The sequence below is a fragment of the Paenibacillus sp. 2KB_22 genome (assembly GCF_052115745.1).
Lineage (GTDB): Bacteria > Bacillota > Bacilli > Paenibacillales > Paenibacillaceae > Paenibacillus.
Window position 1 is genome coordinate 115,343 of the sequence record NZ_JBFRHG010000001.1, and the last position, 115,343, is coordinate 230,685.

Below are 115,343 nucleotides of genomic sequence, written 5' to 3' on the forward strand. Positions count from 1 at the left end.
CGTATTTGGATTTTGTCGCATCAACGATTCTACCCATCAGCAAGTCTGCTATTGCATTGATAAATTTGGTAATGAGCATAATCGTACCCACTGTGGCAGCTGCAATCCCTACCTTATCTGTATAAAAATAAGTTAACATCCCAATCAGTCCGTTGATGGAGTTTAAGGCAACTTGCGCTGCTCCGTCGCCTAAGTAATGGTAAGGGCGCATTGTTTTCTGGATTCCTTGGGCATCAAGGCCCAATGCCCTGGACTTCTTACTTCCCTTTACAACTGGTGGATTAAGGATTTCCCGCTCTGCTTTCATTGCTGTTCCCCCTTATTTCATTCGCTTCATGGTACCGCTTTCAAACATTATTTTAGTCCTCCTCAAGGGTTTAATATGGTAACTTCATTATTTTTTTAGTAAATTCGTGTTGGTGCTTATCCTTTTTTTAAGTGCTATTCTTTCGTTCTTCCACAACGAATTTGTGTAATACAAAATGGCGCTGCTCGTTTCCTGCAGCGCCTTCTATATTCTATCCTTTCCCCTTTTCATCTAGGAGGCATTGAGCATTTGAATGACTCTTCTAAATAATTGTTCGGTCTCCTCAGGCGTATTGACCAGCATTTCGCTTACAGATAAATCATAAGCATATTGGATCATCGGGTGATCCAGCATACCGGGAGCTTGTTCGTTTAACATTCGAACTGCTGTGGGCTCTTCCACAATCTCTTTGAGTGTGGAATCCATTGTAAACCGTTCTCTTTCGAGGCTAGTTTGCGTCGAATATTCGAAGCAGTAAGATCCGGAACCAACCTCCACAGGCATAGCTTTCTCAGGCAGTACAATAATTGCGGTTGTATTTGCTGGTATCGTTACATTTACAATAATGTTACCCGCCCTGCATGACCAAGAGCTTTTTATTTCTCCGTAGACCGAATCAAAAGCAGCATCTACCGAACTGATTCCTCGGATGAATTGAGGTTTTATCAGAATCTTCTTATAACCTGCTTCAATTGGATTAATTCCCGCGAGTTTTCTATACATCCATTCACCAATAGATCCATAGGCGTAATGATTCAAGGAGTTCATACCTGATGAATCGAAATCACCATTAGGCAGAATGGAATTCCACCGTTCCCATATCGTGGTAGCCCCTTTTTTTACGGCGTACAACCAAGATGGGAAATCCTCTTTCAGAAACAAGGTACCAGCAAGGTCATGCAGGTCATTGTCCGATAAAGCATGACACAGATATGGAGTACCAACAAATCCTGTCGTGAGATGGTTTTTATGTTTTGCAATATTGCTCTCAAGCGTCTTGCGGATTCGCTTCTTGTACCTTTCCTCTGCAAGGTTGAAGTGTAGCGCTAACACGCAGGCCGTTTGAGTTTCGCTGACCAGTCTGCCAGTTGAAGAGATATATTCTGCATTGAAAGCCTGTTTGATCTGGCTATGCAATTCTTCGTAACGGACGGCATCTTCGGTTTTGTCCAGAAGCTTGGCTGTCTTTGCAATCAGTTCGGTCGAATACGCATAATAAGCGTTTGCTACCAGATAAACATCTGTAGCCCCTGTTCTTTCGTTACTAAACTCCTCTTTGTCTAACCCTAACCAGTCCCCATATTGATAACCAGTCTGCCATAGTCCATTGGCTCCACAACGTACAGTAATATAATCGATCCACCCCTTCATGCTGTCGTATTGTTCTCGCAGCAATCGAAGGTCACCATAGGTCTGATACATGACCCAAGGGACAATAACAGCGGCATCGCTCCAGGCAGCGGCCCCTTCCTGATTTCCAAGAATGTTAGGGACGACATGTGGAACCCCATATTCCTCCGTCTGTTCAGAGGCAAGGTCGCGCAGCCATTTCTTGAAGAAGGAAGCAACATTCATATTAAACGCAGCGGTCCCGGCAAATACTTGTGCATCTCCTGTCCACCCTAGACGCTCGTCTCTTTGAGGGCAGTCCGTCGGTATATCCAGAAAGTTACCTCTTTGGCTCCACTGAATGTTGCTTTGCAGCTGGTTCACCATGGCATTGGAGGTCACGAAACGGCCTGTTTCCTCCAGACTTGAATGCAGCACGCAAGCTGTGAATTGATCGAGCTGGATCTCATCTACCCCTTCAATGGCGATATACCGAAATCCATGGAAAGTGAAATGAGGGCGGAAAATTTGATCTTTACCGTTACAGATCAATCGATCAATCGATACTGCCTGCCTTAACGTATCCGGATAGAAATTTCCCTCCTTATCAAGAACCTCAGCATGCCGTATGGTTATCGTTTGACCTTTCCGCCCTTTGGTTCGAAGCTCTACAAACCCAGTAAGGATTTGCCCGAAATCAATGACACATTCTCCTTTAGGGGTTGTAATCAACTGAAGGGCAGGGAGCCTTTTTGTGATTTTGACAGATTCACTTTCCTGAGCAACAAGGCGATTTTTATCGAAAGAGGCCGTTTCCACATGGAAGGACTGACTTTCATGAAAACAAGAATCATAAGTCTCACCCATGTAAATTTCACTTGAACGGATGGGTCCGGTAGTCACTTGCCAGGTTTTGTCGGTTGCAATGATCTCTTTTGTTCCATCCGTATAGACAATGTGGATTTCCGCGAGTGCAGCAACTCTAACTCCGTAATGGTTGGGAGTACAAGTAAAACCAAATATGCCTTTATACCAGCCATTCCCCACCGTAATCTCTATTTTATTCTGGCTCTCCAGCATCCCGTCCAAACGGTAAGTCTGATACTGCAATCGCTCGTTGTAATTCGTCCATCCAGGTGCAAAGTAGTCTTCTCCTACTCTTGTCCCATTGATCGCAATTTCATAAACACCGAGGGAAGTGGTATAGATTCGGGCTTGCTGAATTTCCTTTTCGACAGAGAATTCTTTGTAGAAAATGGGTGGAGCACTTTCTTCGCTCGGGAATGGATGTGTAATCCACTCTGCCTGAAAGTTGCTGCCGTTCAGCAACCCGGTCTCAAAATGTCCTTCCATGACTGCGTGATTACCTTGGTTATCCCAAACTTCGACTTGAACCTGATACAAAGTCGAGGCCTGTAAACGAGGACCAGCATATTCCACTAAAACGGAGACGTCTTCATCCCTCTTTTCAGAATCCCAGATTTTCTGCAAATCTTGTGTGACACTTATTCGGTAAGCGGATTGCATTACGTCCTGTTCAGTAGAACCTAATTTCCATGAGAATCTTGGGTTTACTGTGTCCAGTCCAATCGGATTAAGCATGTATTCAATCCAGAAATCTTTTAATTCCATGAGATGACCACCCTTCAACATAGATCTCACACACCTAAATGTTAACGCTTACTAAAATATCATAAAGAATTTCCCTCATACAATATGGTAATATCATTGTAATTTTATAATTTTGATGTGATAAAATGATTGAAAAAAAGGAGTCAAACACAAAATGGATCTAAAACGTCAATGTAAACTCATTGCAGAACTTTTTGATATGTCCATCTTCTTTGTAAGCTCCACCGGAGAGGTTCAATTCGAACTGATGGGTAATCGAATACTTAATCCGCTGTATAAAAATGATAAACAATTCTTTTTTTCAGTGTTGGGGTTTGATCCATCCGTGTGTAAAGAAGATCCTTCCGTTGTAAGAACGATGTTTTTTGAGAACTACATTTTAATTCGTATTGGTAACGATCTGAACGATGAAGGAACCATCATTTTAGGACCTTCCCTTCCATTTAGCTTGATTGAACATAAAATAAATGGGCTCATTAATGACACACATCTCTTTGCCAACCGGGAACAAGTATTTCATTATTATCAATCTGTTCCTGTGATACCTCATGAGAGGTTAATCAACATCACGATCTTGGTTAATCAAATGTTTAATCACGAATTGATCGAAGCTGAGGATGTAGTACAGGACTATTTGCGCGGTATTCATATCAAGGAAAAAGAAATACAAGGTTCCATAAATTCTTCAAAAGGCTATGATGAGACGCTCCATCACAACCCGCTAAATGAAAAGAAATTGTTAACGATCGTTAAGGAAGGTAAATTGGATATGCTCAAACACTTTACACAACTTGGTCATGAAAATACAGGGGTCCTGTCCAAATCAAGTCATATCCGTTCTAAAAAGAATCTTGGCATCATCGGTATAGCACTTGCAGCCAGAGCAGCAATTGACGGGGGGCTTTATTCGGAGATTGCTTTTTCGGTAAGTGATATTTACATACAGCGCCTCGAGGATCTACGAACCGATAAAGAAATCGATCAATGTTGCTTGGAAGCATTTTTTTCGTTAACCGAGAAAGTCTCTCAGGTTAAAGAATCGCAGCATTCTAAAATCGTAACACTTTGCAAAAATTATATATATAACCACCGTTATTCCAAAATTACACACGAAGAAATTGCTGAACATGCCGGTATTAGCCCAAACTATCTATCTGTACTATTTAAAAAAGAAGTTGGGATTCCCGTGAATGAATATATTCAACAGATCAAAATTGAGGAAGCTAAACATATGATTCAATTTACGAGCACTCCACTTTCTGAAATCGGGTCTCTTTTGAGTTTTACGGATCAGAGTTATTTCACCAAAATCTTCAAAAAACACACAGGTAGAACCCCGAAGCAGTATCTACAAACGCATCATATGATACAGGAATAAGCCCGACTATGACGGGCTTATTCTAATTATTCATGCATTCAACGGTTAACAGCGGATAAGATAGTCTGTAGTGTTTCTTCTGTGAACTGACCGCCACTCATAAGTGCTGCATTGTGCAATGTGGTACCCATAACTAATTCCTGCATTCCCTCACCCAGTCCTGCTTCATTCCCGTCATATTGCCCCATCGCACCCATAATTTCAGCTCCAGCGGGATGTTGCAGTAACTCTCCGAACGTGGAATGCCTGGTAATTGGTTTCGTAACAATAACGCTCGATTCTACCTCGATCGTTTCAACGAGTTCAATCTCTCTTGAAGATTTTCCGACCATAATGTCGAATTTACCTGTCTCCACATGCCAGTCTTTTAGCTTAATATCGTAGTAAGCAAAGGCTCTTTTATCCAGTTCAAAATGTACGGTGGTCTCTTCACCAGGCTGAAGCGAAACTTTGGTATACCCCTTCAATTCCTGAAGTGGACGTGGCACCGTTGATTCCACATCACGTACATATAACTGAACGGCCTCTTTTCCCGCTCTTTCACCCATGTTTTTAATTTTTGCTGTAACCGTTACACTGCTGGTATCTTTGATCTGTTTATGACTAACCTGTAGATCACTATATTCAAATTGGGTGTAGCTCAAACCGAAGCCAAATGGAAACAAAGGCTCCACATCTCTTGTATCGTAATGACGGTAACCTGTAAAGATACCTTCTCGATATTCGGCAGTCTCGCCGTCTCCAGGGAAATTCAAGTACGACGGATTGTGGATCAGTTTTTTAGGGAATGTCTCAGCCAGTTTTCCGCTTGGATTTACGCTTCCAAAGAGAATATCAACGATTGCACCGCCCAAAGCCTGTCCTCCAAGGTATGCCTCCAATACAGATTTAACTTTATCAAGCCAAGGCATTTCAATGGGACCTCCGTTGCTTAATACAACAACAATATTCTCTTGAACCTCCGCGACTGCTTCAATTAAAGTTCTGTGACTTTCCGGCAATTGAAGGTGTTTCCGGTCGAAACCTTCAGACTCATAACGTTCAGGCAGCCCGGCAAATATCACTGCAACCCGAGCATTCTTTGCGGCAGCTACTGCTTCTTGAATGAGTTCTTCGTTTACAACATCTTCGTCTAATCTATAACCGACGGTATACGAGATGCTTGCACTGTCAGTGGCTGTTTTAAGGATTTCTTCATAGATGTTATCCAGCTGCGTCGGCATAATGTGTGAACTACCACCGCCCTGGTAGCGTGGTTGTTGCGCAAATGCTCCGATAACCGCGATGGAATCTTCAGTTTTTAGAGGGAGAATGTTCTCTTCATTCTTAAGCAGGACCATACATTCACTTGCAATCTTTCTGGCCAACTGGTGCTGTGCCTCTACATCAACCGATACGGACTTCTGCTGGCTATCTATAGCTTTGAATACAAGTGACAACATTCTCTCAACAGACTGATCCAGCACCTCTTCGCTCAGCTCTCCTGATTGAACAGCCTCAATAATTTTCTTGCATCCTATTCCGTTGCTGGAAGGCATCTCAAGGTCCAGACCGGCAGCTAGTCCCTGATCCCGTTCATTGACAGCCCCCCAATCCGACACCACTACGCCTGCAAATCCCCATTCTTCCCGAAGAATCTCAGTCAATAACCGGCTGTTTTCGGAACAAAAATCACCATTTACTCTGTTATAAGCGGCCATGACAGTCCATGGCTCACCCTCTTTCACTGCATATTCAAAGCTAGCCAGGTAGATTTCCCTTAGAGTCCGTTCATCCACCACCGCATCGACAGACATACGCTTATATTCCTGGTTGTTTACAGCGAAATGTTTGATGGAAGTACCCACGCCTTGGCTTTGTACGCCTTGAATATAGCTGGCTGCCAAAGTTCCCGATAAATAAGGATCTTCAGAATAATATTCAAAATTTCGGCCGCATAGCGGGGAACGCTTAATATTCACACCAGGCCCCAAAACAATGGAAATATCCGCTGCCGCTGCTTCTTGTCCGATTGTTTTCCCCATCGTATGGGCAAGTTCACGATTCCACGATGAAGCAACTCCACTTCCGGATGGAAAGCAGGTAGCCGGTATACTTTTGTTTAAGCCTAAGTGGTCTGCGCTCCCCTCTTGTTTTCTAAGTCCGTGAGGGCCATCAGTCATCATAATAGAGGGAACCCCAAGGCGGTCGATGGATATGGTGTTCCAGAAATCTTTACCTGAGCAGAGTTCTGCTTTTTCTTCCAATGTCATTTGACTGATGATTTCTTTCAGATTAGGATTCATTCGCTCTCCTCCGTTTGGTAAACGCTAATAATGTAATCGGTTACTTCATAAGAGTAGAGCAAATGCCCCTGAATATATGGTAAGATGCTTTCCTTTTTGGAAAAATAATATGTTATTTATAATACAGACTTAAAGAAATGTCCTCGACTTGTTCACCCTTCCACCCTCCATGTTTATAATCCAACCATCAAACAACGTCTCATACATTTATAGAGTGCCAGTCTCAACTTGTCAGGGATTCTTTTTATATGAATTTCAATGTATACAAACTTCATAAATTCCTTCGTTTTTATACCACTCCTTCTTCATTTGCGTCCTGTAGTATGACTTACATCGGGATAACGAAGGAGCAGAACGAATGAAGAAAACGATGATGTTAAGCTTACTCATAGTCATTACAGCAGGAATGATCTGGTGCAACTGGGGGCTTGTTAGGACAGGTCAGAATCAGACGGACTCTATACCTGGTGCCAGCGGCTGGCAGGAAAACAGGCTTATTGCACATGCATTCGGTGGAGTTGACGGTGCCAGCTACACCAATTCTTATGAGGCATTTATAACCAATTACAATAGAGGGTACCGTTTGTTCGAGGTTGATCTTGTGCAGACGACGGACGGGAAGCTTGTAGCCAGACATGATTGGTCGCAGAAGCTACAGCCGGACTTGGCCGCTCATCGCGGACGAAACGTAACCAAGCTTCAGTTTGCAAACTCGCTTATTATGGGAAGATTTCACCCTCTTACCCTGCCGGACATACTGCAGCTGATGCAGCAATATCCTGATTTTGACTTAATTGTGGACACGAAAGCAGGCAGCAAAGAGCAAATTCAGCAACAGTTTGCGCATCTAGTCAATGAGGTTCGACGTACGGATCCTGCACTGCTCAACCGGGTTATACCTGAAATCTTCAGCCCGGAAATGTATGACACGGTTATGGGAATCCACCCCTTTCCAAACAAAATATATTCACTTTACAAAACTGGCGCCTCCGCCGAAAGTATTGTAGAATTCGTAAGGGACAAACAACTGACAGCCGTTGCCATGCCTGCATACCGCGTGTATCTAAACCCCAATTTAGTTCCAGCACTGAATAAGTTTGGGGTAAAAAGTTATGTTCACACGGTCAACAGCAGACCGGTAATGCAGATTCTGTCCAGGTTTGGGGTACATGGGTTTTACACGGATCAGGAAGAATCACCAGAGGAGCTAATGCTTGCAGACGCTCCCCCCGGCCATCTTGAATTTTCGGGATACATGAGTTCCGGATTAGCAAGTATAAGAAATATCGTGATGAAGGTGAGAAATAATGGCTATTAATAACATTCTTGTTGTAGACGATGAACCGGAAATTCGAGAAGCGCTCGTTATTTATTTGAAAAGCGAAGATGTGGATGTATTCACTGCCTCTAACGGATTGGAGGCGCTGGAAATTCTTGAACAAGAAACCATTCATCTTATTATTATGGACAACATGATGCCGCAGCTCGATGGAATTAAAACGACATTTAAAATTCGTGAAAACAAAAATATACCGATCATTATGCTTTCTGCCAAGTCAGAAGATAGCGACAAGATTTTGGGACTCAACGTGGGCGCTGATGACTATATAACGAAGCCGTTCAATCCTCTAGAGCTGATTGCCAGAGTCAGATCTCAGCTGCGCCGGTTTACGAATCTAGGTTCCTTCCAGTCAAACGGGGATGAGCTCATACAAGTAAGAGGACTCGTGCTGAACAAAAGCTCGAAGACTGTTGAGATAGATGGTGAGGACGTTAGACTAACCCCGAAGGAATACAAAATTTTGGAGCTGCTGATGGAGAACAAAGGCAGAGTTTTCTCAATCGAAGAGATTTATGAGCGCGTGTGGAATGAACTGATCTTCACTTCAGAGAATACGGTTGCCGTACATGTGAGAAACATCCGGGAAAAAATTGAAATCAATCCTAAAGACCCAAAATATTTAAAGGTGGTATGGGGAATTGGATACAAAATTGAGAAAAAATAAAGCCGATCGGAAGGTTCCGATCGACCTTATTGTCATCATTGTCGCCGCGATCTTATGGATCCTCTTACTCATAAACTCGTATTCATATACGGGGTTGAGTATTGGCTATTCAACTTCAAGTTACATACAGGTGCTGCTTGCATTAATTATTCTTTGCTTACTGACAAGCAGGCTGTTTCTTTATTTAAAGGCACCTCAAGCTAGACGTTCCTTCTGGCACGGCAGCCTGCTGATGGATTACTTTCATATTTGGAGAACCGGTCTTAGAGCCAGTTTGCAAAACCGGAGAATAACGTTTGGCATCATCATTGTGTTTCTGCTAACCCCGATAGCGGGCATTTGTATTTGGCAGGCAGCCACATATTACGGTGTATACGAACAGGACTTGCTCATACTTTATGTGTTACTGTATGTGCTGTTCCTGGTTCCGTATATCCTTTCCAAGCTTGGACGCTTCATCGCCATCATCAACGGGAGCAAAGAAATTGCCGAAGGCAATATTCAGAATACGATTCAGGTAACCGGCAAGGATGCCCTATCCAAGCTTGCTGGCTATATTAACAATATGAAAGCCGGGTATCAAAGCGCGCTGGAGAATCAAATGAAGAGCGAACGGTTAAAAACAGAGCTGATTACCAACGTATCACATGATTTGAAGACCCCGCTTACTTCTATTATCAACTATGTCGATTTGTTAAAAAAAGAAGATCTGTCTACGGAGACTACCCGAGCCTATATTGAAACCCTGGACCGGAAGGCGCTACGGTTGAAGCTGCTGATTGAAGACCTGTTCGAAATCTCAAAGATCGCCAGCGGTACAGTAGAGCTGGATATGGAGTACGTCGATGTCGCAACTTTGTTGACACAGGCGATTGCCGAGTCCAATACCAGTATGAGACAAACGTCGCCTGTGATTCGGGAGAAGATTGCAAAATTCCCCATCCATGCACATTTGGACGGCAATAAAATTTGGCGTGTATTCGAAAATTTAATTGGCAACGCGCAGAAATATTCACTTCCAGGAACCAGAATCTATATTTATTTGGACGAGTCCGATGATCAGGTACAATTCAAAATTCAAAATACTGCTGCTTATGAGATTGATTTTGCTGCGGAAGAGTTGTTCGAACGTTTCAAAAGAGCAGATGAATCCCGCCAGACTGAAGGCTCCGGCCTAGGGCTGTCCATTGTGAAAAGCATCGTTGAGCTGCACGGCGGGGAGATCAAAATCGAAATTCATGGAGATCAATTCAACGTTATTTTGCATTTGCCCAAGCAGCGCATCATCTAAAAGGCCTAAAACTAAGTTAACCCTCAATGCTCCTTTTCAGGATGTATGAGGGTTAACTTTTCATTTTATTCAGGTATTAAAGGTGAATCATATCAATGACTCACCAACATGACTCACTAAATATTAGTCCAGAAGACTGTAGATCTGAATGCTCTCGACCTTGGCATCCTTGATATGAAATGACATCACATCCACATAATTGGATGGCTCGTAACGGAAGTCATCCTCCTCATCTGGAGCTCCATCACCAAGGAGTTTCCCCTCAGGGTAGGCGTTTTTGAGTGTATCCAGGCTGTCTCCTGCTTTAATGTTTCGCACTGTCGCGTACTTAGGATCTGTGATTTCGATATGAAAGATGGAGTCTTGTTTGCCCTCCGGTATACTGATGGTTTTAATCTCCAGACCAGGATACGTGTACACTTTTTCCGTAAAACCGATTAAGTTATCCATATTTGTTCCATCGTCAGCACTGTACGTATGAGATTTCAGGTTATCCGGTTTGCCCAGCATCTGTTCCATCTGATCTTCATTCGCTGTATCCGAAATCGCAATGGTGTGCTCATTATAGACAAAAGCAAGCTCCTTCAGCACCACATTGCCTTCCTTCTCCATTGAACCTTCTTTAATCGCTTCAGTACCCTTTTCTTCCGAATTTTCGGAAGCAGGCGCATTAGCATTTGTTGCACCTTTGCCTGTGTTCTGTTCATTTGCTGTGTTCTGTCCGGTTGCGGGAGATGTAGCTTCACTGGATTGACAGCCCGTTAATGCCCCCGTTAGTAAAGCACCTAGTACGATAAAACCTGCAGCTTTCTTTGTTAATTTCATCATGATCCCTCCATAAATGTGTGATTTGTTCTTATGAAGTGATTATAAATAAAAGATTTGTTAGTCTTATAACAGAAATGTACCAATCTTGTAACGCTACCTATTTAGGCTTGGGTTTCAGATGCAGGACTAGGCTCGAGGCAAAACAATTGTAACGGTCGTCCCTTTTCCCAGTTGACTTTCGATGTCGATATATCCATTAAACCGCTCCACAATCTCTTTGCAAATGGAAAGTCCAAGACCCGAACCATTTGCTGTACTTGCATTTTTCGCTCGGTAAAAGCGTTCCTGCACTCGCTCAAGCTCATCACCCGCGATGCCTATGCCTTGATCACGTATCCGTATAACTACCTCGCTTGGCGTATGTTCCAACTTCAATTCGATCAGCGATGGACTGCCTGAATATTTGATAGCATTGTCCACAAGATTAGCGATCGCATGGGACATCAGCATTGGGTTCACGTTGGCTTGCACTCTTGTCGTACCCTCATCTTCCGGTTCTTGCTCCGCCTGACTAACTCTGATCTCAATCCCTTTATCCTTAGCCTTGGCTCCCATATTCATTGCAACTTGCTGAATCAGTTCGTTCATTTCCGTCTTCCGGGCTTCCAAATCATTAGAACCAGCCTTATCGAATCGGGATAGTAATAACAGTTCATTAATCAAGCGGGTGAGCCGATCCGATTCCTGCAACAGATGAGCATAGATTTTTTGCAGCTCCTTGTTCTCAGTCTCCCCTTCAACCAAGTATTGAGAGAAACCACGAATGGCTGCCAAGGGTGTTTTTAACTCGTGAGATACGTTGGAAACAAATTGTTTCTGGTACTGAATGTAATCATGAAGCTGTTGCCCCATGGAGTCTAGCCCATCGGCCAGCATGCCGAGCTCATCCTTCCGTTTTAGATGAACTCTCCGAAACTCCTGTCTAGAGAAACTTTGCGCAGCGCCAAGTAGTATCTTAATCGGCTTGGTTGTATTGCGTGCAATCCACAGACTGGATAACGTAATCAGCACAATAAATCCGCCTGCACCTGCAAACAGGATATAACGGATTTGATCCATGATGGCATAAAAGTAGGAAATGTCCTCCACGAACTCATACACATAAGCGTTTTCGTAGAATTGATCCTGAATGGGAGTCGCAAAATAAAGCAGATGATCTTCCGTGACGGTGTAGGCATAACTGCCGCTTAGTGCTTTCTCAATATTTTTGTCAAAAATAAGCGGTTTGCCATTATTAATGATGATGCCATCCACAGCCAGGCCCAGCAACTGCTTGGAGCTGTCATAGATACGTACTTCCTTGCCTGAAGCTTTCAGCTTCTCCAGCGCAAGTCTGACGATTTCCTCCGTCTGCGGCTCTCCTGAAGATGACCTATGCTGTGCCAACACCTCACGGAAGGACAACTCGGACAGATCTGCCTTCTCCATCATCTGTTTCTCAATGGTAACGAAGCTGTAATAATCAATGGCTTTATTCACTGCAAATATGATGATGCCAAAAGACAGCACGGAGAAAAATAAATAATTCAGCAGTAACCGGGTTGCATACTTCAGGCCTCGCCACCTCCAAGTTGATAGCCAAATCCATAGATCGTCCTGACGTACTTCGGTTCGTCCGCGTTATCCTCCAACTTCTTCCGTAATCGCATGATGGTCATATCCACACTGCGACTGTCTCCCATAAAGTCATATCCCCACCCGATCTGCAGCAGTTCATCCCGGGTAAAGATTTTTTCTGGCCTTTTGAGTAACGTTTCCAGAATTTTAAACTCTTTGGCCGTCAAAGACACGGGTACACCGTTTTTCAGCACCCTTCGGCTTTCCAGATCAAATGTCAACTCTTCATGAATGATGCGTGTAGATGTCACCTCTGTTCCTTCACTTGATTCCTCCTTGCTCTCGTTTCTTCTCAGGATCACCTTGATCCGGGCGAGCAATTCACGATTATCAAAGGGTTTGGTCATATAATCTTCCGCGCCAAGTTCTAGTCCAAGCACCTTATCGATTACCTCATTTTTGGCAGAGAGCATGATCACAGGAATGGCACGCTTCCCGGTAATTTCCTTACACAAGTCATATCCGGAGCAGTCTGGCAGCATCAGGTCAAGTACCACTAAATTGGGTTGAAAAGAGTCGAGCAGCTGCAGGCCCGTTTTGCCGTCCTCTGCGGTCTGCACATCATAGTTTTCTCGCCTTAGCACCAGCTCAATTAAATCTCGAATTGCGATTTCATCATCAATGACTAGGATTTTCTTCAAATGTACAAGCACCCCTATCTAGCCTTGTTCTCCAGCTTCAATCATATATTAACCCATCTTAGCACAGACGCTTTAGATTCCTCCACCAACAGGAAGATGGGTATATTCCAACGAACCCAACATAACTTGTATTAAACCCGAAGAAAGGAGAACAATCCATGGATCTGCTCTGGGTACTCATTGTTGGTGGACTTATTGGCTGGTTAAGCGGTAACTTGATTGGGCGAGACGTACCGGGCGGTGTACTTGGGAACGTTATTGCGGGTTTTATCGGTTCCTGGTTAGGAACGGAATTGCTGGGACCAAGGGGACCGGTGATTGGCGGATTTCATATTATTCCAGCCATCGTTGGCTCCATTATTGCACTGCTCATCTTCTTCGCTCTCGCACGCGGCGGAGCCTTCCGAAGACGTTAACCAAGAGAGGCGGAGACCGATACCGTCGTTTATTAGATAAAAGGACCGAAAGCATTCATCATGGAAGATGAACACTTACGGTCCTTTTTTTGTGCTGAATTTATCCATTCTTTCAAGCCTGAAAAGGCATGGAAGATCAAACATTCAGCTGCTCCAAAAATATTGCATCCGTTTATAGCCTACATCCCATACTTTTTCGTTCCCTTCGATGGTAATCTTCAGTTCGCTTCCCGGTTCGAGAGGAATCTTGAATATCAACGGGAATAGTTCAGGATCACTCCGCTGATCTTCTCCAGAGCCGGTCATTATCTCGTTTCCATTGAGGGTAACACGAATTTTTCCGGAATAATCTGTTGGTTCAGGGATTCCGTAATAAAAAGAGAAAATCGTCTCTCCCTCAGACGTATATGTAAACGTTTTAGGATCTCCGCCTTCAGCGCCGTACATATTATAGAGAATCTTTACATTCTGATCGCTTATTTTGATGCTGTCCGGTTTGTCTCCAGATGATGAATTCCCCGAACTGTCCATCCATTCGTTGATTGCCACAAAAGGGCCTTCTACTTTAGTTGCTGCGTTATCTATCGCTCCGAATAATCCCCATACGACTAATAAAAGAACCATACCGGAAATAGCCGTTCTCGCCAGATTGTGCCATAGGTTCCGGGAACGGAAACCAAGTTTGTACGCCCCATAACCAATGGTTGCTCCTATCGTATTCTGAATGGCATCGTTTATATCGAAACTACCAAGTAAGGTAAGGGCCTGGATGGTTTCCAGCACAAGAATCACTATAACAAACAAGGTAATGAATCGGGCAAAGGTAATCCTGTACAACCATGGAATCAGTATACCAAAAGGGATAAAGGCGGCAATGTTACCAAAATCAACTAAAGTCATGAGACTGGGATGCAGGAGTTCAGATAGAGCCGGCAGTTTAAAAAAGCTATCTGGAGAGAAAAGAAAGGTATAGCCAGCCGTTGTCTCTGAAGCATCTCCTCTACCGAAGGCGAGGAACATAAAATAAAGAATAAACAATGTATAGAATATGGTTAAGGTTAAAATGATTTTACGTTGTCTGGTCATGGTTAACTCCTTTGCCAGATGCATGTGCTTATCTGGGCTTATTGCCCCGTCTATTTTACCACATATTATAATTAAGCTGCTTATCAGTTTCATGGAACCGCTGATCCTTCATCATTTTCGGCAACTAAAGGATAGAGAAACAGCGGCATTGTAGGACACATTATCCTGGAATGCCGCTGTATAGAGGAGTTAATGAACAATGAGGACTGGACAACTGGATAACTGTGAAACCTTGTGGCTGACACTTCCGAGCATCATTTCTTTTATGCCTCTTAGCCCACGGCTTCCGATAATAATAAGTTGCTGCTCGGTATCCCTTGCATAATTCAATATTTCATGCCCAGGATCTCCCTTAAGATGAACAGTTTCCGGGTTAATTCCCGCAGATTTTAATTTAGATTTGGCTTGATGCAACTGTTCCAAACTCGCTTTCTCCATTTCGTTCATTATGTCTTCCAGAAAATTCTCTGGTAAAAACGTCATGCCGATCGGCACATAACTCTGGCTAACATGAACCAAGGTAACTTGAGCTTGTTTATTTTGGGCTATTTCAACGGTTGCATCAAGGAGTTTGTTCGTTATTTCGCCTTTATCAATGGCGACCAGAATTTTGTCAAACATAGTTATCATCCTTTCCGTGACATTTCGTAACTATTTTGACTACCTACAAAGCGGTTGTTTGCTGCTCCTATACCCACTAAAAAGAGTAAGATCGAAGCCCCTAGAAGAATGAAAAGTGGCAGGTTCCAGCTATTTGTTGCATCATGCAGATATCCTATAAGAGCTGGACCGAGTGCGGCAAGAAGATATCCAATCGATTGGGCCATACCAGATAGTTCCGCTGCTTGATGCGCATTTTCAGTGCGTAACCCGAAAAACATCATGGCTAAACTAAAGGCGAAGCCTCCACCAATTCCGAGTATGATGATCCACAACAGAATGATATTGGAACTGCCGTAAAGAAGTCCGAGCGTCCCCGTCAAAAGCAAAATGGTTGTGATGACGACTAACAAACGTTGGCTAGACATACGCCCAGCAACCACAGGCACAATAAAGGTAAATGGAAGCATAGCTAACTGCATGATCGAGAGGTACCAGCCTGATTGGTTGGATTCAATTCCTTGCTGCTTTAAAATTTCGGGCAACCATGCGATCAACACATAGAAAACCATGGACTGTATCCCCATAAAGATCGTTACTTGCCAGGCAAGCGGGGATCGCCAGACATTCACATCGTTGCTGGCCATTTGTTGACTCGTCTTGGCTGTTTGGTTCGTTTGATTTCTTAATTGGGGTAACCAACACAGGATCGATACAAAGCTTAGTATCCCCCATACCGCCAGTGCTCCCTGCCATTTTAGCCCTCCGTTTATGGCTAGCGGTACACTGATTCCCGAAGCGATTGCCCCAGATAAATTCATTGAAATGGAGTAAACTCCTGTCATGGATCCAATTTTATTTGGAAAATCCCGTTTAATTATGCTGGGCAATAATACATTACAAACGGCAATGGCGAATCCAAGAACTGCTGTCCCAATAAACAGATTAACTGCGCCAGATAAAGAACGTATTGCAATACCAACCGTCAGCAAGATTAAAGCAAGCAAAATGATACGCTCAACCCCATATCTTCGTCCTAACTTTGGTACAAGAGGTGATAATAAAGCAAAGGCAAGCAAAGGTACCGTTGTGATCAGACCTGCTAATGTATTTGAAATATGAACGTCATCCCTTATAAAACCCACTAAAGGACCAACTGAGGTTAAGGGAGTACGTAAATTAGCTGCAATAACAATAATGCCGAGAATGATCAGCGCTACAGAGGATGGCACGAATTTATTATTTTGTTTATTCGGCATTCTTCATTTCTCCTTCCTGAATTCTTACGTCTTATTTTTGCTACTTGTTGGCTGGAAACTTTGCTATAACATCCGCGCGAATAATAAAAGTATATTATAATATACTTTATTAAACAATAATTATTTTATGATATACTAAAACCACCTAAAAAATGCAACTCCGAATTTCCGTCATGGAATTCGGAGTTGCATTTAATAAGTGAATTTTCGACTTTTAGAAACCATATTTTAAAGATATATGGAGCACTGTTTCGCTATTCGTATGATTGGTATACGCGTGAGGGTAATCTGCACGGAAACTGATCGTATCATATTGATTCAATGTGTGAATCTCTCCATTGACTTGTAACTGAATGGAACCAGTCATTACTGTCGCAATTTCAGTTGTGTTCACATGATGACCTTCAGGGTAATATGAGCTATTTGGCTGTAAATAAGCCCGACACATTTCAATATCATTGCTTTTAAAAACGGGTTCAATGATCCAATTTTTTTCATCATTAGAAAACCGCAGTCCCTCGCCTGCCCGATACAAACTAACAGGTTTCTCTGCTGTGAACAAAGCCAATAGCGGTAAAGATATTCCTTTTGATATTTTCCATATAATGGCCAAAGTTGGATTTGTCTCACCACGTTCTATATTTCCCAGTGTAAGTTTGCTTACGCCTGTTAATTCTGATAAGTCGTCTAAGGTCATGTTTTTTTCTTTTCTGTACTTTTTCAATGCACCACCGATTTGTAATACAAATTGTTTTGATTCATCCATTTCATCCATTTGATATTCACCTCAACAAAAAACTATATAGCTAGTATATTGTTTATTTAGATTCTTTTCCATACGCTCCTAACGACGTTACTCAATAACGAACATCATACGTGTTATATTTGAAGAATCGTATAGGTTATGAAAGGTGGTTTAACAAATGAAGATTCTCATAGTTGGCTATTTTAGCGAGACCTCAAAATCAAATATTGTAAGGTGTTTTCCACAAGACTGGAACGTTGTAATTGTCCCGCCCGGAAACGAAATGCTGCATCATATTGAAGATTGCCATGTAATCATCCCTGAACATATTAAAGTGGATCACAGCCTGCTTTCTATCGCAAAAAAATTAAAATTGGTACAGACGGGTGCAGGATATGATAATGTGGATGTCCCTGCCTGTACACAGCTCGGCATTTGGGTGGCCAATGCTGCAGGAGTGAATGCACAGGCAGTGGCCGAGCACGTAATGGCACTGATATTGTCTTATTATAAAAACATACCGTTTCTGGATACTTTCATGAAAAACAAAATGGATGAACATCAATTGGACTATACAGGGAGTGAATTAAAAGGCAAAACGATGGGGATTATCGGTTTGGGCGCTATCGGAAAAAAAGTAGCTGCGTTTTGCAGGGTCTTTGATATGAATGTGCTGGCTTATGCGAGAAATGCCACTGCACAATCGAACGATTTGGTGAAAATGGTGGATTTCGATACTCTTATAAGCACATCGGACATAGTCAGTGTACATGTGCCCTTGAATCAACAAACCAAACAGCTGATCAACAAAGCGACATTCAAAAAAATGAAGAATACATCTCTTTTTATCAATACAGCCCGCGGCGGGATTGTCAACGAAAAGGACTTAATTGATGCATTAAAAAACGGGGATATTTCAGGTGCATGCCTTGATGTGTTTGAATCTGAACCACTTCCTATTGACAGTGATCTCCGGAATCTGGGTAATGTGATACTTACTCCCCATACAGCGGGAATGCCTGATGGTCGGAAATATCATAGAACAAGATATGATTTTTTTATAAAGAATATAAAACGTGTAGAAAATGGTGAAGAGCCTGAAAGCAAGCTCAATCAGTTACCTTGCCCTCCCTCCACGGATAATCTAATGTAAGAATAAAGGTCTGGGCAGATTACACCCAGACCTTCTTCCTGTTCTGCTTTTGAATGCCTACATATCCTCAGCATATGTTTACGCTAATTTAGCAGCCCCACTAGTGTTTTATCGATAAGCGAAATCGCAATTCGTACGATGATGGTTGATTTTCGTTTTAAACGTCACGGGGTGCATATGCGCAAAGAAAGACACGTACCCCTTCTGTGATGATACGTTTGGTTTGTTCCGCCTCCAATGTCCCTGTTTGTCCAGGTTGATTAAAGACCAATAGAAACGTTAATGCAGTGAAATGTTTGGTAGCCATTTCAGGATCGGGCACATCGAGCAACCCGTCTTGACCAAACGCTGTAAATCTCCTGATGAGCCTTTCTTCAGTTGCCTTATCCAGCCTTTCCAAAAATGAGTCTGGCAGGTTGGCGGCTTCCACCATAACCAAACGGATCAAAGCCTTATAGTCGGATGAGCCGTTCGCAGAAGCTACAATTTGCTCGCAAAACAAGATGAGTGCCTGTTTCAGATCTGTGAATTCCGAGAGGTGGTCTGAAATCCCTTGCTCGATCATGTCAAGAACCGCAGAGCTGGAATCTTCCACAACGGTAAGCAGCAGGTTCTGTTTGTCACCATAATAATCGTAAACGGTCCGTTTGGAAACACCTGCTTTTGTTGCGATCGCATCGACACTGGAACGCTCAAAACCATCTGAAAGAAATAGATCTCTTGCTGCTGTAATAATTTTAGCTCGTTTGTCAGAAGAGCCCTTTCGGATTTTCTTGTTTTCCATATGTTCCATTCTTCTATTCCCCCTATATGTATGCTATCAGAAAACGCCTAGAGTGAAAGCTTTGTTTACAAACTACACTGCACGGTGTAGTATAACATGTGTAACCTATCAAAACAATGATCAAGGAGGATTCAACCATGAATACCATGCGGTCTTTTGTTGATGTTCTTATTGTCGGGGCCGGTCCCACGGGGCTTACACTTGCCTGCGATCTTGCCCGTCGAAACGTCGCCCATCGTATTATTGAACGAAGCACCTTATATAACGTTGCTTCCCGTGCAAAAGGAATACAGCCTCGCTCGCTTGAAGTGGTCGATGATTTGGACGCCGTTCATCATATTGTTGGCACAGGTGTCGTGGATTTGCCTGTTCGTTATTATACCGCAGATGGCAAGAGTGTGGATAAGCCGTCTATTACCGTGGCAGCCAGCGTCGAACTTGAAACCCCCTATCGTGATCCAGTCTGGATTGCTCAATTTGATGTGGAAAAAGCATTGCGCGACCGATATGCAGAGCTTGGCGGGCAAGTTGAGTTGGGCATGGAAGCTGCAGGGCTTGTCCAGGATGTGGATGGTGTAACGGTAACCGTAAATTCCCAACAAGGAGAAGAGCACATTCGCGCTCGTTATGTCGTCGGCGCTGACGGGGGCAAAAGCAATATTCGCAAGTTTATTCAATTACCGCTGGTTGGAGAAACACACGATCATGAGCGATGGTATCTTGGCGATGTACGATTGGAAGGATTAGATCGTGACCGTATCTATATCTGGACATCTTCGGAGGGGATGGTCGGAGTGACACCGCTGCCGAAATCCGATATTTGGCAACTGCAGGCTACCATTCCAGCAGACCACGAAGAACCAGAGCAGCCGTCGCTAGAGACATATCAAGCCATGTTTGACCGGCGCGCCGGGGCTGGACGTGTTCGACTCACAGATGCTTCCTGGCTGTCCATCTACCGGGTCAACGTTCGAATGGTAGAACGTTATCGTAACGACCGCGTTTTCCTTGCTGGCGATGCTGCCCATGTTCATTCACCGGCAGGTGGTCAAGGCATGAATACCGGCATACAGGACGCGTACAACCTAGGCTGGAAGCTGGCTGCTGTTATTCGCGGAGCGGACACCTCCTTACTCGACACGTACGATGAAGAGCGCCGTCCTGTGGCTCAAGCCGTGCTTGAGGACAGCACGAAGAAGATGGGAGTGGTCGTTGCAACGGCGACAGAAAGCGGAGAGTTGTCCCAATCTTTGAGCACCATATCCGACGATCTGACGAGTGGGCTTCTCATTTCCTATCGGTCAAGTTCTCTTATCCGCCCGTCTCCTCTAAGCCATGTTACCTCTCCCTCTCCTGGGGATCGTGCTCCTAATGCTACGGGCCTGAAAGGTACCGGGTTTGCAGGAAGTATCTTTGACCTATTGCGCGGCCCACACTGGACGCTTTTGGCTTTTGCAAACTGCGTTGATTGTATTGTTCCTTCCTTGAATAACTTCACCAACGATGAACTCCATGTGCATTATATTTTGCCATCGAATGAAGATGGGACGGAAGGCTTAATAGACACAGTAGGGAATGCCTATCGAATATACGATGTAGCAAGCAAAGAACTCGTATTGATTCGTCCCGACGGTTACATCGCACTGCGTACCTCTCTGGATGATACCGCATTAATTTCGAAGTACTTGAATTCCATCTATCGCGTAAACTGATTGGGACACTATATGAGGTTTTAAAGTGCAGAACCTATACTCAAGAGGAATTACTCATCTTGAACAATAATAAGGGCTAATTGATCCCTGTGGCGGTGGCATCTCAGAGGCTCCTGCCTCTGTTACATCGCTCTGTAAAAAAAGAAAAACTCGTATAGGCAGGGTATTTACTTCCCTGCCTATACGAGCGTCTGTGTCTAATTACACTCCAACATTTAATCAGGATGTTTTTAGCAATCGTTTTAATTCATATAGTGATATTCCAGAAGGTCCTTCAAATTTGAGATTTTCTGCAGCAGCTTCTCTCCAACATTGGTTTCCTTCACCAGTTTTCGTTCCAGTTCTTTATCCACGAGTCTTTTTACAGACAATACGTCCGTTCCGTTGCATAACACATCTTCTTTTGAATTAAATTTCTGATGGGCGACGAGCTGCATGCCAAAGGAATTAAACAGCAACGTATATCCGGCAATGCCCGTTGTGGATTGATAGGCTTTGGAAAAGCCGCCGTCAATCACGATCATTTTGCCGTTTGCTTTAACAGGGCTCTCTCCGCGAATTTCTTTGACTGGTGTGTGGCCGTTAATGACATGTCCATGATCCGGATTCAAATCAAACTCCTGCATGATTTTTCGACAGACCTCTTCATTCTCACGTAAATGGTAGTATGGATTCTTGTTCTCTTTATGTGCTTCTTTATCTTGGATAAAATACCGTTCAAAAGTAGTCATTTCTCTCTTTCCAAAGAGCGAGGAACATTCCCCTGTCCAGATGTACCATACCATATCCGTCGCCAGATCTTCTGTCTCTTCCGGATGCGCAAAGGCGTAGCGTAAATGATCTTCAAAAACATCAAGCAATTGACGGCCCGCATATGTCTTGTCTTCAATCTGCATTTCTTCCATATTTCCTTCTTCATCCAGAGGAATACAGCCATGGATTAACAAATTCCCGTTGTACTTTAGATAAAGACTACCCTTCTTCATAAGAAAGTTCATATGTCTGGCCAGCTTTTCGGAATGCTGAACGGAGAACAGGAGTTTTTCCATCACCTGACGTTCTTCCTCCAGCAATTGTTCAGGCTTTTGCGGATTTACAGTGCTGAAACAGGTGTTTTCCAGCGGGTACGTTTTTCCGCAGATTTTAATTTCATTGTTGTCGTAATCAATCTTCTCCAGCAAGAGTCTTTCAGACATATTAAAGTACGGGCGTCTCTTGATAATCGGGATTTCCAGTTTAAACTGAATCATGGCAATGGCTTGGTGAATTTTGGTGATCTGCAGAATTTCCTGCTCCGATACGTTATGGCCAGCCTGTAGTTTAGGTCTGAAGGGCAGATTGTCTTCATAGTATTTCTCCGCCAGATTTAGCAGTGGGCGTAGATTGATTCCGTACACATCTTCAATGATGTCCAGATTGTCGTACCTGGCGCAAATCCGGATAATATTCGCAAGGCAGACCAGAGAACCCGCATAAGCACCGATCCAGAGGACATCATGGTTCCCCCACTGAATGTCTACAGAATGGTAGTTGATTAGCGTGTCCATAATTTTATCAGGGTCCGGCCCCCGGTCATAGATATCTCCAACCACATGAAGATGGTCAACTACAAGGCGCTGGGTCGTATAAGCAAGGCCGATGATGAGCTTGTCCGCCTGGCCCAAGGATATAATTTGTCGATATATTTCCTCGTAATAAGGGTCCTTATTGTTGGTCGAGTCCGTCTTGTATAGAAGCTCTTCTACAATATATACATACTGCTCCGGCAGAGCTTTACGCAATTTCGAGCGCGTATACTTGGAAGAGGCATAAGAGATAAGCTTAAGCATGTGTTCAATCGTTCGTCTATACCACTGGTTCAGAGCCTGTTTATTGCTCAGTTCACCTATAACCAGCTGTATTTTTTCTTCCGGATAATAAACCAACGCCGCAAAATCATTGATTTCTTGATCTGTCCAAGCTTCCCGGAATAATTCTTTGATTTTCTCTCTGACGGTACCCGAACCGTTTCTTAGTACATGCTGAAATGCCTGGAACTCACCATGCAAATCGCTGACAAAATGCTCGGTTCCCTTCGGGAGATTGGAGATCGCTTCAAGGTTGATAATCTCGGTTACGATCTTTTCTTCCGTATCATATTTTTCGGCCAATAAATCTAGAAACTGCTCATCCAAAACAGATGTCCCCCTTCAAGGAAGTAATGTGGAATTGATTTTATAGGGAATATCCAAGGACATCCTTTTGAACAATAGCTGCATTGATAAACATTAGGTTTTTGGTAACTCTTTACCTGTATGGTTAACAATAATAATAAAATTATTTATATGATAATTCTCAGCATTGCCTACGTCAATCATACTCCAATTCCTCGTAGATGAACAAATTTCATTGAAACTGTACGTTAGTGTCTATCTCTAAACCGTTTAATCGCTTCCTCGGTCACTGGCTCAAAAAGGTTAAGAAGGTTGCCATCGGGATCGCGGAACAACATAGAACGGTTTCCCCACGGCATCATGGTCGGTTCTTTTACCCAATTATCGACAAATGACTTTAAGCGCTCATATTCGGCTTCCACATCATCGACTCGAAACTCAATAATGACAGTACGGTTTTGGGCGCTCAGTACAGCATCCGTACCGAACAACTGCGCCGTCTGGGAATGGCCTATTGCAAGGGTGCATGATGGCACAACGAGTTCGGCAAATACCGGCGCAGGTCGTTCTGCCGTAACCTCCAAGACTTTTTCGTAGAACTCAACGAGACGATCCACGTCGTCAGTAATGATGCGTACAGAAGAAAAATTCACAATATATCATCCTTTCTAAATCTGACTGTGTCCTACAGTTGTTGTAAAACAGAATTGTTACTATCTATATCCTTTTACATTTACATATCCAATTATTTTAAAACGCTACTGACAGCGTTATGTCAGTAGCGTTTTAAAATAATTGGGGCTTTCGTTCACTTCACTCTAAAATTGTTTTGAGCATATTTGGATACGACGGGTACCGCACTGAACAGATATCCTACAGTCAGCACGATTAAGACAACAGTGAGCACCCACAGAGTTGGAGCTAAAAACATCGTTATAACAAAGCCTAATGAAATAAGACTGTTCACTAATGTAAAAAGAGGATTATTGGTGTCCAACTCCGTTGTGTAGGGTTGGAACACATAATATACCAACAGATGATGTACTGAGAAAAATATGGACAGTGTCATCGTCATAAACCAGATGGCAAGCAATGTACTTATATCCCTTCCTTCAGACAAAACAAGTATAGAGATACTTAGTACGGCTGCTAGACACGCACCTAATTTTAGGTTTAAGGATAATAAACTTCTAAACCTTAGACGAAAATGTTGCTTCGCATGTTTGCGATAAAAGGAGTAGCGCATAAGCTGCATATCACAATGGTAAAATAGCCCCTTACAAACCTCTCGACCTACTGTCAGGCTTAGCATAGCCATAATGAGTATAGGCATAAATCGTTCCACCGCGTTTAGAGAGACATGATCTCTGAAAATGAGTGCCAAGAAAGATAGTAATAATCCGATGATCATAATAGCTGCTAAACGTCTTCGAAAAGGCGATTGGACGAGATGATCGTGCCGAGTAACCAGGAGGTTGTGAATTTGCTCGTATCCCCTTTTATCCGATGAAGTTTGCACATGATCATGGAGGTTAGCCAAGGAATCGCTGCTATCCTCATGATCTTTTGACTGAACCATTTTCTGTTGAAGATTAGCCATCATGATTTCCGTATTTAACAAAGGATCAGCTTGGTTCGTTACTGCGCGTACCGCTGCTGTGTAATCCGTATGTTTGAGTAAGACATAGCCAGCAACAGTCCCAGATAACAATATGAGTATGACAAGCCACCGTTGATCCAATATCACCGCTCCCCCAAGAGGAATGCTCAGTAACGTCAATGGAAGGTACGCAGCAGTTAGTGTGAGTATCATGACCAAGCCCATAATCCATGTTTTCTGTATAAGAATAGTCCCTTTCCATCGAAAAACGGCCAAATGTAGAACTTCGCTCACTACGCGCCAAACCGTCATAACTCCAACGATCAGAAGCGCATGAGAAATTGAAAAATTAAAAAACCATGAAACCAAAGAAAAGGCAATCCCTTGATACAAAAAGAATGTAGTATACCGGTAAAACAGCTCGGCTCGCATAAATTTGGTAGGCACAATTCGCATAAGTCGAACAGCAGTATACTTCATCTTGTTTGATTCCAATACTTTTGCACTAGTCATCCCGGCCATGACTCCACTAATGCAAAAATACATGTGAAGAAGAAGTGCAAACCGCTCTGTCGTGTTATATCCCTCTGTCCATAAGAATATGGGCAATGCAAGCATGCCCCCGATATAGAACAAACTTTCTAACAAACCAGCGACAAACATCACAATCACTGCGATCGCGCCAATGATACGTTTCGTCCGAAAAGCAGCATAGGTTTGTTCACTAATTAAACGGCCCACAACGGGTATCCCTTGCATGAAATATATGAGGCGGTTTACGAGAGTAATAATCTGCAGCTGCCGCATGCGAGAAATCGTACTAAACATTTCCTGCATCGGCACTCTCCTTCTCAACTCCGTTTTCCATTTGTCTCCGTTCATTTTCTGTCGGAGCAATCTCGCTTTCATTTCGCAATAATTCAATGACCTTCTCTTCAAAATCGGGCTGGGTGAGGATATCGGGCGAAATCTGCGTCAAACTGCCATCATTTAGAATAATTAATTCATCACACAGATCCGTTGCCAGTTGTAATATATGAGTTGAGAAAATGAGTACATGATCCTTCTTCATATCACGCAGCAATTGTTTCATCTCGCTCGCTACGATGACATCAAAGGAAGTGAGAGGTTCGTCCAGCAAGATTACTGTTGGTTTAGTGAGTAAAAATAACATCATTTGCACTTTATTTTTCATCCCATGTGAGTAGTGCTTAATGAGTTTATGCCTGTCTTCCTGTGTCATGTGCATCATATCAAAAAGGGCGTCAATATCGTCTCCTCGCCCTTCAATCACTTCTGTATTAACATCAATGAAAAAACGTACAAACTCATATCCTGTTAGAAACTCCGGTAACAATGGCATGGAATATACGTATCCAACATCATCTATCTCGATGTTACGGGATGTGGATTCGTCCACGACTTTCATTGTGCCACCATCTGCCTCAATCTCGCCACTTAAACAATTAAATAAAGTTGTTTTTCCAGCACCATTTCTTCCCAGAAGGCCATATATCTTTCCTTTTTCAAATTGAAAACTGAGATCGTTTAATACTTGTTGATCACCAAAACTCTTCCTTACATTCTGAAGTACCAGTTTCATTTATTTTCTCCTCACATTCACCATAATTAGTTAGTCGTTTACCTGAATCTTCATTCATAGATACAACAGAGTTACTGTTCTCGTTTGCAAACATATTTAAAAGTTGTTTAGTTTTCATAAAATCATTCCTCTCATTAATTTGAGAATCGTCTTTCCTGGTCGATATAGCCAATATTGGTAAAATAGACAATCCTTCTTATTGTATTCTATTTTGAACGTAGAATCCCTCTCTTTGAACCACTTCACATAAGTATATGATCTTATTAATTTCTGGATTCTTATTTTTCCATCAGGAAACGATAAAAAAAGCCGCCAAAATAGCGACTTGAATGAGCATATGTTCTTCTTGTCCCTCGACATCTAGGACATTCCAGCTTGCTGTAAAACATCTTCTAATTTCAATTTTCCAACAACTTGATACCCTTTATGGTCTCCCAGTGGTTTAATAATGACTGTCTCCATACTCGAGAGTTCTCCTAATCCCAGACCGTTAGGAAAAGAGTGAGCTACAATAAGCCTGTTCGAATTCGCTGGAGAGGTTTGCTCCACTTCATTTGTAAATGCTTGAATTGTACTGTTTATATTTTCTGTGTCCAGATTTTGACTGAGTTTATATATGTTTAACCAAAATGTATTTTCTTTTACATTTTGTGCGCCAAAAGCAATCTGAGCAGTTTGGAGAGTTCGACAAAGGGGGCTTGCTTCCACGGGGAAATGGACGGGGATATTTAGTTTCCGAATAGCATGACCATACTTCTCTGCCTGTTCCTTTCCAACCGCACTTAAATTCCTCTGTGTGGAGCAATCTGTCAAACTAAAATCTGGTTGATCTACTCCAACTGTTGCATCTCCATGTCGGACATAAAGGATGTAACCCCCTTTTTGTAGATCATTTATGAGAGAAGATGTGGATATTTCTGATGCTTCGGCAGTATGATATGCCCCAAAGAACAGAAAAAGACTAATGGCTAAAGCGGTTAAACGGTACATGGATTTTCCACCTTTTTCTCCCTACTCTCCCCCTTGTTATCATTTTTTATTCAACATTTCCTCTCCTTATGGGACATCAATAATTGATAAATCCTTCCCTCTGAAAAAGAGGGATTTTACCACACCTGTTTCAATACACGTCAGATTGTTTTATTTTATCAACAGCTGGCTTTCCGAATGATTACTAGCTGGACTAGCACATACTAAGGAAAAGTTGGATGAAGCTTACATAATGGAGGTCTCTTCATGGTATTTACCATCACAATTATCATCGTTGCACTGTTTGCAATATGGGGGGGCCGTCGCTCCAGATCAGCTGGCGGACGTGGCTAACGTAGCCTACAACTTCTCTATCCACAATTTTGGCTGGTTTTATTTGTTAGCGACACTGTTCTTCCTGATCTTCGCTTTCTATCTGGCATTCAGCCGATTTGGCGGGATCAGGCTGGGGGATGACGATGATGAACCGGAATATTCTACGATTTCCTGGCTGTCCATGCTGTTTAGCGCTGGTATGGGCATTGGATTGGTTTTCTGGGGAGTTGCTGAACCGCTGTCCCACTATTTATCTGCACCGGAAGGTGCAGAACCCGGAACCGCGCAGGCAGCAAGACTTTCCATGCGTTATTCCTTTTTCCACTGGGGGCTGCATCCTTGGGCGATTTATACCGTCATCGGTTTAGCGCTTGCTTACTTCCAGTTCCGCAAAGGATACAAAGGGCTGATCAGTTCCACCTTTATTCCTCTCATCGGTGAGCGTCTTGCTGCAGGCTGGCTTGGCAAGTTCATTGATATTCTGGCGGTTATCTCCACCATCTTTGGTGTTGCGACTTCGCTTGGATTGGGTGCACTTCAGATCGGTGGGGGGCTGAATCACTTATTCGGTATTCCTAACTCGGTTGTGACCCAAGTTGTCATTATCTCAGTTGTAACCGTATTGTTTCTAATCTCGGCAACTTCCGGACTGGATAAAGGGATTAAGATTCTGAGCAACACCAACCTCGTTATAGCTGTGCTGTTGATGCTGTTTGTGTTGGTAACTGGACCAACTTCTTTTATATTCGACACTTTCACAACAACCTTGGGCAGTTATATGCAGAATATTATTAACATGAGTTTGAGATTGACGCCGTTCTCAAGAGAAACCTGGATTGGGGCATGGACGTTATTCTACTGGGCATGGTGGATCGCATGGGCTCCCTTTGTCGGTACTTTTATCGCAAGGGTATCCAGAGGAAGAACCATAAAAGAATTTGTAATTTACGTCATGGTTATTCCAAGCCTTTTCGGATTTGTCTGGTTCTCAGTCTTCGGCGGAACAGGACTTCACATGGAATTGTTCAATGCCGCTCATCTGGCGGAAGCCGTCAAGGAAGATGCGACAACCGCCTTATTCCTTATGTTGGAGCAGTTGCCTTTAGGCACAATCGTAGCATTCATCGCTACTGTCCTGATCATGATCTTCTTTATTACGTCGGCTGATTCGGCTACCTTTGTGCTTGGCATGCTGACTACAGATGGCAAGATGGACCCGAGCACAAGAGTGAAATTAACTTGGGGAATCATGCAGTCCGCTATAGCGGTAGTGCTGCTGATTAGTGGGGGATTGAACGGCCTCCAGACGGCCTCCATCGTGTCTGCCCTGCCGTTCGCTGTTGTCCTTATCGGGATGTGTGTCTCCTTACTCAAGGCTCTGCAGGCTGAGGACAGAGAGCGACGTCAGAAGGAAAAACGGCAACGCCAAAAGCTGAAACGACTGCTGGAGGAACATGAAAACTTGCAGCCTGAAGTTCCAGGCACGTAATGTATCTTGTTGATCTCGTTAGAAAGTGTCCCTGTCTTTTCTTCGAGAATTGTAGTACAAGCTTCTCCTTGTTCTATTACACGCAAGTACATAAAAAAACCAAAGTTCCGATCGGAACTTTGGTTTTTTTTATGTAACATTTGGAGTTTTTTTGATTCTCGTTGACTTTCGCATCAGGTGCTTTGGATACCTTTAATAACTTCAACCTTTTTATCTCCTGCTGACTTTGCTACCTCCAATGTTGTTTTACCTTGGAAAACGACGATCCCGCCAGTAGCCAGCATAGAAACGATTAAAGCTGCGCTAAGGGTTGTGCAAAGTATCTTCTTGATCATAACGATACCTCCGATTTTTTTATATGGATTCACGTCACCCAACACGATGTGCCGTGCTGATCCAGTAATCAATTTCACTTATACTTGGTCTCGGTCAATTACATTATTTCACTTTTATATTGGGTATTCCCACGGATGATTGTATTATAGCTTACTGACAATGATTGTAAAAGATTTAATTGGAGATGCAGCATGAAAATAAGTCCTGACTATGTGGAAATTGCAAGAATGAACGGTTTATTCTCATTCTGTACATGAAAAGCTTCCCTTGCTGTTTCAATAAACGATGACATGATTGGTGAAATCCACTTTTCTTTATGCCACAACATGTGTGTATACACCCGCAAATCCGGAATTTGCCATGGAAGAACAACTAGTTGTCCGCGTTCAACTTCGGCTTCTACAACGATTTCAGGAAGAAAACCGATACCGAGTCCTGAGATCGCACATTGTTTAATGGCTTCAGCGCTTTGAAACTCTAGATACGTGATGTTATCAATGCCCTCTTTCTCAAAAGACCGGTCAAACATTGCTCGATATGGACAACCCTTTTCATTAGTCAGGAACACTTCTCCATGAAAATCTTCCAACTGCAACGTTGTTCGTTTAGCAAGTGGGTGATCTGGAGCCGCTAACAACCGGAATTTTTCTTCTACAAGTGATTCCACGACCAGCCCGTTTGAGCGAATAGGTTCGTCTAGCATATAAACGATATCCGTGGTTCCCTCAAATAATGTTTGCTTGAGCTCTTGATTAGGCACTGAGCGAAAGATCAGTCGAACTCCCGGATGTTGCGAACGAAACTGTTGAAAGACAGTTGGAAGCCGGTAGGAGCAGATGACCTCATTCGCACTTATTGTTAGGGTACCGGTTAGTTTTTCATTGTCATGGACAACACTACGAGCCTCCTCCAATTTTTCAAGTACGTCTTGGGCATGCGGTAAAAAGCGTTTGCCTGCTGTTGTAAGAGCGAGTTGCTTGCCCAACCGATCAAAGAGGCGAACTCCCAGCTCGTCTTCCAATGCTTTAATCTGCATCGTAACGTTGGAAGGAACGTAGCTAAGTACTTCTGCTGCCCGCGTGAAGTTTAATGTTGCTGCAACCGTACAAAACGTATTCAGTTGGCGAAATTCCATTGATGTTCTCCCTTCATCTTTCAATTTTATTGAATGCTATCTTGAATTTCATTCACTTTTAATGAGACTATCACGGCTCTATACTGAGCACAAGAGATCACAGTGAGCATGTGGTTTTTCATTTGAAGGGAGCGACTATACGATGGATTATGAAATTTTTAATTTGGGTGATGTCATTTTACAATCAGAAGTGACGTTACCAAACGCTTATCTCGCTTATAAAACTTACGGGAAATTAAGTGAAAAGAAAGATAATGTTATTGTCTATCCAACGGCTTTTGGAGATCAGCATGTTCAAAATGAATGGCTAATTGGCAGCGGGATGGCACTGGATCCAGAGAAATATTTTATTATCGTTCCAAATTTGCTCGGCAATGGCCTCTCTTCCTCTCCCAGTAATACGCCTCCTCCATTTGACCGGTCAAACTTTCCACAAGTAACGATCTATGACAACGTTAGATTACAGCACCGACTGCTGGTTGAGAAATTCGGTATTCAAAAGATTGCTCTCGTCGTAGGGTGGTCCATGGGCGGCATTCAGGCATTTCAATGGGGGGCTAGTTACCCGGAGATGGTCGAACGAATTGCACCTTTTGGAGGAATCGCCAAGCCTTGGCCTCACACCTATGTGGTTCTGGAAGGTGTGAAATCTGCCCTGCTATCAGCGGTCCATTTCGACTCAAGTAAATTAAACCAATTGACTTCTGCAGACATGCGCGCCGTTGGTCGGGTATATGCCGGATGGGGGTTATCGCATGCGTTTTACAGAGAAGAAGTTTATCATGAGATGGGATTTGAATCATTGGAAGATTTTGTAGCTGGTGTCTGGGAAGAGAGTTTCATGAATATGGATCCGCATAATGTTTTAAGCATGTTATGGACAGGACAGCATGCAGATATTAGTGCCAATCCCTCCTATAACGGAGATTTTGATAAAGCGCTTAAAAGCATAAGAGCACTTGCCTGCATCATGCCAGGGAGCACGGATCTCTTCTGCACAGCGGACGATAATGAATATGAAGCGGAGCGTATTCCTAATGCTACTTTTAACCCAATACAATCCATCTGGGGTCATTTTGCTGGTCGGGGGATCAATAGTACCGATAATCAATTTATTGATGACAATCTAAAACATCTGTTGTCACTTAGCACAAAACTATAAACCATCACTTGCATTGGATGTGTCACTAAGCGAAATCCCCTTTTTTCTTCAATCGGGACACGAACAGTACAAAAAAAACAAGTCGCTAAAATAGCGATTTAATGGGAATATGTTCGTGTCCTTTGGTATTTTTCCCCGGCCGAGTTGTTTACGCATTATTCCAGACTGCTGAAAAATCGTTCAACAAATACATCACCATATATTTTCTTCATATGCGCTGTGTTAAAAATATATTGTTCCATATGCTCAAGCTTGCGCAGATTGCGAACCAGTACTTTCCGATCATCGTCAGATAGATTAGGGTCTTCGTCTATCTTCTTCATAGCCTTTTTCACACGTGAGGATACCCGTTCAACATACAAATGGTTTTTGGATTTTGGCGGAATACATTGCGTCAGGTCACAGCCTACAAAACGAACACCGTCAAGGATGCAGTTTTCAAAATTGGCGATTAGCTTTTGTTTGCCATCTCCTTCAAACGTAATATCGACTAGCTTGCCGGTAAAGGAACAATTGACGATATTCGCCGCTTGTAAAATCCGGTCATTAAATCGACATTTAAAAAAAGTACAGTCGATAAACGTAGCATTCTCCAATGTCATGCCTCTCATATCGCAGGAGGAAAATTCGCAATTGGTGAAAACAGCTTCGTTCCTGGCAATGCCAACAGAGCGCAAGTCGGAACGAATAAATGTACAATGATCAATCGTACTACCGGCAAAAAATCTCGCATTGGTAAGATCGCAGGTATTAAATACAAGATGATGCAAGTTGCAGCTCCAAAATATTGGTGAACCAACATTCGAATTTGTTATGGTTGTTTCGCTGATCGTTTCGTGTTCATACCTGACAATATCAGTGAATATTTCGTTGTCTACTGTCATACCAGACTCCAGTTTTTTCATCCCTATCACCCTATCATTTCTTTAAAATATTTTAAAATTATGAAAATAAGATCAAAGCAGGAACCCTGCTGATCTACTTTCATCTTCTCATTTCATACATATTGTATCAAACTTAAAATACCTCATGTTAATGAACATAGCAGTGGTTTCAATCATTAATATTAATATTTCTAAACTTGACATGTGAATCGATTATCGGTATGGTGTGAATGAGTTCACACTTTGAATAAAGGAGTATTCTATGCCCAAAAATTCTTTCTTTCGTTTAGATGAAGCAAGGCGCGCGGAAATATCGAATAGCGCGATGCATCTTTTTGTTAATCATCTTTACGAGGATATAACGATGAAGATGGTTTTGGATTGTTTGTCCATGCACCCCGGAACATTTTATCGCTATTTTGAAGACAAAGATGACCTTTATTGTCTCTTAGTACGTAATGTCACCCAGAAAAGAGCTGCGTATTTCAATAACAGTAATGAAGATTCCCTTTACCGGTTTTTCCTTACAGGTTTATTTGGAAACGTTAATGGCACGGTGACCGAACCGCTGAATGAGTTGGAAATCAAACTCACTAAAACATTTTTAACCATTCCTGAGAACACTTTGCTTAAAGTATATCTGGATGTGCTAAAGGGAGAATCATTCCCTTTAATCAAGGACATTTTACGCCGAATGAGGGTTGATGGATATCTTCGACCCGATATTGACGACGATCTGATTTCTTTCATGTTTGAGTCAATGCAGTTTAATTTAGTCATGTTTTTTAGGGAATTCGATATTAAGGACTCTACTTTGCAACATAAGCTTAGCAGGTACTTTACTGACTTTATGAGTCATGGGCTGCTTGAAGATCATCAATATTCTGAAATAGTAAGCGATCTCAAGAAAGCCAAGGAGTAGATATGATTCACTGAAGACCGAACGCAATCGTTTTCCAGTTTTGAAAAGCGCTCATAGCACAATCTATGTATTTCATTTTCGCCACTTTTATTAATGAAAGGGGAACAAAAAGATGAAAACGTATGATGCATTTCCACAATCAATTGGCGGGTACACTGTCGGTCGAACCCAGATGGATTTTGAGTACACCGCATCAGATCACTCCAAAAGAGAACTGACGGCGTTTGTGTATTATCCGTCCGATAGTAACGAAGGCAAGACGACATCAACGTACATGTTTCCTGAAGTCTACGAGATGTTTAATGAGCAGCCACTTGTCACTGCGTTAAAGGATGTTTTCTCTATAGATATCAAGACCCGGTGTTACGATGACCTTGCTCTCTCCGGGAAGGAAAAGCGCTTTCCGGTGTTATTCTATGTTTGCGGCGGGGGCGGTTCTCCGGAATGGGGTACAGTGATCTGCACAGACTTGGCAAGCATGGGATATGTTGTGGTAAGCATCGGCCATCAGAATAGCACAATGTATAAGCGTAAAGATGGGCGCTTGTTTAATGTATCAAAGGGTTTTTCGGATGCCCTTACAGCGTTCTCTGAAGATCCGGAGATGCTGGCGTTGGCAGGTAAGATGGAGATGCGGCCTGACGATAAAACTGCTATTGAGATGTGCCATAACGTGCTTACACTGCCGATACTTGCCAAGGTAACAGAGTATAGTGAATTACAGGCAGAAGATGTAAGGTATGTAGCTGATTATCTTTACAAACTGGACTCTGGAGAGCTGGATTCCATCTTTAAGGGCAGATTGTTGCTTGACATCGGCATGGGCATCGTTGGACATTCTTATGGAGGGCTTACGACGGCGATGGTTTGCCGGGACGACGACCGTTTCGCCTGTGGGATTGGCTTGGATAGCGGTGCGTTCGGGCTTCAGGGCAGCGACCTTAAGAAACCCTTTTTGCTACTGTTTAGTGAACCCAACTATAACATGAATGCGATAATTGGGGCTAACAATAGCATGGAAACCTATTATTTCTCTATTGATCGTGTTGCACATTTAGATTACTGCGACATTGTGTTTACCCGTGTGAATGAGGAAATCAGGGGCGAACGGGATGCTCTGGAGATGCGAAATCTTGTTACAGACTATACGAAGAATTTTTTTGATCATTACATCCTGCAGAAAGCGGCAAGTGTGGAAAGTCTGGCATACGATGGCGTGGACTTGATCAAGAAGTACCAGCAACAAGTGACATCACCGAGAGATTGCAGATAAAAACATATCAAAAAGCTAACCACAGAAAAAGCCGATTCTCTTTATTTGCATATGCATCTAATCGATAATGGGGACAAGATCCTGTACTTGGGTCGGGACAAGATCTTGTCCAACTGTTTTATACCCTCCTATATCCTTTCCGCCCAGAGTACATGCAAAAAAAGCCGCTATATCATAGCGACTTTCAAGGGAATATGTCCTTCTATCATGTCCCTGAGCACAAACGCTTCTTATGACGGTGAACTTAACGATTTTTGAACAAACTTCCCCCATTGCTTTTAATGACATCCTTATACCAATAAAATGATTTTTTACGATAGCGTTCTAATGTTCCTGTACCATCATCATGACGATCCACATAGATAAAACCATATCGTTTTTTCAGTTGGGCGGTTGTTGCGCTAACCAGATCAATACATCCCCAAGTCGTGTACCCCATCAACTCAACACCGTCTTGAAGCGCCTCGGCCACTTGAATTAAATGCTGCTTGAGATAATCAATTCGATAATCATCTTCGACTGTTTTTTCTCCGTTTTTATCCCTAATCAGCTGATCTACAGCACCTAATCCATTCTCCACAATGAACAATGGTTTCTGATAACGATCATACAGAACATTCATAATATATCTCAAACCTTGCGGATCAATCTGCCATCCCCAATCGCTCGCTTTCAAGTGTGGATTGGGTACAACACCAATAAGATTACCTTCTCCCTTGATTTGCTTGGCTGGATCTGCCGTTTCACAGCTGCTCTGATCCCATGTCTGGCTCAGCTATATAAATATCTCTAAACATACTCGGTTGTGCGTATAATTTTTGGGATAAACCTTGTACATGCGGTAGGAAAAGCTCCAATATGAAATTTACCAAGCTCCAAGCCTTGTTCCGCTGCAATTTATATTCTTCCTGTCATAAATTAAATTTCTATGCCCGTTCTAAAATAAAAAGCCGCTAAATTAGCGACTCAACGGGTATATCTTCTTGTTGTCCTGCGTCATTTCTATTTGAAGTGTTGTGACTCCGTTAACTTTCGCTCCAGGTGCTTCGAGTCCCCCTGATTGAGATCATTTTAGTCGTCTCACACCTGTTTTCTTCATAGGAAATTCCTGCTTATTTAATAACTTCAACCTTCTTTTCCCCTGCTGACTTCGCCACCTCAAACGTTGTTGTACCTTGGATAGCGACGATCAGGCCCGTAGCCAGCATAGAAACAATTAAAACTGCACTGAGGGCTGTGGAAATTTTCTTCTTCACCATAAACCATACCTCCGATATCTATTAGGTTATAAGCAGCTTAAGACCACGACGATCCTAGGAAACTACTGGGTAATCCACCTAGTATTTGTATTATATCGTACTGACAATGATTGTAAAAGGAAGTATTTCTTCTGATCCAATAAAGTATTAGACTTTGAAAATGAAATTGAGCAGCATATCTGACTTATATGCTATCCTTAACGCTGCTCCGGGCTGTCCGTACAATTCCATCAACAACAGTTTCAAACAACTGTGTGGGCAGATCATGTCCCATGCCTTCAAGTAACATAAATTCTGCACCAGTGATGACTTGAGCTGTATCTTTACCACATGCCGGGGCAAACATAGGGTCTTCCACTCCATGGATTACTAATGATGGAACATTTACTTTTGCCAGTTGCGGACGACGGTCTCCAGAAACAGCAATAGCTGCAATTTGCCGCCCAATACTCCCTGGATCATATGCTCGCTGAACCTCTTCTCGAATCATTGAACGATATTCGTTCTCTTCAAAAGGATAACCTGTACCGGCAATACGTCTGGCAAAAGCTACGCTATGAGCGATATATCCTGCTTCATCCTTCACCGGGTTTGGAGCTGGACGAGTCATTAACGCCATGACTTCTGGCGAAGTTTGCGGAAGTTCGGGATTGCCTGTAGTTGACATGATTGAAGTCAGCGAGAGGACACGTGCCGGATATCGGCTGGCAACAAGCTGGGCAATCATACCGCCCATCGAACGTCCAACAATATGTGCTTTCGCGATGCCCAGTGCATCTAACAATCCAATCGTATCATCAGACATATCCTCAAGCGTGTAAGGTATATTGGGGAGTTGTCCTGACATAAGCGTTCTGGCGAGTGTTTCGAAATCCAGTGTATCGTGATGACTAAAATGAGTAGATAACCCGGTGTCTCTATTGTCAAAACGAATAACCCTGTATCCTCTAGCTGCCAGCATCTCACAAAATGGAATGGTCCAACGGATCATCTGGGTACCCAGCCCGGCGATTAACAGTACGGTCTCATCCGTTTCGCTGCCATAACTGTCATAAGCGAGTTCAATACCGTTCACTTTTAACATATTCATTCTGATGTTCTCCTTCAAATTAATATTTGTTGCATGAACGCACCTTTGGCCAAATCCTTAACATAGTCTCTGATATCAGGCTTCCAATGATCAATCAATACATAAAAGAGATCTTCATTCCCGGCATACAGTGCTCTCAAAGCTTCCTCATACTGAGGGAAATCACCCGCCATTGCGGTCATGAAATGATACATCGCTTCTTGAGCGGCGCGAACTTTACTTTCATTCTCACCCGTTCGGCGAGCTTCATCAATCAGTTTCCTCAATGTTACAGAAGCGCCTCCGGGTTGAGCTTTCAACCATTCCCATTGCCTGGGAAGCAGCGTAACTTCGCCAGATACTACGCCCAGCTTGGGACGACCAACCTTGCGAGCAGGCTGTTCATTTTCTTTTTCTGTTGTATCCGAAGTAGGCCCTTCCTTACTCTCGCTGCGTAATCGGTCAAGCACTTCAGCTGTGCTCCCGCTAAAATCAACGTCAACTGGTTTACCTGTCCCATCATGGAAAATAAGGACTTGTGCAAGTTGACTGTCCTCCAGGGTATCTTTGGCAATACCAACAACATGTTGTAATGAGCCCTTCACGAAGCAGGCTCGATCTATAAAAGCGGTGTAGCTGATTGGGTGTGATGAAGCTTGCATATTACCCCTCCTTCTCTGATCTTACCTTGACTCTTTAATATTACCCGGGTAAAAATATAAAGTCAATATTACCCGGGTTTAATTACTCTTTTTGAAAAACGTTAAAAAACAGCAGCCCGATAGATGGACTGCTGTTATATATAGGTGGGAATTTTATTTTTTGGAAATCAATTTTTCTCTCCATGCACTTACGCCGCCTTGAAGATTAGAGATCTGAGCGTAGCCTTGCTTGCTTAATATTTTGGCTGCACTCTTGCTGCGCATGCCACTCTGGCAGTAAAGAAAAACACGCTTGTTCTGTGGAATCTCGCTTAGTCGCTGCTTCAGTTGCGACAAGGGGATGTTGATTGCTCCCGGGATATACCCTCTTTTATATTCAGCAGGCTCGCGCACATCCACCACCATGCCTGGAGAGTTTGTTTTGATGGCCTGCCGGAATTCATCCGGTTTTAGGTTGGTCAGGCCGGTGACCGGCTTCAGTCGGGTGTATAGGAACCATACAATCAGAAGCAAAATGGCGATATTAATAACAGTGCTTATGTTCACTGGACTCTCCCTTTCTATTTATGGCAAAATAACAACCCTTCACTGCATACAACTGTCTGAATCCACGGCGTGCAAGAATGCGGGCTGCTTTTTGGCGGGATAGCCAATTCCGTGAAAAGATCATGACCTCCTGATCGGGTGACAGCTCCTTCATCCAGACTGCAGACAATCGGCCAATGGATATATTAATTGAACCCGGGATATGATCTTGCCAGTACTCGCTTGAGTCTCTGATATCCAGCATTCTGACGTTAGACCACCGTTTCTGTGACGGGTCCCAATCCTTGCTGTTCACATAGGTTAGGGAGGAGACCGGCCACAGCTGAGTGATTAGCCATAGGATACCAACTGTAGCTGCAATATACACCAGTGTCATTCATGACATCCTTTCTTCCACGTGCTTTCATTCCTGCAGTGAACAGGTCTTATCTAACCAATTGATCGTAATCTGTCCAGTTGCTAAGACCGCCTGTCATATTCACAATCTGGAACCCTTTCTCATGTAAAAGTTCACATGCCAGGCCGCTGCGGTTCCCGCTTCGGCAGATCACAATGATCTCTTGTGAGACTGGCAGCTCCTCAACTCGTTCCATCAACTGGCCTAGTGGAATATGTTTTGCCCCCTGTACATGTCCTTCTTCCCACTCAGCAACCTCCCGAACATCCAGCAGGAATAGCTGTTCCCCTTGTTTCAACTGCGATGATACCTCTTGAGGGGTAATTACTTTTGGAATTTGAAATGCCATCTCTATCCGCTCCTTTATAAAAAAATATGATGTTCACGATGTTTCTATTTATCTTCAAACCGAACATATACTGAATGTATCCATATGCCGTCTATTATCATTTTAAACATATACCCCTATGGGTATTATAACAACAGACTAGAACTTTCTCAAGTCTAGCCAGACTGTCCATTTTATTTCTGATTCTTGTACCTTGCCTATCGGCTTTTCACAAGAAGCTCCACCGCTTCCTTCACCAACTTACTCGTATCATTATTGCCAGCTTCTTGTTCAGCCTTGATACATTGTTGGAGATTATCTGCCACAATTTGTGCTAGAGCCCGGTCAGAAGCATTACGGACAGCGGACAACTGAGCAACAACCTCTTTACAAGGTTTATCTTCTTCCATTAGACGAAGTACACCGCGGACCTGTCCTTCAATTTTGCGCAAACGTGTTTTTAAGCTATCTGAATAATGATATTCCATATCCAATCTACTCTCCTTTATAGCATACCAGTATAGGTATATTATAGAGCAAAAAAGGTTAGCTTACACCTTTAAATAAATAAGTTCACCTTTCCGTTCGATGCATCACCCAGATAAGCAGCAACACCTGCATATTGCAAACCATCGAGTAACTCTTCCTGTTTTAAACCTAGAAGATCCATGGTCATGGTACAAGCAACCAGCTTCACTCCTTGTTCTTGTGCCAGTTCCATCAATTGAGGCAGGGATAAGGCATTGTGTTTTTTCATAACATGTTTAATCATTTGCGGACCCAGACCGCCAAAATTCATTTTGGAAAGACCAAGTTTGTTGGCTCCTCGTGGCATCATCCATCCAAAGGCCTTTTCCAGGAAACCTTTTTTGGTCTGGATAACCTCGTCTTTTCGAAGAGCATTCAGCCCCCAGAACGTGAAAAATATCGTTACTTCGTGATCATATGCGGCTGCTCCATTTGCAATAATAAACGCCGCAATGGCTTTATCCAGCTCCCCGCTGAATAAGACGATCGTTGATTTATCTGCCATTAATCTTCATCCCCGCTTTCTTGAATACATAAATTACAATATCTTGAGAATGTGTATCGCTCCTTTAAAGGATTGTTGACCAAACTTTCACGGCTGTCAGCGCAATCAATACAACGAGTCCATATTGAAGCACCTTGACATTGATTTTGGAACTGATTTTGGATCCCAGAGGAGCACCGATCAAACTTCCTACGACTGTATATAAAGTTGGCCATAAAGGAATATGTCCGCCAGTAAGCTTTCCGATTACCCCGCCGATGGCTGAGATAAAGACGATGGCAAGTGAAGAAGCGATGGTTGTACGTGTCGGTATTTTAAGAATGGTGAGCATGATGGGAATGAGAATGAAAGCCCCGCCTGCACCGACAATTCCCGAGACAATGCCTACGATAAACGCTGACACAACCGCGATGATTTTATTAAATTGAAGATGATCTTGTATATTATCCGAACCCCTGCGAGGAATCAGCATCAGTATAACTGCCAACAAAGCAAGAATGCCGTAGATCAGGTTAATAACATCTCCTTGAAGCAATCCCGATATATATCCTCCAATCAGACTTCCTGCCAGAATCCCGCTTCCCATATAAACAACGAGTCCCTTATGAATGACGGGCGGCTCCAGCTTTCCTTTGCTGTTTTTCTGAAATGCCAGAACGCCTGCAAGCGAAGCAAAGAAAACCTGGAACATGCTAATTGAAGAAACCTCATGAGCTGTGAAATGAGCTGCCCCGAATAGTGGAGGTACATACAGCAATAGCGGATAGTTAATAATGGCCCCACCGATCCCTAACAAACCTGAGAAAAAGGACCCGATTAAGCCAAGAGTGATCATAATGATCAACATGAGGAAATCCATAGTTCTCCTCCTTTCCCTGGCTTAATCTGAATTAAGCCAGTTTTAAACAACGCGAACATTTGTCGGCTTCCTACTGCGTGTTCGCTTTATTGTAATGATTTAGATTTTTCGAACGTAAAACGTATACACTCCATCCTTTTCCTCATGAGAAATCAATTCATGTTTCGTTTGCTTCACCCAAGCTTGAAAGTCATTCAGGGAACCTTTATCCGTAGACAGGACTTCCATGATCTGTCCGGCTTCCAGACTATCCAGTGCTTTCTTTGCTTTAACAATCGGCATAGGACATGCCAATCCTTTCGTATCCACAGTCATATCTGTTTTCATCTCATGTTCCTCCTTTTAATTGTCATGCACGGCACAGCGATTGGGACCAATTTCCATCTCACGTTGTTTATCTTCATCGGGTGTAATTTTCCCCATGTTTGTCTGCCGGATCTCCTGATACGCATTCGGTTGAGGTGGAAGATTCTTGGTCACCGTGCGACGGAAATCTTGCTCATCACCAATGTTAAGGCCCGGATTTTTTTGATACAAATCAGAAAGTTTCGCCATAACCCGGCCGCCTTCCCCGAGCTCCGTTACTTTTCCAAAGTGTGCAGGCAGGACGATAAGCTCTGAAGAAAGCTCTTTATATCGTGTATAAAGTGTTTCACGAAGATCACCTACCCAATCCTCTGCAAGACCCGCCAGATCAGGACGACCAATCGATTCAATGAACAGGATATCGCCGGTCAACAGATACTGGTTATCTATAATAAAGGATGTGCTTCCAATGGTGTGTCCGGGAGAGTAAATGGGCTGAATTTGAATCGTTGTGCTGCCGACCGTGATATCACGCCCTTCTTCAAGCTTCTCATAATTAAAAGTAACTTCTGTTGCATCTTTTGGAGGCAGCCAATAAGTGGCACCCGTATTCTCAGCTAATTTTCGTCCGCCTGAAATATGATCGGCATGCAGGTGTGTATCCAGTGTGTGTTTAATTTGTACTCCTTGCTCTCTTGCAAACTGTTCAAACACTTCCGTCATCCGCAGGGTGTCAATCACTGCGGCTTCTCCCCCCGAAATAACCATATAAGACAAACAGCCTTTCCCAACTCTTACGAACTGAAACAATGAACCTCCATCCTTTAATTCCCCAACTTTGACGGGTTCCAGATGTTCACTCCATGATTTCATGCCGCCTTGAAGGTAAGAGACGTTGCTTCTGCCAGCTTCAATAATTTGTTCTGCCACAAATTTGGAAGAGCCTTCCTTTGCACAAACAACAAGCAATTTTTTCCCATCAGGAATCTTGTCGAGTGCATCATCAACGCCGTCTAACAGATCAAAATAAGGAATGTTCAGAATATCTACACCGTAGCCTTCAATCTTCCAATCGTTAAAATCTGTTTCATTCCGAACATCAAGGATAAATATCTCTTCTTTAGCCAAGACAATAGTAGTTAGTTCCTTTGCCGTCATTATTCTTAATTCCATTGCTAGTTTCCCCTTTCATCCTGCAAGCTCATTAGAACGACAATGTAACATTGGCATCCTTCGCAAAATCTAGAAAAGTGACTGCTCCGCCGACCTCAATCCCATCGATAAAGTCTTCTTTAGTCAGGTTCATTACATCCATCGTCATTTGACAAGCTATAATCTTGACTCCCAACTCCTGAGCCATTTCTACGAGCTGCGGAATAGATGGAACATTTGCATTTGTAAAGCCTTCAGCAATATGTTCAGCTCCTGCCGGGAGAGGCAGCTGGTGATGGGCTTGTTTATGAATCAAGTTCAATCCTTCAAATGTGAAGAAAATGGCAACCTCTGCTTCAGTTGCTGCTGAAGCGGTAGCAATATTAAACACTTTGTATGCATCGAACATTCCACCATTGCTTGCAATAATAGCCACTTTTGTACTCATTGTTATTACCTCCGATTTTTTTATTGTTATTTATTTTTCTGTTGGCCCTGTCCAGCCAGTCATGCCTGGCTCTACATTATTTACTTTTTTGAATCCTTTTTCGGTAAGAAATTGACAAGCCAGATCACTACGATTACCGGTTCGGCATACGACATAAATATCATCTTCCTGATTAAGCTCCTGGATTCGGTTCTCGAGTTCACCAAGCGGAATAGAAATGGCTCCCGCAATTCGATTAAATGCATATTCAGCAGGTTCACGTACATCCAGTACAGTCACCTTTTCATGATCTGCAAGTTTTTTCTGCAATTCATCAGTTGAAATCACATGTGGATGCTTCTTCTCTTCTTTGGTTTCGGTCGCACTCGCTTTGCGAACATAATGTTTAAGAACGTCATTATCCTCTAATGTTCCCAGATAATGATGACCTGTATTTTTGGCCCAGCCCTGGATGTCCGCGAGAGAACCCTTATCTGTAGCTTGTATTTCAATAACTTGACCAGTATCAAGTTGATCGATAGCCTTTTTCGTTCTTACGATTGGCATAGGACAAGCTAGCCCCTTGCAATCAATGGTTTGATCTACTTTAATTTCGGACACTGTAACAACCTCCTCCAATATGGTTATGAATAAGACAAGCCTTGGAACAGAGCAAAAAATGATATGTTTTTCTTCAGAAATTGCTCTGCACTCAGTTATAAACAGGAGATTAACCATAATACGTATACCCCTATGGGTATAATACAAAGATCGTTTGTTTTTGTCAACACTTCACTAGATAGGAGATATCACTTAAATTCTGGGATAAAGGTTCGGAATATATAAAAAACCAACCACTTAGGCGGTTGGCTGTTCTCTACTCCGATATTCTGAAAAAATCTGTCACTTGGGGTTTTACAAATCGATATAACTGACCGCAATTGAACCAGGACCTGTGTGCGAGCCGATAACACAACCGCCCTCAATAAGAATAATATCTTTAAAGTGATTCGTTTGTATCAGAGATGCATACAGTTTATCCGTCATTTTCTCTGCAAAGGTTTGAGCGATAATAAGTACGTTTGGACAAATCTCATCTTTACGGCTAACGATTTTTTGTACAACTCCGTCGAGAGCCTTTTCCATTTTCCCGCGATACTTCCGAATAGAGCGCACTTCTCCCTGAATAATATTCAGCACAGGACGGACTTTAAGGACATTCCCGATCAAATGCTGTAAACTGCTCACTCGTCCACCCTTATACAGATAATCCAGACGGTCCACTAATACCTCAATATTAACCTTCTCTCGTACATTCTCAATATCCTTGATCACATGTTCAAGCGAATAGCCCTCTTCAAGTGCTCTGGCCGCACGTACCACCAGCATGGCATAGCTTGCAGACAGGTGCATGGAATCCACGATATGAACCTGCCCATGGCGCAGCTCGGATGCTGCAATATGTGCATTCTGGTTAGTGGAAGACACCTTGGATGACATGCTGATATATAAGATTTGTTTGCCTTCTTTGAGCGCTTTTTCAAAATAATGAATGAAATCAGCTGGGGATGGCGCAGCCGTTTTGGGAATGATGCCCTCTTCATCTGAACGACGATACAATTCTCCAGTCATGATATCTATATTATCTTTGTACGATTGAGCGCCCATAACGACATATAAAGGTACAACGCTGATATCGTACTGATCAAGCAGTTCCTTTGATAAATCTGAAGTGCTATCCACCATTAATTTAATATTCGAAGGCATTTCCATAGCTGCATCCGTCCAATCTCTTCGTATTTTGTGAAAATATAAAAACTTAAATTATCATTTGATATAAAAGTATATCACTTTATGGTGTGAGTCAACTTTCCTGTGAGAAGCACAGAAAAGTTGATGTCGATATTTACTCCCCGTATGTCCTTCAATTCATCTGGGGAACCGGTATTCCCCATCCCTGAAACCAAAAAGACGCTAAAACAAATTATAGATATTATTAAAAGTTAGAACTACTGGAACAGCATTTCGGCTGTGATCGCCGCTAAAATAATTAGCGGCCTTCTATAGGCTTTCCCCCATTCCCCTGCTCAATGGCCTACATACAATACATTAGACTAATGAACAGGAGTGATGTGATATGACATTTTTACCTCCTTTTGGACCTGGTGGAGGGTTTGGTGGACCTGGGTTTCCCGGAGGACCAGGAGGACCAGGAGGACCAGGAGGACCGGGTGGAATGCCTGGTCCGCCATCGTTTCCCGGGGGTGGAGGCGGCGGACCACAAGGCGTGCAGGCACCTACCGGACCGCCACCATCATTCATTCCACAGCAATCCGCTTCGTTATTTGCGGTTGATCCAAGAGCCATATCCGGCTGTCTGTTTCGCTACACATATATTTGGCCGGATCGTGGTCCCGGCTTCTGGATGTACCCGGTATTTGTAGGTAGAAATTCGGTGGCTGGCTTCCGCTGGAATGGATTCTTCTGGCTATACACCGGCATTGATCTGCAGCGAATCAGTTCTTTTAGCTGTTTCTAGAAGTAATCCCCCTGTATGCGGATCAATCTGCATACAGGGGGATTTAGATTTATGGAGGATTCCCCTAGTATAGAGCAACTGCGACGAAACGTAAAAAAAAGAGGGGCTCTCGCCCCTCTTCTCGCTTACTGACACAGGCATTGGATAAGAATCACTATCCCACCAGCAGTTAAGGTCTCATCGTTGAACGCAGACGAATTAAAGCAACTTAATCAGCTTTTCTAGCTCATCTACCAAACTTTTTGCAAGTTCAAAATTAGTATCTTTTAAAGCCAATTCGATTTTCATTTCAACAGACTTTTTCTTTTGTTCCGTTTCTAGATAGTCTTCATTAAAATGACTCGTATAAATCATCTCTCTAAATTCTTGTATACTCATTTTAGTAATCGTCTTGTCTTCAATAATCAAAACATAATCCATACCATTTACAACAGAATAGAAATCATGAGAAATCATGAGAATCGCACCTTTGTACTCCTCAATAGCTTTCTCCAATGCGATTTGTGTATAGATGTCTAAATGGCTTGTCGGTTCATCAAGAAGCAATACGTTGGCATGACTGGCAGCAACTTTAGCCAATTGAAGCATGTTCTTTTCTCCACCAGATAAAGACTCTATCTTTTGATCAAGGATTTCTCCTTCGAAGCCATAGTGCAAAAGATGCGATCTAATCTCATCATACGTTTGAAACCCTGCATCAATAAAGTCGTTTAGTATGGTGTTCGAATCCTTGAGCATTTCGCCTTGAAACTGAGATAAATAAGCCAATGTAGCATCAGCATTTATTTCAATAGAATCCTGATTATTTTGGAAGATTTCGCGGAGTAACGTCGTTTTCCCGGTACCGTTTGGACCGATCAGGGCTACTTTATCTGTCGATTTGATCTCAAAGTTCACATTTTTCAAAAGTAATTCGTCAAAGGAAACGCTATAGTTATTGACGTTAACCACAACGGTGTCTTCCATTTCCTTTTCAATGCCAAAACGGATATTCGGCTGCTTGATATCAACAAAGGGCTCTTTAATTCGACGTGCTTCCAAGCGCTCTTGAAACCTAACTCTGGCTTTTAGCGCTCTGCCTCTGGAGGCTTCCGAATTATACGTAGCGATCTCTCTAAGATTGTCGATGATGTGGTCGTATCTCTCAATTTCTTCAGCTTCAGCAACCGCAATTTCTTGTAACTCGATCTTAGTCTGAAGCAGTGAGAAGTTATAGTCGATGTATCGCCCGTCAAACTCTTGGATCTCCGTGTTTTCAAGGTGTATTATTTTATTGAAACAATGATTCAAAAGATAGCGATTGTGCGTAACAACGAGCAGCATTCCCTTGTGGGAATTAATCAATTTTTTAAGTGCATTCAGGTTTTCAAAGTCTAGAAATACATCGGGTTCGTCCATGATCATTAAGTCTGGACGATTCAGCATTTCCTTCATTACTTGAATAAGTTTGAATTCCCCGCCGCTTAATTCGGATACATCAAGGTCTTTTAGCTTCATGAGGTTGGCCAGATTTAGCTGTTTATTAATGGTGTTTTCAAAATTATCTCCATCCATCGCCTGGAAGGCATCCAAAGCCAATTGAACCTTTTCCAGCAGCGAATCCATATCCGATGTCGTTGCCATTTCCGCATAAAGGGCTGTGATTTCATCTTGTATCTTGATGAATTCTTCTCCGATATATTCAAAAACAGTCATTTCTTTCGTGTTATCGACTTGCGAGAACTGACTCACATACCCGATTTTGCAATCGGGGTCTATCTCTAACTTGCCATCGAACAGATATCTTTCCGGATCCATCAATATATCGATCAGTGTACTTTTCCCACTGCCACTTGTTCCTATAAAAGCGCAATGTTGCGCCTCTTCAAGCGTAAATGAAATGTCTTGATATAGTTCCTTTTGCGGGAACGAGAAGGATAAGTTTTCAACTTTTATCATCGTGTTACCTTTCTTTATAACTAAATTGGTGATTATTATTAAATAATTTGTCGAACACAGACTTTTAGAGTAACACTGTTTACCACCAAGCACAATCCATTTGTAGCCCTTACCCTCACTTCAAAACTACGATATTGAACATTTTGTTGAAGAAATTGACTGAAGTTAATGAAAAGTGTCATTTCTCCACTGCTTTTTATGAAAATTATAAGGTTAAACAGATATACTTCTCAGTTACGGTCATTGCTAAAAAGACCATTATCCAGGATAATGGTCAACCTTTGAATTGTTATTTGATTGTATACACAAACAAGTTTACTTTTTCTCGAAAGACTAGGGGATACCACGTCCCATATCTTTGATCAGTATATCTACATCTTTAGCCTTATTGTGTATGACCATCAAGTGTTTTAGCTTTTGAATTCGATAATGATTAATATGTTGCACTTGTCATTGATCATTTATATCCCGACCAATCAACGCTATGATTGTTGTTTTTGATAAGCGTGCATTGCCGTTTGAAATTGATCTAATGCTTCTTGATATTTGAGTCGATCCTTATCATTAGATGCAAGTTGCTTTCGCATGATTAAATCATCTTGTAATTGTTTCACTAACTCCGTAATTTGATCTTTTGGACTTGAATTTGCAGGCTTGGGCAAAGAAGCTGTACCTGTCTGAACAGAGAGTTCTCTCTTCCCATCCACCTGACCAATTGAAACTTGATCCAGAGTCAAATTAAGCTTGCGAAGTTCTTTTCTTACCCACTCTTCGCTCAATCCTGCTGCTTTTAAAGTGTCTGGCAAGACATGCCCATCCATGATGATCGTACTAGGCTCTTTTTCAGTAGAAATATGGTAGCCTAATAAGTCGGCTGTGAGTGGCTGATATTCCTTCTTTAACATCACACTGATGTCTCCACTTTGTTCCATGACTGCAAACTCAACATCGGCAACTCTAAACACATCTTTTTTTCGAAGTTGTTCCAGAAATTCATCGATCGTCAATCGTTCTTTCCTTAGTGCCTTTTCAATTACTGTTCCATTCTCAATGAGAATCGTTGATTTTCCATCTACAACATCACGAAACTTTTTACTTTTCAACGTAAAATACTCGGCCCCTGCTGACACGGAAACCCATACAAAAAGTGCGATAAATCCCAAATACCACTTTGTATCTGTATCTAACGAAATATAACCAATCAAATTTCCTAGAGTTATACCTGTTATATACTCAAACAAGGATAATTCAGAAATTTGGCGCTTGCCTAGAATTTTGGTGATGATGAACAGGATTGTTACGGCAGATAATGTTCGAAATGCGACTTCTAACCATTCTGGCACGTTGAGATGTTCCTTTCTCTTTGAGCGTAAGGTGCTGGGGTAATCATTATTAAAGGTTATAATTACCATGAGTTTAAGATTATATGCAAAGAACAGTTATTTCTGCCCGATGCTCCTAATTCTGATTGGATACAGACAGAAATTATCGAGAACATATTTAGTAAAAAAACAACGGATAAGTTAATTTCGGTTGTTTTACTTTTTCTTTAACCAGACCCAAAAATTCTCAACATAAATATTCTCAGGTCAACAAATCATATTGGAGCAATATCAATCACATTCCATATAAGGAGGAATTCAACATGAAGAAGACAAGCCTAACTGCAATTGCTGCTTGCATGCTGTTAGCTGCAACTGCTGCTTCTGCATCCGCCGCGACAGAGCCTATGCACAAAATGGAAAAATCCATGCATAAAGCTGAACACAAAATGCATATGAAAGCGAAGCATGAAGAACACAAACTGCATATGAAAGCCAAAAAAGAGGAGCATAAACTGCACAAGAACGCTGTAGGCGAAGAGCATAAACTCCGCGCTAAAAGTGTTAAGCCTCACGCATTGCCAAAATCCGGATACGGCGGCGTAAGCGAGTAATCCACTAACATAAAGGACAAAGAGCACCATTCTTTGTCCTTTATGAACATTTGAGGTTGATAAACGATGATAAAACGCTCTCATATATTAACGCTAATGCTTATAGCTTTGGTTATAACTACCATCTATAGCTGGAATAAGATCTTAAGCGCACCTGGATTGTCTACTACTCCATCCCATCAGGAGGCGTTTCAGACACGTGTTAAAGAGAACTCCAAAATAAATAATATTGCTTCCTCCTTTAAACCGGTTCGAATATGTATACCTACAGTCCATCTCAGTGCAAAGGTTATTCCTGTCGACTTGCAACCGGATGGACGGCTGGGTGTGCCTAAGTCCAGTGAGGTGGCCGGTTACTTTGAGAACGGTGTAAAGCTAGGTGAACCAGGAAATGCACTTATTGCGGGCCATGTTGATAATTACAAAGGTCCAGGCATATTTTACCCACTGAAAAAGTTGGAGCCGGATTCAATGGTGCTTCTATTCGATGCGAATCACCAAGTTCTGATCTATCGCGTGGAGCAAGTTGAGTCGTATTTCACCAAAGAGGCGCCTCTTGACCGTATCTTTGGCGATACGAATGAATACCGCCTCAATCTGATCACGTGCACGGGGATCTATAATCGGGACAAAAAAGAGCATGAACAACGTTTAGTGGTGTATACGCGGTTGGTACAATAAATGGACAGAGAAAAGGAGAACGTAATGCCTTTGCGTCGATATATCGTAAATGTGGTTTTAATGTCATTAGTCTTCTTTTTATGTGAAACACCCTCTTTGTCCGCTGACACACCGAATTATGCAGATGTGTCCAAACAGGAAATAGAAACATTTATAAACCATTTGTTTAATGAACGTTCTTACCATTTGGTTCATCCGGACCTTTCACTCAGCACATATTACGATACAGATTCCAAGGGTGGTAGGCATGCTTTAGCAGTTCAAAACAATCGGGCAACGTATTTACACGAGTGGGCGGATAAACGCGAAATGGCTATTACGGAAAGCCAATCCAGGGTGCGTATTCGAGGAATAAAGTTTCGAGGTGAGCAAGTAAAGCTTACGTTAGGACACTCACAGAAAATTACGTACGCATATCATGACAATCCATTGGTTAAGCAATGGTTTGGTTTTGGAACCTGGCATGTCATGACATTGGTCAAAAAAGATCATCGCTGGATGGTTTCCAAAGAGTGGTTCCTTGATCCACTGGAGGAAAATCCGAAAAAGATTCCTACTGGCCGTCCCCCACTTCCGCCTTCTCCACGCAGTACTATATCTAATCAACGTTATGATCGTGAACGCGCAGTCGCCTATGCCGATAAATATGCTGGTCTTGCTTGGGGAGCCGGTAATGAAGGGAAATACAACGGCAAATATAAGAATTATAATCATTTGGGCGGAGATTGTACCAATTTTGCCTCACAGGTTTTGGGTGACCCTAAGGAAGGGGGAGGTCTTAACATGAGAGGTCCCTGGAGATACCATTATAATAGCGGCGGTACACGAACATGGGTACAAACGGATGCCTTTAAGCATTTTTTGCTACACAGCGGTTATGGTCAACGAATTGCATTAGGTCACTACGAAGATCTGGTCAAATCCACGGACAAGCATCCACACAGTGCCATGTGGGAACTGGCTTCAGGGGACTTGATTGCACATGTGATGCACAACGATGTAGACCATTTTTCTATCGTTACCGGCTTTGATGATCATGGGTACCCCCTTGTAAACTCTCATACAGCGGACCGTTACAGAGCTCCTTTTGATCTGGGCTGGGATAATCAAACTCAGTATCTGCTCATTCACATTAAAGATTAGTTGCTTTTTGTCTCTACAGTACTTCGTTTCCTTCCCTGCTCATATACTTTGAGTGGACATGTTGGCTGGAAGGAGATTGAAGCAATGCACAAGTCGTCATTCTTTCGACAAACGGGTACCAGATTAGGTGCCATTGCATTAACCAAAAGCATTGGGCTTATGGGGCGGGTGGTGCTGACTCGAATCATCGGCGCCGAAGGTATCGGTTTATTTCAAATAGCCTATGCTTATTTGGGTTTCGTTTTGATGCTGGTTACGAGCGGTTTCCCAACCGCTCTGGCTATATATACAGCAGGAAAAAGAAATTTGGGTTGGGTATGGTTCAAGAGATTGACCGTTTGGGTCTTATCAGTGGGATTAATCGCTTTTATACTGACACTCGGATTTGCTGAGCAAATCTCACATATCATTGGGAACCCTAATAGTTATTATTTTATTCGTGCTCTCGCACCGGCACTTGTCATTGTGCCGCTACTTGCTCTATTTCGCGGATACCTTCAAGGGCTAGAACAGTATGAAGCTATCGCATTTTCAGAGGTCGTCGAGCAGTTAATTCGAGTCACTGTTATGCTGACGTTATGTGTTCTTTTATTGCCCCAAGGCGGGATGTTTGCAGGAGGCATAAGCATGCTCGGGACTAGCTTTGGTGGGATTGCCGCTTTTGTAATACTTCTTATCTTCTATATTAGAAATATAAAGATCCCTATTTATAAAGCCGCTCCTGTATCCTCACCTCAGGGGGAGGGGAAGTGGTTTGTTCAAAGTTCCCTTGCCATCTGTCTTACACGGCTGCTCATTCCGTTCTCAGATATGGCCGATGCACTGATTATACCTGCAAGACTGCAAAGTGCAGGGTATTCTTCACATGAGGCGACCGCCATGTTTGGCATGCTTACAGGCATGGCTCTTCTGATTGCCTATATGCCAACAATGGTCACCGCAGCTATTTCCCATACAATGACTATGAAGTTAGCTTCAGCCTGGATAGAGCAACAAGGCCATTTATTTCGGAGCTACAGCCTGAAGGCCATACGATATGCGTGGTCTTGGGGGATCGTCTCCACCCTTTTTTTAGTGGTACACGCTGAAGAACTGGCTTTAATCATATTTGGTTCCACAGAAGCTGGTAGCCTGATCAGAGGATTATCAGTAATTCCCCTCATTGTAGGCGTAAGAGAAATTACAACCAGTATCCTGTGGGCTCAAGAACAAAAAAAAGTCACGTTTATCGCCACCGTCATCGGAATCATTTTTGCTATAGGCTGTCATTACTTCCTCATTCCTGTCCCGTACATACAACTGAATGGAGCAGTTTTAGGTATTCTGTTGATGGAGCTGATTGTACTTGTTGCCAATGTTTTTGCTCTTCGGTCCTTGTTGCACTCTATGCAAATTGGCAGAATGGCGGCTTCTACTCTACTCCTCTTACTTGCAGGTATTCCACTAGGTTACTTCATTCGTAGCTGTAGTCACAACTGGCTCCCAGGCACATTTGGTGAAGTATCAGGAATGGTGATATACGGGGCTTATCTGCTACTTGTTCACATACGGATGAATAAACAGATATAAGGCTTTGCTTTCTAAAAACCTAGGAGATTTGTCACGTTGACTAATTAACGATTCTTCATTTATAATTCGGACATTGAGAGCCAAGCAGACACTGCTTGCCATGTAAGCCTGAACTATAGATCTGTAAACAAACTCAACAGTGAAAGATGTGAGGAATTATGAGTAAACAAAAGTTATACTACGGTAAAGATATCGAGGTCATGTTTAATTCGGATGTCTGCATTCATTCCGGGATTTGCGTAAAGGGCCTCCCTGCTGTTTTTGATTTAAGCAAGCGTCCTTGGATTGATCCTGATGGTGAGACTTCGGAGGCCATTGCCCGGCATATCGACACATGTCCAAGCGGAGCATTGACGTACAAGCTTGTGAACGATGAATACTCAACAAAGAAAGAGGATGAACATGCATAATGTAGAACATGAAGTTGCCAATAAAAGATTCCTTATTCAAGATAACGGCGACATTGCTGCGGTGATGACGTATGTAAGCTCAAGTCCAGAACTATACATTATTGATCACACATTGGTCGAAAATGCATATAGAGGACAAGGGCTTGGCGATGAACTTATCAAAGCTATGGTGGAATACGCGCGGGAAAAGGGTATTAAGATTTTACCTTTATGCCCTTTTGCTAAGGGACGTTTCGAACGTATCTCCGAATACGCGGATGTTCTCCATCAATAAAACGAACATTCTCCGCTGAATTTCATGTGGCTAACAAATGTAACGGTTTATTGGCGAATTTTGATACTCCTGCCAAACAACAATAAAAAGCGTCTATATCATTCAAACCATGATATAGACGCTTTTTTACGTTTCCTGCTTATACTTTATTGCTTAATCCAACAATGGTTTCAAACGGTCGCAACACCAGTGGCAGTAAACCTTTCTCATAGTTGGTAAGCCAGATCTCTGAAAAGTTGAGGCCAAGCTCAGCTTCCTCAAGCTCCACGATGTGTTCAGTAAGATTGATGACGACCAGCACCTGTTGGTCTGCCAGTGTACGCGTATATGCATATACACTCAGATGATCCGGCATAAGAAGTTCATAGGTCCCATAAGTCAACGTATCGTGTTTTTTTCGCAGCTGAATCATTTGTTTGTAAAAGTGAAGGATGGAACGTGGTTCCTGAAGTTGTTTCTCTACATTAATATTGACGTAGTTTTTATTTACCTTCAGCCATGGCGTTCCGGTGGTAAACCCGGCCTGTTTGGACGAAGACCACTGCATCGGCGTTCTGGAATTATCGCGACTTGAAGCCCAGATGATGTTCATGATCTCCTCATGCGACATCCCCTCTTCGCGTTTGATCTGATACATATTCCGATCAGCGATGTCGTTATAATCTTCTATAGATGGGTAAGCCACGTTGGTCATGCCTATTTCTTGCCCTTGATATATGAAAGGCGTACCTTGCATGAAAAAGTACATGGCACCAAGCGCAGTGGCACTTTCATACCAATAAGCACTGTCATTTCCCCAAGATGAAACTTTGCGGGGCTGATCATGATTTTCAATAAACAAAGCATTCCAACCGACGTTTTCCAGGGATTTCTGCCACTTGGTCAAGACGTTTTTCAATTTGAGGATATCCAGTTCTCTGTCCGTGCTGTTTTTCCAAAGGTCAAGATGTTCGAATTGGAAAACCATATTAAATTTCCCTCTGACTTCACAGATCCAATCCAGCAGATCCTCCTGGTCTTCTACCTTTACTCCGTTCGCTTCCCCAACAGTCACGACGTCATATCTGGATAAAGTGTTCTCTTTCATTTCTTGCAGATAACTCTGGATTCCCTTGACATTCATGTGCTTTTCAAAAGAGGAGATGTACTTGACGCCTTCTCGGATTGGCATATCCAAGAGGCCCTCTTCTTTGTGAATATGGCTGATTGCATCAACACGGAAACCATCAATCCCTTTATCCAGCCACCAATTCATCATTTCATATATTGATTTACGAACATCTTTGTTTGCCCAATTCAAATCCGGTTGTTTTTTGGAGAACAGATGGAGATAGTACTGTCCGGAGACTTTATCATATTCCCAAGCAGAACCGCCAAAGATGCTCTCCCAGTTGTTCGGTTCGTCCCCATTCTTCCCATCTCTCCAGATGTACCAATCTCGTTTGGGATTATCCAGTGAAGCTCTGGATTCAATAAACCACGGGTGTTCGTCACTTGTATGATTGATTACCAAGTCCATAATGAGTTTCATGCCACGGTGATGCACTTCATGCAGTAATTGATCAAAGTCCGCCATCGTGCCGAATTCATCCATAATGGAACAGTAATCACTGATGTCATAACCATTATCATCGTTAGGTGACTTATACATCGGACAGATCCATATCAGATCAATACCGAGATCTTGAATGTAATCCAGTTTGGATATGATCCCCTTGATGTCACCAACCCCATCTCCGTTGGAATCCATAAAACTTCTCGGATAGATTTGATAAGCTACTGCTTCTTTCCACCATACTCTTTTCATTGAATACAATCCTTCTTTCTTGAGAACTGAACATTATATAACGTATTATGTTTTAATCATGGATAAGGTACATTCTAGCTTCGTATGGACGTAATTCGCTCTCCGATAGTTCACCTGTATAGTTAGCTATCAAAAGCTGATAGGACCCTGTTAATTGCTCCTGAAGCGGAAGTTCGGTCGTATATCCCTGGAAATTGCATACCACAAGAATTGTCGTACCATTCAGCGTTCGGGTATATGCAAACACGTCTGGGTTCTCTGGAAAGATCAGCTGATAATCACCATATACGATGACTTCATGATCTTTTCGTAATTGGATTAACTTCCGGTAATAATGAAATATGGATTCAGGGTTATTCAAACTTTCCTCGGCATGGATCTGCTTATAATTTGGATTCACCTTAATCCAAGGTTCCCCTTGTGTAAAACCCGCGTTATCGGAAGTATCCCATTGCATAGGTGTGCGTGCATTATCACGTCCCTTGGCGTAGATCGACTCCATCACGTTGCTTTCAGGATAACCTTTCCCCATTCTTTCCTTATAAAAGTTGAGCAATTCAATATCCCGATAATCCTCGATCGGATATTGAACATTCGTCATACCCAACTCTTCACCTTGATATATGTAAGGCGTACCTTGCATGCCATGAAGAAGGGTAGCCAACATTTTAGCCGATTCAACTCTGAATTCTCCATCATTTCCCCAACGTGATACGATACGTGGCAAATCGTGGTTGTTCCAGAACAGACTGTTCCAAGCATCACCCTTGAGCTCCGTCTGCCACTTGGACAGCACTTTTTTTAATGCCATCACATCCAAAGGTTTAAGATCCCACTTTCCTTTGCCTTCTTGTTCATCCAAACTGATGTGTTCAAATTGGAAGACCATTGAAAACTCACTACCGTCTGGATTGCTGTACAGCTTGGCGATTTCCGGAGTGGCGCCCCATGTTTCTCCAACCGTTAGCAGGTCTTCCGCTTTTTGAAACGTCTCCTTGCTCAGTTCCCTGATATATTGATGCAGATTAGGTCCATTTCCCGTAATCTTTGCATCTGGCTCTTTACCGATTAAGTCGATCACGTCAAGTCGAAAACCACCCACACCCTTGTCGATCCACCAATTGATCATGTTGTATATTTCCTGTCGGACTTTCGGGTTTTCCCAGTTGAGATCTGGCTGTTTTACGGAAAATAGATGCAAATAATATTCTCCGATTTCAGGCACCCATTCCCAAGCTGAACCACCAAAGGTGGACCCCAAGTCGTTCGGAGGTGTTCCTTCAACACCATCTCTCCAGACGTAGTAGTCATGGTGCGGATTGTCTTTGCCTTTTTTGGCTTCTTGAAACCAGGGATGTTCATCCGATGTATGGTTCAACACCAGATCCATGATGATCCGAATATTTCGTTTCTTGGCTTCAAGAATTAACGTTTCCATATCTTCTAAAGACCCAAACATCGGATCAATGTCCTGATAATCTGAAATATCATATCCGTAATCATCTTGAGGAGACTTGCAAACGGGTGATAACCAGATCGCACCAATGCCGAGTTGCTGCAAATAATCCAATCGGGACACAATGCCCTTCAAGTCGCCGATGCCATCTCCGTTACTATCTTGAAAGCTCCGTGGATATATTTGATACACAACGGTTTCTTTCCACCATTTTTTATTTTCCATGTTCATTAAACCTCCTTAACGTTATTCTTTGACCGATCCGACGACAATGCCAGTCACAAAGTATTTTTGCAGTAACGGATAAATCAACAATAGCGGGATAACAGCGACCACGATTTTGGCTGCGTTCAGGTTTTTGTTCGAAATTTCAGTCAGGTTGCTGAGTTCGCTGGAATTCGTACCGGCTTGAAGCAAATCGGCAATATTCACGTTAAGGGATTGAATATAGGTCATTAGCGGATAATTGCTGACTTTGGTCATATAGATCAAACCGCTGAAGAAGTCATTCCATGTCCCCACAATACTGAACAAGGCAACTGTCGCCAGCGCAGGAATGGACACAGGGACATACACTTTGAACAAGACCTGAAGCGGATTGGCCCCATCAATGAACGCTGCCTCTTCAAGCGCTTTAGGTACAGCAGAGAAGAAGTTCATTACGAGGATGACACTGAAAATCGGAACAGCACCTGGCAGAACGAGTGCCCATATCGTATTCAGCATATCGAGATTTTTGATCAGCAGGTAACTCGGAATCATGCCTCCGCTAAACAACATGGCAAAAATCATGATATTCATATAAATGTTTCTGCCTTTGAAATCCCTCTTCGATTTGGATAGCGGATAAGCCATTAAAATAATCAAAACCATGTTAAGCACAAGGGTAAGCGCGACACGTAGAACAGATATGCCAAAGGAACGCCAGAACTGTGCATCATCAATAATTTTGGTGTACGCTGCTGTTGTAAAATTGACTGGAACGAGACCTACTGCATTTGCGGATACCGCCTCGCTGCTGCTGAATGAAATGGCAACGATATTCCATAACGGAAGAAGGCAGACCAATGCCAGCATGATGACGATGGCATAGATGACAAACCGGCCAATTCGATCTTTGAAGTTTGCAGAATAGGACACAGGTTTGGCCTCCTTAGAATATTTTTCGATCCGTATATTTTTTGGCCAACTGGTTGGCAGACAAGAGCAAAACAATGCCGATTACGGACTTGAACAAACCAACGGCTGTACCGAAGCTATACTGGCGCCCAACGAGACCGATCCGATAGACATAAGTATCCAGAATGTCGCCCGACTCATAGACAACCGGGTTATACAGATTATAGACTTGATCGAAACCGGCGCTCAAAATGTTGGTCAGACTCATTACGCCCATGAGCAGAATAATAGGCAGCATGCCTGGTAAGGTAATATGCCATACTTTTCTCCACCAACTGGCTCCATCCATTCCTGCTGCTTCATACAGACCGGGATCAATCGACGTGATCGCAGCCAGATAGACGATGGAACTATAACCAAACTCTTTCCATACGTCTGTACCGATAATCAGTGGCTGAAACCAGGTGTTACTGCCAAGGAAATTAATATTTTCGAGGCCAAAAAACGCCAGCATTTGATTTACAATGCCATCCAGACTGAACATGTTGACAACGACGGATGCCAGAACAACCCAGGATAGAAAGTGCGGCAGATAAACAATCGTCTGCACGGACTTTTTAACGTATTTGACACGAATTTCATTTAACAAAACGGAAAAAATGATGGCCATCATCGTTCCAAGCAAAATCTTGCCAATCGCTATCACCAACGTATTGCTGACGACCTGCGCGATATCCGGCAGCTTGAACATATAAGTAAAATGTTTCAGCCCTACAAATTCAGAGCCAAACATGCCTTTGGCCGGTATATAGTCCTGAAAAGCCGTAATGATGCCGACCATTGGAACATAGCTGAATACCAGCAAAAACAAAATGCCTGGAAGCATCATCATATGGTACATGGCACCTGGGCCAAGCCGGCCTCTCGCTTTCAATTTTCCCTGTTTCATGGATGAACCCCTTTCGTTGAAGAAAGGCTGCGTATCGCAGCCCCGCTACTGTTCTTAGATGTTATTGTTTGGATGCGATCTCGTCTTCAATTTCCTGAATGACTTGATCACCGCCTTGTTTTTTCCAGTTACTCACGAATGTATCGAAATAATCAAGCGGTTCTGAACCCGTGACGATTTTGATAAACGATTCCTGTTCGAGCTTTGTCAGATTGGCCCACGTCTGTTTCATGCTTGGTGTAGTTCCAGAGAAAACAGGTGTCATCCATTCGAATTTCTTTTCCTCTGTCAGTTTGTCGATTAGTCCAACACCGTTGATCCGTGAATGATATTTGGACCAAGCAGTCACGTCATCCGTATCCATGTCGTTCAAATAGGTTTTGATACTGCCGATGTTGTTTTTTGATTCAGTTGTGCGAACCTCATCCAGGCCAATCTCTCCTTTAATCCCGCGAACAACGTCAGAGTAATCATCCAGCAGTGATGTAGCCGAGTTAACTTCAATATTAAAAGGTCTCGTAGACCCGTCTACCCCGGTCTCCTGATACTTGGCCGCTTCCGGCATGGTTGTTGCGGCATCTTTATCATTGGCCAATTTATCGTAGAACAGGTTAAGAATCTTAACGGCCAGTTCAGGGTGTTCGTATCCCTTTCTCACCACGATAAACTGATTGGATGGATTGGCATGCGCTACGTTTACTTTGCCGTTTGCATCCTCCAGCGTATAAGCCGAGAATTTCGCATTTTTATCCATCTGTTTTGCACTGATCAGTCCCCAGTCAGGGATATGCCACGGTCCAAAAGCAATACCGCTTTGGCCATTGGCGTAGAGTGCCGTAATATCGTCAAACGTGCGGGTTCCAAATTGCGGGTCGATGATACCATTCTTGAACCAATCCGCCATGATACCCAGCATCTTCTTCGTTGCTTCTGTCGTGGAACCATACACGATTTTGCCGTCTTCACCATTCATCCAATATTGCGGGAAAGCTCCCTCGGTTGAGGCCACACCCAGCATCGTATAAGCAGAGCCATTGTAATCGGTTGTATTCATCGTGTTCACAAAAGGAATACCTACAGGGTTCCCGGATTGGCCAGGATCTCTTTTCAGGAATTCCAGCGCTGTCTGCTCTACTTCATTCAGCGAAATGGCTCCGTCTCCATCTGCATCGAGTTGAATCCCAAGCAGATCCAGCCAATCTTGCCGAACCCAAACCATCGTGGGTGCGGAATCCAGAGAAGTCGCCGGAAGTCCCATCAAACGTCCGTCAATCGTTGCATTTTCTAATGCACGGCCATCATAGGAATCGTATATCTGCTTGATATTATCCGTAGCATATTGATCATATATGGTTGTCAGATCCTCAATCAGACCGTTATCCACCAGCTCTTTCAATTCATCTTTGGAATCAACACGCATCATGTCTGGCAATTCCCCGGACGCGATGGCGAGCGAAACCTGACGACTATAATCTTCGCCATTTGCTTCAAATTGATCTGAAATCTGTGCGTTAAACGTGTCTTTGACCAGCCGAGTATACGCGTTATTCTCATAGGTATCACCACTCGGCAGTTTCGGATTGGCTGTGGTTACCCTTCCCATGGTTACGGTAATTTCGTCTTTATAGGCACTGAACGGATCTCCCGGCGTTACCTCATATTTGCCTGCTTCTTCTGCAGTAGGAGGAGTGGAAGAGTCTCCACATGCCGCCAGGGCAGCAACCATTAAGGCAGACATGGACAGCACGGCCAGACGTTTCGTCAACCGATTGCTTTTCATGGACCATTTTGTTCTCATCTAGTTCGATTCCCCTTTTTCTGATGTTTAATATTTGTGTTTGCGCTTTCATTATAAAATGGAGTGAAGCCCCATCGTGATAGGGATTACACGTCCGTTTGGATAGAGAAATGATTACAGTTTTTCAGTCCGCATTATGAAGTATGGTTAACTTGTGAGCATTTACCCTACCTACGGATCTACATTCGTCTAACCACCCTTACTTTTAATCAAAAACAAAAGCCGGCAGCTCCTAAAACAGGAGGCTGTCGGCTATTTATTTCCTCTACCCAGCTGCCGATATTCGCTTGGCAGAAGACCTGTCAGTTCGCGGAAAATGCGGCTGAAATACTTTTCATCCGTATACCCCACTCGCTCAGCAATCCAGAAAATCGTATTATTCGTATTGAGCAAATATTCTTTGGACTTCTCTACACGGATAAATCGGGAGTACTCATTAAAGGTTTTGCCCATCAGATCTTTGAAACATTGACTGAAATAACTTCGGCTGATGTTGAGTTGTTGCGACAGACCTGAAGCTGTATAGGGATGCTCCAAATCATTTTGCACGATCATCACCGCTTTTTTCACGGCATCGATGATTTCCTGCGAATACGAAGTCTGTTCATCTGCTTTTTGAATGCTTGCAGCTGTCTGCTTGATCCATGCTTCAACCTCGTACCAGGACTCGAAAGAATGAATCATGGCGATTCTTCCAAGCGTAGTTTGGGCAAAAAGGTGGTTCCATTCCATAACGATCGAGTACAGCAATCCCATCAACTGACCTTTATGTAATCGTAATGATATAAACTGGTCAATGAGTTGATTGTAGTAACTGTCGTGGTGGGTCCATGGTGTCTGGAACCAACTTTGCTTAATCTGATCCATATCTTCATCCTGCGGTTCTTTTAAACATGTGTTGTCCTCATTCATCGAAACGGTAATGACTTGGTTATTGGGGTTGTACGCATAGAATAATGACGTATCTGTATAATTTATAATCCAGTTTTTGATCTGTGACCATGTGCGCTCTTGTACATCAGACAAAACCAACAACGTACCATGGGGAACTTGATGCAGCGATTCCTTCAATTGATGAAATAGTTGATCCTCTTCCGATGGGTGAACAGCCCACATGCAGCTATTACGCTCAACCTCCCACCTTACCTCATCTTCATGCGCAGTTATCTCCATTGGCCACTTATGCTCTGATTTTCGATCCAGTGAAACAAGTGCATACACATGTTGATAATGGACATTGATTTCATTCTGCGAAGGCATCTTTCTTATCGTGTTCGTCAACCCGTTGATTCGGGTATGTATCCGTTGCAAAACATGCTCGAATTGTTCTTTCTCCAGCTGGACTTTGGCTATATAGTCAATGGCTCCGAGTCTAAGTGCTTCTTGGATATAATCGAAATCCTGATGAAGTGTTAACACAACGATATGAAGTTCCGGATAGAGCTGCCTCGCAGCTCGCATCAGCTCGATCCCTGACATGACGGGCATCGCAAGATCCGTCAGCATCAGATCGACCGGTTGGGTTTTCAGGAAATCCAGTGCTTTCGCCCCGTTACTTGCCTCTCCTACAACCTCCATGCTGAACTCGTTCCATGGCATCGCAGAGCTAATGCCTTTGCGTACCAACTTATCATCATCTACAATCAATACCTTAATCATGCCGAGATATCTTCTCCTTTAATAGGCAGTACGAGCAAGATGCTTGTCCCTGTCCCCAATTCACTCTCAATCACCAGTTGTGCTTGGTCCCCGTACTGTGCCTTCAACATGCGGTGAACGTAATTGAGCCCGATGCCCATCCCTACTTTTTGTTGTTCAGCTACACGATTGTTTAGCAGATTATGAATGGTTTCTTCGGTCATACCTGCACCATTATCTTGTATCATAATGTTCAACGTTGTAGTGCATGTCACTTCAATCTGAATAAAACCTTCGTCACTCAATCCATGATATAACGAATTTTCAACCAGCGGTTGCAGAATAAAGCGGGGCACAGGAATTTGAAGCACTTGTTCATCTGCAGTAATGCGGACGTCAAATTCAAAGTCATAGCGAATTTGCTGCAAAATCAGATATTGTCTTAACGCATCAATCTCCTCTTCCATCGTGGATACTTGCCCTAATTTGCCCAGATTGTAATAGAGCAACTTGTTCAATGACTGCACCAGCTTGTCGATCTCCCCTTGACCATTCATGACGGCCAACCAGTGCACTGTATCCAGTGTATTCATCAGAAAGTGCGGGTTGATCTGATAGAGCAGTTTTTCCACTTCCAGGTCTGCGCGAATCTTCTCTTTCTGCTGAACTTCCTTGAAGAGGTCACCAATCTGATGCTGCATATTCGAAAATTCACCGAGCAGAAAATCAAATTCGGGAATCTGAGTACGAGCTCGGCTCCCTGTCGTTTGAGGATTCTTGGACATCCCGTTGATTTCCGAATGGAACAGCCCGAGTGGCTTGTATACCATCTTCCACAGGAGCCAAGCGAGAAACACGGTAAAGCCGAGGAAAAATAAAGCGACCAGCAAAATTTGAAGCAACCACTGGTTTTTCTCCTGTTGATATTGAGCCTGCGAAATGACCGATACAACACTCCATTTCTGTGAAGAATCCTCCTTGAACCAGTGATACCCGCGGGATATTCCGTCCTTCGCAGGATCGGCTGTTAAGCTGGAGAAATTCTCCCCGACCTTCATGGCCTCCGGTATTTCACTGTACACAATGTTTCCTTTACCATCCAGGATGAGGTGAGATAACGCGCCGTTGTATTGATTGTAACCCAAGATGTCCTGTGTAAGCCGGAAGCCAGATTCAACGTAAATATACACATCGTCCCTTTTGGAGAGTTGTACTTTTCGCATAGCGGACAGAACGAGTTGGTCATCGAATCGGTTCATACTGATATGAGGGCCATAGTATTTAATGCCATAGGTTTGGAAGAGCACAGGTAAAGAGTCAAACGTTAAACGATCCTTGATAGGAAAGTTGCCGAACTGCGTTGTACCTTCTTTCTCAAAGTAATATAACGTCAGTCCGATGTTGGGATTGGTAAATGTGACCACACTTAACTCGCTCTTTAATTCATCCCTGGCCTCAATCAATTGAAAGATATCAGAGGACGGATTCAAGAATTCATCCATGCTTTTGCCCAAAGTTCCCCTGTAGGACAATTGCTGGGTAACGTGATTCATATTGGTGATTGAATTCTCCAATGAGGACGTGACCTGCTGTAAATTGCTACGGATGCCATCATCAATTTTATTGGCGAAAATGGAGTCAATGGTATAATAAGAGATTGCAAATATGCTGATAAAAGGGATAAACGCACTGAGAAAGAACAGTAAAAATATTCTTTTTTTAAGAGTCATGGGGTCCTATTCTCCTTCTGAAAATGAAACAGCAAGCTTCCTGTGTATGGAAGCTTGCTCCAAGTCCAATTTCCTTTCATCATTATAGATTGATATTCAAATAAGTCAAACGCTTTCATAGTGGAGGGTCACATCTAAGAGATTAATAGATGAAGTTCTCTAAAAGGATCAAAATTTGCTCAATAAAGTGCTATCGATTTCGACATAATGAGTTCCATAAACTCATTCAGATGATTAGCCACTTTTTTAATTTCTTCAAATTCTGGTTCTTCTCCATATACGATCGCTCCTATTTCATTGGATAAGTCAATAGCATAGAAGGAATAAACACCGTTAACAGAAATCATAATTGGTAGATAATGATTCCACCATGTCGTTATTTCTGATCTCCATTGATCGTCTTCGTTTGCTGCTTCCAAGCTGAGCAGTTCAAATTCATTCCATTGAAAATCAGCATCTGAGCTATTTTTGTATTCACTCTCACAAAGGAACCATGTCTTTTCATCAGGGGTAATGCATTGTTGCATAACACGTAAAAAATCTAAATATTCTTCAGGAATTACTTTGTATCTAGTTATGAAACTAACATCTAAATCTAAATGACAATTCGATTTCTGAGTTATTATCCAACCGTTTGACTCAGCCCAAATCATAAACTCATGGATTTTGCTGCTCAAAGTGCACCTTCTTCCCTCAAAATGGACTCTCTTTCCTATTTGTTCAAAAACGTTTACAGACCTTTACAATTTTATCGCAAAATAAGTAAAAAGTGCTACTCCTCAAATGGATGAGGAATAGCACTTTTTTATAAACCTAACCTACTTTAATTAATTGTGGATAATGGATGCCTCAAACCTCTCAGCTACTCGCGCACCGTCACATTTAATTTGGTTGATCTGGTTTCCCCTGAAGGATTACGAAGCACAGCTTCATACTCATAGATTCCAGGTGCCCTTCCAGAGATTGCGGTAACCGCAGACTGTGCGCCAGGTGAATGAGATTGCAGCGATTGTGTGTCAATCCATACACCATTTTCGTAAAGTTCGTATTCGGTTGCGTTTGTTCCCCACCATAGATTCATGGTGACATTAAAGTTGCCGTCACCGTCCCAGTTGTCATTCGACAGAACGGCTTGCCCCGGGGAAGCATCCGTGACAACAACTGTCAGCGGCGTACTCATGGTTGTACCCAGTGCATTGATCAATTCTCCAGTATAGATGTAGGTGCCGTTTTTCTTTCCAGTAATATCAACTTGCACAGATTGGGCAGATGGGGATTGATCCACCAGGGAAATTTCCTTAATCAATTCACCATTCTCATACAGCTTGAACTGATTGCCGTTATTTCCCCACCACAGATTCATCGTGACGGTATAGTCCCCATCTTTGAGCCCCGTGTCGTAACCATTATTGTCAGATAACACTGGAGTGCCAGGGGCCCCGTTTGCTAGTGGCGTTGTCTGATGGAGCCATTCCTCCCACTTGATTAGTACACTTGCCTGCTCATCCGTAAATACGGTTCCTCTAGCTGCTTGAACGTCATTACCGTAGGATGCAAGCAGTTGACGCGCTTTTGCTCCTTCACGATTATTTGCAGCCTGTTTGGCCTGCTGTAACGTGTTCGCAAGCTGATCAGCAAGAACACCGGCATTCGGATCGATCGAATCAACTGCAAAGGCGTTGGTCAGATTGATCAGGCTGTCGAATGTAGCAATAACCGCAAAACGATATTCTACCGTCTGTTCCCACCCAGCCACATCGGAGACGGTTGCCGTAACCTGATTTAGGCCGGGTTCCAGTGTATACGCCGGAGTGTCCAGAAGCACACCCTCCGGTTCAGCCACACCGGATGCCGTATCGGAAGCGGTATAGCCAATTTCCACGTGCTGATCAATGGTGTATTCGGTTTGCCCATGAATTTCAATGGTTGGAGGTACGAGATCAATGGATATGGACAACAATTGTTCGCTCTCTTTGTTACCGTCAACATCGACGCTCCAGTAGGTGATCGTATGTGTACCTTCTTCAGTTAGGGTCAACTGTGTGCCACTCACCGTTTCCCCACCATTGATTTGATAATAGGTCCCTTCGATTTCGGAATCTTCATCGGTTGCTGTAAAGGTCACTTGTACTGGAGAAGTATACCAGTCGTTCTGCGATTCCCCTTCCAAAGTTGCCTTAGTATGCGGGGCTTCCTGCTCCGGTGATTCCCCTTCCAGTGTGACAAAATCAGATAGCGGTATATTTAAATCTTTGACAAGGCGTGCCACGAGTTCAGACACCTTGATTGCACCGTTCATCTGCAAATGTGTGTTGTCTTCGGTTGTGCCTACCCACATGAATATCGATTTGGTTCCTTCTGTGCCAAGTTCCTGAAAATGCTCCCAACTAGCCTGATTCAGATCGATGATGAGGGTTTCCGTTTCCTGCGCCGTTTCTTTCATCGCCTGTACGTATTCCGGAAAGCTTTTGTTCAGCACTTCTCCGGTAAAATCACGACGATTCACTGGCGTAACCAGCACCGGGATCGCCCCTCTTTGCAGAGCACCGTTAATGTATTCTTTCAAATATACCTTAAACTGCTCGGGCGTAAGATAACGCTCCGGACGCGAAGGGGTGGAATCGTTATGAGACCACTGCATGAACAGATAATCGCCTTCGTGAATGTCGAGCAGAATATCGTTGAGATATCCGCCGACCAGGAAGGTTTTGCTGCTCAAACCTCCAACTGCCCGGTTATCAATGCTGACTTCATTTGCATCAAAATATTCACCCAACGTTTCGCCCCAACCTGCTTGCGGACGGTAGCTCTCCGCGTAATTAGCCACAGTTGAATCGCTCGCCAAATATATAACAGGTTTATCGCTGGCACTGTGATCTGGCAGACGCTCCAGCTTCAGTGCATTGATCTTCGGTGCATTTCCGGTGAAGTTGAAGTTAAAGATTCCATCAATCAAGGCAATGTCGTATGTCATTTCTTTGAATTCACCCTTGGCAATGGTTGTGAGCGGCAGCTTTGTCATCTGTTCGACAACAACATTGGCGCTGGTTGATTCCTCCGCATCCCCAATGGTCATCGTTACCCGATAATTGGCTGGCTCTATTTCCGCCAGGAATGAGGTGCCATTTACTCGTGTGAAATCCTCTTTGAGCGCATCCCCTGTCTCCCGGTTCTCATCTTTGGTCAGTGCAGTATCGGCAAAGCCATACCCGTTGCCTTCGATGTACGCTCTCTTGGCATTGACCTTGATGTATCCTTCGGCAGCGTCGCCGGAACCAAAATCAAATCGGTATTCGTTTATCTCTTCGCTCGGTTCACTTGTCAATGAATCCTTGGCAACAGTTAACATATTAAACGTATGGTCAACTTGAGCTTGGGTGGCTTCCGTATTGAATATCGCTTCCGCTGCTGTCAAAGCCCGGTTCACCACGGCCTTCGATGCATCCGTATAATCCGACAGATTCAGTGCTTTGATCTCATCGTACAGAGCTATCAAGGCCGTCTGATCGCCACTCTCTGAAGAGAGCTGAGTGCCTTCAATTCGCACGTTATCGATCTGTGTAGTCCAGTTCAACGTGCCTCCACCGCCTTTTCTAGTGCCCAGGAACCGCATGGATCTGACGTTGTCCGCATATGCACCGGAACTCAGCGAGATATCTGCAATCGTTTGGGTAACTGTCGGATCGGCTAGGTTCGTTAATGTCAGATCCAATGTTTTCTCGGCAAAATTAACGGTTGCATCCACATTGACCCACTGGTTCTTGGAAATATCTGTAGCCGTTCCCCCTTCGGGTATAGCAGTATCCCCTGTGCCATAGTCTGGGTTATATGCACCGACAAAATAATGAATTTTGGTGCTTCCGGTTTTGGTATACAGCGTGAACAGTGCATTTTCGTTAGAATCCTGTATTGTGAGGTGACCTTCTGAAGGGATAGGCACTCACATTACCGGATTGCCAGTCAAAGTTCACGTTCACCTGATCGCCGTTTACGGCATCGAACAGACGGAATACTTTGGCCCGATTGCCCGATCCGGAACCCGCGACGGACAGTACTTTATTTCCAGACTGTTCAACCACCGTTCCCGCCATGGTTCCTGCAATACCCGTGGCATTGACCATCGCATACTGGTAGCCCGCAGCGTCGCCTTCAAAATCCTCCTCATAGAGCTGGGTTTCCGGCTCTGGTTCAGGCTCGGAAATATCCGGGTCGATGACCAGGGCTGAAATGCTTAGCTCCATGTTTTTGACTGCACCAGCAACGAGTCCGGCAATTTTCCGTGCACCATAGCTGCTGAAATGCGTATTATCGTTGATACCATTTGGGTATTTTGGATATTCACCCGGATTAGCATATAAGAACACTTTTTCCGTAGCTGTGTTACCAATTTTGTCGTAGTAAGCAATACTCAACTTGCTCAGATCAATCAGTGGCACGTCCTGCTCTTCAGCTACTTCTTTGGCAGCCTGCACATATGCAGGGAAGCTGACGTTGAATTCTTGAGTCACTGTATTAAAATCTCTGCGTCCAACCGGAGTCAGTAATACCGGTGTAGCGCCGCGCTGTTTGGCACCGTTTACATAACGAGCCAAATAAATTTTATAGTCCTCCGGTGAGGCATACCGGTCCGGTATCCCTGCACTGGCGTCATTATGACCAAAGGAAATGAAGAAGAAGTCCCCTGGCTTAATTCGCTGCAGGATCGTATCGAGACGACCGTCTACCATGAAGGATTTGCTGCTTCGTCCGCCGATCGCATCGTTTACGATGACTGCCCCATTGGAGAAATAACGTCCGAACTGCTGGCCCCATCCTTCTTGAGGAGCCTGCATTTCACTGTACGATTGCATGGTTGAATCACCGGCCATATAGATCGTTGTTGCCGCACCGGCCACTTTCTCTGGATATTTCTCGATGAGGATGTCCTGGATGTCTATGGCTGTACCGGTGAATAAGAAATCGAGCTGTCCATCCACCAATGCAACATCATAGGAATACTCGAGCGGTGCTCCCGCTGTCACATTTGTTACGGCGAGCTTCTGAACGAATTCGGATTTGACCGCAACGTTCGAGTTGTGCGCATCATTGCCCAATCGCAGCGTCACTTTATAGTTGGCATTTGGCAGGTCAACAGCAAATGTCGTACCTGTCGCAACCGAAACCTCATTTTCGCCTACGGTAACACCACTTGTATCCTTAAACCCATATCCCGTCTCTTGTGTATATAACGTGTCCTGTATAGCCGTACTTCCTGACGCTGTCTCTGTACCAAAATCAAAGCGGTAAACCGACTCCGGCATTTCTGCTTCGCGGGTCAATGCCAGATCGGCTTTCGGAAATGCTGTAGCTTCCGCTCCAAGATAAAATCCGGTATGAGGCGGCTGATTGTAGGCTACATTTTGCCAAGCTACGCCTAGTCGATACACGGGGTCCTGCATCAGCGTAGGAATGCGATAATCTGAAGGAATGGTTGTCGTGTAGAGACGATATTCCGAGCTATCTTCGCTCCGCAGCAGAATTTCCTCACGCCAGTCGCCCAGAATGTCCCCCTGAAGCGCCGGATTGCCTTTGGTATGATTGTTCGTTAATGTACCGGTTGCCCGGAAGATTTCACCCAGCTTTTTGTTTTCGTAATCCCATTTGTAAATGAGTGGAATTCCTTTGGCGGTACTGTTATCCCACTGATGGTCAAACAGCTCCCGCTGAAGATCTCCATCCCACCAGATGGCGAAGTTGGCAGTTTTGGGCCCTTCGTCCACCGTGTAGATCGCCTCTCCGGCAGCCGAATAGGTATTGGTTACAGGTACACTTTGCCCGTTGGTAACGGTCGTGGCCCATGATTCGTAACCCGGATAGTTCGGATCAATATCCGCTGACATCCCGCGGCCGGTATCAAATCCTGTTTTCTGCCCCCAAATAATCTCACCTGTTGCCGCATCGCGCATCTCCAGTCCGTACGCCGCATCTGAATGCTCGTGCACGCTTACGACCTGATAGCCATCTCGATTCGGGTCAAGCTGGCCGGCGTGCATGGCATCACCGTGTCCAAGTCCGGTGCTGTACATCAAGCTGCCGTCATCATCTATGGCCAGGGCGCCAAACATTATCTCGTCCTTGCCGTCATGGTCGGCATCCAGTACACTCAGATTGTGGTTGCCCTGTGCTTGATATTGTGATCCTGCTTCGTTGGTGTCGAACGTCCAGCGCTTGACGAGTTCCCCACCAACATAATCATAAGCAACAAGCACAGTTCGGGTATAATAGCCCCGGCTCATCACGACACTTGGTTTCGTGCCGTCCAGATAAGCAATAGCGCCAAGAAAACGGTCTACACGGTTGCCATACCCGTCACCCCAATCGCTGATGTTGCCTCTTGGCGGATCATAATTCACTGTGGATACGGCTGCACCAGTCTCACCGTCAAACAGCGTGAGATATTCCGGTCCTGACAGTATGTATCCGCCGTCGTTGCGATAATCCTTCGTCCCGTCACCAATAACTGTGCCTTGGCCGTCCTTCGTGCCGTCCGCCGTCTTGACAACAACCTCAGCCTTTCCGTTGCCATCCAGGTCATACACCATTAACTGTGTGTAGTGCGCTCCGGCACGGATGTTTACGCCCAGGTCAATCCTCCAGAGCTTTGTGCCATCCAGTTTGATGGCATCGATATAGACGTTGCCAGTATAACCGGCCTGCGAATTGTCCTTGGAGTTACTCGGACTCCACAAGAAGACGATTTCATATTCGCCATCCCCGTCCAAGTCAGCTACGGAAGCATCACCTGCATAATAGGAGTAGGTTCCGCCGTCCTTGGTCCGTCCGTCGGCCGGTTTATCCAGCGGAATAGGCAGATAATCGTTATGCCAGACCGATACAACCTCCGGCTGCATCTGCTCCTTGCCTGAAACAACAGTGGAAATCTGATATTGCGAACTGTCGAAACCAGTGGTGTCCACATAGTTGGTCACGTCGCTTATGGGCGACGCATTCACTTTGGTTCCATTTTTATATATATTGAAAGCGATATCATCTGGATCGTTGTTTAAATACCTCCAGCTCAGAAAAACGCCGTTGTCTGCAAGAACCGCAACCAAACCCCGGTTCAGGTATTCTGCTTGGCGGCCCGGCAAGCTGTTTGATGATGACTCTGCACGCATCGGTGCTGGAGGAACAGCCAGTGAAATAACCATAAGGAGTGCTAAAAAAGATACAAACATCGATTTCTGGATGGAAACAGTTCTTCGGATCATTCGATCAACTCCTCCTTATCTAAAAATTCAATTTTAGAATCATCAGTTCGATCCTGCCCTGCTTGTTGTCATATGAACACAATTTACAGCCACCTCCTCTTTATGTTACCGCTTACATTTATCTTACAGGTCTAAAAAAAGACAGACAATCTAAAAAATGTGACGTATTATATAAAATAATTGACTTTTTTAGGAAGGAGATTAACGTATGGTTCATACAGTTTCTTACGCTTTTCGTAATGACGATACATCAATCATGACACTGGACTCTATTGGATGGCAGATCGTTTCAAGCGAGGAATATCGTTGTCCCAGTGATGATAGACCGGACCCGGGACACGTTGTTTTTCAATATACGCTTAATGGTCAGGGTTATCTGGATATTGATAATCAAACGATTCCTTTACCCAAGGGACATGCCCTACTTGTTAAAATCTCCGGAGAACATTGCTATTACTATAAACAAGAGAACAACGAACCATGGGAATTTATATGGATTAACATTCGCGGGGATGAAGCCAACCGAATTTGGGATATGATTCATGATAATGAGGGACATGTGATTCGACGAAACGCGGATTCTCCCTTGATTCAAGAGTTATGGCAAACCATCCATTTGATTCATCAAGAGAAAGTCACCGACAAATATCGGTTGTCTATGCAAATCTATCGTTGGTTGCTTATCTTGGTGCAGACGAGTCGGGATGCGGAGAGGGATATCGGTGCCCTTTCCATAACAACGATCGAAAAATGTAAAAAGTTCATCCGGGAGAATTATGCCTCCCCGTTAACACTGGATCTGCTGGCCAGCCATTGTGATATCAATAAACACTACTTGTGCAGGTTATTTCAGAGATCCGAGAAAACATCACCGCTAGCCTATCTCAAAGACAGACGGATCGAGGTTGCCGTTCGACTGCTACGTACAACGGAACTTCCGATCTCACAAATTGGTCAACAATGCGGCTTTGAAAGTCCCAGCTATTTTGGCAAAGTGTTTCGGCAATATATGTCCATGTCGCCCAAAGAATATCGCTTGAATAAGTTGGAATTTCCTTATGAGGCCATCTACTATGAATAGCCAACTGCTGTGTGCTCGTCAACCGTCAAGCTCTTCAACGTTCAATCTTTGTCTTCCCACAGAAGTATACATTTTGCATTTGGAACATGTTCCTTTTGCTTGACTGTGAACTTGTACGGCACGGTAACTGATAAAATAAAAAAAAGCCGCTATAAAAGCGACTTTTAATGGAACCGAATTTTTGTCTCGTGACAATTGCTGCACTTATTGTGCAGTGTATCCTCCATCTATGATTAGGCTATTTCCTGTCATATATGAAGAATCGTCACTAGCTAGGAACAGAACGGCTTTCGCCATCTCTTCTGCCTGACCCAGACGTTTCATTGGTGTTAATGCAGAAAGTGCTTGCTTGCTCTCTTCCGGGATAATCGGTGTATCAATGAAGCCTGGGCAAAGGGAGTTCACACGAATATTCTGCTCAGCATATTCCAACGCCAGCGAACGAGTCAGGTTCACAACGCCACCTTTAGCTGCATTGTAAGCTGCTGAACCAGGCGAACCAACCCATCCGTACATGGATGCCGTGTTGACGATTGTGCCTCCGCCAATTTTCAGCATCTCGCGAATCGATTCCCGCGCAACCAAGAAAACGCCGTCCAGATCAACATTGACCGTATTACGCCATTCGGCATAGTCAAGCTCATGCGTTGGATGAACTCGTCCGATTCCCGCATTGTTGAATACGATATTCACTTGACCGAATGCTTGTACGGTTTGTTTGAAAATCTCGGAAACCTCTTCTTCATTCGTGATGTTTGCTTTGATAAAGAGAGCTTCCGCATTAAGCGCTTTCAGTTCCTGCTCAAACGCCTTGCCTTTTTCTTCATTCAGATCGACCAAAACCACTTTGGCTCCCTCGGAAACGAACAGACGAGCTGTCGCTGCGCCGATTCCAGATGCTCCTCCTGTAATAATTGCTACTTTATCCTGTAGTTTGCCCATGAATAAATCCCCCAGTATAATATTTTGAATAGCGCCTATATAAATAGTGCTATATGATGTTTACAAAACTAATTCTATGCTTAAAATTGTAACATTCCAATCATTAAGATATGACCAAGTGTCTACCTCGTAGACACTTCATAAAAATATGTCTATATTTATAGGAGTTTTTTCGAATGAATAATGAACTTATTGTGACAGCTCAACATCGTAATCGAACCAAGGAGCACCTAAAAACCGCTCTGATTCAGCTTATCAAGAAAAAAGGATTCCATGGTGTGTCTGTCAAGGATATCGTTGATCAGGCGGGTTACAATCGCAGCACGTTTTATTTACACTACCAGGACAAATATATTCTCGCCGAAGAATTGTTGAGTATGACACTTCAAGGATTAAGGGGGGCAGTAGGTAAACCCTATTGGCACGGTCAAAAAGTTTCAACAAACAAGCTTGATGCCGAATCTTTTCAAATCGTGGATTATATCTACGAACACCGTGACTTCTTCGAACTGATTCAATACGATGACACGTTACCCGGTCTACATACAGGTTTCCCCCAAACTATACTCAAAATCTATCAAGAACAGTTCGTCTTTGAGACCATCAATAACTCCCCGGTGAACATGGACTATTTCAAGTACTATACCGCCTACGGTTTTTTTGGACTATTAAACAATTGGATATTAAGCGGATATCGCGAATCACGCGAGGCATTTATCAAAAACGTGATTGATCTCACCAAAACGCATATTCACTCTTTTCATTATGTCGGTATAACGTTTGATTCATGATCTCGAGTAGGTTGATTTGAAAATCACGATGAACGATATGTCTGCCTTAGATAACAGGCCAGTTGCAGATGAAGCAGATGCTCCTGATTGCTCAGGGACATGTCCAGAATCTCTTCGATTTTATGAATACGCTGATACAACGTATTGATATGAATATGAAGTGCTGCCGCAGCTTGGACTGCAGAACTTCCGCAAGCCATATACGTCATGAGGGTTTCCTCTAGTCCACCGGTCTGCCCTTTGGCAGGCCGAAGCGGCTGAAATATCTCTGCCATAAATGCATTCAAATCCTCAGCCGGTTGCCGGATAAACAAACGGTTAACACCAATATCTGTATATCGGATTGTGCCTTGTTCTCCCCTTGTCTTCTGATATGCAAGCGCCTTGTCCGCTTCCTGGTATCCCGTATTAATGGCATCGACTCCAGACCGCACGGAACTTAATCCCCCCAACAATTTCACATGATTACGATGTTCCCATTCCGGCAGCAATGCGCTGAACTGTTGTTCCAGTTTGCCGAGCTTGTACGATTCTGTCAGCACAAGCAAAACTGTAATTCGTCTTTCATTGCCAAACGCAATGGGCAGCGCTCCTGCTGGCATTTTCTCTCTTAGATATGCTACCAATTGAACAGACAACGCGCTAAGTGTAGAAGGGTTGACCCACTCCGCAAACTCCAACAGTCCCACCACAATGGCGGTTGAAGGAACGATTCCAATCTCCCCGGACTTCTGCCAGTAATCCTCGGAATCCTGACTGAGCCTTAGATCATTGAAAAATTGCTGTGTTTTTTTGAAATAAAATTCAGCCAGGGACTGCTTGCGCATCAATTCCAGGGCCAGAATAGAGCTTCCCTGCTCCAGCGCAATTAATTGTAGCGGTTCTAGCTTCGTGTTCATCTGGATAATGAGATAACCTAGGCACTGATTGGCTGAAGCAATCGGATACAGATATTGATACGACCGTTCGGCTTCTTCCTGGATACACGTCAGATAATCCGGATGGTGTAAGGATTCGTACAAGCTGCGAAGACTTTCCGTATTCCAGCCGTTCATGACTTTGTTTCGTTTTGGAATCCATTCGTTGTCGATAAAATCCACAAAGGTCAACGGTACGCCAATAACACGTACCAGTTCGTTAACGATCGATAACGCTCCCTTATTTTGCAGCGAAAGCCGCATAAGCGAGGAGTGAATCTCATCCCGTTTCATGAGTGTAGCGTTCTGTTTGCTCAGATTCTCGTACAGTTTGGCATTCGTGATCGCAATCGAGACCTGATCGGCAAAGCTTTGCAGCAGCCGCACATCCGATTCTGTGAATAAGGGGACTCTCCCTTTTTGATAAACAATTAACACACAATCTGATTGGCCTTCCACCTTGATCGGCACCGAAATGATTGAACCTATATTTTGAAAATTGTACGCCGAATTCAGATGATATTTGTTGTCCATTGTCATGTTGCCAAAATCATCTTCTACTGAAGATAAACCGTTATAGAGCTTGGGTATACCTCGCTTAAAGGTGTTCCCAATGATCCCTTCACCTGGCTTCAGTTTCATTCTTAACATACCTTCGCCCATTTCCCCTGCTCTTGCCTTGACCGTTAACGCATCGATCGCAGGGTCATACCTCCACAACACACCTATGCACTCATAAGGGATAACCGATAGTGCACTTACCAAAATCCGTCCAAGCAACTCGTTCAGATCCAGAAGTTGAGTCACATCCCTAATGCTGTTCATGATTTCATTCAAGGCTCGTTCATTCTTGCTTGCCACAGCTTCCGTATAGTATGGGTATAGCAAAGACGACAGTGTAACTAAATCTTCCGCAGAAAACTCCAAATTCTTAAAAACCCGGATGGTTACACATATATTGTTATTGTACGGAAGAAAAACTAACATGATATCTTCTGATTCCCGTTCTACTTTGGGATGCTGCAGTGGAAGATGTTCTACAAAAAAAGGCGGTGTCCCTTCTCTACTGCCGATCGCTTCAATCAGTACCCAATCCGTCCAGTTACTACTGATCCATACCTCATAATCACAGTTCCCCAAGCGTTCCTGCAAGACTTTATGTAAGATTCCATTCAACCCAGCCGCCTCCTGTCAATGTAGGTTTTCACATCTTGATTCAGATAATTATACAGAGATATACATTGTCTTGAAACCCCTACATCATGTAACTTTAAAGCAACACAGAAATTTAGTTAACATTTGATGAGAAAGAAGGTAACGCGATGTCTAAAATCATGCACAGTAAAAACTTCAAGTACATTGTTCTCACTCTCTTGTTTCTCGGCTGGTGTCTTGGCAACCTGGACCGCTTTGTCATCAACTATGCCATTGTCGGCATTACTCAGGATCTGGGCCTTGGTGCTTCCGCACAAGGAATCATCCTCAGCAGCTTTTTTCTCGGATATGCCATTATGCAAATTCCAGGCGGAGCCCTTGCCGACCGTTTCGGTTATCGGAAAGTTATTCTCGTTTCCTTATTCTCCTGGTCCGTATTTACTATTTTGACTGGTTCAGCCTGGTCGCTGTTCTCTCTCATCTTTGTTCGTTTCCTGTTTGGTATCGGAGAAGGCAGCTTCTTCCCTTCCGGTTCCAAGGCGATTGCCACGAATTTTCCCGTTAATCAGCGAAGTAGAGCCATGTCCATTATGCTGTCATCGGCAGCCATTATGGGGGTGATTACTCCGATTCTTACCGGACATGCCCTTGTGACCATTGGCTGGCGCAACCTGTTCTATATCATTGGTGCAGGGGGCATCCTCATCACAGCCTTGATGTTCTTTTTATTAAAAGAACCCGCCAAGCCTGCACTTTCGGCCTCCAGCTCGGGTCTACCACCCAAAACGTCGCTGAAAACCGTCCTGAAGACGCCCATGATCTGGAATTTGTTCATCAGCTACTTCAGCATTTATGCAGTGAACTGGGGGCTTCAATCCTGGATGCCGACGTATATGGTCAATGTCCGAGGACTGGATATGACTCAGATGGGACTACTCGCCGCCATTCCGGCTTTGGTCAGCATTTTCACCATGATTCTAAGTGGCTACGTGCTTGACCGCATTCCCGCTGGCAAAGATCGAATTATCGCTTCCGTGTTCGGTGTACTTGTGGCCTTGTTCCTATATCTGATGGGCTCCGCGGGCAGCATCACCACATTCATTACGTACATGACAATCGTTACAGCAATGGCCGGATTTATCTCAACACTGATCATTTCAAAGTCCCTTAAAACGATGCCCGAATCTGTCGTTGCGACAGCCAATGGATTCATCAATACAGGTGCACAGCTTGCAGGTTTCCTGACTCCGATGCTGATCGGATTCCTGGTTGAAGCCTCCGGTGGATCTTATGCTACTGCCTTCATTATGCTGATCGCTTTCGCGCTGATCTGCTCCATTACCCTGATGTTCTCCCGTCGTTCGAATTCCGATCAGGATAACACGATTGAGATGCAAGCAAAAGCGGTCTAAACATAAGAGTTTGCAGCCACATGCTGCTTCACATTTAGTTCATGTTCTATACAACAATACAACCATTTTAACGAATTAGAGGTGCTATAAATTATGACTGCAATTGTAGATTTGACCCAATATATCTCGGATGCCATTGAAGAAAAACGCGATATGTTCACCAATGCCAGTGACCAAATCTGGGAGTTTGCAGAGACCCGTTTTGATGAATTCCAATCAGCAGAGCTGCTCATGGGAATGCTGGAATCCGAAGGCTTCACGATCGAGAAAGGTGTGGCAGGATTAGAAACTGGATTTATTGCTTCGTATGGTTCAGGCCTGCCCGTCATTGCTCTCTTGGGCGAATACGATGCGCTGGCTGATCTCAGCCAGGAAGCCGGAATCGGCACATATCAACCTGTTCAACCGCGGGGAAACGGTCATGGATGCGGGCATAATCTGCTCGGCATCGGTGCATTGGCTGCAGCAGTGGCTGTCAAAGACTATCTCCAGGAACATCCGGAGATCCCGGGTACGGTGCGCTTTTATGGATGTCCCGCGGAGGAAAGTGGATATGGTAAAACCTATCTGGCTCGTGAAGGTTATTTTAAAGATGTAGATGTTGCCCTCTCCTGGCACCCTCATTCTATGAATGCCGTTATGCATGGAAGCTCCAATGCAGTCATTCACGGTACATTTACCTTCAAAGGTATTAGTGCTCATGCTGCTGCCGCTCCTCACCTGGGACGTAGTGCTCTCGATGCGGTTGAGCTGATGAATATCGGTTCGAATTATATGCGGGAACACATGATTGATCAGGCCAGAATTCATTATGCGATCACGAACTCAGGCGGCTTGGCTCCCAATGTAGTGCAAGCAGAAGCCGAGGTCACGTATCTCGTTCGAGCTCCCAAGAGCGCACAGGTACGGAGTCTGTTTGAACGTCTGGTGAAAGTGGCAGAAGGCGCTGCCTTAATGACCGAAACAACGATGGACTTTAAATATGAAGGTGCCTGCGCCAACCTGATCCCGAACAGTACGCTTGAGAAAATAATGCATCAGCATCTCGTTGCCTTCGGCGCTCCTGATTATGAAGAGGATGAATACAATTATGCCAAAGAGATCTATGACACGCTGCCGCTCCAAAATCAGCAGGAAGCTGGCGCGTTAGTTGGTCCTGAGCTTGCTCCTCTTCTTACCGAGCGGCCGCTGCCGAACTTTGTTGCCCCTTATTCAGATGAGAAGGAAACGTTCATGGGCGGTTCAACCGATGTAGCCGATGTCAGCTGGAATGTGCCGACGGCGCAGTGTATTACAACGACGATGGCATTTGGAACGCCGCTTCACGCATGGCAGACCGTTGCTCAGGGTAAGAGCAGCTTTGCTCACAAGGGTATGTTGCTCGCAGCCAAAGCAATGGCAGCTACGGCTATCGAGTCCATTTTACATCCAGAGATCATCAAGGAAGCACAACAGGAACTAAGGGACAGACTCGGCGGAGAAGCCTATGAATGCCTCGTTCCGGCAGATGTGCAACCGCCGAAACGGGGAGAATAAGACTGTGAGGTTCAAAGACGTTTTTTCGATTATCGGTCCAGCCATGGTTGGACCTTCAAGCTCCCATACCGCTGGAGCTGCAAGGATTGGACGGACGGCTAGACATCTGTTCGGGGAATGTCCTTCACATGCGGAGATCCTCATGTTTGGTTCTTTTGCCGCAACGTACAAAGGACATGGAACCGACACCGCCATTGTGGGCGGTCTGCTGGACATGGACACGGATGATCCCGGACTTCCTGATGCATTTGCCCATGCAGATACTGCTGGTATGGAAACCATCATCCGTCCGGGAACAGGCCTGTACCCTCATCCGAACACGGTCGAAATTGCATTAACCAACGCGGCAGGAGATCGCACATTGAATATGGTAGGCACGTCGATCGGTGGAGGAAATATCGAAATCGTCCGAATCAACGGCTACAACCTGAAGTTGACGGCGCTCTATCCTACTCTCATCATTCGTCACAGCGATGAACCTGGTGTCATTGCTGTCGTTACTCGACTACTCGTGGATAATCGTATCAATATTGGACATATGTCTGTGGATCGAAAGAACCGACGCGGTGAGGCCATGATGGTGCTGGAATGCGATGGCAAGATGAATCCTGCTGTGGTCCAACAGATCGAAGTCATTCCAGAGGTTCAGGAAGTCACTCTACTCTCTCTTTAGCTTAAATATCTAACTTCAGTTATACGAAAAAGGAGCTTGCGCCAATGAATTTCCGAACATTAAAACAACTTGCTGAATTGGCGGAGACCCGCAACCTTCGCCTCGGCCAGCTTATGTTGGAAGAGCAATGTTATGAGTCTGGCGAAGACAAGGACGCTGTTTTCGATCAAATGCGTGAGTATTACGGAATTATGAAAAGTGCGGTTCATCAAGGTCTTCACACCGATACAACTTCCAAAAGCGGTTTGACTGGAGGAGATGCCCTCAAACTGATGGCTTACCGTGCAGATGGACAATCGTTGCTCGGCGACCATGCCAGTCTGTCGATGAGTTACGCACTTGCGGTGTCCGAGGTCAACGCTTCCATGGGCCGAATTATTGCTACACCGACGGCGGGTTCTTGCGGCATTATTCCCGGAGTATTTATTAGCAGCCAGGAGCGGTTTGGGTGGACCGATGAACAAATGGTCTATGGCTTGTTCGCATCTGGAGCTATTGGTTACGTCATCGCCAACAATTCGTTCATCTCTGGTGCGGAAGGTGGCTGTCAGGCTGAAGTGGGTTCTGCCATCGGAATGGCAGCTGGTGCATTGGTGGATATACGGGGCGGGTCCCCTTCTCAGTCTATCCACGCCGTTGGACTTGCTCTGAAAAACACCCTTGGCCTGATCTGTGATCCGGTTGCCGGCTTGGTTGAAATCCCTTGTATTGTTCGCAACGGATTCGGGGCGATTACAGCGCTGGGAGCTGCCGATATGGCTCTTGCCGGCGTACGCAGCATCATCCCTTCGGATGAGGTGGTACAGGTGATGCTGGAGGTCGGATCAGCCATGCCTGAATCTCTACGCGAAACAGCCGGCGGTGGCCTCGCCCAGACACCAACGGGACGCAAAATCACAAGGGATTTACAGCACAAATAAAAAACGGGCATGCATTACACGAAAGGAATAAAATCCTCAAGGTAAATGCATGCCTAATCACGAACTAGACCATTACAACGGTAAACATACTGCTTAAACAAGACGCCCCTCGCAAACTGAGCATTGATCCCGCCGCCCGAATTTCCGGCTAACCGTCCAGTAATACACTTAACACGCTTTATCTCCAAAGCCTGGGATCTATATTCACAACATCACCCTTAAGATCTAATTGGTTTATAAGCTTGACTTAGTTGTTGGATAATGTTTTCTAGCGGTATAATAATTAGTGTTCCAGGGTTACAGAATGCTTTTCAGTGCCTTTTTTATTAATCAAAGCAACTTCAAAATCAGATACCCATGTAAGTTCACCTAAATGTCTAGCGTAGGCAAATTCATCTGGTTGTTCTGAGGTGACCTTCTCTAAGAGTACTTGCGTACCATCTCGTTGTAAAACGGATATGAATATATCCATGCTTTCTACATTATGATGGCATATAACTTTAGCATTGTACTTCTTATTAGGGCTCTTTACGGATTTTTTCCAAGTCCATTCATTTACATAACCCAACTTCTCTATTTGCAAAGCGATCTCCCTGAATGGATCAACCTCCCAATTATTAAGTAGAGCAAGTTTCTCTAAGCCTTCCATTAACAGTCGAAGCGTCGTCTTTTTTTTGTGTAACTCATTTTTTTCACTAAAGTCATTCAAACTAAATTGGATTGGTACAGAACACACACCAGAATCGTTAACAATCCGTTCATCCGAAATGTTTTCTACACATTCTATTAGGGCTTTCCAACAATCTTTCGTTTTGTATTTCCCGAATAGACGTTCATACATGGCTGTAATACAGCGAGTTTCCAATCTAAAAGAGCGTCTTTTCCATTTCCAATTCAACGCATAATCTAATTTTATTGCTTCGCTGTACTCACATTTTTGTTTTTTTATTATAGATTCAATATATTCATGATCTACAATATAGGGTAAATCTAAATCGAATTCTTTTAGGTACATCTGGATCTCTCCTTAGATTACTCCCAATTGTTAGTGCATAATTAACTTTTATACAGACTTGAAGCCCAATTTTTAAAGCAATTAAGCATCTCTTCTAAATTTTTTGCTCCCCCTGCACTGTGAAACACGCCATCTCTCACGATACAGTAGAACCAATCTTCCTCATTTCTCTCTTCTTCAATCGAATCAAATGGCACATCTTCTAAATATGTATCCGTCAAGTCGATTTCTACAGACCAACCAGGATTATCAACAGTATCAATTTTCACACCGTATGAATGTTCCCAATCACCGTCACAGTTCTCATAATACCAGCTTTGAATCCATCTAAGGGTGTCCATTGAGTGACCTCTTTTTTTGTTTTTTTCTACTCTCTTAACTTAACTCCTTCTTCGTAGTAAAGGGATATTATACGGCTATTTTCCATGGCTCGATATTACTATGAAGGAGAAGATATGCAGGTCGAACTCCGCGGACACATGACTTGACAAGTCCACATGTCACGACCGGAAGCGAAAGAAATTCAACTGGACCTGATTCTGGATTATCGGACCAATGTGGATCGTTATCCGGACTTTCAGGCATATTTTCGTAAGTATCAACCTGCACTTTTAGCTGTATGGGGCAAAAATGATCCTGCCTTCCTCCCTGCTGGCGCAAAGGCATACAAGCGTCATATTCCATCGGCGCAAATCCATTTTCTGGATACGGGACATTTTGCTCCTGAAACACATGCTGACGAGATTAGGGATCTCATTCAGCAGTTTTTGGCACCCTTCTCCGCCTATTAGAAGAATAATACAGTCGACCAAGAGTATCTTTTTGTTTATATGTGCTCATTGATTCTGTTTACAATCTCCTGTTTAATCCGATGGAGTCAATACCTTATTTGGTAACCAGCCCTTCTCACCCTCTGCGGTATGAACAAAACTCCATTATTTAGTTCAAATTCCTTTGTAACGATGATACCGGGTTTTACGGTTAATTCGTGTGCAGAATAGTCTGATAATGCAGTCGCGATCTGTTCTTCATTTGGAGTGCTTAATATTTGCTTCGGTACCCAGCCGCATTTTTTAGAATGCATGGATTCACAGAAAATCCAGTTTGGAAATTCAGTATCTTCTCTCCCATATAGGATCGTATCTCCTTTAGCTAAAACGATGGGATCAGGATAGTTTGAATTATGGGGTTGAACAACTTTATATAATTTCATAATATGCCTCCAACTATTATATTCGACCTGTTACCGACAAACATAATATCATATTATTATGTAATTATTCATCCCTATTTTATAAAGCAGCGCCCCCTTCACAAGGGAGCGCTGCTTTATCCGAATAGAAATATTTTATCACGAGTCCACCTTATAACATTTGGGTAATATTACACAATATTCTAATTTCCTGATAACTCTCCAGATACACCATCCGCAGAATCTATATGGCCTATTGCATTCACAGCATGCTTTATTTCTCTATACACAAAGTAATCAAAATCAGCATGTTTTCGTGTCCCGCCAAGATCCTGCACACAAAGTCCAATGTAGGTTCCCGTAAACCGAATATACTCTGGAGATTCATCGGACAGATGTGTGATATCAACCCACTCGCCTGCATGATTCCAGGATGAATCACTATTCAACGCATAGTAAAAGCGGGCGCGACCATGATCAATCACTGCTTTTAAGCGGAGCGTATTCACTGACTCTAACGGAATATCCTCCAACAGTTCGTCATACACCCCGTACTTGGACTGAATAATTCCCAAGCACAGCCCCTTCTCTTCATGATAAGTTACACGTAAATAGAGATAGTCCTTGGTATCGTAGTACAAAATCAATCCTGCCATTTGCTGTGGATGGTCCGGCGCAAATTCTAAGGCTGTTTCGGCTTCACACTCAAACGTTTGCAATCTTCGCGCGATCATGCTTTGCCTATGGGTTGAACTCATCGACTCCATACCGTGCAAGCGCAAGTAACCGGGACGTTCCGTCAAGCTGAGCCAAGTTGGGTCGGGTGGAATGCGAAGAGTATTCCAGTCATTCCGAAGCTCGAATTGATCAAAGTGATCCATTTCCGCTATCGGTTCAAACGGATGTGCCGTAATCTTTGGTGCAATGACCTGGACCTCGGGATATCGGTTGCCGCTCGCAAGCTTCAGCCAGCCGTCCTCGCTCCACGTACACTTCTGAAGTGCGGTCTCACGTCCAAGAATGCAATACTTTTGATGAACGGGTCGTCCAACCAGATGAGCCATGTACCATTCGCCGGTATGTGTTTCAACAAGACTGCCGTGGCCTGCCTTCTGCAGAGCCAAATCCGTTCTGCCATATGAAGTAAGGATCGGATTGGCAGGATCAACCTCGTAAGGGCCTTGTAGTGTACGGGAACGTGCTACTGTAACCGCATGCTCATACCCCGTTCCCCCTTCAGCTGTAATGAGATAATAATAGTCCTTGTGTTTATACAGATGAGGTGCTTCGGTTAATCCTAAAGCGGTTCCTTTAAAAATGTTCTTGGCTGGCCCGACCAGCTTTTGTTCCCGAACCGAATACTCCTGCAGAACGATGCCTGCAAACCGGTTTTTGCCCTTGCGGTGATCCCATATCATATTGACCAGCCACTTGCGTCCGTCCTCATCATGAAACAAGGAAGGATCAAAACCGCTACTGTTGAGAAATACCGGTTCGGACCAAGGTCCTTCAATATCGGTTGCAGTCACAAGGTAATTGTGAGTGTCTTTAAAGGCACCTACCCGGCTTTTGACATCGGTGTAGATCAGGTAAAACACGCCGTTTTCATAACTGAGACATGGTGCCCATACACCTCCGGAATTAATGTTGCCCTCCATGTTCAACTGCGTTGCACGAGTCAGCGGAGAAGCGATGGGCCGCCAGTGAACCAGATCCCGGGAATGTTGAATCCGTACACCAGGGAACCATTCAAAGGTGGACGTGGCAATATAATAATCCTCCCCCGCTCGGCATATGGACGGATCGGGATGGAAACCGGCAAGGATGGGATTGGTGATCATATTCTTAATCTTATTCATGGAAGAAACCTCCGGTATGAAAGTGATGATCTGTACAACAGCAGATACACGAAAGGTAGATATTAGGACCAGCCCAGCGCTTTTTTGCCGGCTTCCAGAGCGGTTATGATCCGCTCTACATCGTACACATTCCCTCTCCATGTCCCACCGCTGACCGATTGCAATGCAGCCCAGAGCTTTGTATCATCCGGCAAAGCTTCATCAGGCCTCATATCCGGATGGAATGACCTTTGTGCCAGAATGACAGCACCTTCTTCTGGAGAAACCTCGATCTCTCCTTCTCCGATAAAGTTAATGCTGCCCTCCAGCGTGTTACGATCCACCTCGATGTCAATCAGGTCTCCGTTGCGCAACTTACCAATGGGACCACCTGCCAGCGCTTCGGGGCCAACATGACCAATACACGCTCCGGTGGAAACACCGGAGAACCGGGCATCCGTAATCAGTGACACGTATTTGCCGAAAGCCAAATGCTTAAGCGCAGATGTAAGCTGGTATGTCTCCTCCATTCCGGTTCCCGATGGACCTCTCCCGAGAAGCACAACAACGTCACCAGCCAGAATACCTCCGGTCTTAATCGCATGGATCGCCTCACGTTCAGTGGTAAACACCTTTGCTCGGCCACGATGGCGGTATACGCCATGCTCATCCAGCACAGCAGGATCAATAGAGGTGGACTTGATGACAGAACCTTCCGGAGCGATATTCCCGGTTGGAAATGTTACGGTCGAAGTGATGCCAAGTCGCTGGGCGTGTTCTACACTCATGATGACACTGTCCGGATCAATGCCGTCCTGCTCTTTCAACTGCTTCCGCATGAGATGACGGCGTTCCGACGATTCCCACCAATCCAGCACCTGCCCCAATGACGTACTTGTAACCGTTGGTACAGACTCATCCAACAGACCAAGTTGTCTGAGGTGAAGCATGACCTCTGGTACACCTCCGGCCTGAAAGACGCGAATAGTCGGGTAAAAGATCGGACCGTTTGGCAGGGCACTAACCAGTCTTGGAACATTCTTGTTGACCTGTATCCAGTCCTGTACCGTGGGTACGGTTAAACCAGCCGCATGGGCAATCGCGGGTATGTGAAGAAGCAGATTGGTCGATCCGCCAAACGCAGCATGCACGGTCATCGCATTGCGAATGGATGCATCTGTGATAATGTCAGCCATCCGCATCCCCTGAGACTCCATATGGATGAGTGCACGTGAAGATTGGCGGGCCATTTCAATCCAGATCGGTTGCCCGGAAGGTGCAAGTGCAGCATGCGGGACTGTCATGCCCAGTGCCTCTGCTACGACCTGGGCTGTAGCAGCAGTACCTAGAAACTGACAGCCTCCTCCTGGTGTAGCGCATGCCCGGCATCCTAAATCCGACGCCATTTCTAGCGAAAGTTCCCCGTTGACGTACCGTGCACCGATGGTCTGAATTTTACCGGCGTCCTCTCCATCAGTAGGTGGAAGCGTGACGCCACCGGGAACAATCACGCCAGGCAATTGCGGCATACCGGCAAGCGCGAGCATCATTGCCGGAAGACCTTTGTCACAAGTGGCGACACCAAGCACGCCTTTTCGTGTTGGCAGCGAGCGAATTAGTCTGCGAAATACCATAGCAGCATCGTTCCGGTAAGGAAGTGAGTCGAACATGCCTGTCGTCCCCTGTGATCTGCCGTCACACGGATCGCTGACATATCCGGCAAAAGGGATTCCGCCCCGACTTGACAGCTCTTCTGCGGCAGCTTTCATTAGCAGGCCGACCTCCCAGTGTCCCGTATGGTAACCGAGTGCTGTCGGGCTGCCGTCCTCATTGCGTATGCCACCTTGGGTACTTAAGATCAGAAATTGTTTTCCGTTCAATTCCCCGGGCTTCCAGCCCATTCCAACATTCTGGGACATGCCGAACAAGTCGCCGCTTGGCGCATTCCGCAGCAAATCATCCGTTAAAGGCAGACGTCCAGCAGCACCTGGAGCATGTGCTATGATATCGAAGTCGTTGGATGGCTTCTCCCCCATAATCGACGTAATCTGTTCGTACATGATAGCCTCCCACAGTTTATGACTTCACGAAGACCGTTTTGATGGCCGTGAAAAACTCGATAGCCGCTTGCCCCTGTTCTCTGGAATGTGAACTTGACATCTTCATTCCACCGAACGGAGCCTGAAGCTCTACCCCGGCCGTTTCTGCATTAATTCTGACGAGTCCTGCATCCATGTCCCGAATGAAAGAAAGCATGGCTCCGACATTCTGAGTATAGATGGAAGCACTTAAGCCGTAGTCGCTGTCATTCGCCGCTTCAATCGCTTCCTCCAGGGAATCTACCGCAATTAAGGCCAGAACCGGGCCAAAGATTTCTTCCCGGGCAATGGACATATGTGATTCGACCCCTTCAAATACGGTCGGTTGGACATAGAATCCCTCTTTCAGTCCCGGACCGTCCGGTCTTTTTCCGCCAGCAAGCAGAACGGCACCTTCATCCTGACCTTTTTGGATATAACTCAGCACCGTATTGAGTTGTCCTTCGCTCGCACATGGACCCATCCAGCTTCCAGCAGACATGCCGTCACCCAACCGGATTTCCTGGATTTGCGAGAGCAGTTTTTCTTTAAAGGCATCGTATACGTTTCGTTCAATGATGACCTTACTGGTAGCTGTACATTTTTGCCCGGTTGATTTCAATCCACCGCTGATGGTGGCTTCGACAGCCAAATCCAGGTCAGCGTCAGCTGCAATGATGATCGGGTTTTTGCCACCCATCTCAAGTTGATACTTGGCCCCACGTGCCAGCGCTGCAGCGCCGACCCGTTTCCCCACTTCATTGGAACCCGTGAACGTTATTCCTCCCACATCCGGATGCTCGGCAAGTGCTGAACCGATCACTGAGCCTCTGCCGCAGATCAGATTAAGAACGCCTGCCGGGATGCCCGCCTCTTCAAAACATTCCATGACTTTAGCCGCAGTGACCGCAGTTTCCTGAGCCGGCTTCAACACAACTGTATTGCCATAGATTAAGGCCGGAGCCATTTTCCAAATCGGAATGGCTACAGGGAAATTCCAAGGAGCAATAACTCCTACTACGCCAAGGGGTACACGAGTCGTAAACATCAGCGCTTCGCTGTCTGTGGAGGGGATAACATCTCCTGTTTTTCGCATGCCTTCTCCGGCGTAATACCTTAAGATCGCGACACCGCGCATCGTTTCTCCTTTGGCTTCAGGAAGTGTTTTGCCCATTTCTCTGGTCATCGCCTCTGCAACTTCATCGGCCCGGCGTTCCAGCACATTTGCTGCCTGAAACAGATGATTGCCGCGTTCTGCACCTGATAACCTCCGCCATTTTTTGGCTGCTTCCTTTGCCGCTGCGACAGCCCGGTTCAAATCCTCTACGCCGGAAGTGGGTACATAGCCGACGACTTCCTTCCGATTCGCAGGATTGATGCTCGGTTCGGTCTCACCAGACGCGGCCTTCACCCATTCTCCGTTAATATAATTGTTGTATGTCTGCTCCACTTGAAATGGTGTCATAGCCTTATCCTCCTTATAGATTAGTTTGAAATAACAGAATTCACGAGTGTCCCGATATCGCTAATGGATATTTCGATGCGGTCTCCGGGTTCAAGTGTAAATTCATTAGGGGGAACGATACTTGTACCTGTCAAAAGAACCGTACCGTCAAACAAATCATTGTCCCTTGCTAAAAAAGAGACCAATTCATCCAGCTTACGGTTTAATTCACTTGTATTTGCCTCGCTTTTGACAACCAGTTCACCTGCGCGATAAATTTCGCAGACGATGCTGAATGCATATGGATTCTGTACCGTTTCCGCCAGACGAATGGCCGGACCTATGGAGCAGGAATTGCGCCACATTTTTGCCTGCGGCAGATACAGCGGGTTTTCCCCTTCAATATCGCGACAGCTCATGTCATTGCCAACGATGTATCCTACAATGCTTCCATCACCTGCAAGCACCAATCCAAGCTCAGGCTCCGGGATTTGCCACGTGGAGTCGCTTCGGAGCGTGACGGCATCATTCGGACCTACCGTTCGTGCTGCCGTGGATTTAAAGAAGATTTCGGGTCTTTCCGCATCGTATACCTTATCGTAAAAGGTCGTTGCATCCATTTTTCCATCCGTCGCTTCATAATTTCTCGCTTCCCTGCTGCGTTGATACGTAACACCTGCCGCCCATACTTCCGGGGCATCCACTGGCGTGATCAGGTGCAAGGTAGTCCAATCATCCGTCAGCTTGTTTAATGGTTTAAAAGCGCTTTCAACAAGTTGAACAGGTGATATCCCTTGTTCTTTTGCTTGATGGATCAAAGTCATAAAATCGGCTTGCGGCAAACGATAGGCTTTTTCATCATCCGTAACGGCTGCCAGCCACTTTTGTTGCCCATCCAGAAATCGAATAATTCGCATTCAAGCTTGCCCCCATTCTCCCTATTGGGTTGATAATATTACCATAGCACCTGCCGGGTTTCGTGACGATGTTCTAATCACTCCAACGAATTACCCTTTTCACGCATTTTTTTTCTGTTAAGATAAATCTAGATTAGATGAACCAAAGATGATTTACTCATCTCTCGTCACTGTGTGTATTCTGAGTTCAGTGGATATCAACGAATTGATAAGATGTTGGTGTATAGAAGGATAAGGAGGTTGGAGTGCTGTGGCCAAGCTTTCGGAAGCCGTGTATTTGGGTCGTCTGCCTGATGTTCGCATGTCTTTTCAATTATTGGGGCTACATGCAAGAAAAGTGGATTCAAGCTGGACTTATCCGTCTCATGAGCATTCAATGTATGAAGTGCACTGGATGATGGACGGCCAGATGAATATGGTTGTTAACGGGCAGTTATACAGTCAGACTGTAGGCGATCTTTTGTTTATTCGCCCTGGTATGACGCATTCCTGTACGGGTGCCGGACCGGAGGGGTTCACATACTTTTCCGTGCATTTCAGTGTACAGGATACGTCCTTTTGTAGAGAACTCAACCGTTGCAAAGACATCTATTATCCGGCAAATTCGAATTTGGCTCTGGGGCTGTCCTCTTCCCTGTCTACCTTGTATAATCTGGCCACAGAGCATTTGTCGAGTTCACTATCTTCTTCCAAGCAGATGAAGGTACATGCCGCTGTGTTCGAACTGCTCGGTTCTCTGGTCGGACAATTATCTCAGCAAGCATCCGTTACGTTGTCGAGAAAAGAAACCATTGCCCATCAGATTGCTGAGCACATTGAGGATTCGGTGAGATATATCCATCTTCATGGGGAGATTCAGGAGAGCGAGCGAACCTGGATTCAGGACATTGCCAAATCGCTGAGCATTAGCCCGTCACAGGTTAATCGTATTTTTCGGCAGGTTTACGGCATCGCTCCGCGTAAGTTTCTATCGGAAACCCTTCTGAACGAAGCGCAGCGCTTGTTAAAACAAACCGACCTGAACATAGACCATATTGCGATGATGTTGGGGTATAAGACCAATGCGCATTTCAGCCGCCAGTTCAAGCGGTGGACAGGCATAGCGCCAAGTGAATTTCGCAGTCATTCGCAGCAGGCCGGAGAATCCATCGATGCGGATAACTAAAAGTTTAACGATAAAAAAACCTCAATCATCTGATCCGCAGAGACTGATCGGTCAACAAAGCAGCCACTGGATAACCAGCAGCTGCTTTATTTTGCTTGGATTGCTCAGATCATGTTTGGAGGATTACGCTAAAATAAATGATGCAAGGCTGGCACTTCCTGAACCTCTGTACGTAAAATACAACGCCTGTATACCATCCGGAATCGTTATCTCGGCTGAATAGGGTTTCCAATGATTTGTGAAATGTACCGGGATTGTGCCCAGGACAGGACCGTCCCATGCGGTTTTGACCTCAAATGCCCCGTTACAATATCCCCGTACCTTGATCGAGACCTGGCGAATTCCTTTGCAATCAAAATACTTAAACCCTGCCGTTGCGGATTCAACCATATTGGCAATATAACCGATCTCTTCATCACCATCTCTTCCATCCTGGGTTATCTTCGGAAATCGGCTGTCCAGCCAGGCGCCTGCCCCGAAACCTCCAGTGTACTTCTGATCATCTCTGGTCAAAAGATTACATGCAAGATATGCGGGGTACTCGCCTTTTCCTTCAAGCGGTCTACCACTCGGACCACAGGAGGTCATTTCCACCTGAGGAATGCTGCCGTCCTCTTCAAAAGATATCTTCTCAATACAACCCTGGCGGTTGAATGCGTCCCCATTGGTATGACGGTGATAGAAGACATACCAGTCTCCGTTAATCTCCACAATGCTGCCATGGTTATTGCCTCCATAATACATGGGTTTGTCAGCAGGTTTGTAGGAGTCGATATGGAGATCACAGTTGCTTATGATGACGCCCTGATATGTAAATCCTCTGTTTGGAAATAGGCTGGTGGCATAACATAATTCATGCATAACGATGGAGGAATACACCAGGTAGTAGATATCCCCTCTCTTCCGGATGGAAGGTGCCTCAAAAAATTCATGGCCCTCATAACCGCTGCCCTCACTGTAAGGCTCGCTCGGTGCTACGAATACAGGTTCTTCCACAATCGTCAGCATATCCGGACCTAGCATCGTGGCCATCGCGCCATGTCTTGATTGGTCTCCGGCCGCACAGAAGCCGGTATACAGATAAGTGTGCTGTCCTTCAGTCATCACGCCGGGATCGAACTGGGGCTCGTCCCCTTCTCTTTCACCCAGACGAGTGCCGTCGCCATATTGTACATAACCATAGAATTCATATTTGCCGGCAGGTGTGTCACATACAGCCACCGAAACAACGGGTACCTTATCCAGCACATAATACAGATAATACCGCCCATCGGGCCCCACTGTTACATCTGGCGCATACAGACACATATGTCCATTCGGATTCAGTGGGTCATCTGTTTTTCGGTAGATCACCCCTTCATTTCTCCAATCCCCAAGGTCATTCACGGGTGCAGACCAGCATACATAATCGTTCAGACAGAAGGCATGTCCGTTAAAACGGTCATGTGAACCATACACATACACTCTTTCATTGAATACATAAGGCTCACTATCAGGTACGTACTCCCAGGATGGAAGATATGGATTCAAACCTTGTTTATTCATTCAACGCACACTCCTTATTTAAAGTTATAGACGATCTATTACACTGACGATAACTTTCGTATAATAGGAAACAACTACAATGTTCCATAAGTGTCTCTATTTATTCCATAACCTGCATGGTAAAGGTGAAGAACAATGAATACTATTTTTTACGTTGAATATGATGCTATCCATCGCAATCCGTTTGTGTTTGATATTCCTGAAGGTCATGATTGCTGGCTGTTAGTTGTTACACAGACTCCGGCACAGTTCTGGGTGGGCGGGAAACTGATAGAGTATCCACCTCATTGTGCCGTTCTATATCCACCTCATCAGAAAATATATTACCGCTCTTGTACGGAGCTATATGTGAACGATTGGATTCGTTTTGAAAGTGATGAGATGTATGTAACCGAAACTTCCCTACCGAAGGGCGAACCATTTCCATTAGATGATCCTGAATTTTGTCACAAGCTGTTTCAATTGCTTGTTGCTGAGCATTCTTTCCAGAAAAACTACCGAGAATCAACGATAGATTACTTACTTCGAACGCTGTTCAACAAGCTGTTGGAGTCTTGCGTTCAAGAGAATATTGGCCCGCAGCATTATCCTCTGATGAAGCTTCGAACAGAGATTCACAATAATCCGAGTCAACCATGGACAGTTGCTGCCATGGCCAAAACCATGAATATTAGTCCGGGGTACTTACAGTTTGTGTATAAGAACTCCTTTGGGGTGTCGTGTATGGATGATGTAATTCATAGCCGAATTCGGTTAGCTAAAGAGTATCTCAGACATCATCAATATACGGTTGCAGAGATCGCCGACAGGTGCGGGTATCGTAATGTCGAGCATTTTTGCAGGCAATTCAAACAAATGACGGGTCGATCACCTAAGCGATTCATAAACGACATGAAGAGCCCGGCAGACATAACAGAATGGAGAGATAAATCTCACTCTCAAGCTCTGTCCAATGGGCATTTACACATAACTTAGCCATCCAATTGGTATACGTCAACGAATTTGTTAGCGTTCTATGCTATCATTTTAAGTTAAGGTTTTAGCCTGTATAATGCAATGACATATTCTCAAGCATAATTGATCTATTATCATATCGTGATACTTTATAATGACATCTTGTTTTTGGCATATGCAGCCGCGCCGATCATTCCTGCTTGCCCACCTAATTTCGCTTGCACTATTTTACATGCACGGGATGAAAGCCTTAACGCATGTTTCTCAACAGTGTCACGCACTGTATTCAGCAATCGATCACCGGCTGCCGACATTCCACCACCAATAATAATCACTTCCGGATTGAACAGATTGATTACATTGGAAAGACCAAATCCGAGAGTCTTACCGGTCTCATGCATAACTTCAATAGCAAGTGAATCGCCAAGATCATATGCTTCCGAGATCATACGTGCAGTAATTGTCGTCCAATCCTCTCCTACCCATTCCAGAATCATACTTGATCGGCCTTGCTCAAGCTTGTCTGTAAAGGTTTTGACGGTTCCTACCGCAGACACGTATCTCCCCAGACAGCCTGAACTCCCACAACGACAAGGCCGACCCTCCCGGTACATATTCATATGTCCGATCTCGCCTGCACTTGATGTAGTACCGTAGAGGACTTTTCCCTCATTGACAATACCAGATCCCAGACCAGTGCCTAACGTTATCAATATCAGGTTTTTATAGTCGATGCCTGCGCCAAACTGCCATTCACCATACAGATTTACCCGAACATCATTGTCGATGTAAACAGGAAATTCAAAATGATTTTTCATATAGTTCACGACATGAATGTTTTCCCAGCCTGGAAAATTAGGTGAAAATATGGATAGTCCCTGCTCCGGATCTAATAATCCAGGAATGCCCATACCCATGCACAGAATAGAAGCTGGCTCAATCCCCTCAGAAGACAGCATTTCTTGGATAATGTGTAATTCGGTTTAATACATGGAACGGTCCTTTTACCGCCTCTGTAGGGTCGCTTCTTTCGTGAATTTTTTGAAACTCCAGGGTGAAAATGGAGGACTTAATATTGGTTCCACCCAAGTCAATTCCGATGATGTATTCTCGCATAATACTCTCCGCTCTCATTTAATTTGATATTGATGAACAAACAGCAGCAATTTGCTAATAAACTCATGCTCTATTCGGCCATGATGATGTACTATGATTCTCATTATAACTTTGTCATACACCAAAAAGATCTTTTATGCAGTGAATGCTGAAGAGATCTTTTTAATTTTAGATATAATCGATGATTGCATCTCAATAAAGCCAAGTACTTTAGAAGCAACAATTACCATCCTGAAATTACACTGGATCTGTTGTTTCCGTCCTGCTTCTCAAGTTATTAAATAGTAATATGACAAGAAGTAAAGCAATGCCTACAGCTCCAAAACCCAACCAATTTAAGTACAGGACTGATGTACGACTGATCACAATCCCGCCTAATCCAGATCCCAGTGCAAAACCAAATTGGATAAACGACGTATTGACGCTAAGGGCAATATCAGGATTACGAGGTGCCAGTGTAACCAGATATAGTTGCTGGGCCGGAGATATGCTCCACGTGGCTAACATAAAAATCATTAAAACCAAGATTAACATCACAAGATTAACTCCAGATAGAGCAAACAAAAGAAGAGTTACGCCTTGTAACAGAAGGCCTAGACCAATTGTAAACTTTGATCCCTTTGCATCTGCCAATTGTCCGCCCACTTTTGATCCGACAAAGCTGCAAATTCCCGCGAGAAACAGAACACCGCTGATCTCGGTCATGGTAAGTGTGGATGTAGCTTGCAAGAACGGGGTGATATACGTAAACAGTGTAGAATAGCCGCCGATATACAATAACGTAATAAGCAAGGCAGTCAGAATGAGTGGATTTCTTAAAATGGAGAGCTGCATTTTAAGGGTGATCTTTTCTTCCTCTTTGATTACCGGAACCTTTTTGTTGATAATAAGTAATGGAAGAACACTTAACAATCCAATCAATACAAATAGAACTCTCCATCCAAACCTTTCACTAAAAAATGTACCCAATGGGACACCGAGCACTAACGAACTGCTTAGCCCCATCAAAATGATGCCGATGGCATTGCCCCGCTTTTCTTTTTCAACCAGTCGTGTAGATACGGCCATCGCTACTACAGTAGCCATGCCTCCGCTAGCCCCTTGTACTATTCGTACCCATAGTAAAGTTTCGTAAGAAAGGTTAAAAAGCATGAGCCCGTTACTGGCAATAAACACACTGAGGGTGGACAACAGTAACTTCTTGCGATCCATATTTATTGTAATTGCAATGAGAATCGGGGCAATAATGGCGGCTGACAGAGCGAATACAGTCACCAGTAACCCCACTTGGGAAGTAGACACGCTCAAGTCTGAGGCGATCATTTCAATGACTCCTGTAATGATGTACTCAAGCGTTCCGATCAGAAAAACAGTTAACGCCAAGATATATATGATCCATTTATTTTTCACTTTACTCCACTCCGTCTTCTTCAGTTATCTATTTAGTATTGGGATCTGTATTTCTATGAATTGTGCATCTTGTTCTTGGGATAAGGGTAAATATAGTTCCCTACCCGCTTCGTTTTCCTTGATCTGATAGTTATTTTTCTCAATCCATGTAGCTAAATGAACACAGGCTTTGCAGGCAAAGGTGGCATTGGAACGATAAGCTATGGTGGCCATCATGGGCTCAGCAGGAAGAGTCCGGATTTGAAATGGATATGGAGGTAATTGCAGCTCACAAGTTAAGAAATAACCTATTTCCAATTCGAACTTTTCCTCTTGTCCAAGGATTTCTCTCCACAAAACAACCTGTGGCCCCTGGATCATTTGACGTATTTCTTTGGTTAATGACTGATCAAAATGACGAAATAAACTTGGAATATCCTCATCCCCCCCGTACCCAGTCTGAAAAAGAAACTGCCGAGCACTTTCCTCTTTGATTCGGATTTCTTGCCCAGTTTCGATGTGCCCCTCTTCCTCCATAAGCTGCAAGCGTTCCTCAATTCGGACGAGTCTAGCTTGTTCTGTATCGATAATCTGCTGAATTTCGCTTCTTTTTAGCTTAAACATACCTTGAATATTCTCCAATGTAATATGTTCCTGTAGCAGTTGTGTGATTTGTGGCAACGTAAACCCCAATTCTTTATAAATGAGGATTCGGTTGAGTTCCAGAAGCTGATCTGCGGAATAGTAACGGTAACCCGTGTCGTGATCTACCTTTCTCGGTTTAAGTATGCCAATCTGGTCATAATAACGCAGTGTTTTTAACGAAACCCTACTTAGCCTGGAAAATGCACTGATTTTGAACAACATATCATCTCCAATCTATTAATATAATGCGAGTATATAGTTTCCCGTGCAGGGGAAAGTCAAGGGGAATATGCTTCTCATTTTTATAGTTAAATCAACTAAATCAACCATCATCCTTGTCTTCACTCTATGTTGGGCTTATGGGGAAGTCAAAGAACCGTTTCTGAATGAAACGTTCATTTTTTTTGAACAAAAAAATGCCACTTATCGTGGCATTCTCTCGGTATTCATTCAATTATCCTGCTCAGGCAGGGTTGTATTTATTTTCCGGTTTCCGCAAATGTTTTAATACGTTCCCCGATCTGGTCACGGACCCTTTGGAATACGGCCCATTTCTCTTCATCTGTACCTTGCGCTTTGGCAGGATCATCAAATCCCCAGTGTTCCCGCTTCACATGTGGAGGCGTCATTGGACATTTATCTGCGGCATCCCCACACAATGTGACTACGAAATCAGCGTTGTTCAACAACTCTGAATCAATGATGACCGAGGTTTGAGTCGAAATATCCAGATCAACTTCGTTCATGGCTTTAACCGCTTTTGGATTCAGACCGTGGGCCTCTATTCCTGCGCTATAGATGTCCCAGTCCTCACTCAGATATTTCTTGGCCCAGCCTTCGGCCATTTGACTCCGGCAGGAATTACCGGTGCATAGGAAGTACAGTGTTTTTTTACTCATGTTTATCTCTCCTTGTTATTTAAGTTATAAAATGATTAACCACAGATACAGACCCACTAGGGTAATAAGCAGAGTCGGAATGGTGATTATAATACCTGTCTTGAAGTAAGTGCCCCATGATATTTTGACACCTTTCGTGCTAAGTACATGAAGCCAGAGCAGGGTCGCGAGTGAACCAATCGGGGTAATCTTGGGACCTAAGTCCGAGCCAATAATATTGGCATAGATAAGCGCCTCTCGAACAGTCCCTGTTGCTGTCGTTGCATCGATGGCAAGTGCATCAATCAACACGGTAGGCATATTGTTCATCAGGGATGAAATGATTGCCGCGATAAAGCCCATACCCATTGTTGCGGCAAACAATCCTTGATCTGCTACAGCCTGAATGACTAAGGCCAACAGATCGGTCAAGCCTACATTACGTAGACCATAAATCACGACATACATGCCGATGGAGAAAAATACGATGGCCCAAGGTGCTTCTTTGACAACCAATGTGGTCGGTACAGCAGAACTCCGGGAAGCCATGATCAGGAAGAATATCGCGACAATACCTGCCACAAAGGATACGGGGATTCCGAGAAATTCACTGGTAAAGTATCCAATGAGAAGAACCGCTAATACCACCCAAGACAACCGAAACATCTTCATATCCTTAATGGCAGTTACCGGAGGTTTCAATTCACTCGCATCAAATCGTTTGGGAATACTCTTGCGGAAAAAGAGATACAGTACACCAATACTCGCCACCAGTGAGAACAGATTCGGAACAAACATTCTTCCTGCGTACTCCATAAACGTAATACCAAAGAAATCGGCAGACACAATGTTAACCAGGTTACTCACAACCAGCGGCAAGGAAGTCGTATCCGCAATAAATCCGCTGGCGATAATAAATGGAAATACTCTCTTTTCATCAAAATTCAGTGCACGTACCATGGCTAGAACAATTGGTGTCAGTATCAGTGCACCTCCATCATTGGCAAAGAAAGCAGAAACCACTGCTCCCAGGATGGAGACGTAAACAAACATTCGTACACCATTGCCATGAGCGGCTTTGGCCATATGTAAGGCAGCCCATTCAAAAAAGCCGATACGATCCAGAATTAACGAAATCAGAATGATTGCGACAAATGCAAGCGTAGCATTCCAAACGATTTGCGTTACATCCCAGACGTCATGAAGATCGACCACACCCACAAGTAAAGCAAGAATTGCTCCGCCGCAAGCAGACCAACCAATGGACAGGTTCTTAGGCTGCCAGATGACAAGGATTAGCGTAATTAAAAAGATCATGCACGCTAGCAGCGTAGAAAACAATATATTTCCCTCCTTTCAGTTCCGACATCTGATTTATATTTGTATATAACAATATACTTATATATTGATTAAAAATTAATTACATCCGGATGTAAAGTTCTCTTTATTCAAAGACTTAAGAATCGTTGCCGTGTCCGGCATCAGTTCCAAGACAGATTTAATATAAGGTGTATTCTCTACATTTAAAGAGTAGTATACCCACTGGCCACGCTTATTCTCCTTAACCAAGCCTTGATCCTTCAGCTTGCGTAAATGCTGACTAATTCCAGGTTGTGACATGTCTAAAATCTCTACAAATTCACACACACACCATTCACGTTCTTTGAGGAGTGTAAGGATCGTAAGACGTGTTTTATCGCCCAACAATTTAATCTTTTCTGCTGCATTTTGAATTGAATCCATGTCACTTCCTCCTTCCGTTAAACATAAGTGCATGCTTATATTATAATATTAAAAATTTGAAGTCAACATATTCATGGGATCTTTGACATGAAAAATAAGGCGCGTAACTCAGTTCGAGCTGTGTCAACTCCTGTATATGTCCTCCAAAATATGATTTATTGATATGATTGTCAAAAACGCCTGTCAACACTGCTAAAAGCGAGTTTTTGACAGGCGTTTATATTGGATCAATTATGAAATAACGATTCAAATGAATGTCTTATGTTAGAGTATAACAGGCTGAATCAATCCGTCCTTGCCGAAAAGAAGCAGATCAATACATATTTCACGGTGATAACCCTTTCCAGAGGAAAATCTGGAGAGTGGCGTGACAAAACGGTGATAGGCTATCCGGTACTGATCAGTTTCGGGCTCATTAAATATACAATGATGACCTGTGCCCAGCATGCCTTTCTCCACATTTTTGCTCAGAATCGGGTATTGATAGGTGATTGGACCGTATAATTGCTCTGACGTACCGTAATTCACATGATAGTTCTCACTGCCCGTATCATCACAGGACCACGTAAAGTGGTATAGTCCGCCCCGCTTCAACACCGTTACCGCCTCACGAAAATCATGGAGCCCTGAGAGATTGCTCATGGTGTCTTCTAAGACACTTGTCATGTCGTCACCAAGCTCCACAATGGCAGCATGTCCATTCCCGAATAGCAAATACGATTTTCCATCCGTTTCAGTATAGATAGAAGGGTCGATAGCTTGCCCCATGGTGATACCCAGACGTCTTAACTGCTGCATTGTGATCAAAGGCTGCGGCTCGGCCAGGAATGGCCCAATCGGTGTATCCGCTACAGCAACGCCGATGGCACTCTCTCCATTCAGCATTTTGCCACAGAAATAAAAATAGAACTTTCCGTTGCGGGTGGCAATGGCTGGTGCCCAGGCATTACCGGTTGCCCAGGTGACATCCTCTGTCCCCAGATCAAGGATCACACCTTCGTCTTGCCAATGCTTCAGGTCTGAAGAAGAAAACACCTTGAACTGTGTTCCCGACCACCCCTCGAAACCATCTGTTGTCGGATACATATAGTAACGATCCTCAAACTGTGCGACATCTGGATCGGCATATTGTCCAGGAAGCACTTGATGACCATCCCCGAAAGCAGCCAAAAGCCGGCTGCACTCCTCAGTTGTGATGGGCAGGACACTTCCATGACGCTTTTGATTCGTTCCCATATCAAAATCATCATCAGGAACGATTCGGAACTCTCCGCTTCCCAGATCTGTAGTCAGCAGAGGAAGATAACCCTTGCCTTCAGCAAATCGATCAACAATCAGGCACCATTCTTCCCGGTCATTGAATTTAAATATCTGAGGTCCCTCCACACCTGCCACAGCCTCCAGAATCGGGGCTTGCAGCGGAACAAACGCTTCTTTGTCTAGAGAGTCTCCTTTTTCTACCCGTATGTTTTTGGTTGTTTCATCCTTGGAGTATCGATAGTAACAACCACCCGAAGGAAGAATCGTTGTATCAATAATATGATTATCCCGCTCAATGTATTTTTCCGATGCGGAGAACGTACGAAAGTCTTTTGTGCGAGCGCTGTATATTTTTTGCTTTCGTTCTTGCTCCTGAGGTTCTTGCGTTGCAGAAGCCCAAAATACGAGAAACTCATCTGTTGTTTCATCATACACCGCTTCGGGCGCCCAAACACAACCAGCCCCCTCAACTCCTAATGTAACGTTCCAGGGGGATGACCAATTCACGAGATTGCTGGATTCCCATATAATTACGTCCCGGCTCCCGGCATTAACGGCATGAGTCCATCCTTTGCCGCTTGCGATGCGCAGATCTGTAGCAATCAGATAGAATTTATTTTCCTTGACTGAACGAATGAGAAACGGGTCCCGTACCCCTTTTTCTCCAAGGTCAGAAAACAGCACAGGTGATCCGCCATTAAGATCCTTCCAGTGAAGACCATCCTCGCTATAGGAGAAATAAACCTGCTCTCCATCTGGTTGTTCGCCAATAAAATGTACAAATAGATACCCATTATAATTTGAAGATGATGTGGTCAATGGAAAAGCCTCCTGAAATGAGATTGAATTTAAATGATTTACTTTAACTGAAAAATGAAAGCGTTCTACTTATGTTGTATCATACTTCAAAAATAGTGGAATGAGTATATTTTTATAATCTCGTCTGTTGCAGATCATGTGAATCTTTCGCTGGAACCCTATTGTCCAACACATCGCCTTATTTTGTTTATTTTACCTCAGGTATACAAAATTCTTGGTTTTCATTTACAAATGAATGCTAACCTTTTTAATGATGAACAAATGAATATAGATTCATGCATTCATTTTTGTTTTCGAGATATGATGAGGAGGAATCATTGTGAAATTATCCAAAAGAGTATTACCAGCGGTAGCGCTGACTCTGGCTGTATCCGCTTCTACTCTCTTGTCTGCCGGACAAGCAAGTGCCGTTCAAGCTGTAAGTGTGGAGAAAAAACAAATCAAGAACATCATCTTCCTCATTGGGGATGGCATGGGTACCTCGTATACTTCGGCCTACCGTTATATGAAGGATGATCCTTCAACGAAGGGCATGGACAAAACCGTATTCGACCCTTATCTTGTTGGGGCACAAATGACCTATCCGGATGATGATAAACAAAATGTAACGGATTCCGCTTCCGCAGCAACGGCCATGTCGGCGGGCGTGAAAACATACAATGCGGCCATTGCGGTTGACCCCGCACAGAAGGAAGTCAAAACCGTACTGGAGCAGGCAAAAGAAAACGGGAAAGCCACCGGGCTCGTGGCTACATCGGAGATCACTCATGCCACACCGGCTGCATTCGGTGCCCATGATATCAGTCGAAAAAACATGGATGCCATTGCGGACGATTATTATGATGAGTTGATTAATGGCAAGCATAAGGTTGATGTCCTCCTGGGTGGAGGGAAATCCAATTTTGTGCGCGAGGGTCGTGACCTGACGAAGGAGTTCCAAAAGGCCGGATTCAGCTATGTGACGGATCGTTCCGCTCTCCTTGCCGATAAGAATCAACAAGTGCTTGGACTGTTTGCCGATGGAGGATTGGACAAGATGATCGATCGTACTGCTGCAACGCCATCATTGGCTGAGATGACCAATACAGCGATCGATCGCCTCAGTTCGAACGACAAAGGGTTCTTTCTAATGGTCGAAGGAAGCCAAATTGACTGGGCAGGACATGATAATGATATCGTTGGCGCAATGAGTGAAATGGAAGATTTCGCGGCAGCATTTCAGGCAGCTATTGATTTTGCCAAAAAAGATGGTGAAACACTTGTCGTAGCTACTGCCGACCACTCCACGGGCGGACTTACGCTTGGAAAAGACGGCGAATACAACTTCTTCGTAGACCCGATTAAAGCTGCACTGCGGACACCAGACTTCATGGCCGCACAAATTGCGAAAGGTGCTTCGGTTGAAGAAACACTGAAAAGTTATCTGAAACTCGAGTTGAAGGCGGAAGAGATTGAATCGGTGAAAGAAGCAGCCAAAAGTGCAGATGTAACGAAGATTGATAACGCCATTGAAGCAATTATTAATAGTCGTTCGTTTACGGGTTGGACCACAGGTGGACATACAGGTGAAGATGTTCCTGTCTATGCTTACGGCCCGGCAAGTCATCGCTTCGCCGGTTTGATCGACAACACAGATAATGCGAAGATCATATTTGATATCCTCAGCAAGCACCAATAATTTGAAAACAATTTGGTAGTTGTGATCATCCCTTCTCTTCTGTCATCTGAAGAGAAGGTTTTTTTTCATTTCTGATGGTGTCACTCGACATCAATGGGATGTTTGATTTGATCCTCATAATAATCGATATAGATCCTGCCGTCGCTTCCTTTTACAGCATAAAATACATCGTTTATGTTCTTGCTTTTCGATTCAAGCTGTTGCATTAATTGCTTATCTGATATGCCATTTAGTTCTAGATTCTTGCTTAACATCGTTCCGTCCATAATTAACTCCACAGGCATGCGTTCAGGTTTGGACTCTACCTTCCTATGAACATCCTCAACCGTAGCCGTTCTATATTTGTTTTTTTTCATGACTGAAACTTGTCCATTCACTTCGAGTAAGGCGTACTCTACTTCCTCCATATTGAAAATGTCTTTCTGTCTTAGCATTTGGTTTAAGGAATCCAATGTCAGTTTATTCTTGGCGAGATTATTTTCAAGGATTTTGCCACCTTCAATCAATACGGTAGGTGAACCTTCAGCCAGTAGACGGATTTTTCTGCTTTTCAGATTTAATTTAGATAACAGATAAGAGGTTCCGGTAAAAACAATTAGAGAAATAATCAGATGTGTGACTTCTATTTTCTCGTTAAAAGCTAGATTGGCAGCTATGGCTCCCATGATGACTGCGGTGACAAATTCATGGAAGTTCATATCAGACAACGTTTGTTTTCCCAATATGCGAGCAATTCCCAATAAAAGCATAAAGGCAAAGATACTACGGATGAAGATAATGACATGTTCGTACAATACAAGCACCCTTTCGCGTGTTAGACAATTATGGAACTCTTTTAAGTATTCACCCAATTGTCCTCAAATATGTTGCCTTATGCATTACAAAATGAAACAAAACAACATGATCCGTTAAAATGAGAAAAATGATATGAACATGAAATCAGTTTGGTACGAGGGGATGGCGATTTTATTTCCATTTGGGTTCGTTCTCTCTCACGTATAGTCATGCATTATTTCCCATGAAGATGGGTACTCTAACTTAACCATCTATGTGTTGAAGGAGAGAAATCCGATGAATGCGGTTAACGACTGGTTGAGGCAGATTGCCCACAATTATATATTGATTGTTATTGCCGCGATACTCTTTTTTACGGTCAAAGCAATCATTGGATACTATACGTACAAGCATTATGATAAAAAATTAAATGCACTGTCCGATCAAATGGATCGTCTTATGGAGAAGAAAACGACGGACTGAATTAAGGCACGAGAATCAATAATTGAAGTAACGAGCTTTGGAGGAAAAATAAATGTTAGGAAATTTGCTCTTGGGTATGGTTCTTCCCATTCTGCTGGGCGTATGGATTTTGCGACGGAATGTTAAAATCCTTGTTATTTATTATCCACTGGGTGTGGCTATTTCCGCTTGTATCAACAACGTGGGGTTTAATTATTTCTGGAATATATTGCCGAATACTCGCAACCAGTCCTTTGCCGCTCTCCCTATGGACCTCGGAATCTATCCAATTGCCGGATGCCTGATGATGTATGCCATTTTAGTTAAAGGGGCCAAGCCATGGGGAGCCATATTTGCGGCATCCTTTTCACTGACATTAATAGAATGGATTGCTAAAATGCTGGGACATGTGATCTATTTTAACGGTTGGAACATCTTTTGGACTTTCTTGTCCTATCTCCTGCCATTTGTGCTTGCTTACGGATACGGTATGTTATTGAAACATCTACAAAGCGATCGAAACCCGGCCTGAAAAGTTTACCGTGCATACACAATACAGTTATGGGTTAACGCGGATAGGCATACGTGCATATGTTAACTCATATTCGTCTTGGAGGGATTCGTAATGTATGTGGCATATCCTTATGGTTACAGGTACACTTTTACTCCGGTATGGGCAACATCATCAGCCGAAGCACTTGAATTAATCAAATCCGCTGTGCAGGGAGAACGAAACGATGAGATCTTCTACGATTCACTGATTCAGTTGTCACCTGATGCCAATCAGGCTGCCATCATCACGAGCATCCGTAATGATGAACGTGGACATAATCAAATGTTTCGGCAAATGTACAAGGATCTTACAGGTCAGGAGATTTCGGGCGTAAGTAGTGAGCCGGTTGAGACGGTCACCTCTTATCTTGCTGGGCTGCAACAGGCGTTTCAAGGTGAATTGGCTGCTGTGGAAAAGTATAGAAAAATATGGTTTGGTCTCCCTTATGGCATATATAAAGACACGGTGTGGGGGATCATTCTGGATGAACAGAAACATGCGGATAAATATAACAATCTGATTACCTACAATTTGCCGAGATTGTGATGTAGGGGATAAATAACGCGTGGATTCGTTCAAAGAATAATAATTGGAATCAGCAAAAAACCAGTGAATGAGTTATGCTCACTGGTTTTGCTTTGCCGAGTCACTCTTTTAAAATCTTAATATCAAATGCACTCTTTCAGCATATCAGGTTCCACATGAACGTGAACGGTGTATACGTCATGCTCCTCCATTAACTCGTTCTCCACGTCTGTACAGATATCGTGTGCTTGTTGAAGATCCAGCTCAGCATGGACGGTTATGACAACGTCCACTACAGCATTATTGCCATAATTGCGTGCTCTTACGTCTTTGACCTGTTCAACACCGTCTATTCCGGCAATCGTCTTTTTGTACTCCTGAATCAATTCAACATCAAAACCATCAGTCAGATGATGTGTGGCTTCTTTGAAAATGTCCCAAGCGGTCTTGCAGATCAAGAAACCTACGATGACAGCTGTTACAGGGTCCAGCCATGGGAGGCCGAACTGGGAACCCACGATTCCAATGACCGCACCGGTGCTCACCCAGGCATCGGAGATGTTATCTCGAGCTGCAGCCATGACCGCCTGACTTTTAATACGTGTAGCAAGTCTCTTGTTATAGCGATAGACCAGATACATGATAACCGCGCAGAAGATACCTGTGTACGCGGCGATGATATCCGGAGATTCATGTGTACCCTGAAACACAGAACTGATGGCTTCAAACAGTACTTGTAAACCTACTGCCATCATAATGAAAGAAGCAACTAGTGACGCAACGGTCTCTGCTCTCCAGTGACCATATGTATGGTCTTTGTCGGCTGGGCGTTGGGCAAGCTTCAAACCGATCAGTACAGCTATGGAGGCCACAATATCGGTGGCATTGTTTAATCCATCCGCCTTGAGCGCTTCTGATCCGGCCATATTGCCAACGATCAGTTTTAATAAGGTCAAGCATATGTAGGCGATAATGCTGATGATCGCTCCGCGCTCCCCCAGCTTTAGATTATCGTATTTTAGTTGATCCAAAATGATATCCTCCTGCAATCTTCATTTCTAGCACGTGTATGATGGTATCATTGAAGATTTGTGTGGGTCTAGAGAAACGTTTTGAGTGTGACGAAACATAATCTGAAAGCGGCAATTTTTTTAAGAGAATCCAAAAAAGTTGGATTTGGCAAACTTAAGTGTTTAATGGGTACGAGGAAGGTGGCCTACTGGCTTCCTTTCCTGTGACCACACCTTCTTGCTCCTAAACATAAAGAGCCAAATGGATCGTTTTGATCCACTCAGCTCTTAACGTTATTTTACAATAATTCGTATACCATCACTTGCCGTTGTTTCATTTCCATTCAGAATTCACTACTCTTGTTCGGAAAGTGTCGGTTCATCTGGAGCCTCATTTGCAAGCAACTGCGAATCATCGGAATGCCGTTCGAACATAACTGCGTCAACCCTCGTATAGATCATATCCGCAGGAAGCGTTGGCGGGTCTACCGTTGTAGGAGTAACCCTAGTTAAACGAACATACTCGCTGCCGTCTCCCGCGAAGTCGAACGTGCCCAGATTAACCCAACCCGATGAGCCGACCGTTGCATCGATATAGGTGACCTCGGTACCCGTCTTATGCTTCACTTCCACTTTGACATGGTTATCGTTTGCCGTTGTATGGACGAGCTTGTAGATGGAAACGGTATATTTCCCTTCTGGAAACTGGCCTTTCCACGTAGCGGATGATCCTTGAACGGTTGAGTAGCGGGATTTAACCCCAATTTTGTATCCGGCTAAATTACTTTGGCTCCAAGACCCTTCTGTTGTGTATAACCCTGTTGTATCTGTACTGTCGACGATAATCGTTAGGTCCTTAATCGTGATGGTCAAATACGGCGTGGTTAAGGTCACTCCGTCAATCGTTACCGTGGCCCATACCTCAAGGTGATCCGTGTCCCCATCGAGATTGAGAAGAGTCAACAACCCACTGCTGTTCACTTCAGCCAGATCCGTACGATCAACGAAATACTGAACATCGGCCTGTGTCAGATCACCGATCAAACCGTTATCCAAATAGCCGGTTACGCTTAGTTGTGCGGTTTGAGTCATCTGCAGCTCGTTCCGATCGGACTGAACTACGGCAGACTCCAATTGCGGTATCCTGTTCGGGTCCACCCACATCATTGCATCGGCTACGACTCTGGATTTGTTGGCCTTGTTCGTTAGTTCCACGTACCCGCTATCACCTGCAGCAAAAGGATAATCCCCCAGGTGCACCCAAGTGCCATTCGCCATTGTCTCATCAACGGTAACCGTATCGGAGCCTTCACTATGATAAACGGTAAACGAGGCATTGGTTGCCCAATTTTCACTCGTTGCAGTGATTTGCGGAATCTTGTAATACACACTGTACGTGACACTTTCCGGCAGATCAGGCCGCCATCTCATTTTGCTTGTCGCTGTACCAGTCGTAGATTTGGCATACACATAGTTATCATAGTAATAGTCGTTAGCCGTCGTATCCCTTATCCAGACACCTTCTGTCTCCGCCTCCGTATTATCCACAATGATAGATGAATGATCCTGCCCATCATCGGGCTGGACTGGCGTTTCCGTTACCTGATCCGGCAGATAGAGTGTGCGCTTGCGGGTTTGTTTCCCCTCCGATTCCACGTAGTACGTGAAGGTTTGGGATAAATCATTCACCCGTATCGACCATTCCATCGGGTAGATCGTATCCGCGACGGTCGTATACGTAGCCCCGCCATCCAACGAATAATGAATGGTCGCTGGTTTTGTCGTTTTGGCCTGCACATAAGCATCGTAGACCGTTTCGTCAGGCTTTACGATCAGCATACCTTTAACCGCATCAATTGGACTGTGAGTATCAAAGAAATAGCTTGCATCCGAAGGTTCAGCCGTTCTGACCTGATGCAGTGGTACATCAATGTCAAGTCCTTCTACAATGATAGCAGTGATGCCCTTGCCTGAAACTGTGGCTTGAATGATTCCGCCACTCATAACGGTTTGTTCTGGTGTACCATTGTCGCGGATGATCGTTACAGTATAGTCTTGTGCCGGGTTGAACCCAATGATCTGTTCATTCAATTCGATCGGAGTCTGAATTTCTTCTGACGATGCGTTGCTTAGCCCAATGTAGAATTTATCTCCACTCTCACCTGTAATCCAGTTCAATTGAGGATGATTGGTTTTAATGATCCCCTTCGGCATCCAGAGCCAAACGTCGGAATTGCCATAAAATTGACCTGGTTTATTCCCATAGAGGTGATATTTGAACCATAAAAAATTCGTTTCGAATACGGAAGGAAATGTAATACTCCCGTTCGATTTCAATGATTGTTCGCTGATCAAATAATCCATCGTTTGCCCGAGCTGCCCCGGAATATGGTGATAATAGATGGATGTAGCCCCGCTTGGGCCTTCCAGAGGAAAGTCTGGTTCAAGTTGGCTAACGGCGAAGCCTTTATAGTAATAACCTGGATAACTGGAATATCGGCCGATAACCGCATTATGAGCAATATCCTGCAGCAGTTTATCCCCTGTATAGAGCGACAATCTTAGCATGAATGGAGCTTCCTGAGCATTCATCCGATAATAGCCGGTTGTACTTCCTGCTTCAAACGTCAATCCGCTTGGTGAAACAAGCCAACGCTCCGCTTGAACGCCTCCGGCAATATCTTCGGGAAGCTTGAGCCTAGGATATTGAAATTTACCGCTTTCCGGCCAATGGAACGACTCCGCGTAATTATATGTTTCCGGCTGCGGAATCGTAACGTTCCCTTCAGGAACTGGACGAGCAACAAACATGGTTGCATACCGTTTAGCTTCCTTATAAGCGGCATCCAAGTATTTGGGGTCCTGCGTTTCTTCGTAAAGCTCCAAAATTTCCATCCACAGCTTGCTATAATAATAAATGAACTCATTTTTACTCACATCGACAGATGCAGGTGTATCGATATGTTGTGTAATATAGTTGTCGGCCGCATCTTTCGCATCCTGCAAGTACTGTGCATCTCCCGTCATACGATACATCATTAGGGGCTGAATGACAGGCCCGCGGTCTTTCTGGTCAGGATCACGCATAAGGTACTCTTCCTCTGCCAGCGCCCCAATTCCTGCCGAAGTGCCCATCATCTGATTGACAGCTGCTACGCTTGAAACATCAAACGGCAGAGTAGCCATTTTCCATAAGGAAGGCACACCGTATACTTTCTTCTGCGTCGGCGACCAACCAATACCATTTCGCGATACGCCATACTGGACGGACGGCAATGCTCTCGTATCATAAAGCTGGTCATCACCGGTCAAATAGTAAGCCCCTAGAAGAACAGCATTCGAGCTTGTTCGAACGCTATCCTCGTTTTCAATATCAATAAAACCCTTGGCACGACTCCACCACCCGCTGGGTGAAGGGACATAGTTAACAGAGTCGTCCCCTTGCGGCTCAATCTTGAGCAAATCGATCATATTAAACATCGCGTCAGTAAGCGACTTATTTGACACATTTTCCCGGTATGCTGAATATTCGTATTCATTGCGAAGAATATCCGTGTAGGACTCATACAGATTACTTTTTTGAGCGATTAGCCCCATATGAAATTGATAGGTGCTTTCTGCGGTCATTTGCGAATAGGTCCCTAATTGAGGCGCATACAAGATTGGCTGCACGCTGCCTTCGTTGTTGACCAGGCTCATGCCAAGCCGTTGTTTGGTCACACCTCCCGTCGGTTCAAATTCAACCGGAAGCTCCCCAGAGGGTACAAATACCCCATACGTCAATGGATTCCCCGAACCATCATTCTTCTCAACCAGACTCATCGGAGCGCTCAGCTCCCGCAAGCTTGTTGATTCCACCGTACCTACCATTTTGGCATGTGACCTAAATCCATTTAACACTTCGTTGATGCCCGAGACTGTCTCTGTTGTGAAGGACTGATACCCTATCACATAATTGCCGTCACGGCGAGGTGTAAAGGCAAACGAAACATCTGGTTTATCCCCTGCCATGGACCAGTTCACTTGCAAATCGTAATCACTGCCGTGTGAGGAATCGGTTAATACCGCCGTTTGGCTGTCTGGAAAAGTGATCCCGTCAAATGTAATCCAGCGCTTATTCATCGTATCGTAGTAATTGGTTCGGCTGCCCGCATTCCCGTCCAATAAAACCCATTGTTCCTCCAATCTTTCCGATTCATTATTAATTGGCGTCCAATTCCCAGTGTCCGTGTTCTTATAGAACATGTCCCGAACGATGGATTTGCCCCCATCCCATGTCGCCTCATAGAAGGTCGCTTTATAGTTATCATTTTCGATGCTGCCTTTTTCCGTGTAACTGAGATTCGCTAAAGTGCGGCTCCGCAGCGGGGGCAACGGCGGGGCTTTCTGCTGGATATTTCCTTCGAATTTGACTGCATCAGCCCGCGTAATAATGGTACCCGTCGTAGGTTGCGTTCGAGTCAGCCTGACAAATTCGCTATCATCACCACTGAATTCATACTCTCCCAAATCAACCCATCCGACCGATGGACCCGACGTAGGTCTAAGATCCATAAACTTCACATCCGTAATCCCGTTATGAACAATCTCAATTTTCACATTACTGTCTGCTTTATCCGCCCAATCCAGCTTATAGAACGATATTCTCGCCGTGCCTGCTTCCAAGCGCGGATTCCATGTGATCGTTCTACCTACAGCATCCGTATATTTGGAACTGGAATTATTGTATCCCTTCACTCCCGCGCTTGTGGTCCAATACGGAGCGGAGAATCCGTTATTGGCATTGCCCGCATCAACAGTGACGACATGATCAATTGTGAGGCTTCCATCATCAATGATGATCGTCTTATGTGGCTCTTTCTGTTCAATATTGCCTTCGAACTTGACCGCATCCGCTCGCGTAAGGATCGTGTTCGAGGTGCCGGTAGACCGGGTCAATTGAACATATTCTTCACCAACCCCGGAAAAATAGTACTCTCCCAAATCAACCCAACCCGCCGGCGCGCCAGATGAGGGTCTAAGATCCAGAAAGACTACATCTGTTGTCCCATTATGAACAATCTCAATTTTCACATTGCTATCTGCTTTATCTGCCCAATCCAGCTTATAGAACGAAATTTTCGCTGTTCCTGCTTCCAAGCGTGGATTCCATGTGATCGTTCTGCCTGCTGTACTTGTATATTTGGTGCTGGAAAGATCATACCCCTTCACCCCTGTGCTTGTGGTCCAATTTGGAGCCGAAAATCCATTGTTCTCGTTACCCGCATCAGGTGTTACAACATCATTGATCTTGATACTCCCGTCATCGATGATAATGGTCTGATAAGGCAAGGTCTCCGCATAAGCGGCCCTTATTCCAATCAGGCTGAAAGGAACTACGATCGTCAACATGAAAACGATGAAGAAAAACAGCTTCCTTTTGACCATACAATTCACAGCCTCTCCTTAATGATGGTAACGCTTTCAAAAATGGATTGCCTTTTGCTCAAATGATTGTAAAAAAGCTATTAACCTTATCCTTCTGCCTATTCCCGCTCTGTCGTTTTTATCTTAGCAGTCTCATGACCGTGAAATTTCTATCATTTTAAGAATTTCTTATACGATTTCAAGTAAAAAACCTGCATCTAACTGAGCGCTCATTGCAGTCAGATAGAATGCAGGTTTATCACGTGTTCCAAATGTCCCTAGTCTTCCAAGTGGACTAATCCATTATAATGGTGGCTGCACCAATAACAACTTTCCAAGCTGAATGACCGTTTGATTATACCAGGCCGGATGCTGCTGAACATGTGCAACACTTCTTACATTGCCACTTGCCTCAAACACGGCCGCTTTGTCTGTCTTCTCGTGATCGATCTCGAAGCGAACGGTATGTTTCCCATTCGGTAGTTCCGGCAAGAAAATATACTGATTTCGATTATGATCGTTATAGGGTGTGAATCGATCGATAACAAAGGATTCCTCTCCATCCACCAATACCTTCAATCTGCCAGAATCCGGCCCCCCGATATCGAATAAGCCGATGTGTGTTCCCTCAAACTCCACTGTGATCGCTTCTCCGGGATCAACTGCTCGCCATAGACCGGGGAACAACCAATCATACTCGCGTACTAAGGCAAAATCATTGGAAGTCATATAAGACCATCCTGCGGAAAATTGAGTAAGACGATCCAGTGGCAGCATGGTTGCATACTCCCAAGGATTGGCCGGGACCAGAGTATCTTGCGGCAAATGATGTTCCACTTTTCCCACGTGATCTCGAAGTTCGCTCATTTTCTCAAATGACCGGGTGATGGTGTCCGTGTATATCTGATGTCCTTCGGGAATCGTTGGATGGATCGAATCATGCGTAAAAATAACGGCACCGGGAATGGATACATCTGCACTTGAAGTGAAAATGAGCTTTCCACCTGAAACCAATTGACTGACCGCCACGCCCAGATGAATCGAAGGAATGCCGTAATAGTCGGCAACTTCCTCTTGCATGAGAGCACCCTTCTGGTACTCGCCGGATTGAAATAAGTTCAAATCCCGCTCCTTAATCGTATATACGAACAGGATATCGGTAAACGGGCTGTGCTTGCGGATCTGTCGGACAATACCTTCGATTCGCGCCTTGGATTCGGGGACTCCTCCATCATTTCCGACAAATTCAACAAACACGAGATCAGGCTGATGACGCAGTACATCGGTCTCCAAACGGGCGCAGCCGAGGTCCGATCCTGTCCCATCAATGCCTGCGTTCACAGCGCGGATATCGGCATGGGGATATTGCCCTCGCAGCCAATCGGCCGTCATGACCCTGTATCCTTCAGAACGCGTATTACTACCGCCAAAATAAACGATGGTCACAGGTCCCCCATTTTCCAACTTCTGAATGACATTAGGCAGCCCTCTCCGAGGAAAAAATTCTTTCATCGCAACTTCACCCGACCTCACTTCGCATTTTTAGGAGCAAAAAATTTCACTGCAAACACTTCACAATAAGGTGAGCCATACGTTGCACAGAAATCAAACCGGATCTGGGTTACACCTTGTACATTCACCTGATGTTTATTCAACGAAAGATAATTTCCGCGGACTTTAATTTCACTCTTGGTCCCGTCCTCTAACGTTAAGGTCACATTATAATCCTGGATCAGTGGCTCGATTGGATCGTCGAAATGCTCCAAATTCAGTTGTGAATTGAAGACAATATGGATTTCATCCAGATTCTTGGGGCTTGCAAAACCAAATTCCAACCATTCCTGTCCTTCCGTACGTTCCGAAATCCAGCCGTTAGGCAGACCATAAGGTCTGGAGAAACCGTTGACGACATTCGCGGGATTATACATATCTTGGGATGGTATCAAATCCTTGAAGCAAATGCTCTTATTAAGCTTCTTCAGCCTGGACGGCTCTTCCGGTTTATAAAGGAAGCTCACCGCTCCAGTCATTTTCTCTTCGTTGGTGTGTACCGCAAGGCTCTCTGAACCTTCCAAAACGATGTAGACCTTGTCATCAGCCGGTTTCTCACAGCCCAGGTCCAGCGTAATCCAGTCATCATAACCCGCTGAAATAAGCAAGTGATAGTCTTTCAGCTCGCTGGTGGGAATATAGTTTTCCTTCCGCTCCCCGCCGTACAGCTTCACTTGCAACGTTTCCGATTGCTCGGATCTATTTTTAATTTTGATCTGCACACTTTCAGCCACGGATGTCTGAATCGGCAAGACCAAACATAACGCTCTTTCCAAGGAGATCTCTTCGGTTGGATGAAGCTGTTCATAGCTTCGCTGAGAAGAGGCACGAATCGTTAATCCATCTGCGAAATAAGGATCCAACGGCTCTTGAAGCCCTACAATCGTTTGCCCGTCTCGAAGTAGCTGCGCCTGAAGCTCACCCATATGGGCTTTGACGATGGCCGCGGGGTCTGTATCATATTTTACGCATAACGCAGCAGCCGTTCCTACCGCCTGCCCCATACAACCACAGGTTGCCATCACTCTTGTAGATCCAAAAGCCACGTGGGTAGCGCTTATATTGCGGCCAGCGAACATGAGATTAGGGATATTGCGTGAAAATAAGCTGCGAAACGGGATATTATACAATCCAGGCACAAAATTCCACGCGGTAGCCGGCCCCTCATCGTAGATGCCTTTATTTGCATGCAGATCCATATACCACCCTCCGACGGATACCGCATCCTCGAAATGAGGTTTTGCTGTAAGATCGTTCTGAGACAACATGTGTTCACCTATAAATCGTCTCGACTCTCGCTTTCCCGGAATCGGGCATACATAATCCAGGATAAGATTGTCTACATCATCAAATTCACCGCTATTTTTGATATAATCCCAGATTCCGTACACCAATTTTCGCAATTCTAATGCGATGTCTTCATTATTCTTGATAATATCCATATGTCCGCCGTATTCCAGCCACCACAATCCGCCAAGCCCGTTGATTTTTCTTGGAAAAGACCGATGGTTTAATCCTTTTCGGATACTATCAAAAAACTCCAGCTTCGTAATATCATACGCAAAGCCTGGCTTTGTGTAAGGAACGGGATAGTCTACGTCACGGGCTTGAAACAGAATCGTATCGCCCATCGTGTAATGATCCGCCACTTCTGGAGCGAGCTCCTCCTTGTATTCATGCGTCGCCTCTCTTCCCCATCGGAAGTGAGCTCCTGCCTGGTATCCAACAATTCCATCCCCGGAGCAATCGATGTAGGTGGGGCTTTCAAAACGAAATTTTCTCTCGGAAGCCAATTGAAGGCCCTCCACCCATTGGATTCTGCCGTTCTCCATACCCGTTTCATGAACGCATGTGTTCAGGAATAGAGAGATGTTGGGCTCATCATAAACCATGTCGAGTAAGACTGTATCCGAAAGCGAAAGCATCAACTTCTTGTTGTATAACGGATTGTAATGAAATATCTTCAGCTTCAGTTCTTCTATCAACCCGCCCTCTCGAGCATAGTAGGATGGACTGTTTCCGAGATAAGCCGACCCGTTGATATGCACTCTGACCTCGCTGCTCGCATTTCCCCCTAGAACCGGCCGATCATTAATAAGTGAAACCAGCAGCCCTTGGCGTGCTGCTGCAATGGCAGCACATATCCCTGCAATACCTCCACCTACGACGGTTACATCAGCTTTTATAGACTCCATTTTGATAACCTCCATGATTAGATGCTCCTATCATGGTAATGGTTTTGGTACCTATTTTTTTACAGGATTTCACGAAAAAATCATACATTTTTTGCATCCTTATTGGAATTCCTACCGTGTCATTTTGATCCGGTATTGCTTAGGTGTATCACCGGTATATTCTTTAAACAGTTTGCAAAAGTAACCTTCATTGACAATGCCTACTTCCTCGCACAATTCCAATAAAGAATAATCCCGGACATTTAACAACTCGAGAGCGAGGTTGATTTTTTTACGGTTGATGTAGCTAATCACACCTTCGTTCATTGTTTTTTTGAATAAGCTGCTAAAATACGATGGCGCTAAATTCACTTCCTCCGCAATGGCCTCCAGCGTTAAACGCTGTTTCAGGTTTGTCTCTATATAATGCATAGCACTCATAATTTCTGCACGATGTAATAGTTGGCCCGCACGCACGTATTCGAATGTGAAGTCGCCAATATAGGCGAGCTGCTCTTGAAATGTCATATATTCCATGGGGAAGTCTGGAACTTCCGTGGCCATCTTATTTCCCGATTT

General features: G+C 44.2%; 99 protein-coding genes and 3 pseudogenes (2 of these 102 running past the window's edge). 31 read left to right on the top strand and 71 right to left on the bottom strand.

From position 1 onward, the window contains the following. A protein-coding gene (locus tag AB4111_RS00475; RefSeq protein ID WP_442029503.1) for an MFS transporter crosses the window boundary here: on the bottom strand, positions 1-307 show its 5' portion. 1,121 nt of this gene lie to the left of the window's left edge; only the first 307 of its 1,428 coding nucleotides appear in the window; its start codon is at positions 305-307; its stop codon lies beyond the left edge, outside the window. Between the two features lie 231 nt (positions 308-538). Next, positions 539-3,268, bottom strand: coding sequence for a family 78 glycoside hydrolase catalytic domain (locus AB4111_RS00480; RefSeq protein ID WP_442029505.1), 2,730 nt, complete (start codon positions 3,266-3,268; stop codon positions 539-541). A 154-nt stretch (positions 3,269-3,422) separates the two neighbouring features. Between AB4111_RS00480 and AB4111_RS00485 the strand changes: the two genes are divergently transcribed. After that, entirely contained in the window at positions 3,423-4,646 is a 1,224-nt protein-coding gene (locus AB4111_RS00485) for a helix-turn-helix domain-containing protein (RefSeq protein ID WP_442029507.1), read from the top strand. A 38-nt stretch (positions 4,647-4,684) separates the two neighbouring features. On the opposite strand, the gene AB4111_RS00490 is transcribed toward AB4111_RS00485, so the two are convergent. Then, positions 4,685-6,931, bottom strand: a complete 2,247-nt coding sequence (locus AB4111_RS00490; protein ID WP_442029509.1) for a glycoside hydrolase family 3 C-terminal domain-containing protein — start codon at positions 6,929-6,931, stop codon at positions 4,685-4,687. A gap of 358 nt (positions 6,932-7,289) precedes the next feature. Here AB4111_RS00490 and AB4111_RS00495 point away from each other — a divergent pair, with 358 nt between their 5' ends. From AB4111_RS00495 to AB4111_RS00505, 3 genes are read left to right on the top strand one after another with little or no spacing between them, the layout of a single operon-like run. Beyond that, on the top strand, positions 7,290-8,249 hold the full coding sequence (locus AB4111_RS00495) for a phosphatidylinositol-specific phospholipase C/glycerophosphodiester phosphodiesterase family protein (RefSeq protein ID WP_442029511.1): 960 nt from the start codon (positions 7,290-7,292) through the stop codon (positions 8,247-8,249). Further along, the gene (locus AB4111_RS00500; RefSeq protein ID WP_339233788.1) at positions 8,239-8,937 is read left to right on the top strand and encodes a response regulator transcription factor; all 699 of its coding nucleotides are present in this window, start codon (positions 8,239-8,241) and stop codon (positions 8,935-8,937) included. The genes AB4111_RS00495 and AB4111_RS00500 overlap by 11 nt, the downstream gene beginning before the upstream one ends. Continuing rightward, positions 8,912-10,228, top strand: coding sequence for a sensor histidine kinase (locus AB4111_RS00505; RefSeq protein ID WP_442029513.1), 1,317 nt, complete (start codon positions 8,912-8,914; stop codon positions 10,226-10,228). Before AB4111_RS00500 ends, AB4111_RS00505 begins: the two co-directional genes overlap by 26 nt. Before the next feature lie 123 nt (positions 10,229-10,351). On the opposite strand, the gene AB4111_RS00510 is transcribed toward AB4111_RS00505, so the two are convergent. The 3 genes from AB4111_RS00510 to AB4111_RS00520 form a co-directional block, all read right to left on the bottom strand. After that, positions 10,352-11,056, bottom strand: coding sequence for a hypothetical protein (locus tag AB4111_RS00510; protein ID WP_442029515.1), 705 nt, complete (start codon positions 11,054-11,056; stop codon positions 10,352-10,354). 126 nt (positions 11,057-11,182) lie between these two features. Next, on the bottom strand, positions 11,183-12,535 hold the full coding sequence (locus AB4111_RS00515) for a sensor histidine kinase (RefSeq protein WP_442029517.1): 1,353 nt from the start codon (positions 12,533-12,535) through the stop codon (positions 11,183-11,185). A gap of 71 nt (positions 12,536-12,606) precedes the next feature. Continuing rightward, entirely contained in the window at positions 12,607-13,314 is a 708-nt protein-coding gene (locus tag AB4111_RS00520; protein WP_442029519.1) for a response regulator transcription factor, read from the bottom strand. A 158-nt stretch (positions 13,315-13,472) separates the two neighbouring features. Between AB4111_RS00520 and AB4111_RS00525 the strand changes: the two genes are divergently transcribed. Next, complete coding sequence (locus tag AB4111_RS00525) at positions 13,473-13,730, top strand: GlsB/YeaQ/YmgE family stress response membrane protein (protein ID WP_091029919.1); 258 nt, start codon at positions 13,473-13,475, stop codon at positions 13,728-13,730. 144 nt (positions 13,731-13,874) lie between these two features. On the opposite strand, the gene AB4111_RS00530 is transcribed toward AB4111_RS00525, so the two are convergent. From AB4111_RS00530 to AB4111_RS00545, 4 genes are all read right to left on the bottom strand, one after another. After that, a complete protein-coding gene (locus AB4111_RS00530) occupies positions 13,875-14,816 on the bottom strand; it encodes a VanZ family protein (protein ID WP_442029522.1) in 942 nt (313 codons plus the stop codon). A gap of 189 nt (positions 14,817-15,005) precedes the next feature. Continuing rightward, on the bottom strand, positions 15,006-15,437 hold the full coding sequence (locus AB4111_RS00535) for a universal stress protein (RefSeq protein ID WP_442029524.1): 432 nt from the start codon (positions 15,435-15,437) through the stop codon (positions 15,006-15,008). A gap of 5 nt (positions 15,438-15,442) precedes the next feature. Then, positions 15,443-16,675, bottom strand: coding sequence for a CynX/NimT family MFS transporter (locus AB4111_RS00540; protein ID WP_442029526.1), 1,233 nt, complete (start codon positions 16,673-16,675; stop codon positions 15,443-15,445). Positions 16,676-16,889: 214 nt separating this feature from the next. Further along, positions 16,890-17,450, bottom strand: a complete 561-nt coding sequence (locus AB4111_RS00545) for a helix-turn-helix domain-containing protein (protein WP_442029528.1) — start codon at positions 17,448-17,450, stop codon at positions 16,890-16,892. 148 nt (positions 17,451-17,598) lie between these two features. Here AB4111_RS00545 and AB4111_RS00550 point away from each other — a divergent pair, with 148 nt between their 5' ends. Beyond that, positions 17,599-18,573, top strand: a complete 975-nt coding sequence (locus tag AB4111_RS00550) for an NAD(P)-dependent oxidoreductase (RefSeq protein WP_442029530.1) — start codon at positions 17,599-17,601, stop codon at positions 18,571-18,573. A gap of 157 nt (positions 18,574-18,730) precedes the next feature. Here AB4111_RS00550 and AB4111_RS00555 read toward each other — a convergent pair whose 3' ends face one another. Next, the gene (locus AB4111_RS00555) at positions 18,731-19,366 is read right to left on the bottom strand and encodes a TetR/AcrR family transcriptional regulator (protein ID WP_442029532.1); all 636 of its coding nucleotides are present in this window, start codon (positions 19,364-19,366) and stop codon (positions 18,731-18,733) included. Between the two features lie 128 nt (positions 19,367-19,494). Between AB4111_RS00555 and AB4111_RS00560 the strand changes: the two genes are divergently transcribed. After that, a complete protein-coding gene (locus AB4111_RS00560; protein WP_442029534.1) occupies positions 19,495-21,069 on the top strand; it encodes an FAD-dependent monooxygenase in 1,575 nt (524 codons plus the stop codon). Between the two features lie 242 nt (positions 21,070-21,311). Here AB4111_RS00560 and AB4111_RS00565 read toward each other — a convergent pair whose 3' ends face one another. The 6 genes from AB4111_RS00565 to AB4111_RS00590 form a co-directional block, all read right to left on the bottom strand. Beyond that, positions 21,312-23,243: a fructose-1,6-bisphosphatase gene (locus AB4111_RS00565; protein WP_442029536.1), complete on the bottom strand. Its 1,932-nt coding sequence runs from the start codon at positions 23,241-23,243 to the stop codon at positions 21,312-21,314. Positions 23,244-23,470: 227 nt separating this feature from the next. Next, complete coding sequence (locus AB4111_RS00570) at positions 23,471-23,875, bottom strand: VOC family protein (protein WP_442029538.1); 405 nt, start codon at positions 23,873-23,875, stop codon at positions 23,471-23,473. Between the two features lie 155 nt (positions 23,876-24,030). Next, positions 24,031-25,659 carry a hypothetical protein gene (locus tag AB4111_RS00575; protein WP_442029540.1) on the bottom strand — a complete coding sequence of 543 codons (1,629 nt, stop codon included), beginning with the start codon at positions 25,657-25,659 and terminating at the stop codon, positions 24,031-24,033. Then, positions 25,643-26,425 carry an ABC transporter ATP-binding protein gene (locus tag AB4111_RS00580; RefSeq protein ID WP_442029542.1) on the bottom strand — a complete coding sequence of 261 codons (783 nt, stop codon included), beginning with the start codon at positions 26,423-26,425 and terminating at the stop codon, positions 25,643-25,645. The genes AB4111_RS00575 and AB4111_RS00580 overlap by 17 nt, the downstream gene beginning before the upstream one ends. Beyond that, positions 26,385-26,543: a hypothetical protein gene (locus tag AB4111_RS00585; protein WP_442029544.1), complete on the bottom strand. Its 159-nt coding sequence runs from the start codon at positions 26,541-26,543 to the stop codon at positions 26,385-26,387. The genes AB4111_RS00580 and AB4111_RS00585 overlap by 41 nt, the downstream gene beginning before the upstream one ends. Before the next feature lie 242 nt (positions 26,544-26,785). Continuing rightward, complete coding sequence (locus AB4111_RS00590; protein WP_442029546.1) at positions 26,786-27,415, bottom strand: histidine phosphatase family protein; 630 nt, start codon at positions 27,413-27,415, stop codon at positions 26,786-26,788. A gap of 246 nt (positions 27,416-27,661) precedes the next feature. On the opposite strand from AB4111_RS00590, the pseudogene AB4111_RS00595 reads away from it, so the two are divergent. Continuing rightward, a pseudogene (locus tag AB4111_RS00595) lies at positions 27,662-29,219 on the top strand (glycine betaine uptake BCCT transporter). A gap of 173 nt (positions 29,220-29,392) precedes the next feature. Here the strand turns inward: AB4111_RS00595 and AB4111_RS00600 are convergent. Then, complete coding sequence (locus AB4111_RS00600) at positions 29,393-29,554, bottom strand: hypothetical protein (RefSeq protein WP_442029548.1); 162 nt, start codon at positions 29,552-29,554, stop codon at positions 29,393-29,395. 209 nt (positions 29,555-29,763) lie between these two features. Further along, positions 29,764-30,690, bottom strand: a complete 927-nt coding sequence (locus tag AB4111_RS00605; protein WP_442029550.1) for a LysR family transcriptional regulator — start codon at positions 30,688-30,690, stop codon at positions 29,764-29,766. 142 nt (positions 30,691-30,832) lie between these two features. On the opposite strand from AB4111_RS00605, the gene AB4111_RS00610 reads away from it, so the two are divergent. After that, on the top strand, positions 30,833-31,852 hold the full coding sequence (locus AB4111_RS00610; RefSeq protein ID WP_442029552.1) for an alpha/beta fold hydrolase: 1,020 nt from the start codon (positions 30,833-30,835) through the stop codon (positions 31,850-31,852). A 155-nt stretch (positions 31,853-32,007) separates the two neighbouring features. Here AB4111_RS00610 and AB4111_RS00615 read toward each other — a convergent pair whose 3' ends face one another. After that, positions 32,008-32,757 carry a pentapeptide repeat-containing protein gene (locus tag AB4111_RS00615; protein ID WP_442029554.1) on the bottom strand — a complete coding sequence of 250 codons (750 nt, stop codon included), beginning with the start codon at positions 32,755-32,757 and terminating at the stop codon, positions 32,008-32,010. A 241-nt stretch (positions 32,758-32,998) separates the two neighbouring features. Between AB4111_RS00615 and AB4111_RS00620 the strand changes: the two genes are divergently transcribed. Then, the gene (locus AB4111_RS00620; protein ID WP_442029556.1) at positions 32,999-33,658 is read left to right on the top strand and encodes a TetR/AcrR family transcriptional regulator; all 660 of its coding nucleotides are present in this window, start codon (positions 32,999-33,001) and stop codon (positions 33,656-33,658) included. Between the two features lie 112 nt (positions 33,659-33,770). Beyond that, positions 33,771-34,931: an alpha/beta hydrolase gene (locus AB4111_RS00625; protein WP_442029558.1), complete on the top strand. Its 1,161-nt coding sequence runs from the start codon at positions 33,771-33,773 to the stop codon at positions 34,929-34,931. 244 nt (positions 34,932-35,175) lie between these two features. Here the strand turns inward: AB4111_RS00625 and AB4111_RS00630 are convergent. From AB4111_RS00630 to AB4111_RS00700, 15 genes and pseudogenes are all read right to left on the bottom strand, one after another. Then, positions 35,176-35,685 (bottom strand): annotated as a pseudogene (locus AB4111_RS00630) (family 1 glycosylhydrolase); the annotation flags it as partial. A 358-nt stretch (positions 35,686-36,043) separates the two neighbouring features. Next, positions 36,044-36,190 (bottom strand): hypothetical protein, encoded by a 147-nt coding sequence (locus AB4111_RS00635; RefSeq protein ID WP_253436189.1) that lies wholly within the window; start codon positions 36,188-36,190, stop codon positions 36,044-36,046. Between the two features lie 184 nt (positions 36,191-36,374). Next, on the bottom strand, positions 36,375-37,280 hold the full coding sequence (locus AB4111_RS00640) for an alpha/beta fold hydrolase (RefSeq protein WP_442029560.1): 906 nt from the start codon (positions 37,278-37,280) through the stop codon (positions 36,375-36,377). Positions 37,281-37,294: 14 nt separating this feature from the next. Then, entirely contained in the window at positions 37,295-37,921 is a 627-nt protein-coding gene (locus AB4111_RS00645) for a DUF2239 family protein (RefSeq protein ID WP_442029562.1), read from the bottom strand. 153 nt (positions 37,922-38,074) lie between these two features. Continuing rightward, positions 38,075-38,467 carry a rhodanese-like domain-containing protein gene (locus AB4111_RS00650; protein ID WP_442029564.1) on the bottom strand — a complete coding sequence of 131 codons (393 nt, stop codon included), beginning with the start codon at positions 38,465-38,467 and terminating at the stop codon, positions 38,075-38,077. Beyond that, complete coding sequence (locus tag AB4111_RS00655; protein ID WP_442029566.1) at positions 38,445-38,843, bottom strand: rhodanese-like domain-containing protein; 399 nt, start codon at positions 38,841-38,843, stop codon at positions 38,445-38,447. The genes AB4111_RS00650 and AB4111_RS00655 overlap by 23 nt, the downstream gene beginning before the upstream one ends. 49 nt (positions 38,844-38,892) lie before the next feature. After that, the gene (locus tag AB4111_RS00660) at positions 38,893-39,213 is read right to left on the bottom strand and encodes a rhodanese-like domain-containing protein (RefSeq protein WP_442029568.1); all 321 of its coding nucleotides are present in this window, start codon (positions 39,211-39,213) and stop codon (positions 38,893-38,895) included. Between the two features lie 197 nt (positions 39,214-39,410). After that, positions 39,411-39,680 (bottom strand): metal-sensitive transcriptional regulator, encoded by a 270-nt coding sequence (locus AB4111_RS00665; protein WP_339233656.1) that lies wholly within the window; start codon positions 39,678-39,680, stop codon positions 39,411-39,413. Positions 39,681-39,751: 71 nt separating this feature from the next. Then, entirely contained in the window at positions 39,752-40,225 is a 474-nt protein-coding gene (locus AB4111_RS00670) for a DsrE/DsrF/DrsH-like family protein (RefSeq protein ID WP_339233654.1), read from the bottom strand. Positions 40,226-40,289: 64 nt separating this feature from the next. Further along, positions 40,290-41,084, bottom strand: coding sequence for a sulfite exporter TauE/SafE family protein (locus AB4111_RS00675; RefSeq protein ID WP_442029571.1), 795 nt, complete (start codon positions 41,082-41,084; stop codon positions 40,290-40,292). Between the two features lie 99 nt (positions 41,085-41,183). Further along, complete coding sequence (locus AB4111_RS00680) at positions 41,184-41,411, bottom strand: sulfurtransferase TusA family protein (RefSeq protein WP_339233650.1); 228 nt, start codon at positions 41,409-41,411, stop codon at positions 41,184-41,186. Between the two features lie 15 nt (positions 41,412-41,426). Continuing rightward, entirely contained in the window at positions 41,427-42,563 is a 1,137-nt protein-coding gene (locus AB4111_RS00685) for an MBL fold metallo-hydrolase (protein WP_442029573.1), read from the bottom strand. Between the two features lie 31 nt (positions 42,564-42,594). Further along, positions 42,595-42,990, bottom strand: coding sequence for a DsrE/DsrF/DrsH-like family protein (locus AB4111_RS00690; RefSeq protein WP_339233646.1), 396 nt, complete (start codon positions 42,988-42,990; stop codon positions 42,595-42,597). A 30-nt stretch (positions 42,991-43,020) separates the two neighbouring features. After that, on the bottom strand, positions 43,021-43,590 hold the full coding sequence (locus tag AB4111_RS00695) for a sulfurtransferase TusA family protein (protein ID WP_442029575.1): 570 nt from the start codon (positions 43,588-43,590) through the stop codon (positions 43,021-43,023). A 294-nt stretch (positions 43,591-43,884) separates the two neighbouring features. Further along, positions 43,885-44,742: a DegV family protein gene (locus AB4111_RS00700; protein WP_442029577.1), complete on the bottom strand. Its 858-nt coding sequence runs from the start codon at positions 44,740-44,742 to the stop codon at positions 43,885-43,887. Between the two features lie 364 nt (positions 44,743-45,106). Here AB4111_RS00700 and AB4111_RS00705 point away from each other — a divergent pair, with 364 nt between their 5' ends. Next, on the top strand, positions 45,107-45,508 hold the full coding sequence (locus tag AB4111_RS00705; protein ID WP_442029579.1) for a collagen-like protein: 402 nt from the start codon (positions 45,107-45,109) through the stop codon (positions 45,506-45,508). Between the two features lie 198 nt (positions 45,509-45,706). Here AB4111_RS00705 and AB4111_RS00710 read toward each other — a convergent pair whose 3' ends face one another. After that, a complete protein-coding gene (locus AB4111_RS00710; protein WP_442029581.1) occupies positions 45,707-47,446 on the bottom strand; it encodes an ABC-F family ATP-binding cassette domain-containing protein in 1,740 nt (579 codons plus the stop codon). Positions 47,447-47,928: 482 nt separating this feature from the next. Then, positions 47,929-48,789, bottom strand: a complete 861-nt coding sequence (locus AB4111_RS00715; protein WP_442029583.1) for a DUF421 domain-containing protein — start codon at positions 48,787-48,789, stop codon at positions 47,929-47,931. 302 nt (positions 48,790-49,091) lie between these two features. On the opposite strand from AB4111_RS00715, the gene AB4111_RS00720 reads away from it, so the two are divergent. The 6 genes from AB4111_RS00720 (at position 49,092) to AB4111_RS00745 (ending at position 53,459) form a co-directional block, all read left to right on the top strand. Then, on the top strand, positions 49,092-49,382 hold the full coding sequence (locus tag AB4111_RS00720; RefSeq protein WP_442029585.1) for a hypothetical protein: 291 nt from the start codon (positions 49,092-49,094) through the stop codon (positions 49,380-49,382). Between the two features lie 66 nt (positions 49,383-49,448). Next, on the top strand, positions 49,449-50,063 hold the full coding sequence (locus tag AB4111_RS00725; protein ID WP_442029587.1) for a class F sortase: 615 nt from the start codon (positions 49,449-49,451) through the stop codon (positions 50,061-50,063). A 309-nt stretch (positions 50,064-50,372) separates the two neighbouring features. Further along, positions 50,373-51,206 carry an amidase domain-containing protein gene (locus AB4111_RS00730; RefSeq protein ID WP_442029589.1) on the top strand — a complete coding sequence of 278 codons (834 nt, stop codon included), beginning with the start codon at positions 50,373-50,375 and terminating at the stop codon, positions 51,204-51,206. A gap of 84 nt (positions 51,207-51,290) precedes the next feature. After that, positions 51,291-52,775 (top strand): oligosaccharide flippase family protein, encoded by a 1,485-nt coding sequence (locus tag AB4111_RS00735; protein ID WP_442029591.1) that lies wholly within the window; start codon positions 51,291-51,293, stop codon positions 52,773-52,775. A gap of 158 nt (positions 52,776-52,933) precedes the next feature. After that, positions 52,934-53,185: a (4Fe-4S)-binding protein gene (locus AB4111_RS00740; RefSeq protein WP_442029593.1), complete on the top strand. Its 252-nt coding sequence runs from the start codon at positions 52,934-52,936 to the stop codon at positions 53,183-53,185. Beyond that, a complete protein-coding gene (locus AB4111_RS00745; RefSeq protein WP_442029595.1) occupies positions 53,178-53,459 on the top strand; it encodes a GNAT family N-acetyltransferase in 282 nt (93 codons plus the stop codon). Before AB4111_RS00740 ends, AB4111_RS00745 begins: the two co-directional genes overlap by 8 nt. A 139-nt stretch (positions 53,460-53,598) precedes the next feature. On the opposite strand, the gene AB4111_RS00750 is transcribed toward AB4111_RS00745, so the two are convergent. From AB4111_RS00750 to AB4111_RS00800, 11 genes and pseudogenes are all read right to left on the bottom strand, one after another. Beyond that, positions 53,599-55,266 (bottom strand): glycoside hydrolase family 13 protein, encoded by a 1,668-nt coding sequence (locus tag AB4111_RS00750; protein ID WP_442029597.1) that lies wholly within the window; start codon positions 55,264-55,266, stop codon positions 53,599-53,601. Between the two features lie 52 nt (positions 55,267-55,318). Continuing rightward, entirely contained in the window at positions 55,319-56,947 is a 1,629-nt protein-coding gene (locus tag AB4111_RS00755; RefSeq protein WP_442029599.1) for a glycoside hydrolase family 13 protein, read from the bottom strand. Between the two features lie 21 nt (positions 56,948-56,968). Then, entirely contained in the window at positions 56,969-57,862 is an 894-nt protein-coding gene (locus AB4111_RS00760) for a carbohydrate ABC transporter permease (RefSeq protein ID WP_442029601.1), read from the bottom strand. 13 nt (positions 57,863-57,875) lie between these two features. Then, entirely contained in the window at positions 57,876-58,790 is a 915-nt protein-coding gene (locus AB4111_RS00765; RefSeq protein ID WP_091020977.1) for an ABC transporter permease, read from the bottom strand. A gap of 61 nt (positions 58,791-58,851) precedes the next feature. Continuing rightward, complete coding sequence (locus AB4111_RS00770) at positions 58,852-60,588, bottom strand: extracellular solute-binding protein (RefSeq protein ID WP_442029604.1); 1,737 nt, start codon at positions 60,586-60,588, stop codon at positions 58,852-58,854. A gap of 252 nt (positions 60,589-60,840) precedes the next feature. Then, positions 60,841-62,247: a response regulator transcription factor gene (locus AB4111_RS00775; RefSeq protein WP_442029606.1), complete on the bottom strand. Its 1,407-nt coding sequence runs from the start codon at positions 62,245-62,247 to the stop codon at positions 60,841-60,843. Beyond that, positions 62,244-63,956, bottom strand: coding sequence for a histidine kinase (locus AB4111_RS00780; RefSeq protein ID WP_442029608.1), 1,713 nt, complete (start codon positions 63,954-63,956; stop codon positions 62,244-62,246). The genes AB4111_RS00775 and AB4111_RS00780 overlap by 4 nt, the downstream gene beginning before the upstream one ends. A gap of 179 nt (positions 63,957-64,135) precedes the next feature. Then, complete coding sequence (locus AB4111_RS00785) at positions 64,136-64,633, bottom strand: SMI1/KNR4 family protein (RefSeq protein WP_442029610.1); 498 nt, start codon at positions 64,631-64,633, stop codon at positions 64,136-64,138. Between the two features lie 185 nt (positions 64,634-64,818). Next, complete coding sequence (locus AB4111_RS00790; RefSeq protein WP_442029612.1) at positions 64,819-67,896, bottom strand: OmpL47-type beta-barrel domain-containing protein; 3,078 nt, start codon at positions 67,894-67,896, stop codon at positions 64,819-64,821. Continuing rightward, positions 67,853-69,256, bottom strand: a complete 1,404-nt coding sequence (locus AB4111_RS00795; protein WP_442031546.1) for a rhamnogalacturonan acetylesterase — start codon at positions 69,254-69,256, stop codon at positions 67,853-67,855. Before AB4111_RS00795 ends, AB4111_RS00790 begins: the two co-directional genes overlap by 44 nt. Positions 69,257-69,268: 12 nt before the next feature. Beyond that, positions 69,269-71,113, bottom strand: a pseudogene (locus tag AB4111_RS00800) (rhamnogalacturonan lyase); the annotation flags it as partial. A gap of 301 nt (positions 71,114-71,414) precedes the next feature. Here AB4111_RS00800 and AB4111_RS00805 point away from each other — a divergent pair. Next, complete coding sequence (locus AB4111_RS00805) at positions 71,415-72,287, top strand: AraC family transcriptional regulator (protein WP_442029614.1); 873 nt, start codon at positions 71,415-71,417, stop codon at positions 72,285-72,287. Between the two features lie 204 nt (positions 72,288-72,491). Here the strand turns inward: AB4111_RS00805 and AB4111_RS00810 are convergent, their stop codons facing one another. After that, positions 72,492-73,229, bottom strand: a complete 738-nt coding sequence (locus tag AB4111_RS00810; protein WP_442029616.1) for an SDR family NAD(P)-dependent oxidoreductase — start codon at positions 73,227-73,229, stop codon at positions 72,492-72,494. A 176-nt stretch (positions 73,230-73,405) separates the two neighbouring features. Here AB4111_RS00810 and AB4111_RS00815 point away from each other — a divergent pair, with 176 nt between their 5' ends. After that, positions 73,406-74,020, top strand: coding sequence for a TetR/AcrR family transcriptional regulator (locus AB4111_RS00815; protein WP_442029618.1), 615 nt, complete (start codon positions 73,406-73,408; stop codon positions 74,018-74,020). 23 nt (positions 74,021-74,043) lie between these two features. Here the strand turns inward: AB4111_RS00815 and AB4111_RS00820 are convergent, their stop codons facing one another. After that, positions 74,044-76,113: a helix-turn-helix domain-containing protein gene (locus AB4111_RS00820; protein ID WP_442029620.1), complete on the bottom strand. Its 2,070-nt coding sequence runs from the start codon at positions 76,111-76,113 to the stop codon at positions 74,044-74,046. A gap of 146 nt (positions 76,114-76,259) precedes the next feature. Between AB4111_RS00820 and AB4111_RS00825 the strand changes: the two genes are divergently transcribed. From AB4111_RS00825 to sdaAA, 4 genes are all read left to right on the top strand, one after another. Beyond that, positions 76,260-77,504, top strand: coding sequence for an MFS transporter (locus AB4111_RS00825; RefSeq protein WP_442029622.1), 1,245 nt, complete (start codon positions 76,260-76,262; stop codon positions 77,502-77,504). Between the two features lie 93 nt (positions 77,505-77,597). Continuing rightward, the gene (locus tag AB4111_RS00830; protein WP_442029624.1) at positions 77,598-79,040 is read left to right on the top strand and encodes a M20 family metallopeptidase; all 1,443 of its coding nucleotides are present in this window, start codon (positions 77,598-77,600) and stop codon (positions 79,038-79,040) included. A gap of 4 nt (positions 79,041-79,044) precedes the next feature. After that, positions 79,045-79,713: an L-serine ammonia-lyase, iron-sulfur-dependent subunit beta gene (sdaAB, locus tag AB4111_RS00835; protein WP_442029626.1), complete on the top strand. Its 669-nt coding sequence runs from the start codon at positions 79,045-79,047 to the stop codon at positions 79,711-79,713. A gap of 44 nt (positions 79,714-79,757) precedes the next feature. Then, positions 79,758-80,633, top strand: coding sequence for an L-serine ammonia-lyase, iron-sulfur-dependent, subunit alpha (gene sdaAA / locus AB4111_RS00840; RefSeq protein ID WP_442029628.1), 876 nt, complete (start codon positions 79,758-79,760; stop codon positions 80,631-80,633). A gap of 283 nt (positions 80,634-80,916) precedes the next feature. On the opposite strand, the gene AB4111_RS00845 is transcribed toward sdaAA, so the two are convergent. Together AB4111_RS00845 and AB4111_RS00850 are read right to left on the bottom strand one after the other, a co-directional pair. Continuing rightward, positions 80,917-81,648, bottom strand: coding sequence for a hypothetical protein (locus tag AB4111_RS00845; RefSeq protein ID WP_442029630.1), 732 nt, complete (start codon positions 81,646-81,648; stop codon positions 80,917-80,919). A 41-nt stretch (positions 81,649-81,689) separates the two neighbouring features. Continuing rightward, a complete protein-coding gene (locus AB4111_RS00850) occupies positions 81,690-81,989 on the bottom strand; it encodes an immunity 53 family protein (RefSeq protein WP_442029632.1) in 300 nt (99 codons plus the stop codon). Between the two features lie 156 nt (positions 81,990-82,145). Here AB4111_RS00850 and AB4111_RS00855 point away from each other — a divergent pair, with 156 nt between their 5' ends. Continuing rightward, positions 82,146-82,439 (top strand): alpha/beta fold hydrolase, encoded by a 294-nt coding sequence (locus tag AB4111_RS00855; RefSeq protein WP_442029634.1) that lies wholly within the window; start codon positions 82,146-82,148, stop codon positions 82,437-82,439. Between the two features lie 86 nt (positions 82,440-82,525). On the opposite strand, the gene AB4111_RS00860 is transcribed toward AB4111_RS00855, so the two are convergent. The 5 genes from AB4111_RS00860 to AB4111_RS00880 all read right to left on the bottom strand — a co-directional run bounded on the left by AB4111_RS00860 (position 82,526) and on the right by AB4111_RS00880 (position 89,117). Further along, complete coding sequence (locus AB4111_RS00860; RefSeq protein ID WP_442029636.1) at positions 82,526-82,861, bottom strand: SH3 domain-containing protein; 336 nt, start codon at positions 82,859-82,861, stop codon at positions 82,526-82,528. Between the two features lie 182 nt (positions 82,862-83,043). Further along, on the bottom strand, positions 83,044-84,699 hold the full coding sequence (locus AB4111_RS00865; protein WP_442029638.1) for a glycoside hydrolase family 43 protein: 1,656 nt from the start codon (positions 84,697-84,699) through the stop codon (positions 83,044-83,046). Positions 84,700-84,761: 62 nt separating this feature from the next. Next, the gene (locus tag AB4111_RS00870) at positions 84,762-86,738 is read right to left on the bottom strand and encodes a YjhG/YagF family D-xylonate dehydratase (RefSeq protein ID WP_442029640.1); all 1,977 of its coding nucleotides are present in this window, start codon (positions 86,736-86,738) and stop codon (positions 84,762-84,764) included. A 16-nt stretch (positions 86,739-86,754) separates the two neighbouring features. Beyond that, on the bottom strand, positions 86,755-88,221 hold the full coding sequence (gucD, locus tag AB4111_RS00875; RefSeq protein WP_442029642.1) for an alpha-ketoglutaric semialdehyde dehydrogenase GucD: 1,467 nt from the start codon (positions 88,219-88,221) through the stop codon (positions 86,755-86,757). A 20-nt stretch (positions 88,222-88,241) separates the two neighbouring features. After that, positions 88,242-89,117: a fumarylacetoacetate hydrolase family protein gene (locus AB4111_RS00880; RefSeq protein WP_442029644.1), complete on the bottom strand. Its 876-nt coding sequence runs from the start codon at positions 89,115-89,117 to the stop codon at positions 88,242-88,244. 250 nt (positions 89,118-89,367) lie between these two features. Here AB4111_RS00880 and AB4111_RS00885 point away from each other — a divergent pair, with 250 nt between their 5' ends. Continuing rightward, the gene (locus tag AB4111_RS00885; protein WP_442029646.1) at positions 89,368-90,282 is read left to right on the top strand and encodes a helix-turn-helix domain-containing protein; all 915 of its coding nucleotides are present in this window, start codon (positions 89,368-89,370) and stop codon (positions 90,280-90,282) included. A gap of 123 nt (positions 90,283-90,405) precedes the next feature. Here AB4111_RS00885 and AB4111_RS00890 read toward each other — a convergent pair whose 3' ends face one another. Next, entirely contained in the window at positions 90,406-91,827 is a 1,422-nt protein-coding gene (locus AB4111_RS00890) for a family 43 glycosylhydrolase (RefSeq protein WP_442029648.1), read from the bottom strand. 135 nt (positions 91,828-91,962) lie between these two features. Between AB4111_RS00890 and AB4111_RS00895 the strand changes: the two genes are divergently transcribed. Next, positions 91,963-92,802 carry a helix-turn-helix transcriptional regulator gene (locus AB4111_RS00895; RefSeq protein ID WP_442029650.1) on the top strand — a complete coding sequence of 280 codons (840 nt, stop codon included), beginning with the start codon at positions 91,963-91,965 and terminating at the stop codon, positions 92,800-92,802. 128 nt (positions 92,803-92,930) lie between these two features. On the opposite strand, the gene AB4111_RS00900 is transcribed toward AB4111_RS00895, so the two are convergent. The 7 genes from AB4111_RS00900 to AB4111_RS00930 all read right to left on the bottom strand — a co-directional run bounded on the left by AB4111_RS00900 (position 92,931) and on the right by AB4111_RS00930 (position 100,631). Continuing rightward, a complete protein-coding gene (locus AB4111_RS00900; protein WP_442029652.1) occupies positions 92,931-93,740 on the bottom strand; it encodes an ROK family protein in 810 nt (269 codons plus the stop codon). A 394-nt stretch (positions 93,741-94,134) separates the two neighbouring features. Next, on the bottom strand, positions 94,135-95,307 hold the full coding sequence (locus tag AB4111_RS00905) for an MFS transporter (RefSeq protein WP_442029654.1): 1,173 nt from the start codon (positions 95,305-95,307) through the stop codon (positions 94,135-94,137). Between the two features lie 24 nt (positions 95,308-95,331). Beyond that, the gene (locus AB4111_RS00910) at positions 95,332-96,150 is read right to left on the bottom strand and encodes a MerR family transcriptional regulator (protein WP_442031547.1); all 819 of its coding nucleotides are present in this window, start codon (positions 96,148-96,150) and stop codon (positions 95,332-95,334) included. A gap of 260 nt (positions 96,151-96,410) precedes the next feature. Next, positions 96,411-96,830 carry an arsenate reductase (thioredoxin) gene (arsC, locus tag AB4111_RS00915; protein ID WP_442029656.1) on the bottom strand — a complete coding sequence of 140 codons (420 nt, stop codon included), beginning with the start codon at positions 96,828-96,830 and terminating at the stop codon, positions 96,411-96,413. A gap of 24 nt (positions 96,831-96,854) precedes the next feature. Next, entirely contained in the window at positions 96,855-98,150 is a 1,296-nt protein-coding gene (locus tag AB4111_RS00920) for an arsenic transporter (protein ID WP_442029658.1), read from the bottom strand. Positions 98,151-98,225: 75 nt separating this feature from the next. Beyond that, entirely contained in the window at positions 98,226-98,552 is a 327-nt protein-coding gene (locus tag AB4111_RS00925; protein ID WP_339255268.1) for an ArsR/SmtB family transcription factor, read from the bottom strand. 264 nt (positions 98,553-98,816) lie between these two features. Beyond that, the gene (locus AB4111_RS00930) at positions 98,817-100,631 is read right to left on the bottom strand and encodes a family 43 glycosylhydrolase (protein ID WP_442029660.1); all 1,815 of its coding nucleotides are present in this window, start codon (positions 100,629-100,631) and stop codon (positions 98,817-98,819) included. 319 nt (positions 100,632-100,950) lie between these two features. Between AB4111_RS00930 and AB4111_RS00935 the strand changes: the two genes are divergently transcribed. Continuing rightward, on the top strand, positions 100,951-102,309 hold the full coding sequence (locus AB4111_RS00935; RefSeq protein ID WP_442029662.1) for an alkaline phosphatase: 1,359 nt from the start codon (positions 100,951-100,953) through the stop codon (positions 102,307-102,309). 80 nt (positions 102,310-102,389) lie between these two features. Here the strand turns inward: AB4111_RS00935 and AB4111_RS00940 are convergent, their stop codons facing one another. Next, positions 102,390-103,103 (bottom strand): DUF421 domain-containing protein, encoded by a 714-nt coding sequence (locus tag AB4111_RS00940; RefSeq protein WP_442029664.1) that lies wholly within the window; start codon positions 103,101-103,103, stop codon positions 102,390-102,392. Positions 103,104-103,380: 277 nt separating this feature from the next. Between AB4111_RS00940 and AB4111_RS00945 the strand changes: the two genes are divergently transcribed. From AB4111_RS00945 to AB4111_RS00955, 3 genes are all read left to right on the top strand, one after another. Further along, complete coding sequence (locus tag AB4111_RS00945) at positions 103,381-103,566, top strand: hypothetical protein (protein WP_124114832.1); 186 nt, start codon at positions 103,381-103,383, stop codon at positions 103,564-103,566. A gap of 52 nt (positions 103,567-103,618) precedes the next feature. Then, a complete protein-coding gene (locus AB4111_RS00950) occupies positions 103,619-104,077 on the top strand; it encodes a CBO0543 family protein (protein WP_442029666.1) in 459 nt (152 codons plus the stop codon). A gap of 93 nt (positions 104,078-104,170) precedes the next feature. Then, positions 104,171-104,644, top strand: coding sequence for a ferritin family protein (locus tag AB4111_RS00955; RefSeq protein ID WP_442029668.1), 474 nt, complete (start codon positions 104,171-104,173; stop codon positions 104,642-104,644). A 122-nt stretch (positions 104,645-104,766) separates the two neighbouring features. Here AB4111_RS00955 and AB4111_RS00960 read toward each other — a convergent pair whose 3' ends face one another. From AB4111_RS00960 to AB4111_RS00980, 5 genes are all read right to left on the bottom strand, one after another. Further along, positions 104,767-105,654 (bottom strand): cation diffusion facilitator family transporter, encoded by an 888-nt coding sequence (locus AB4111_RS00960; RefSeq protein ID WP_442029670.1) that lies wholly within the window; start codon positions 105,652-105,654, stop codon positions 104,767-104,769. Positions 105,655-105,987: 333 nt separating this feature from the next. Next, positions 105,988-111,060 (bottom strand): golvesin C-terminal-like domain-containing protein, encoded by a 5,073-nt coding sequence (locus tag AB4111_RS00965; RefSeq protein WP_442029672.1) that lies wholly within the window; start codon positions 111,058-111,060, stop codon positions 105,988-105,990. Positions 111,061-111,342: 282 nt separating this feature from the next. Then, entirely contained in the window at positions 111,343-112,551 is a 1,209-nt protein-coding gene (locus AB4111_RS00970) for a GDSL-type esterase/lipase family protein (RefSeq protein ID WP_442029674.1), read from the bottom strand. A 17-nt stretch (positions 112,552-112,568) separates the two neighbouring features. Continuing rightward, positions 112,569-114,785: an FAD-dependent oxidoreductase gene (locus AB4111_RS00975; protein WP_442029676.1), complete on the bottom strand. Its 2,217-nt coding sequence runs from the start codon at positions 114,783-114,785 to the stop codon at positions 112,569-112,571. 111 nt (positions 114,786-114,896) lie between these two features. After that, positions 114,897-115,343, bottom strand: partial view of a response regulator gene (locus tag AB4111_RS00980; protein ID WP_442029678.1) — the 3' portion only. Its footprint extends 1,164 nt past the window's final position; only the last 447 of its 1,611 coding nucleotides appear in the window; the start codon falls outside the window, past its right edge; the stop codon is at positions 114,897-114,899.

Coding starts and splice junctions, on each gene's coding strand:
- AB4111_RS00480 (WP_442029505.1), bottom strand. CDS start 3,268: ATGGAATTAAAAGATTTCTGGATTGAATACATGCTTAATCCGATTGGA.
- AB4111_RS00485 (WP_442029507.1), top strand. CDS start 3,423: ATGGATCTAAAACGTCAATGTAAACTCATTGCAGAACTTTTTGATATG.
- AB4111_RS00490 (WP_442029509.1), bottom strand. CDS start 6,931: ATGAATCCTAATCTGAAAGAAATCATCAGTCAAATGACATTGGAAGAA.
- AB4111_RS00495 (WP_442029511.1), top strand. CDS start 7,290: ATGAAGAAAACGATGATGTTAAGCTTACTCATAGTCATTACAGCAGGA.
- AB4111_RS00500 (WP_339233788.1), top strand. CDS start 8,239: ATGGCTATTAATAACATTCTTGTTGTAGACGATGAACCGGAAATTCGA.
- AB4111_RS00510 (WP_442029515.1), bottom strand. CDS start 11,056: ATGATGAAATTAACAAAGAAAGCTGCAGGTTTTATCGTACTAGGTGCT.
- AB4111_RS00525 (WP_091029919.1), top strand. CDS start 13,473: ATGGATCTGCTCTGGGTACTCATTGTTGGTGGACTTATTGGCTGGTTA.
- AB4111_RS00530 (WP_442029522.1), bottom strand. CDS start 14,816: ATGACCAGACAACGTAAAATCATTTTAACCTTAACCATATTCTATACA.
- AB4111_RS00535 (WP_442029524.1), bottom strand. CDS start 15,437: ATGTTTGACAAAATTCTGGTCGCCATTGATAAAGGCGAAATAACGAAC.
- AB4111_RS00540 (WP_442029526.1), bottom strand. CDS start 16,675: ATGCCGAATAAACAAAATAATAAATTCGTGCCATCCTCTGTAGCGCTG.
- AB4111_RS00545 (WP_442029528.1), bottom strand. CDS start 17,450: ATGGATGAAATGGATGAATCAAAACAATTTGTATTACAAATCGGTGGT.
- AB4111_RS00550 (WP_442029530.1), top strand. CDS start 17,599: ATGAAGATTCTCATAGTTGGCTATTTTAGCGAGACCTCAAAATCAAAT.
- AB4111_RS00555 (WP_442029532.1), bottom strand. CDS start 19,366: ATGGAACATATGGAAAACAAGAAAATCCGAAAGGGCTCTTCTGACAAA.
- AB4111_RS00560 (WP_442029534.1), top strand. CDS start 19,495: ATGAATACCATGCGGTCTTTTGTTGATGTTCTTATTGTCGGGGCCGGT.
- AB4111_RS00575 (WP_442029540.1), bottom strand. CDS start 25,659: ATGCAGGAAATGTTTAGTACGATTTCTCGCATGCGGCAGCTGCAGATT.
- AB4111_RS00580 (WP_442029542.1), bottom strand. CDS start 26,425: ATGAAACTGGTACTTCAGAATGTAAGGAAGAGTTTTGGTGATCAACAA.
- AB4111_RS00585 (WP_442029544.1), bottom strand. CDS start 26,543: ATGAAAACTAAACAACTTTTAAATATGTTTGCAAACGAGAACAGTAAC.
- AB4111_RS00590 (WP_442029546.1), bottom strand. CDS start 27,415: ATGTACCGTTTAACCGCTTTAGCCATTAGTCTTTTTCTGTTCTTTGGG.
- AB4111_RS00600 (WP_442029548.1), bottom strand. CDS start 29,554: ATGATCAAGAAGATACTTTGCACAACCCTTAGCGCAGCTTTAATCGTT.
- AB4111_RS00605 (WP_442029550.1), bottom strand. CDS start 30,690: ATGGAATTTCGCCAACTGAATACGTTTTGTACGGTTGCAGCAACATTA.
- AB4111_RS00610 (WP_442029552.1), top strand. CDS start 30,833: ATGGATTATGAAATTTTTAATTTGGGTGATGTCATTTTACAATCAGAA.
- AB4111_RS00615 (WP_442029554.1), bottom strand. CDS start 32,757: ATGAAAAAACTGGAGTCTGGTATGACAGTAGACAACGAAATATTCACT.
- AB4111_RS00620 (WP_442029556.1), top strand. CDS start 32,999: ATGCCCAAAAATTCTTTCTTTCGTTTAGATGAAGCAAGGCGCGCGGAA.
- AB4111_RS00625 (WP_442029558.1), top strand. CDS start 33,771: ATGAAAACGTATGATGCATTTCCACAATCAATTGGCGGGTACACTGTC.
- AB4111_RS00635 (WP_253436189.1), bottom strand. CDS start 36,190: ATGGTGAAGAAGAAAATTTCCACAGCCCTCAGTGCAGTTTTAATTGTT.
- AB4111_RS00640 (WP_442029560.1), bottom strand. CDS start 37,280: ATGAATATGTTAAAAGTGAACGGTATTGAACTCGCTTATGACAGTTAT.
- AB4111_RS00645 (WP_442029562.1), bottom strand. CDS start 37,921: ATGCAAGCTTCATCACACCCAATCAGCTACACCGCTTTTATAGATCGA.
- AB4111_RS00655 (WP_442029566.1), bottom strand. CDS start 38,843: ATGACACTGGTGTATATTGCAGCTACAGTTGGTATCCTATGGCTAATC.
- AB4111_RS00660 (WP_442029568.1), bottom strand. CDS start 39,213: ATGGCATTTCAAATTCCAAAAGTAATTACCCCTCAAGAGGTATCATCG.
- AB4111_RS00665 (WP_339233656.1), bottom strand. CDS start 39,680: ATGGAATATCATTATTCAGATAGCTTAAAAACACGTTTGCGCAAAATT.
- AB4111_RS00670 (WP_339233654.1), bottom strand. CDS start 40,225: ATGGCAGATAAATCAACGATCGTCTTATTCAGCGGGGAGCTGGATAAA.
- AB4111_RS00675 (WP_442029571.1), bottom strand. CDS start 41,084: ATGGATTTCCTCATGTTGATCATTATGATCACTCTTGGCTTAATCGGG.
- AB4111_RS00680 (WP_339233650.1), bottom strand. CDS start 41,411: ATGAAAACAGATATGACTGTGGATACGAAAGGATTGGCATGTCCTATG.
- AB4111_RS00685 (WP_442029573.1), bottom strand. CDS start 42,563: ATGGAATTAAGAATAATGACGGCAAAGGAACTAACTACTATTGTCTTG.
- AB4111_RS00690 (WP_339233646.1), bottom strand. CDS start 42,990: ATGAGTACAAAAGTGGCTATTATTGCAAGCAATGGTGGAATGTTCGAT.
- AB4111_RS00700 (WP_442029577.1), bottom strand. CDS start 44,742: ATGGAAATGCCTTCGAATATTAAATTAATGGTGGATAGCACTTCAGAT.
- AB4111_RS00705 (WP_442029579.1), top strand. CDS start 45,107: ATGACATTTTTACCTCCTTTTGGACCTGGTGGAGGGTTTGGTGGACCT.
- AB4111_RS00710 (WP_442029581.1), bottom strand. CDS start 47,446: ATGATAAAAGTTGAAAACTTATCCTTCTCGTTCCCGCAAAAGGAACTA.
- AB4111_RS00720 (WP_442029585.1), top strand. CDS start 49,092: ATGAAGAAGACAAGCCTAACTGCAATTGCTGCTTGCATGCTGTTAGCT.
- AB4111_RS00725 (WP_442029587.1), top strand. CDS start 49,449: ATGATAAAACGCTCTCATATATTAACGCTAATGCTTATAGCTTTGGTT.
- AB4111_RS00730 (WP_442029589.1), top strand. CDS start 50,373: ATGGCTATTACGGAAAGCCAATCCAGGGTGCGTATTCGAGGAATAAAG.
- AB4111_RS00735 (WP_442029591.1), top strand. CDS start 51,291: ATGCACAAGTCGTCATTCTTTCGACAAACGGGTACCAGATTAGGTGCC.
- AB4111_RS00740 (WP_442029593.1), top strand. CDS start 52,934: ATGAGTAAACAAAAGTTATACTACGGTAAAGATATCGAGGTCATGTTT.
- AB4111_RS00745 (WP_442029595.1), top strand. CDS start 53,178: ATGCATAATGTAGAACATGAAGTTGCCAATAAAAGATTCCTTATTCAA.
- AB4111_RS00750 (WP_442029597.1), bottom strand. CDS start 55,266: ATGAAAAGAGTATGGTGGAAAGAAGCAGTAGCTTATCAAATCTATCCG.
- AB4111_RS00755 (WP_442029599.1), bottom strand. CDS start 56,947: ATGGAAAATAAAAAATGGTGGAAAGAAACCGTTGTGTATCAAATATAT.
- AB4111_RS00765 (WP_091020977.1), bottom strand. CDS start 58,790: ATGAAACAGGGAAAATTGAAAGCGAGAGGCCGGCTTGGCCCAGGTGCC.
- AB4111_RS00770 (WP_442029604.1), bottom strand. CDS start 60,588: ATGAGAACAAAATGGTCCATGAAAAGCAATCGGTTGACGAAACGTCTG.
- AB4111_RS00775 (WP_442029606.1), bottom strand. CDS start 62,247: ATGATTAAGGTATTGATTGTAGATGATGATAAGTTGGTACGCAAAGGC.
- AB4111_RS00780 (WP_442029608.1), bottom strand. CDS start 63,956: ATGACTCTTAAAAAAAGAATATTTTTACTGTTCTTTCTCAGTGCGTTT.
- AB4111_RS00795 (WP_442031546.1), bottom strand. CDS start 69,256: ATGCCGGAGTCGGTTTACCGCTTTGATTTTGGTACAGAGACAGCGTCA.
- AB4111_RS00805 (WP_442029614.1), top strand. CDS start 71,415: ATGGTTCATACAGTTTCTTACGCTTTTCGTAATGACGATACATCAATC.
- AB4111_RS00810 (WP_442029616.1), bottom strand. CDS start 73,229: ATGGGCAAACTACAGGATAAAGTAGCAATTATTACAGGAGGAGCATCT.
- AB4111_RS00815 (WP_442029618.1), top strand. CDS start 73,406: ATGAATAATGAACTTATTGTGACAGCTCAACATCGTAATCGAACCAAG.
- AB4111_RS00825 (WP_442029622.1), top strand. CDS start 76,260: ATGTCTAAAATCATGCACAGTAAAAACTTCAAGTACATTGTTCTCACT.
- AB4111_RS00830 (WP_442029624.1), top strand. CDS start 77,598: ATGACTGCAATTGTAGATTTGACCCAATATATCTCGGATGCCATTGAA.
- sdaAA (WP_442029628.1), top strand. CDS start 79,758: ATGAATTTCCGAACATTAAAACAACTTGCTGAATTGGCGGAGACCCGC.
- AB4111_RS00845 (WP_442029630.1), bottom strand. CDS start 81,648: ATGTACCTAAAAGAATTCGATTTAGATTTACCCTATATTGTAGATCAT.
- AB4111_RS00850 (WP_442029632.1), bottom strand. CDS start 81,989: ATGGACACCCTTAGATGGATTCAAAGCTGGTATTATGAGAACTGTGAC.
- AB4111_RS00855 (WP_442029634.1), top strand. CDS start 82,146: ATGTCACGACCGGAAGCGAAAGAAATTCAACTGGACCTGATTCTGGAT.
- AB4111_RS00860 (WP_442029636.1), bottom strand. CDS start 82,861: ATGAAATTATATAAAGTTGTTCAACCCCATAATTCAAACTATCCTGAT.
- AB4111_RS00865 (WP_442029638.1), bottom strand. CDS start 84,699: ATGAATAAGATTAAGAATATGATCACCAATCCCATCCTTGCCGGTTTC.
- AB4111_RS00870 (WP_442029640.1), bottom strand. CDS start 86,738: ATGTACGAACAGATTACGTCGATTATGGGGGAGAAGCCATCCAACGAC.
- gucD (WP_442029642.1), bottom strand. CDS start 88,221: ATGACACCATTTCAAGTGGAGCAGACATACAACAATTATATTAACGGA.
- AB4111_RS00880 (WP_442029644.1), bottom strand. CDS start 89,117: ATGCGAATTATTCGATTTCTGGATGGGCAACAAAAGTGGCTGGCAGCC.
- AB4111_RS00890 (WP_442029648.1), bottom strand. CDS start 91,827: ATGAATAAACAAGGTTTGAATCCATATCTTCCATCCTGGGAGTACGTA.
- AB4111_RS00895 (WP_442029650.1), top strand. CDS start 91,963: ATGAATACTATTTTTTACGTTGAATATGATGCTATCCATCGCAATCCG.
- AB4111_RS00900 (WP_442029652.1), bottom strand. CDS start 93,740: ATGCTGTCTTCTGAGGGGATTGAGCCAGCTTCTATTCTGTGCATGGGT.
- arsC (WP_442029656.1), bottom strand. CDS start 96,830: ATGAGTAAAAAAACACTGTACTTCCTATGCACCGGTAATTCCTGCCGG.
- AB4111_RS00925 (WP_339255268.1), bottom strand. CDS start 98,552: ATGGATTCAATTCAAAATGCAGCAGAAAAGATTAAATTGTTGGGCGAT.
- AB4111_RS00945 (WP_124114832.1), top strand. CDS start 103,381: ATGAATGCGGTTAACGACTGGTTGAGGCAGATTGCCCACAATTATATA.
- AB4111_RS00950 (WP_442029666.1), top strand. CDS start 103,619: ATGTTAGGAAATTTGCTCTTGGGTATGGTTCTTCCCATTCTGCTGGGC.
- AB4111_RS00955 (WP_442029668.1), top strand. CDS start 104,171: ATGTATGTGGCATATCCTTATGGTTACAGGTACACTTTTACTCCGGTA.
- AB4111_RS00965 (WP_442029672.1), bottom strand. CDS start 111,060: ATGGTCAAAAGGAAGCTGTTTTTCTTCATCGTTTTCATGTTGACGATC.
- AB4111_RS00970 (WP_442029674.1), bottom strand. CDS start 112,551: ATGAAAGAATTTTTTCCTCGGAGAGGGCTGCCTAATGTCATTCAGAAG.
- AB4111_RS00975 (WP_442029676.1), bottom strand. CDS start 114,785: ATGGAGTCTATAAAAGCTGATGTAACCGTCGTAGGTGGAGGTATTGCA.